Raw genomic sequence first — 115,343 nt, 5'->3', positions numbered from 1 at the left:
TGACCAGGCAGCGCGACAACTGCAGAGCCAGGCCGGGCGTATCGCCGAATTTGCTGCGGACACCCCTGATAGAACGGCAGTTATTGAACCGGGAACAGATGTTATCTACGCCGACATCCTGTCGCGCCCACTCAACCTCGACGGTTATGGCGATGACTGGCCAGGCTACGATGAGGAAGAGTCCCGCCAGCAGTGGCAAGATACCAGCAAGGATATGGAAAATGAGGGAGCACAAGTGTCCTGGCAGGCAGCCGTGGACCAGAACCATTTATTCCTGCTGATACGGGTCAGTGGCCGCAAAGCGGTGAGTTTCGACCCGGGAAACCCTGAACAACCCCATGACCAGATCCAGCTGCACTTCACCAAAGGCAACCAGAGTGTTCAGCGCCTTATTCGCAACCAGGCGCCGGGATCCATCAACGCCGTAGAGCCTGGGCAAGACGGCGAGACGGACTACCGCATCAGTGGCTATTGGCAAGCCGTCAGCAACGGCTACCAGGCTGAACTGAGAATCCCCCGCCCCGACCCATCAGGCCAATTCGGGTTTCAGGTCAGATGGCCAGGGGCAAAGACTGCAATCGGCGATAGCGAAAGCATTACCACAGGCCCGGATTCAGTAAAAATCGTCACTCGCCTGCCGACACTGGAAAGGCGGCTTGGAGCCTTGGTTGCACCAGGCCAGGGTGCTTGGCTTCTGGAGCCCGACGGCTGGGTGATTGCCCGCCAGGCGCGAGAATCGGAGCAGGAAAGGCCAGAGTTTGACAGCCTGAGCCCGCTACAGATTCTCGAACGCATCAGCCTGAACGGGCTACGGGCGCTGGTACGCTTCTATCAGCCCGAGCCAGTGCCGCTGGAGAACGACAGCCACCGAATGGACGCAGATAAACTGCCGGAGCAGGGCCTGGTTCGTCACCGGGACGGGGACACCTACATGCTGGTCAAACAACCACTGGACAATGGCCGGGTACTGGTGCTGGAAGAGTCCCTCGACCAGCTCCTGGCGCTGTCCGGCAGCACACTGGGTTCGGTCATCGCCCGCAGCGTGCCGCTGATCACGGGCCTGATGCTGGTGCTGCTGGGCTATGCCAGCTGGCTGTCCTGGCGTATCACCCGGCTACAGCGCGCTGTCAGCGCAAGCGTTGACGACGATGGCAGGGTAATTGGCGCCCTTCCTCCTGCCAGGGCGAAGGACGAACTTGGCGATCTGTCGCGGCAATTCAGCCATATGGTGGAGCGCCTTCAGGGTTATACCAATTACCTGGAAAGCTTCTCCCGGCGCCTGTCCCACGAGCTGAAAACGCCCATTGCGGTGGTGCGGTCGTCCCTGGAAAACCTCAGCCACACCACCGAACCAGCCGACCAGGCCAGCTACATCGAACGGGCCCGTTCCGCCACCGACCGGCTGAGCCAGATACTGCAGGGCATGAGCGAGGCAGCTCGCCTGGAACAAAGCTTTGATCACGCGGAGAAGGAACTCTTTGACCTGGCCGACGTGGTTTCCCAGACCACCCTCGCCTACCAGTCACTGGACCCGGATCATCGCATTCATTATTCCGGCGCCGCCGAAAATTGCCGATGCCACGGTTCCCCGGAATTGCTGGTGCAAATGCTGGACAAGCTGGTGGACAATGCCCGGGATTTCACACCAACCGGAGGATTGATTGAAGTACGATTGGCGCCCGGCCCGAAACAGCTGGAACTGAGCGTGTTCAATGAGGGTTCGTCATTACCTGATAACCTGGCCAGTGATATTTTCAGCCCTTTCGTTTCCGTGAGAACAGGCCATCAGGAGGGGCACCTGGGCCAGGGCCTGCTGATCGTTCGCCTGATCGCCGACCATCACGGCGGCCAAGTGCTGGCAACCAACGAACCGGGAGGCGTGCGCTTTACAGTCTTGCTACCATTACAGCCCTGAATCGCAGCCAGAGGAATGGACCTTGAATCGCCCGCTCAACCAGCTTGACCTGCACCCCCTGAGAGCAGAGCTCTACGACGAACTCCACTCCCGGCCATTTCACGTATTACCCTGCCCGGCGCAGGTCACCCATATCGCCCTGCTGACCACACCGGAGCAACGAGCGGTCCAGTTCCGACACTGGCAAGAGCTTCACATCATGCTGGGGCAACCGGCACCCGTCGGAGATGTCAGCTGCTACGAGGCCACGTTTGGCTCTCTGCGAATAAGGCGCGAGATGCATATGGAGTTTGCGTCCTACACCTTTATCAACCTGGGCCCCGGGAACGAGCACCAGCCCTTCAAGGAAACAGGTATTACATCACTGCCCAAAGGCTGGCTTGAAAAGCTTACCGGCACCATCGTGGCCGCCTTTCATATCGACCTGCAGCAAGCCACCAACGGCCCGGAAACCGACCTGGCGCAGATCCGCGAATGTTTCGAAGGGGAACGGCTGGTGGGCAGCAGCCCCTGGGAAGGTAAGGCCAGGGTATGGGGAACCTTCAAGCTCCATAGCGACGGCTTTGGCCGCTTCATGGTGCTGAACCGGGACATGTCAGACAGCCAGCTCGGCCGCCTGACCCAGCGACTGATGGAAATCGAGACCTATCGGTTGATGTCGTTGCTGGCACTGCCACTGGCCCGGGAAATGACTCCGTCGCTGAACGACATGGACCAGCAACTGGCGGTTGTCACCCAATCCCTGGCCGACAACAAGGACATCGACGAGCGCGAGGTGCTGGCGGAACTTACCAATATCGCCGCCCGTATCGAGGCTTTCCGCGCCCATTCCACTTTCCGTTTCTCAGCAACACGCGCCTATCACAGACTGGTACTGACCCGGCTGGAAGAGCTTCGGGAAGATGAGCTGTCGGGGCATCTGACCATCACCGAGTTCATGACCCGGCGGCTGACACCGGCAGTGGAAACCTGCGAATCGGTGAAGGACAGGCTTGAAGACCTGTCACGGCGGGTGGACCGGGCTTCGGATATGATGCGAACACGGGTGGAGCTGGCGATACAGAGCCAGAACCAGCAGCTACTGAGCTCCATGGACCGGCGCTCGAAAATTCAGCTGATGATGCAGCACACCGTGGAAGGGCTGTCCGTGGTGGCCATCAGCTACTACCTGGTGGGACTACTGAAACTGGCACTGGATTCCGCCTACGATGCCGGTTTTGATTTCAACAAGTCTCTGGTGCTTGGCGCCGCCATTCCAGTGGTAATGATCCTGGTATTCGTTGGCGTGCGGCTGGTGCACCACCGATTTCTAAAACTGGCACGGCGACAGTAGCCTGTGGCTCAACCGCCAAAAGCCTCGGGGTCACCGGCGAACTGGCGGTAGAATTGTTGCGCCGTGCGGCCGTTGCGGGAGCCCCGACTGGTTGCAAAGCGGATAGCCTCCCGGTGCAGTGCCTCGCGATTCCCCACCCGGGGGAACAATGCGTCTATGGCCTGCAGGTACACATCCTGGGCGAATCCATAGAACGACAACTGCAATCCAAACCGGTCCGCCAGGGAAACCTGCTCTTCGATCGCCTCGGCCGGGTGCAGTTCGCCGCCCCGCATTTCGCTTTTCAGGTTATCGTCCATGAACTCCGGCATCAGGTGGCGGCGGTTGGAGGTTGCGTAAACCCGCACGTTCTCCGGCGGCATTTCCAGTGATCCCTCGAGAACGCTCTTCAGCGCCTTGTAACCGGACTCGCCCACCTCGAAGGACAGATCGTCGCAGAAGATCACGAATCGCCAGGGCAATTCGGCAATGTCATCAACAATTTCCGGCAGGTTCACCAGGTCATCCTTGTCCACCTCGATCATCCGCAGGCCCTGGCCCCGATAGCGGTTAAGCAATGCTTTGATGAGCGAGGACTTTCCGGTACCCCTGGCACCCCAGAGCAAAGCGTTGTTGGAGGGTTCACCGGCCAGAAAGCGCTCGGTGTTGCGGGCCAGTGCATCCTGCTGCCGGCCAATACCGGTCAGGTCGTTCCAGCCCACCGGGTCCAGCCGCCGGATGGCACGCAGCCCCTGGCGATGGCGACGCCACACGGCGGCCGGTGTTTCTTCCCAGTTGATGGATTGGTCTGCTGCCATAACACCTTTTTCCTGTTCCGCGTCTGTCTTGATTATGAAACACTGGAGCCTGATACCATCCCAAAAGGAGACTTTTCCGCAAATGGCCGTTAAATCCGTCGCCCTCGTCGCCCACGATAACAAGAAGAGAGAATTGGTGGACTGGGTTGCCGAAAACCAGACCCGCTTTGCCTCCCTCCGCCTCTATGCCTCCGGCACTACAGGCCGCCTATTGAAGGAAAGCCTCGGGAGAGACGACATTACCTGCCTGCTCAGCGGCCCACTCGGCGGTGACCAGCAAATCGGCGCCAAAATCGCCGAGGGCGAAATTGACCTGCTGGTGTTTTTCTGGGACCCGCTCGAACCCCAGCCCCACGACCCGGACATCAAGGCCCTGCTGCGCATTGCGGCATTGTGGAATATTCCCGTTGCCTGTAACCGTGCGACAGCCGAATTCATACTCACGTCCGCCTATATGACCGACGATCAGCATCAGCCGAACAAACCGGACTTCTCAAGCTACACCGGTCGCTCTGTCAGCTAGCGGCTTATGCGCCAGAAACACCGTATTGGTCGATTCCCGGTTCTGGAACGGGTTGAAGAACGACACCACTTTCGCGTCCACATCGGTGAACAGTTCTCGCAGTACATCCATGAACACGTCATCCGGCGGCTCGTTGGACCACATCGCGAAGACCCCGCCTGAGCGCAGATGCCTGGCCATCTTTCCGAGGCTTTCAACGTTGTAAAAACTGGCATTGGAGTCGTTCAGCAGTGCCCTTGGAGAGTGGTCAATGTCCAGCAGAATGGCATCGAAGACCTTACCCGGCGCCTGAGGGTCGAAGCCGTTTTCGGAAACGGCAAGGTCAAAGAAACTACCCAGCACATAGCGGCAGCGCGAGTCCTCATTCAGCACCTTGCCAAGCGGCACTTTCTCCTGCTCGTGCCAGTGGATCACGGTGTCCAGGGCTTCCACTACCAGAAGCTCGCTCACCCGCTCGTGCTTCAGAGCCGCTTCTGCGGTGTAACCCAACCCGAGGCCACCGACCACCACCTTGAGCTCGTCACCGTCCACCGCATCCAGGCCCAGGTCGGCCAATGCCACTTCCGCATCCACAAACATGCTGGACATAAGGAACTCTTCGCCCAGTTTCACCTCATAGATATCGCGGTCGCCAAGCGCCGGAATACGGCGGCGGCGAAGAGTGATCTCTCCCAGGGAAGAGGGTTGGCTGTCGATCTGCTCAAATAAAAGGCCCATTGTCTGTACCGTGCGTTACCCAGAGTCCAACTATCCTATCACCGGATGTCACTGATCGCAGACTGCAGAGCCGTTTCCCGTTGGGCAATCCTAACGCTAACGACTACACTTTCGAATCAACACAAAGAGAATTGTGAACCACCTGATGAGCGCCGGAACTTTCCGCCAACGGCTGTACCTGAATGCAATTCTGCTCTTTGCCTTCTCGGCGCTGACGCTCCTCTCAGTCTCGACGCCTGTCATGTCGTCTGAAGCCCGGACCGTTTCCGTGGGCATTGTGTCTGACAACAAACCCTACTCCAATATCGAAGGACGCTCTCCCTCAGGGTTCTCGATCGATATACTCCGTGAAGTGGCCCGTCACTCAGAGCTGACCTTCGAATTCCGTGCCGGTACCTGGGCCGAAGTATTTGGTGCCTTCATGAGGGGTGAGATAGACATTATTGATGGCATTTCCTATCGCGAAGAGCGAGCCGAAAAGATCCTGTTTACCAGTCCTTACCACATCCGCCAGATTTACCTGATGCATGACCCGGCCAATCCACTGGGCGATATCAGCTCACTGGAAGCACTTTCCGGCGCTCATGTCGGCATAGTCCAGGATATCTACTATCGCGACGTCCTGACGGACGCGGGAATCAACTACACCAGCTACAGCTCCATTCCCAGCCTGGTGAGGGCGCTGGCATTCGGTTGGGTGGACGGCGTCCTAGGGCCGGAATTGCCCCTGAAATACTACGCCAACCTGGCCGGCTTCCGATTTCTTGAGGTTGCCGGAGAGGCCCCGCTCGGAGAGCTCTCGCGGGAAGATTTTCGCCTCGGTGTTCTGAAGGGCAATGAAGCGTTGTTTGAGGCCGTGAGCAAAGGCCTGGATGCGATCCCACAATCAACAATCACTGAACTGTTCGAGCGCTGGCAGGAGTTTGGCGGGGCCAGTATCACCGAAGCACCAGCCATTGAACTCTCCAGCGCGCAACGGCGTTACCTCAGAGAACTGGGGCCGATCAGGGTGGGTTTCATGAGGGACTACGCACCATTCAGCTTCCAGGATGCCAACCTCCTGCAGGGACTGTCTGTGGATGTTATGAACCGGGTGGCCGACCTGACCGGTCTGCAGATTATTCCGGTCACAGACCAGTGGTCAGAGCTGTATCCGATGTATCTGAAGGGAGACATCGACATTATGGCCAATATATCGGAGAGCCGGGAACGCAGGGAATCCAGCCGGTTTACCGCTCCTTACCACATCATCCCCAATGTCGCTTTCACACTGGATGGCTCACTGGAATTCAGCACCGTAGCGGATCTGAAAGGTCTGAGAGTGGCCACCGGGGCTGGCATTTATTATGAACAGGCGTTGAAGGATCAGTTGGGTGACGATATCTATACCTTCACCTCACAACGGGGCATGTTTCAGGCTTTGAAGGAAGGTACCGTTGATGTCGTTTTGGCGGCCTTGCCCAATGGCAATTATTGGGTCCGTGAGCTGCGGATTACAGGGGTAACCGTGGCCGGGGAAATGACCCTCGATGGCAAACCGGGTGAGGACCTGCGCTTTGGTGTGCGGCCAGCACTGGAACCTCTGGCACTGATTATCGATGAGGCCCTTGCCGCCATCAGCCCTACAGAAAAAAGAACCATCGAAAACCGCTGGCTGGGAGCCTCGATACGCAGGGCACCTGAGCCTACCGAAGACGTGACGTTCACAGCGACCGAAACAGCCTGGCTGGAGAAAAAAGGCAAACAACTCACCATATGCGTCAACCCTGACTGGTTACCTCTTGAAGGGCTTGATGACGAAGGCAGGCACAGAGGCGTTGCTGCCGAAACCTTCAGATTGTTCTCTGAGCGTTCAGGCATAGAATTCGTTCCACGACCGGTCGACAGCTGGCCAGAATCCGTCAGGGCCGCCAAGAATCGCGATTGCGACTTGTTCTCCATGGCCATGGAAACGCCCGATCGACTCGGCTACATGAACTTCACGTCGCCCTACGCTGAGATTCCAGGCGTGCTTGTGGGCCGCATAGAAGCCCCGTTCATCGACTCCCTCGATGATCTGTCAGGCCAGCCCGTAGGCATTGGGGAGGGTTACGCCCTTGCGGAGCTGTTAACAATCCGGAACCCCAACCTCAATCTGGTTGAGGTCGGCAATGAAAAAGACGGACTGCGCATGGTTCAGCAACGGGAGCTGGCGGCGTTTCTGAGCTCACTGGCAACCGCCAGCTATAACATCCAGCGCCAGGGCCTGGCAGATCTGAAAGTGATTGGCAGAGCGCCGGCAGACTGGGCGGCTGCCGTGGCCACCCGCAATGACGAACCGGAACTGCTGGGCATCATGCAGAAGCTGGTGGACAGTCTGACCGAACAGGAGCGCAACACTATCGAACAGCACTGGAGCGGTATAAGTCTGCAACAGAAAACCGACTACACCCTGATCGCCCAAGTGGGTGCCGTTGCGTTGCTGGTTCTGGGTTTATTGTTTTACTGGAACCGGAAGCTGGGGCGGTTAAATCGGGAGCTGGCGTCTGCCAACGCAAGGCTTGCGCACCTGAGTGTCACCGACGATCTGACCCAGATCGGCAACCGCAGCTATTTCGACACCGAGTTCAGCAAGAGCTTTCATTGGTGCCAGAGGCACCAGCAAGGCTTTGCCGTTGCCATGGTGGATGCGGACCACTTCAAGACCATTAACGACACTCATGGACACGCGGCGGGTGATCAGTGCCTGAAAGCCCTGGCTGACATTCTGCGTGAGCATTTCCGCCGGGACACAGACCGCCTGACGCGGTTCGGTGGTGAGGAATTCGTGATTTTCACCTCGTTCAGCGACAGGGAAGAACTGATCTCACGGCTTGAAAGCTTCCGGGAAGCTCTCGCCCGCAGCTCAACCCCCTGCGACGATGCCCAACTGCATTTCACCGTCAGCATTGGCCTGGCGACCGGTATTCCCGGTAAGGATTCTTCGGCGGCCGAATTCCTGCGAATGGCTGACAAAGCTCTGTATGCCGCAAAACAGAACGGGCGCAATCGTCTGGAAACCCGTGCTGTTGAATCCGGCAACACTGATAGTTAAGGCGTCATCGCCACACCCTCTGTCACCTTGAGTAGAGTGTTATCATGTCGGTATAACGACAAGGAGAATCAGCTATGGCAAAGATTTATGAGGACAACTCACTCTCCATCGGCAACACCCCACTGGTCAAACTGAACCGGGTTAACGACGGTGCCACCATCTGGGCCAAGATTGAAGGACGCAATCCTGCCTATTCCGTTAAGTGCCGGATCGGTTCTGCGATGATCTGGGACGCGGAAAAGCGTGGCGCGCTCAAGCAGGGAATGACCATCGTCGAGCCCACCAGTGGCAACACCGGTATTGCGCTCGCCTTCGTGGCCGCCGCAAGAGGTTACAAACTGGTGCTGACGATGCCCTCATCAATGAGCCTGGAGCGCCGCAAGGTACTCAAGGCACTTGGGGCAGAACTGGTGCTTACGGAACCGGCCAAGGGTATGAAAGGTGCCATCGCCAAAGCCGAGGAACTGGTTGCCGAAGACCCTGACACTCACTTCATGCCCCAGCAGTTTGAGAACCCCGCCAACCCCCGTATCCACGAGGATACCACCGGCCCGGAGATCTGGAACGACACCGACGGCGCCATCGACATCTTCGTATCCGGGGTCGGCACCGGCGGCACCCTGACCGGTGTGACTCGCTATATCCGCAACACCAAAGGCAAGGCCATTACCACCGTTGCCGTTGAGCCCGAAGACTCACCGATTATCACCCAGTCCCGCGAGGGCCAGGAAATGACACCCGCACCCCACAAGATCCAGGGTATCGGGGCCGGTTTTATTCCGGGTAACCTGGATATGGATCTGGTGGATCGGGTGGAAAAAGTCAGCAATCAGGAAGCCATGGATATGGCACACAGACTGATGCAGGAAGAAGGCATTCTGTGCGGCATTTCCTGCGGCGCGGCGGTTGTGGCTGCGGTCAGAATTGGCAAGCTGCCGGAATTCAGGGGCAAGAATATTGTGGTGGTGTTACCGGATTCCGCGGAGCGCTATCTGTCCTCCGCGTTGTTTACGGACCGGTTCGGCGAACTGGAAAACGTGCAGTAATCAAAGAGGAGCCCGGGGCAGATCGCCCCGGGCCATTTTGCCGCTGCATCAGAACTGGAAACGCATACCAACGCGGCCAGTGTCAAAATCCGGCCCGTCGTTGGTGACCTGGCCGTTGAAGTCGTCCTCGTCGATATCAACATTATAGCGGTTGTACTCCGCGAACGCCGTCAGTCTCTCGGTTACCCGGAAATCAACGCCGGCACCGACAAACGGGTTGACCTCATCGTAGGTCTCGCTGTCGTCGAAGGCATCGACATCAAACGATGATGCAAATGCGCCTGCCTTGGCATAAACACCGAAGGTGTCCGTCAGCGGCAACCGACCGCGGAGGCCAAGGGACGTCCCCTTCAGCTTGCCATCGACTTCGTCGTCACCGAAGTTGCCAAAATCAATGTACTCCGCTTCCATGGCAAAAAATTCGTTGAATTGATAACCCAGGCCTACGCCGAACAGGTCGTTCTCATCGTCGAATTCACCGCCATGTGACTTGTAGCCACCGTAGCTACCGCTGACATACACACCGGAACTGTCCCGGGTGGTATTGTCCTGTGCCGAGACAACGGGCGCTGCCAGCATCGCCGAGGCCAGAACCGTTACACATGCAAAACCAGATTTATAACTCATAGCATCCTTCCTTCTGAGTTCAGTCATTGATTACTTCCCAATGGATTAATCGGAAAAGCTTCATACCGATTACCTGAACTCAGGCTACCTGCAAACAGGCAGGATGTGGGTTAAATGCGCAATACGATCTGTTCACCTAATTTTCATGCTATTTAATGTCAGCTTCACAACTTTTCAGAGCATTTGCATTTTTCTCACGCTTCCAGGCTGACAGTGCCGTGCTAGCGCCCCGCCAGCCCCATGCAGTTGGCATAGTAAGTGGTGGTTGCCGGCCAGTCGGAGAAGATGCCGATCACCCCAACCTCCCGGGCCAGCACATCAATCACGTTGAACACGTCTCCGTCGTTATCAATAGCCTCGGTGATGGTCTGGTGATACCAGCCACCGCCATCAGCCAGCGGGCCACTGCGCTCAACGGTCCAGGCAATCAGGTCCAGCCCTGCTGCCCTGGCGTTTTCTGCGTACTCCGAGGGCACAATCTGCTGACGGTCATCCAAAGTCAGCATTTTCCAAAGTGCCGGTGCCAGTATATTCACCCCTTGCGCGGCAAGGTTTTCCACTCTTGCAAGTGACGAGTTGTCCTTTGTCAGCGGCTCCTGATCCAGGAATACCGCCTGCCTGCCGAAGCGGGGCATCTCGTTGACCCAGAACAGCACATCATCCAGCAGGAATGATTGCGGCCAGACATCCTTTGGTTTTACACCGGCGTCGATATAATCCTGGATCATCTGGCGGGCGTAATCCTGCTGGCTGTAATCTCCCTCGAATGGCATGTCCACAACGGGTGTTTTGAGTTCCGGCGTGAACTTCACACCCAGCATCCTGAACAGTTCAATGCTTTCCTGGTGCGTCAACAACGTGCCTCGACTGCTGTACAGGTCTGTGCGCCAACCCGCTGTGCCATCCAGGTACTCTTCGGGCGTGGTGGCATCGGGGTTAAACGCATCCATCTTGCCCTCCAGGGATTTGAACTCCTTGAGCGTAATATCGCTGGTACGGCACTCCGCTTGCGCCTCGGTGCCGCGCTCCGGGTCTGCCGGCACAAAGGGCTGGGTACACTTGGCGTTCAGCTCGGGGATGGTGACAATGTTGGTGGTGGTGTGAAGGTCGTTCTGGGCATGGCGACAAACCAGTTCCCGATCCCTGGTAAAGGCAACATCACACTCCAGGATACCCGCACCCATACGGGCGGCTGCCACGTAGGATTCCCGCGTGTGTTCCGGGAACTGCAGGGGCGCACCCCGGTGGCCGATCGAGAACTCCGTGGGCTTCATTTTCCCGACCTGACATGACTGAAGCCTGTCTTTCAAGGGCCCTGCATCCATGTCTTCAACCAGCCAGAAAGGCCTGGGGCCCAGATGCACCTGGGATGCATTGGCAACAAAACAGCAAGATATAAGCAATGCGGCAACCAGTAACCTGCGCAACTTCATGACAAGCTCCCTGTGCAATGAATGGTACTGCACGCCCAGTGTCGGTATGGCGGGTTACGTTGGCATGACGATCAGGTTGCTGGTGCATCCCTGTCGCTGGCTGGGGTATCCGTTTTCTCCTCTCCGCGCGCCTGTTCGGCTTCCGCTTCCTTCATCAGCACCATGCCACCCTGCAACAGAAGTGATTTCAGGCGCGGATCACTCTGCTCGACCACACCGAGGGTGAACGCAGCAGCAACGGCTTCAAGAGGATTGTTGCGGACAAGATCCCTGATGGCATCAATCGGAGAGCCCGATGACTGCCCTTTACTGTCTGAGCCGGATTTTTTCGAGGCGACCGGCCGGGTCATCCGATAGAAAAACAAAACCAGTAACAACAGACATGACAAGCCCGTCACCGCCAAAGCACCGGCCTCACCCAGCGAGGGGGACAGCGCCAGCGTGGCGGCATTGACGAGCAGGTAAAAACCGGTAATCAACAGGGCGACCAGCAGCACAAAGGCCAACATAAAACCGATTATGGCCGCGACTGCCTTCCGCAGGACGCCCTGTAACCAGGCTGAATCAGGCATGATCAGCGATCCAGCAACCGTCCAACCAGCAGTCCCGCAAGGAACATGATAATAATACTGAGGAACGGGCGCTCCTCAATTTTGTGCTCAACATCATCGACCGCCTTGGTGCCAGCATCACGAGCACGGTTGATGGCGGCATCACTACGCTGCCTCACCTGGTCAAATGCTTCGCGGCTTTCCCGGCGGATTTCATCACGGAGACTGCTGATATTGCTCTTTTGCCCTTCGGCAACGGTTTTGGTGAGTTTGGAAAGATCGTCGCTGAGCTTCCTGAGATCTTCTCTGACCTGCTCATAATCGTTCTGACTGGATTTCGCTTCCATTTGTTGCCTCCTTATCAATCAACCAAACTGCTATTCGGGCTTTTGGTAACGATAAAACTATTGGCTGAATGTCCGCAAAAACTCATCATCTTCAGACAGACATTCAGAACCGTGGAATGATGAAGAATAACCACGGTTACAATTACTGTAGCACAAGCTAAGAAATCTATTGTGAAGACCTCTTAATCGAAGGATGCTGGATCAGACTCCCGAGGCTCATCGTTACGAACTCGCATGAAGCTGGCAAATCTCGGTAATCCGGACGAAGTGTACCCATAATATTTGTAGGTAATGGTTGCACCAACTGGAGGCGGATTCCTGCGTTCTTTATTGCTGAAACCAGTGCCGAGATGAAATCGCCGGCCATCCTCCCGCTCCACCCGTATCGAACCCATCAACCCCCGATACTTTCCACTACCGGGCAAGTGCGCCACAACGACCGCTTCAGCATCGTCGTAACGCTTCACTTTCAGCAAGTCATCCGAGCGCCCGGCAGAGTGATGGCTGCTACCGCGCCTTAGCATCAACCCCTCGCCGCCTTCAGTTATTACCCTGTCCAATGCCGCCATCAGTTCACCATGATTCGTTGCCCTTCGCTGAGCAACCATGGCCAGAAACGGCGACGGTGATGGCACCAATGCCGACTCCATCAGCTCAACGCGCTCCGTAAACGGCCGGTCGACAGCTGGCAGGTCAAACACCATGAACCGGATCTGCCGCCAGCTCTCATCCTCCGGCTCCAGCCGGCGCACCGCGCCGGAAAGTTCGGCAAACCGGCCCCGCCCCATCCACAATTCTCCATCCATGGGCACATTGGGGAAATCTTCGGTGAACCACTGAGGCGCCCGGTATTCATTGCCTCCCCGCGACCAGAACCGCTTGCCGTCCCAGTATGCCCTCACACCATCCAGTTTTTCACTGACCCAGTAGTCTTCGAGGACAACGCCTTCCTCGTAAACCCCGGCAAGGACCAGATCGGGCGGCTCTGCATGAGCAAATGGTAAGCCGAACAGAATGGCCGTGACGCAAAGCAGGCTCAGATACCGCATTCACTTTGCACCTGTGCACTAAATTGTTCGCGAAGGCGTTTGTTTTCTTCGTCGTTAACGAAGACACGCTCTCCCTCGCTGTTAAGACGATAGATACCCGATACACTTTTCAGGTACTTCAACCGCGCCCGCAAGGCCTGACAGCGGGCTTCATGCTTCTCTGCCCTGGCTTCCTGCTCTGCCCTGGCCTGATTACGTTCATCACGCTCCCGCTGGCTCTGCTCCAGGAACTCGTTCATGCGCAGCTTGCGCTCTCGCGCCGCAGCATCCGACGACGGGGCGGGGGCATTCAGTTTTACCTCATCAGAGGCTGCATTCTTAGGCGGACGGTCCCCGAAATGGGTCTGGCCGTTTTCATCGACCCAGCGGTAGGTCCCGGCGTGGGTGATGGGAATGATTAGGAAGCATAGGAGGATCAGGAGTCCTTTCTTCATTTTTTATCTCCGCTTATGGGACTACAGTGGTCGGTTACCCGCACAATGGGAGAGAACGGCATGTAATAAAACGCATCCAGTTCCGTAGGCGCGTTGCTCCAGAAGGACAGTAAAAGGAAATTGTCGATCCGAAGCTGCGGGATCAGTAATAGTTAATCTTCCCGAAAATGGCTTCAATTTCTTTAGGCCATTTATACTTGAAGGGAGAAAACTTCGACCAAACCATGTTTGGCATCAAAAGGATTAGAAAGAAATATTCGACAATACGCTTTCCCAATAAACTCGAAGATACTTCCTTTCGAAGTGAATCAAAATTAACGCCAGCGAGATGATCAGCGTCCTCTTCAACTACCCCTTCTTTATAATATCTGACAATAAAATTCCACCTCCTATACATCATGCTTTCATTAAAAGTGGAGGATATTTTCTTCCGCTGCAGCGGTTTTTTGGGTGTTTTTCCGCAAAAGTAAAACTTGTCTCGCAGAAAAAGATGAGAGTAGTACTGACGGTCCCACACAACACCAGAGCCCAGGTACTGCCAGTTGTAGGAAAAAGTCACCTCCATTTCATCCCAGGGAATGCGGTAGAAGGTACCCCGGTGCCCTACGTACACGAACCCCTCCTGCCGGTCGATCCGGACCGGTAGCGTCAGTGGGAAGAAGATCTCAAACAGGTAGACGGATATCCAGAGAGGCACAAAAAGTGCCGCTGCTGCCAACAGCGCCTCCCCTGAAAACAAAGCATCAACAATCCACATCAGCCCCAGCACAACTATCATGAATAAATTTACGATGCCCAGCATGCTTCTTCGAAGAATCAAGAAGGCCGTCCTAATATCCATAAACCGTTCGCTGATATAGGTAACGCCGAAGTTCATTTCTTCCGAAGAATCAGACACCCCCGCAACTTTCCGGGCTGGCGGACTGGCAAGCCGCGCACCATGGGTGCGGTACAACTTCTTTTCCAGCTGTTGTTCCAGGTCCGTTTGCGGAAAATTACAATTCAAAGGCGAGTCTTTCATCGACACCCAATTCCTCTACATCGTTTCCGTCCAGAATGATTCGGAGCCCGTTTTCACCCGTCACTTTCCGCCCATCCTTCTCGTACTCAATCAGCATTTCAAGCTGTTCCCACCTGTCGTGGTTGTAGTGGGTAAACCCGTACATCAGCCCTTGGGGAGAGGGGTCTATCTTCCTCCTGCGATCAAACACGTCGGTGATATCGTTCGAATCGTCTTCAGAGAACCAGTTCCTGTTCGCCTCGAACAGCTTGATGGAAACCGCGCAAGTCCCCTCAACAAAATCCGGGAAATACACTGCGAAACTCGTAAATTCCGACAGGACCTTATGTTCGCCCTGTCGGGATATAGCCCAATGCTTGGGCATGTACTCGGTTATCCGCACAAAGGGTGAGAACAGCATGTAGTAGAACGCATCCAGTTCCGCTTCGAAATAGCGCCTTACTTCAGCGCCTTCATCCTGGGAAACGATGGTTCGGCTTTCCTCCAGCAGTTCTCTGCTCAATGGTCGGGACTGCTCATCCCAGTAGCGCAGCGTGGGTGCGTTACCCCAGAATGACAATGACAGGAAATCCTCGATCCGGGACCGGGCAATGTATAGCTGTACCATGCTGATGACGAAGGAGACCGCAACCAAAACCGCGCCCACCACGAGTACTACGGCCACGCCTGCTCCCGAAACCGCACCAACCACGGCTATTGAAGCCAGGGAGGTGATTCCAATGGTTAGCCCAACCTGGACCCCGGCCAGGGCCGCCATAGTGTGATGGCCTGTGTCCAAGGCCTTGCAGCCCCTCCGCAGTTCCAGACCTATCGCTAGTAGAACACCGACATAAGGAAGAGCCCTTACGGTAATTCTCGCAAAGAACTTTGCAGCAGGAGCAAATTCCTGCACTACTCTTATTCCACTGAGAACCACCGACACTTTGGTCCCAGCCGCCGACAGATTTGCCCCCAAGGCTTTGGCGTATTCCTCCCTGATCAACAATCCGCTGAGGTTGACCACGCCTTCGCCGATGCTCCACAGGCCAGATGCAAAGTATCCCCACCGCTCGATGACGGATCGATCGCCCAGCATTACATCCTGCTGTGTCTTCTTCAGTCCGGAATACAGGCTTGCCACATTAATCGCGTGAAAAAAGGTTACGGCCCCAATGAACTTGCCCCGGTTCTGTTTAATGCTTTCAACCACCGGGTCCAGTCGGGTATGGAGCCAGCCAAAGGGATTATCCCTAAAGTCTGGGGTCAGGTGGAACACGTCAATCAGGGTTCTGTTCAGGTAGCTCCGGAGCCTTGCATCCGCCATTCCGGCGGCCAGTGGAGTCATTGTAAGTTCAGACAGGTTATGGCCAGCGGCTTCCAGTGATTTGCGGTGGACTGTCGTGAGCAGGTCCGTCGCGGTATTCAGGGTTATTCCCTGCCGGTGAACATCAATGCCATAGCGTTTCTGGACGGCCTTGGCCCATTTTTTCCACTGCGGCCAGATCTGAGGGTCTTTGGCCCAGGCTCCCATCTTTGCGGCGGGGGCGGCAAATTCCAGCATCAGAACATCAGTGGCAGTGCTCACTCGCACATGCGCCGGCATGTCGAAGATACTGTCCACGATCTTCAGGCTGCCATAGTCAAATCCGGGGAGGTCTTTCAGTTTCTGGGTAATACCGTTGGTGGCCGAAGCCAGGAACAACGCGGTGCTTAGCATGTTACCGACCGTGCCGGCTTCGCCTTCGTCCGCTTCCAACCACCGCTCGGCGTCTTCCTTGCCCTTTTCCGCACTGACATAGCCGTCCAGTACATCGGCCAGTTCCTGCTCGACCGCCTCGAACCCTTCCGCGCAGTAACAGTCGTTAAACTCCAGCTTCCTGGCCAACTGGTCGGAGTCAATCCACCGCTTCCAGTCATCGAATACCAGTGCACGGGCCTGGTCATACTCTCCAACCTTTTTGTGATAGCTTTCAACGAACGCGTCTTTTTCCCCTGAACGAATTCGCTCTTTCAGTTCCTCGGTAACTTCTTGCCGCTCGTCTTCAGATTCCTTCTTGCTGGCCTCGCGGGCGATGAGCGCATCCACCATCTGGGAGGTGGTGTAGGCGTATGCGTTCTCCTCCGCGAAGTTCGTAATCAGATTCACATGAAGTGCATGCAACTGGCCCAGTTCGGAGGTGATACCGATTTCATCGTCAAGGGCGACGCAGTACGAGAATTCGGTTTCTTTTTTGCACTGCCCCTGCAAATCGGACTCACTGATTCCTTGTGCAAACTCCGTCAGGCTCCACTCAAAATCCACTGGTTCTGGCCGAAAATCTTCAACAACTCCGTTTATGGCTTCGGTTTCACTGATATTTACGCCTTCACGATTTTCCGGGAGCCCGCTCAAGTCGAAAGACTGCATGTGCTCTTCGCGGACTTGCGCATCCGTTCGCACAAGTTCCTGCAAACGCACAGTCCACCGATGCTGCACGAATTTCAGAAGCACTGTCCCTTCCCCAGGGTGGTGTACGGCGGGTAAAGCGCTTTTTGCGTCAGCATCTGGAAGCAGTACCGAGTTCACACCTGGCCGTACTTCGGTTATCAGGCCTTGCTCATTAACCCGGTATTCATGCAGCGTTCCGAAGACTTCGGAAAACATGTAAACCCAGCCGGGCGTCAGCTTGCGAACGCAATAATGCGTTTTTCCGAGTGCAACGGCAGGTGCACGAAAGTTGGCGGGCAAGGCAACCTTTTCCTGACTGATCGCCCAGCGCACCGGATACAACGCAACGGTTTTGAGCTGGAGCGGGCACATCTGTGCCGCTGAATCGATGTCATCTCTACCCTGTATAAACGCTGAGCTGTTTGCACTACCCATGGACCAGTCCCTCCGTTGACTTTTTCTCAGCGAATTCTGCAATTCGCGCTATGGCCTTCCCTGGCTCTGCGGAATTTGCTTTCCACAGGTTCTGCACATCGCTGTCATCGAATGCATGATGCCCAAGCCAGCCAATCGTGTTGATGTATAGAGCGATATCGCAGGCACTGGACAATCCCCGCGCTTTCGCTGCGGCGACTAGCGCAGAGACCACGCTCCAATCCTGCCCATCGGTGTCGGTTTTCTGAAGAACATGGGGAAAGTAGTTTTCAACATGCAACTCAAGCTTCCTGAGGGCTGTCCTTTCCGCCGCTTTTTCCATGGCAACATAGTGTTCCTCGCTGATGCTGAAAATTTCAGCCTGACAGTCACTATTGGGTTGATCGTTATGAAAGTAGTCCCACTCACCCGTGCGGCGATCCTGAATGGCAAACAGACTACAAGGCCCCATCAATCGCCTCACATCTTCACCTGATGGATCCAACTTCAACAGATGCCTCGCGATTTCGGGATCGTAGAACCGGAAAACGACCTCATCACCCGTGACCAACCTGGCCATAAGCAATTCTCGAAAGTGGTCCATGACATTTTCAAATTGGCAGTCAGCCTGCACTACAATGGCAGCACCCTGGTGCTTCCAATCCTCGAAGCATTTAAGTGCCAGGGCGCTATTTATTCCTGCCTCAACCAGCCAAGGTGAAATTTCCAACAAGTCAGCAAGCTCGGTTTCCCTGTAGAGGGCATCGCAACGAGGTGTTTCCAGTTCACTATAAATAACCTGGGATAAGTCATTCACCTTTGCGCCATCGACAAGAATGAATGTCTTACCCTTGTCGGGAAGTCCAGCCGGATTGCTCATCAGACCGCACCTTGTGATTCTGGTGAGCAGACCTGGCAGATACCCTTGCCCTGGTTCGCGGCATTCTTGATGGCGCGTATCTGATCTGGCTTGGCCATGGATCTTTGGGGTGTCTCCGGCAGATCCACCGGCGCAACAGCCCCACCATTTTTCTCCACCAATCCAGGCATCTCAGGCACCTGAACCGTCTGCCCACTGCCTTTGCCCGGCGATCCACCCGCATTGAGCTTGATGGCAGCACCACCCATGGCCACACCACTGGGATCAATCTTCACGAAGCTGCCGCCTGCCTTGAGGGTGATTTCCGCGCCTGCTTCGATGACGGCTTTCTGGCCGGCCTTGATGTGCAGTTCGGTGCCGGAGTCGCTGAGCCAGGCGGTGCCGGCTTTGAGGTGCAGGGTGCCGGTGACGTTGAAGTTGTGGTCCTTGCCGGTTTGTTCCCGCTTTTCGCCATCCACCGTGGTGTGGTCGTTGCCCTTGATGTGGGCCTTGCGGTGGTTGTCCACAGTGAGGTGACTGTCCTTCTTGATGACTTCGGTGCGGTTGTTCTCGGTCAGTAGATCCAGGTCTTTCTGGGCGTGGATGTAGATCTGTTCTTTATCGGCTTCGTCCTCGAACCGCAGTTCGTTGCTGCCCTCGCCCTTGTGGGTTTGGGTTTTCAGGGTAGTCCTCGTCTTGTGTTCCGGCAGCGCATAGGGCGGCGTGTTGGTGGCATGATAGGTTCTGCCGGTAATGATCGGCTGGTCCGGGTCGCCGTCCAGGAAGCTGACTATGACTTCGTGGCCGATTCTCGGTAGGGCCATGAATCCATACTGGCCGCCGGCCCAGCCCTGGCTGACACGGAGCCAGGCGCTTGAGTGTTCGTCGTTCTTGGAGTAGCGGTCCCATGGGAACCTGACCTTTACTCGTCCATGTTCGTCGCAATGGATCTCTTCGCCTTTGGGGCCGGTGACGATGGCGATCTGGGGGCCGTCGATCATCGGGCGGCATTCCACTTGTGGCCGCCAGGTGCGATCCGCCGGAATGGCGTTGAAGGCGTTGTGGTAGGTGGTGGCGCCGCTATTGCCATCCTCTTCCAGGGCCTGGGACTGTTCGCCGATGTGGGTAATGCTGGTGAACAGCCATTCCCGGTTCAGGGTCGGGTTGTCGTGTTCGGTGAGTTCGACCTTGGCGCCGACGGTGAAGTCGGGACGGTTACTCTGGCCGTTGGCCAAGGCTGCGTCGTTTCTCAGGGCGTCCAGCCGGGCTTCGGTGAAGGGCTGGCCACTGGCGTCGGCTTTGAAGCGACCCGGGTAGTCGTAGTGTTGGTAGTCTTCCCGCTGGCCCTCAAGTTTGTCGGCCTGGTGTTCGTGCATCAGGGCGTAAGCGGGGTTCTTGAAGGTGTAGTCTTTCAGGGCGACGGAAGCCGCTTTTACCCGCTCCCGGTAGCTGAACTGGAAGATCGCGCTCTGGCGGGTGCTGCCGCCGGCTTTGGCGTTGTATTCCACCGGAGCCAGTTTGGGGGCGTCGCCGTGATGGTCTGCGATGATGAGGGCGGGTTCGAAATAAAAGTGCCAGCCTTCTTCTGCAGCCAGTCTTTCCAAGAAATTCAAATCGCTTTCCCGGTGCTGGACGCAGTATTCCCGTTCTTCGGGGGTGCGTTTCAGATCAAACACGGTGTCGATGATGCCCCGCTCTTCCAGCAGGGTGCGCACGATGGTGTCGGTGCTCTGGGTCTGGAAGATGCGGCTGTTGTGCATCAGGCCCAGGCGCCACAACGGGGGCTGGACGATGACTTCGTAGCGGGTGCGGCGGTGGCCGGTGTCGCCCCGGGCGAATTCGTTGACCACGCCGTGGAAGCGCCTGAGAGGCACGCCATCCTGCCAGACCACCAGTTCCACGGGCTGCTCCAGCATTTCTTCAGCCGCAATATCCGGGGAGGTACTGGCCAGTTCGAGCTTGCAATGAAACAGCTGTGAGAGGTGTTCGGTCAGTTCAAATCGGGCGACCACGAACAGGTCTTTGGGGAGTTGGCCAACAGCGGCGGTGAAATGCAGTCCGGTTGCCTGGGGCATGTCTTCGGTCCTTGAAGCAATGAAATCCTGAACCGCCAATACAGAAACCGTCCTGTTCCCGTGTTGGCGCTGGTACATAGTCTAATACAGACTGCGGGGTATCTGGTACCCCGCCAACATTTCCTGTGTGAACGGGTTGGTATTACTGCCCGCATGCAGGCGATAACCCATCTCGCCGTCATCCAGAGCAAATCTTACATCCACGGCACTGTTGCTTACCCCGGTGATATCTGCTTCATCCAGCAGGCGGAACAGCGCCCAGGGACCGTTTTCCGAAATGCTGCGCGGTGACCGGTTCACTTCCGTGGGCACAAGGGTAACTCGGCTCTCAACTGAATCCCGCAGGGTATTCGGCCACACTAGCGGAATGCTCTGGCTTGGGCCATGGCTGAATTCCACCAGTTGTCCGTCCACGTTCATTACGCTGCGGCGCTTGTTGGAGGACAGATGCAGCGGCTCCAGTGCGAACTCAACATCCAGTGATCCGCTCCTGGTAAAAAAGGCACGGCGGATGTTCTCAGCCTTCTCCAACGAGGCCAACACATCACGACGAACCAGGCTGGCGCGCTTGGAACCGGCAATGTGCTCAGGGTGATCTTCCAGAAACAGTTTCAGGTTCTCGTTATAGAACTGGTCCAGAACACCGTCTGGCGCGAAGAAGCGCTCGAAATCCTGCAGTGCGGCGTCACGGCCGGCGCCCGGGTTAAACGGATAATGCCGGGCCAGGCTCTGCTGGAACGGCTGATAGACTTCCCGGTACCACTGGCGCTCAAGTTGCGCCACAGCCTGATTCAGAACTACCCGCCAGCTTTCAGAGGCCAGCTTCTCAAACATGCGATCCAGTGGCGCTGGCTGGTTGGATGCTACCCGCTGCAGGGTGAAAATCGGGTCCGCCCCTTGCAGGCTCATGCGGGCGCGGGCAGCGGAGAGTGCGGCCTTACCCCGGTCCGGCGCTTCCTGAATGCCACGCAGATAGGTGTGAAGGCTTCGAACCACTTCCATCACCTGTTCCATGTCACTGGGGTCGTCGCCCTGCTTGTCCACCAGCTCATTCAGGTCGGTAAACTGGCGGTCAATTTCCTGAACCATCTGGAAATGAGCCGATTGCTTCATCACTTTGCGAGCGGCTTCTGCCTCTTCACTACCGCTGGGAATCAGTCGGGTATTGGCGGTTACCTGGGCCAGTAACTGGTTCAGCGGCTCGTGGCCGCTGGTCAGGCTGTCAAGAACACGCACTCCATGGTTCAGGTCACTGAAAGTCTGGATATCCAGCCGGCTGAGGGCCTTGCGCCAGTTGGCGACGTAGTTTTCAGCGTATAGCGATTGCAGTTGTGCCTGTAACCGGGCCTCATCAGCTTTGCTGAAATTCACATCATCGCGGCGGCCCAGTACCCAGGCGTCCACCAGTGCCAGCTCGGCGACCGAACCGGACTTTCGCAGGAACCAGGAGTTCAAGCCTTCCCGAGTCAACAGCGACGGAATCAGCACCGGGTCCGTCTGTTCGATATCTCCATCAGCCAGTGGTTCACCGTATTGATCCAAACGTACAAACACGGTGCTGAAGGCCGGCCCGGACTCTCGCGCCAGATCGAGAGGGGCACTGAAATTCTGTTCGGCTTCGTTTTCCAGGTCCCGGTAGACCCGGTCCGGAGTCGCAATGCGTCCAAGTTCGTGCTGGGCCCACTGGACACTGCTACGGAACGGTGCAAGGGCCATATCAGCGGTTTTATCCCCGTCTTCTACCCTCTGGATCAGGTCCGTGTGAAGCATGGCGTAGTCCAGGTGACTGAGCAATCGTTGCTGCATATGCCTTTGCGCGGGATAGGCACGTTGCCAATAATCGCTCATATAGCTGTAGACGATATCCCCGCGGCGGCCACTGGCATCGTAAAGCATGCGCAACACACGCAAATGGTCGAGGCGCTCGGAACTCGTATCCGGAGCATCGCCCATCTGTTCCATCACGCCCAGCATAAGCGCAGGCACGAATTGGTAGGCCAGCATGTCCAGGTAGGACTCCTCCACTTCCGGCCCCACTTCGTGTCCTTTGTACAAGCCCATGTCTGCGACCAGTGCCGGCTCTGCCCGGTAGTCTCCGAAGGCCAGCGTGGCTTCCCGCAGTTGATCCAGGGGCTCAAGCAGGTTGCGGCCGGTGGTGTCCGGCTCGTAGCCGATGGGGCGCCAGTTATCGATAAAGCTGCGCACCCGGTCCTCTACCGCCGCTGCTGCCTGGGCGTTCTCGATGAAGTAGTGCTGCCACCCGGCGGTCATACCCAGGCCGGCGACAACGGCGACCACTGCAGCTATCGCAATGCGACGACGACGGATGCCGACCACTTTCTGGTTGTCACCAGCCAGGCCCGCTTCACAATAGACGATGCCAGGAAACAGTTTTTCAGTGAATAGGCTTGAGGACTGGCCGCCACGCTGCGCCGGCTGTATCGGACTGGCGAGGCCATAATTGGCAGCGGCAGCGGATACAAAGGCATCCTCCGGCACACCTTCCTGAACCACGGACGTGAAATAGGTGCCGCGCACCAGGGCCGATGTTGAGAAAGCATCGGCAGAAAGCAGGTCCGCCAGAAACTGTTCCAGTACCGGTTTCAGGCCGGCCAACTGGCGAGTAAAGGAGTAGGCTGCGGCACGCTCCTCCGGGTCCCGTGTAGCTGAGAGCACATCCGGGAGCCGCTCACCCAGTTGCTCGGCGAGTTTGCTGAAGTTCTGGTCGAATTCACCCAGCCAGTCATCCGCGTCGTGCTGGCCATCCAGCTGGTAGGTGAAACCGAGTGGATTTTCCCGCTCCGCTTTTGACAGGGTTCGGGCAAACGGGGCGAAACCATACAACAGGTCCATCTTGGTGAAGCTGATGTAAACCGGTAGCCGTGATCCCAGCGTCTCCATCAGCTCCCGCAAGCGGGTGCGCAGCAGAATGGCCTGGGCCTCGCGCTGTTGTTCGTTGCCGGTACTCAGGCCGGCAATGTCCACCGTCAGCACCACACCGTTCAGCGGCCGCTGGGGCCGGTTCTTTTCCAGCCAATTAATAAAATGGGTCCACAACCGCTGCTGGATAACGCTGGTGGCACCTTCGCCGTCATTCTGGCGCAGCAGTTCGCCGTCCGGGTCGATCAGCACGCCGTTGTCGCCAACCCACCACTCGAATCCATACGGGTTTTTCTCCGTTCTCGGGTTACGGGTTACATTGGTGAGTGTGTATGTCTGTCCGGAGCGCTGGATCAGGCTGGTCTTGCCGGCGTCTTCAAGCCCCATCACCAGGTACCAGGGCAGGCGATAAACGCCCTTGCGACCCGGAAGGTTGCTCTTGAGCTCCGCCAGGCGGCGGTCAAGCAGGCGCTGCTGACGACGCTCCAGCGGCAAGATCGGGTCTTCCTCTTCCTTCTGTTCCTCCGCCTTGGCCACGTTCACCTTGCGCAGCTTGCGGGCCAGCATCATGCCCCAGACCATGGCCACCAGCAGCACAACCACCAGCGTGACAAGGGCTCGCACCTGCCAGGCCGCCAACGGATAATCACCGTTGATCTCCAGGCGCGGGCCCAACCACCAGGTTGCAGCCAGTAGTACCACCACACCCAGCGCCAGGGTGATCGGCGCCGCACTGCGTACAAAGGGCAGTATCCGTCGTCCAATGAGTAGGGCTTTTCTCCACATGGTGTCCATTCCTGTTAATTCGTCCGTCTGTGTTTATGCAAGTCTGTCCAGCCGGGCTACCAGGCCAGGCTCCCAGTCTTCAAGGTTCATGCCCCGGGTCTGCTCGCGCAGATCCTGCACCTGTTGTTTCGCCAGGCTCTTCATACCGCTGTCTTTCATCAACTGGCTGCTCATCAGTCGCCAGTAGAACCGGTCACGGGGCTCGCGGGCGGTTTCCAGGCCCTCTTCCAGCAATTTCATGGCCGGGGCCAGGCCTTTCTGTTCCATAATTCCGCGAGCTTCGTCGTAGGCGTGTTCCCAGGAACTTGCGCCGCCAATGGCGCCGCCTTTTGCCGGGCCACTGAGCATCCAGTCAGCCACCGCTTTGGGCAGGAAGGGCGTGCCATCGTTAAACGTCATTTCAGCCAGCTCAGGCAACCGCTCAACGAAAGCCTTTACGGCCGTGCGAATGGCTTCCGCGCAGGCTTCGTGCCCAAGCGCGGAGGCGACTTGCGCACTCAGCCAGTGGCCTTCCAGCCAGAACGGGCTGACCGACAGGCTTTGTTCGATGCGCTGCCACAGGGCCAGGTCCGGGGATTTGGACAGGCTCTCGCGATAGTCGGCCACCCGGTCAGCGCTTACTGCCGCCAGGTCGCTCTTGATACCGTCCCGTGCCGGTGGAACCGAGGTAATGGTCTGCCAGATCGAGTAGCGACGGAGCTGATAGCCCAACGCGTCGGCAGGCGTGGTTTCGGTCAGCATGTCGGCCACCTTGAGCAGGCTCTGGCGGGTGGCCCGCTCGTTCGCGGGGTCGAGGGTCAAACTGCCCAGAGACGCGGATGACGCACTACTGGCTTGCGATGAGGTTGAGCCTGACGATGAGGCACTCGCTGTTTCCGTTCTATCGACGGTTGCCGACGGTCTGGGCGTATCGGAAGGCGATGGCAGCTTTTCCACCGACCGGCGCAGATCGACCAGCCCGTCATCCGGCAGTTCAAGTGCGCATGCCTGCTCCATCAACTTGCCAAGCGTGACCAGGCAGAATTCCCGGCCATCGCCCACGCCGCTATCGAAGCTCAGTGCCGACACTTCCTTTGCGGCTCGCTGCAGGATCTGGGTCATCAGCATCTTGCGGGCGCGTTTGCCTTTGTCACCCGGGTAAGGCCAGGCGTCGTTCCACCAGCTGTCCAGTACCCGATGCAACAGGTACAGCGACAGCGCAAACCGCTCACCATTGCCGCCCCGCTGCAGGCACAGCAACAGGAACCCAAGTACCTTGAGATCCTTGCTGGTATCCGCCAGCAGGCGAAGGGATTCGCTTTCGACTTTGTCCCACTCAACTCCAGCGTGGGCCAGCGATCCAACCTTCATGATTTCGTTTTCAAGGTACTCCATGGTGGGATCGTCCATCAGGTTTTCACCCATGGCGTGCTCCCCGGAAAACATGTTCAACACCTGCTCAACGTACGGGTGCTGCTCTACTGCCTGCATATCCAATCCCTGTCTTTTCTGATCGCGCTTCAAACTCTTAACAGCTACCAGCCACACTCTTCCCGCAGTGGCTTCAGGGTCTTCCGGAACCCGGTCAGATCAAACATCAGCCCGTCAACCACAGCGCTGGATGAAACGACGGTAACGCCGGATGTGGCGGCCATGTTGCGGACCGTTCGAATGGCGGGCAGTCCGCGCCCGCCACTGGCTACAAAGCCCTCGTCCCGTACCCGCCAGATCTGCCGGCCATGGCCGAAATCAACGGTGACCCGCTCCTCCTTGACTGCCCGGGGCAGCATCACAGTGAGCTCGGTAATATTATTGTGGCACTGTACTGCCAACAGCGGCCTTGGCGGTTTCACCCCCAACGCACTGATGGTCAGCAGATGCCCGGCCAGTTCCCCGGTATCACGGTAGAGCGGCCCGTCACCCGGCCGGCGGCGCTGCTCCTGGGCAAAGGCCTGGCGCCAGCGTTCAGGCTGTTTGCCAGCACTGACGTCTTCGATTGCCACGTGAATGGGCGTACCAAACACCTCATCAAAACAGGCCAGCCGCTCCAGCCGCTGATTTTCATTGGTACAGTCGCGGGCCGCTGCCAGTTGCTGGCTGGACTGCGCACTCGCCGCCAGTGAAAGTACCATACCCAGGGCACAGAGCCCGGCAGCAAGCGGTCGGTTATTTCTGATAAACAGATTCACGCTTCAGTCACCTGATACTTCTGACATTTATGGGCCAGAGTGCGTTTGGGCAGGCCCAGGCTTTCTGCCGCCTGGGCGCGGTTGCCTCCATACTGGCGCAAACGCTCACGGATGATGGCGGCCTCGAACGCCTGGGCCGCGGCCCGGAGGTCATCCACTTCTTCCGCCTGAGGAACGCCGGGAACCATATGTGCCTGAAAATCGCTGGCGACGCAGGTTCCCCGGCTGGGGAACAGATCATCAAGGCGCAACACTTCCGGCTGGATATCATCTCCTACCGGTGTCTGCAGGCAGGCAAACTCTACGACGTTGCGCAATTCGCGGGCATTACCCGGAAAGCTGTAGCCCGTCAGCATACTGAGTGCGTGACTACTGATGCCCATGGGACCAGCGCCCTCGCGTGCTGTGTACTCGCGGATGAAATGGCGGCACAGGGGCTCCAGGTCTTCCGGACGGTCCCGCAAGGATTTGACTCGCAACGGGAACTGGCTGAGCCGGTAGAACAGGTCCCGGCGGAAACGGCCGTCCTCGATGCACTCGCTCAGCGGCTGATGGGTAGCGGCCACCAGGCGGAAATCGGAATGCTGTTCCTGTTGCGCTCCCAAAGGCCGGAAGCGGCGGCTTTCCAGTACCCGCAGCAGTTTGGACTGCAGGGCCAGGGGCATGTCGCCGATTTCGTCAAGGAACAGGGTGCCGCCGTCAGCCTGTGCAAGCAGACCTTCCTTGGCGCGGTCGGCACCGGAAAAGGCACCCTTGGTGTGGCCGAAGAGTTCACTCTCCAAAAGGGAATCCGGGATTGCGGCGCAGTTGACCACCACTAGGGGCCCTTCGGCCCGATCCGAGAACCGGTGAATTCCCTGCGCTACAAGGTCCTTGCCGCAGCCGGTCTCGCCCTGCACCAGTACCGAGAGTTGGCTGCCGGCGGCGCGGACGATCTGGGCGCGCAGGTCGGTCATGGCGGCGGAGTTTCCCACCAGGGTGTCTGCCAGTTGTTCACAACGCTGACGCACGGCTTCGGCGTCGTGGAGGTGGTCCAGGGAACGTTTGAGCATGCGCCGCTGCCAGACCTGGTCGCTGGTTTTGAGCTGGCTGACCCATTGGTGGGACAGCAGGGTCAACAAGCCCCGATACAATGGTTGGGCGGTGATACCCTCCCATTCGGGCTCTTCATTGCAGAGCAAAAGGATGCCAAGGGTACGGCCGTCTTCGCCTTTGATGGGTTCGAGCCAGAATGATCTTGGCCGGTTGCTGGCGTCGACCAGGGCCTGGAAGCCGGGGTGGTCGAGGCGGTAGCTGGCAGCTCGTGACAGTTCCCTTGCCTTGCCCTGTTGTAGCAGGTGGGCAAAGGGGTGGCTGAAGTCGCCGCAGTCGAATTCGCCCAACTCGCCCAGTGCGGCACAGTGGAGTGTTCGGCCGCTGAGGTCGAGTTCGAGTGACCAGCAGCGGGTGAGGCCGAAGGTGTTTTCGAGTTGCCGTGAGGCGACTTTGAGCAGGGTTGGCAGGTTGTCCTGCCGGAGCAGCTCAACCGCCAGGTCAATGCCGGTGTGCAACTCCATCTGCATCCGTCCCATTCTTTTTGTCCCTTTTCCCTTTTGGACCGCGTACCGTGCGGATTCACTTTCCGAAACACGCTGTGAATACATCCCTGTACGCTCGGCTCCGCCATCCAAGGCTCCGCACGGTTTCGGAAAGTGAATCCGCACGGCCCGCTACTTTTCAGTTGCCTTAGGCAACGGTACCTGTGAATTTGTTGTCTTCGACGCCGAGGGTCACCGTTGTGACCGACTCTCTCGCTGCCAACTTTTCCAGCAATGCCAGCGAAACGGGCGGCAACAGTTCACCTTCAATGATCGATTCCAGCATCCTCGCGCCGTTTTCACTTCTTGTCGCACGACTGCGGATGGCTTCTACCAGGCCGTCTTCCAGTTCCACTTCGGTGTGGTAACGGTCGCCGATTTGGGTGGCCAGGCGGTCGAGTTTGTCGGCGACGATGCGGTTGAGGGTGTCTTCGCCCAACGGCAGGTAGGGTACGACTTCCATGCGTGCCAGCAGTGCCGGTTTGAAGAAGTTGGCCAATTCCGGGTACAGGGCTTCTTCGATTTTTCCGGGCTCGTCGGCGTGTCTGACGATGGTCTGGTAGCCCAGGTTTGAGGTGAGGAAAAAGACGACGTTCTTGCAGTCAATCAACCGGCCTTCGCCGTCCGCCAGTTCGCCTTTGTCGAAGGCCTGGTAGAACAGGTTGAGCACTTCCGGATGGGCTTTTTCGACTTCGTCGAGCAGCACCACGGAATACGGCTTCTGGCGAATGGCTTCGGTGAGAAGACCACCTTCGCCAAAGCCGACGTAGCCCGGTGGGGAGCCAATCAGGCGGGAAACGGTGTGTTTCTCCTGATACTCGGACATGTTGATGGTGGTGAGGAACTGGCGGCCGCCGTAGAGCAGTTCGGCCAGTTGCACGACGGTTTCGGTTTTGCCCACACCACTGGGGCCCGCCAGCAGGAAGGCGCCCATGGGGCGGCCGGGGCGGCGCAGGTCGGCGCGGGCTGTCAACAGGTGCTGGTGCAATGTGCCGATGGCGATGTCCTGGCCCTTGATGTGGGATCGCAGGTACTCCGGCAGGCGGGTGATTTTCTCCAGCTCGTCGGCGGTCATGCGATTGACCGGGATACCTGTCCAGTCGGCGACGACTTCGGCCACCTGGCGGGCATCCACGCGGGCGTGAACCAGTGGCTCGTCGACTTGCAGTTCGGCCAGTTCCTGTTCGATGGCGGCGGCTTCGCTTTTCAGGTCCGGGCGCTCTTCGTCGGTTTCCGGGGTGGCTTCTTTCTCCGGCGCTTCCGGCTCTGCATCTCCAACGTTCTCATTCAGCAGTTGTTCGCGAACTTCCACCAGGCGTGCCACCAGTTCGCGCTGGTCGTTCCAGCGTTGTTCCAGTTCTTCCGCTTCCACCCGCAGGGTTTCCAGGCGCTGATTCAGTTCGCTCTCACGCTGGCGGTCGATGGCTTGCCCAAGGGTCTGTTCGCGGGTGATCAGATCCTGTTCCATACCCAATTGGTGCAGTTCGCTACGCACATGGCTGAGGCGGCGCGGCGGTGTGCTGAGGTTGAGGCTGACCCTTGCGCAAGCGGTATCCAGTACGTCGATGGCCTTGTCAGGCAGCTGGCGGCCGGCCAGGTAACGGGCGGACATGTCGGCGGCGGCTTTCAGGGCGCTGTCGGCGATCAATACCTGATGGGCCTTTTCGTAGACGGTGCGCAGGCCACGGAGGATGTGGACGGCCTGGGCCGGTGTGGGCTCATCCAGAGCGATGGGCTGGAAGCGGCGACTCAGGGCCGGGTCTTTCTCGAAGTATTTCTTGTACTCACGCCAGGTGGTGGCGGCGATGGTGCGCAGTTCGCCACGGGCCAGGGCCGGTTTGAGCAGGTTGGCGGCGTCGGAGCCACCCTCGCTATTGCCGGCGCCGATCAGGGTGTGGGCTTCGTCGATGAACAGGATGATCGGGGTGGCGGAGCTTTTCACCGCTTCAATCACGCCCTTCAGGCGCTTCTCGAACTCGCCTTTTACCGAGGCACCGGCCTGCAGGGCACCCATATCCAGGGTCCACAGCTCCACGCCGGTCAGGCGTTCGGGCACATCGCCGTTGACGATGCGCAGGGCCAGGCCCTCGACAACGGCGCTTTTACCGACGCCGGCATCGCCCACCACGATGGGGTTGTTCTTGCGGCGGCGGCAAAGGATGTCGATCATCTGGTCGATTTCCGCGTCACGGCAGACCACCGGGTCCAGTTTTTTGTCCCGGGCCAGTTTGGTGAAGTCGGTGGCGTAGCGTTTGAGCGGGTCCATGTCCACCTGCGCCTGGTTGGCGGTACTGGGGCCATCTTCGGCGCGGGGTTGCTCTACCGAGCCCCGGGTCATGAAATCAAACTGGCGGCGCAGCTGTTCGCGATTGATGTCTTTCAGCCGCTGGGAGACCTGAGGCATCAGGTAACGGTCTGCATTCATCAGCAGCGCCAGCATGATGGCACCGGAACGCAGTTCGGTATGACCAAGTTCGGTGGAGGCAATCAGCCAGGCGTCCTGCAACAGCTCTATCAGCAGCGGCGAGAACGATGGGTACGGCTCTGCAGACTGGGGCTCGCCGTTAAGGCTGTCCCCCACCACAGGCTGCAAACTCTGGTAATCGATACCAGTGCTTTCCAGGATCTGGCGCACATCGGTAAATGGCGTTTCCAGCAGTTTGAACAACAAATGGGCTGGGGTGATTTCCGCACCCTGACGGCTGATACACAGCGCCGCTGAAGATTCCATCCCCTGGCGGCAAATCTCGTTGAGGCGCCCAATCAGCGCCGGCAGTTCTACCCGAATCACAGTGATCTCCTTATTTCGGGAGTTGTTCCAGTACGCTGAGCACATCCCTGATGCGTTCGTTCAGCGCTATGTTGTAAAGCGTGTATACCCCAGCCATGGCCGCTACGAAGAGCCCTCCGATGCCCCACAGGGGCAGCCCGGTTCGCAGCCGGTTGCGGGCCGGGGTTACGTTGGCCAACGCGTTTGTCAGCGGCTGCGGTTCTTCGTCGCGACGCAGTCCACGAAGCTGTTCGTTCAGCCCGCGGATAATCTGCTCGTATTCGTCCCGGCCGTTGGTCATCACCTTGTAGCGGCCTTCGAATCCCAGGCACAGGCACAGGTAGATGAACTCCAGCATGTCGCGGTAACGCTCAGGCTCCTGCTCCATGCGGGCAGTGATGGCGAATACCTTTTCGCCACCCCAGGTTTCGTTGTGGAAGCGGGACAGCAGCGAATGCTGGGACCAGATGCTGTGCGCGCCCCAGTCAGTACCCAGCACGGCTTCGTCGATAAAGGCACAAAGCACGTAGCGATAGGCCACCACGGTCGGCCGCTCGTAGCCCTGCTCCACCAGTTCCCGGTCGATGGCGGCCACTTCGTCCACCACCTGCTGATACAGGTTTTCCACTCCGTGGAAGTCCGCCAGCCTACGCACCCGGATAACCAGGCCTAACAGGGGCGTGGCGGCGTCGATCAGCCGGTTATCCTCAAGGCCCCGCAGTTGGAACTGGTCGTTCCCAAAGCCCTGGTCACCCACGCGCCCATCGCGGTTGTTGTCCGCGAACATCAGGTCATCAAACGCACTGCCACCTGCTTCCGTGTTGCCATTGGGTGAATCCATCACCGGTGCATCTGCCATGATCTAGCTCCTGATTGCCCAGAACTGCATTTCCATTCCCGGGAAACTGCCGGCCACGTGGAACGCAAAGCCGCTGGCATTGTCGAGCATCTGCCAGGCCTGGCTCTGGTCGTCCAACCGGAAGTACACGAACCCGGCGTGATACGGCAACTGGCGGGGGGCCACCGGCAGGGCCGACAGCGGTATCCCCGGCAGCTGCAGACTGATGAGATCGCGGATTTTCTCCACCGATGCCACCTTGCACTGCTGGGTAAACTGCTTGTGCAGGTCGTCCAGGGGCATGTCCGCCTTCACCGCGAGGATGAACTCGGCCTGGCCGATCAGCTGCGCGTCCTGGATTGGCGCCACCGTGAGGCCGTACTGGCGCTGCTGCAGCTGGATGGCCAGTGCGCGCGGCTCCAGTACCGTACTGAGTGACTGTCGCAGTACCTGCATCAATGGTGTGAACGAATCCTCCGGCACGTCGTGGTCGTAGGCGGTGTATTCCTGTGGCAGACGGTTCTCGTCGGTGAAGGTCACCAGTTCGCCGCACAGCTCCAACAGGGCTTCGTAAAGGCGCTCCGGGTGCAACTGGCGCAGCCGCGCCAGGTGCAGGAAACGGGGATGGGCACGGTTAAGCATCTGCAGCAGCATGAAATCCGCCACATCCGCCACGCCACCCTGCCCGGGGGCACCCACGCGCTCGGCAATGTTCCTGGCCCTTTCCCTCATCAGCCCTGCCATTTCCCCAACGAAACGCTGTAGCCGGGGCGCTGCACGCACGCTGAGCATGGTGGGGATAAAGTTCGGGTCCATCACCAGGCTGCCGTCGGGGCGTTTTTCCAGAATCCGACCGATTGCCAGGGCCGCGTAGGCACTGCGATCGTCCCGTTCCAGCATCAGCTTCGGAGCCACCCGGGCCACGTCGATGGTGTGGGAATCGCCGTCGATGGAATGCAGATCCCGGACTTCCTCGCTCTGAGCCCGGAACCGGCCGGCGATGGCAGCTTCCGGCCACTCCACTTCCGCCAGGCTCTCGCTGCCCAGTGGCAGGGCCAGGTACACCACCTGGTTAGCCACGGAGGCGTCGGTGATTTCCAGAGGCTCCGGCATGACATCGTCCTGGGGCAGGCAGAAACGGGTTCCGTCCGGAAATAGGCCGCTGGCCCTCACCAGGCCGACCCGGCCAAAGCTCAGGTACTCGGAATTCAGCTCCAGGTCACTGAAACCATACAGGTAATCGGAAACCGCCAGAGCCCGCTCGTTGATCTGGTGCTCCAGGTATCTTTGTTGCTGCTGGAAGTGCTGGGGCTTGATAAACAGCCCATCACTCCAGACGACTCGATTAGTTGCAGACATCAGGACTCATCCGACCTTCTGAGTTTGACTTCACGCTCGCGCAGATTGACCAGCAGGTGGTAGCGGCCGCCGATGGGATCCACCTTCACAACCTTTTTCCACTGGGACAGGTTGGGGTAGGCATAGAAGGCAATTACGCCGATGAAACGCGTATCCTCGGCAATCTCGAACGGGTCGATAAACTTGAACTGTCCCGGCACCAGGGTGTAATCGCTATGATCGATATAATTGCGGCCCAGCGAGGGCTCAAGCTCACCCAGCAGCTGATCGAAATCCGCCGCCATCAGCCGTGAGCTATCCCGCATCTGGATGATCTGGAACGCGATGGGCGTGGGGGCCAGGGATTCGTTGGGGTTCACATCCGGCTCCGCCAGCATGGTCAGGTCCACCCGACTGGGCAGGTCTTCCGGGTAACCCACGGGGATATCCGGGTCCCACATCACCTTGGCGGTTTTGGTAACTGCGTTGTAGGGGGTGCTACACCCCGCAAAAACGAGAATGGCGACCAGCAAACTCCATTTGCAGTACTTCACGACAGGTTCTCCCTCTGTAATTGACGCAGTTGTTGATCGTAAGCCTGTTCAAACACCTCCTGAAAAAGGCGCTCGAACCCCTGCTGACGACTGGAACTCAGTTCCCGGTAATAGTGTTGGTACATCTCCCAAGCCCAGTTGCTTTCGTCTTCGTCGGTTTTCAGTCCACGGCGGTAACCGTGAAACCGGCGCAACAACGCCTCCGGTGAGAACGCGTGGAGAATGGCGTCCAGCCCCTCACGGATGGCCGTCTGCGTGGCGATCTGGTGATGGTGAAGGCTCTGCAGGCTTTCACTGACCGCCGCCGGCGCCGACAGGTGCACCGGGCTGCGCTGACTGGCAAACAGGGTCTGCACGGTTTCGTTGTAATCCTCGCCCAGTCGCAGTGGGTTGTCCTCGATGGGCTGCAGGCGGGTGCGCAGTGCCTGGTGTCGGCTGTCCTCACCCTGGTGCAGGGCCAGCAGGCCTTCCACCGTGGCTTTCAGGGTCTGGCCAGCCTCTTCCAGGAACAGGCGCATCTCATCGCTGTCAGCAAAGCCCAGGTCGGTGTCCATACCGCGCAACAGCGGGGCGCCGCTGATGTGCTGGCGGCTCTGGTCGTTTGGCACGCGACGGCGGGCCGGCTTGGTGGTTTCAGACATCCTGTCACCTTCTCCTTTTCGCACAGGCAGCCCCATGGCTACGTCGCGATTTTCCCTATACTCATCTGTAACTGCGCCATCACGTGCGTGCCACTCCGGTTTGTCCGCCAGCAGGAAATCCCGCTCATCGCTGTCATCCTCTTCCCGATGACTTCCGGAGTACCGTGACCAGGCCTGCAACGGATCCTCACTGAAGGTTTCACCCGGAGCCGGCTGCAAACCATGCAGCGGTTCACCACCGACGGTTTCCCGTTCACGTTCTTCAGCCCGCATCAGTTCGCCTTCGTCCACGTTCACCAGCGTGGTGTCTTCCACTTCCTCTGGCAGGGCGCTGTCCTGCCTCTGGCCACTGACGACTTCCGCCTTGAGCTGATATCGCCCGATAGTGATGGTGTCACCGCTCTTCAGGCGCGCCCGGCGGCCACGACCGACCGGCTGGGTGCCACTGTTGATATAGGTGCGGCCACTGCGGTCGATGAGGCAGAACACGCCGTCCATAAACCGCACCTCAGCATGGCCCGGCACAGCTCCGGTGCGATGGGATGACAACTGCCAGGTGTCGCTGCCTGCGCTACCAATGGAGCCGCCGCTGGTTCCGAACACATGCTCCCGCGCCCGACCGCTGGCAACCTGGGTGGGGTTGCTGACCACCAGTTTCAGGCCGCGGCTTTGTTGATGTTCCATATCCGGTTTCCTTTTACTCAATCACATTACTCAGTCCACTGAGGTCAACGGCGTATCTGCAACCGCACCGCTGGCAGCTTCCTGGCCTTTTCCGGCGTTACAAACGAGTTCCAGCCCAGTCGCACGTCCGCACCCAACTGCATCGGCTTCACGTCCCTGGGGCGCATCTGCAACTCCAGGTCGTACGCCAGTTGCTCCCGGGTGACGAACTCCACCAGCTTCACCAACCGGTCGTGATCTTCGCCGTTGGGCAGAAAATCCGCGAATCGCTGCCGGTCCAGGTTGCGTATGCGCAGGATGAACTTGCCACTGCGATCGCGAATGCCGGAACCCACCAGAGTATCCTGGCCCAGGGCGACGTTGGCCTGCCCCAGTCGGGTCTGCTGGTCTTGGGGAATAGCTACCTGGCGCAATACCCACTGCTCAATATCCACATCATCGAGATCGAAACAGTGCCCGATGATGCCACTGACAACTTCTGGCGAACGGCTGCGACCCGCCATCAGTCCGGCATAAGCCAGCATCTTCGACCAGTTGACCGGCGTTGCCGCCCGGACCTGCGGGTCTCCCAGACCCACCAGGGAGAAAATATGCTCGGAGAAACCGTCCGACGCCTCGGGCTGGAACCGCACGTAGTAGCGATATTTGCGCCACGCCCGGTGGAACAGCGTCACCAGCCGGTGATTGAAAAAGTCCAGGAAGTGGCGACGTATGCCCAGGTTCTGCCCCGCTTCCCAGGCCAGATCCTCAAGGTAATACCCCGGCAAAGGCGACTGCGAACCGTGCAGCCCCAGAAAACTGACTTCCAACTGATAGGGCGCGTGCTCATGTTCCGGCGATACCGCCGACACCACATCGCTACCCGGAAAGCCCAGGCCGGCCGACGCCGAGAAGCGGATACGCTCGCGCTGCGGCTGTTCGTCCTGGGACCGCTCCAGATCATCACCGTGATGGCGATGGATCAGGTCCACCAGTTGGAAAAAGCTGTAGCGCCGTGCATTGCCCAGAACGGGTTGCAGCTCGGCTACATCAGAGGCTGTTGCCCTTGCTGTAACGTCCATGTGTACCGTTCCTGATTGTCTGTATTCACCACTTCCAGTTGGTGAAATGCGTTAATACTCGCGTATAGCGCGAAAAACTGGCTCAGCACCGTACCGAGCAGGTAAAGATCCCCTTCCGAGGCAAACGACTGCTGGTCCAGCCGCATCACCGAGCGGATCCCCCTTACTGGCAGGCCCCGGACCATCCGGTCCACCGGCGTGGTTTCGATATCCAGAATGCCGGCCAGGCGCTTCTGGGACACCCGCTCCGCCTGGCGGTCCACCAGTGCGCGAAAATCGTAGACCCGCAGTACCGTTCGCAGGGCGTCGACATCCAGCAGCGACAGATAGTTCAGCGACAGGTTGGAGACCAGTGTCCATAGCAGGCTGCCATCCAGTGTCGGCCGCAGGGTGTGGGTGGGCCGGGTAATGTTGCTGAACGAGGCAAATGCCGGCGTGGTCTCCGTCGCCATGCAGATCTCCCCCACCGCCAGCTGATGCGGTAACTGCCGGTTGGTGCAGGTAAGCGTCAGCGATACCGCTTCCTGCCGATTCATACACTCGGATTCGTCCCCGCGCACGAAGGAAATGTAGTGGTCAAACCCGTCCCCACGCACACTTTCCCGGGCCTTCACCCGGTAATACAGCGCAGTGCGGCCACGATCCCGTTCGACCTCGTGCTGGAAGCTCTCGAAGGCGGTATATAGCCGAGGCTCCCCACGCCCGGACCGGCCCTCCAGCCAGCCTTCCACCTGCTCAATACTGAAGACTTCATAGTGCTCCGGCGAGCGGCTGGACGGCGCAATGCGGTACTCCGTCTGGCGTCCGTTCAGGTCCACCGGATCGGCCTCGTGGGTGAACAGGTTGATGGCCGGTGTGCAGTACAGTTGGAAATTCTCCGCCCGGATCTTCGCATCCGGCGGCAGGATGCGGCTAAAGTGAAAGCGCAGGCTGATTTCATCCGCCTGCACTGCCGGCAACCGAGCCTTCAGCCCCTGGATGTCCACAAACCGGAACGCCTCTGGAAAACTCAGATATTCCTGCAGAATACGGTAGCCTGGGTAGGCGTTCTTGGGGTAAGGCAGTAATGCCTCATCGTTGGCAAACCCCACTGGCTTCAACTGGCTGGCCGGAATGGAAAACACCGAATCCCCGACCACCAGCTCCATACGCTGCAGGTAATGGTTCAGCCACAGGTACAACGCCTCGGAAATATGGCTCTCGCCACCCAGGTAAAAGCGCAGGTTATCAAAGCCGAGGGAAGACAGCGGCTGATCGGTATGCAACGCCAGATCCACGGTCACCGAAGACACTTCCCGGGAATGCTCGGCATGCGCATCCGCCACACTCACCGGAAACACATCTACCGCCCGACAGGTCCGGAACCGGCACTGGGTCTGACGCATGGCATCTCCCAGCGGCCGGCTCTTGATCTCGGTATGCTGCTCCACCCGCTGGCGCTCACTGATAGCATGCAGTTGCGGATCAAACCGCATAATGGTGCAACTGGGCACTGGCCTGAGATAGTTCGGCCATAGCATGTTCAGCAGCGAATGCGTCAGCTCGGGAAATTCATCCTCGACCTTCTCACGGAGCTTCCCTGTCAGAAACGCAAAGCCCTCCAGCAGCCGTTCGACATCCGGGTCGGTACTCTGCTCAGAAAGAAATCGGGTCAACTGCGGATGTGCATCCGCAAATTCCCGCCCCTGCAGTCGCAGAAAGCTAAGTTCGTCCCTGTAAAACCGATTCAACTTCATAAAGACTACTGCACCAATGTCTGATCGAGGGGGATGGGGATGCCTTTTCTGCCGGAAAAAAGGTGTCTGAGCGTAGCGAGTTCTTTTTCCCAGAAGAAAAGGTATCGCCGTCCCCCTCTGGCTCCGAGCTCGGGCCAGGGGTTACTCCCAAAAGACGCTGCAAGCCCATCCCTGGGGCGCTTGAGCTCCGCCATCCGTGGCTCCGCACACTTGTGGGAGTAACCCCTGGCCCGATCTCTCATCCTTGTCCGATAGCTATTGCCAGTGATTTCAAATCACCCGGTAATAGCGCTTGTCATCCAGTAACAAATCGATGGTCGTTTTATCGTCTTCCGAACCCACACTCAGGTAGACTGTCACCTGGAACCGCAGCTGCAATGGATCCGGCCCCTGGGGCATTGCCATTACATCAACCCGGCTCACCCTGGGCTCGAATTTTTCAATGCACTGCCGTATGGCGCTGCGAATACGAATGCTCAGGTCGTGGGTGCCGAGGGTGGCGTCGTTGAAATCCACCAGCCCCAGGTCCGGCACGCTCTCGCTGTTGCCCGGATGGGCATTCAGCAGTCGTACCAGGTGGCGTTTGATGGAGTCCACCACATGGGTCACTTCCCCCATGCTTTGCCCGGCAGGTTCGGCAGCCTGTTCCAGTCTCTCGAACAGGCTGCCGCCCGAAGCCTGAACACCGTCAACACCGGTGTTCCTGAACACGGGTTAGTCCTTGTCCAGACGGCCGACGAGTGACAGTTCGAAGTTCGCACCCATGTACTTGAAGTGCGGACGAACCGCCAGGGACACCGAGTACCAGCCCGGATCGCCTTCCACATCCGACACAGTCACCTTGGCGGCACGCAGCGGACGACGACTGCGGACATCCGCCGGCGGGTTTTCCTGGTCGGCGACGTACTGGCGAATCCAGGTGTTCAGTTCCCGCTCCAGGTCCTGACGCTCTTTCCAGGAACCGATCTGCTCGCGCTGCAGCACTTTGATGTAGTGCGCCAGGCGGTTAACAATCATCATGTAAGGCAGTTGCGTACCAAGCTTGTAGTTGGTTTCCGCTTCCTTGCCTTCCTTGGTGTTCGGGAACTGTTTGGGCTTCTGCACCGAGTTGGCGGAGAAGAACGCTGCGTTATCGCTACCCTTACGCATGGTCAGGGCAATGAAGCCTTCGTCGGCCATTTCGTATTCGCGACGGTCGGTGATCAACACTTCAGTCGGAATCTTGGCTTCAAGCTGGCCAAAGGATTCGAAGGTGTGAACCGGCAGGTCTTCCACCGAACCACCGCTTTGCGGGCCGATGATGTTCGGGCACCAGCGGTACTTGGCGAAGCTTTCGGTCAGGCGCGTGGCCAGTAGGTAGGCGGTGTTGCCCCACAGGTAATGCTCGTGGTCGCCGGACACATCTTCCTTGTAGTTGAAGCTGCGTACCGGGTTTTCCGTGGGATCATAGGGCACCCGCAGCAGGAAGCGCGGTGAGGTCAGGCCCAGGTAGCGGGCGTCTTCGGACTCGCGCAGAGAGCGCCACTTGGCGTATTTCGGGCCTTCGAAGACGGCTTTCAGTTCCTTGATGGCCGGCAGTTCCTGATAGCTGTCGACGCCGAAGAATGACGGCGCGACAGAGGACAGGAATGGAGCGTGGGCCATGGCACCTACCGAGGACACGTACTGCAGCAGTTTCATGTCCGGCGTGGACGGGGTGAAGGCGTAGTTGCCTACCACAGCACCCACGGGTTCACCGCCAAACTGGCCGTATTCGGTGGAATAGATGTGCTGGTAGAAACCGGTCTGGGTGACGTCCGGGGCGAACTCGAAGTCTTCCAGCATTTCGGTTTTGGTGGCGTGAAGAATGTCCACCTTGATGTTCTCGCGGAAATCCGTGCGATCGACCATCAGCTTCAGGCCGCGCCAGGAGGATTCCAGTTCCTGCAGCTTGGGGGCGTGCAGGATTTCATCCATCTGGGCGCTGATCTTGCGGTCCAGCTCTACCACCATCTGATCCACCAGCGCCTTGTTGACCGGCTGGCCTTTTTCTTCGCTTTTCAGCAGGTTGGAAATAAACGTTGCAACGCCACGGCGCGCAACATCGTAGCCTTCATCGGCAGGCGCCATGCGGCTGTTGGCCATGACCTGGTCCAACAACGACCCCTCGGCAACAGCTTCGGTAGCAGCGGATTGCTGCTCAGCAGTATCAGACATACCACATCCCTTTAGTACGTTTTAAACACAGGATTGAGATCTGCCAGGACTGGCAGATTTCGTATCACGAATCCAGATTATTCGCCGTTTTCGTCGGTAGCCAGCTCAAGCTCTTCAAGCAGCTTGTTACGGGCTTCCTCGTTGTCCAGCATTTCCTGCAGTTTGGAGCGGAACGATGGCACGTTACCCAGTGGGCCCTTGAGAGCAACCAGTGCTTCGCGAAGCTCGATCAGCTTCTTCAGCTCAGGCACCTGGCGGGAAATGCTGTCGGGAGAAAAATTATCCAGCGTCTGGAATTCAAGATTGACCGGTAGTTCGTCGGCTTCGTCTTCCAGCTTGTTGGCGACCGTGGTTGAGAGGGTGAGTCCGGCCTCCGACATGACAGAACGAAAGTTGTTCTTGTCGACGGAAATGGCCTTGCGGTCTTCGATGGGGGTTTCTTCGGGTTGTCCCTTAAAATCGCCGACCACGAACATCTTCAGCGGCAATTCAGTTTCAGCCTGCTGATCGCCGGTGGCGGGGACATACTTGATATTGATGCGCTCTTTGGGCGCGACGGAACCGTCTTTAGATGACATGCGCTTGCTCCCTGTGCAAACTCAGTTGCAATATTACAGTCCATTGAGCGAACCGTCCTGGTACGCTACACGCCAAACTCTACACAGGATAATTCAGGTACTCAAGCAAAAAATGGCCAGGCAATGGCAATTCTTAACCTTGGGCAAAGAGTTGCCAAGTTGTCGATGTTTTGGCCATATGGCTATACTCTGCCCCACCATGACTAACGGAAACAGCAATAAAAGGACCCCGACATGAGTGACCTGAAAACCCGCTTTGACGAAGCCGTTAACTACATCCAGAACGCGGAGGGTGATTTCAAACCCTCAAACGAACTGAAGCTTGAATTCTACGCCCTCTACAAGCAGGCCACCGAAGGTGATGTCAGCGGCAAGCGTCCGGGCATGATGGATTTCGTTGGCCGCGCCAAGTACGACGCCTGGGAAAAGGTAAAAGGCACCTCGTCCGAGGAGGCCATGCAGAAGTACATCGATAAGCTGGAAGCCCTTAAGTAACCAGAGGTCCCGCCTTCATCGGGAGCAGCGGTCTCACCGATTGTTGCTCTCGATCAATTCTCCCTGTGAAAGTTTTGCGACGGTCAAACGATTGTCATAAGATGCGCGCATTATAAGAACAACGATTAACAGGGAAGACAAATTATGGATATCACCGAGGCACTGGAACAGTCGCAGCCTGGCCTCGTCAGTCGTGTGACTGGCGCCATCCGCAAATACAAGCTTAATCATCGCGCAGAGCAGACCTATCTTCACTGGATTTCCCGGTTTGTGCTTTTCCACAACCTGAAAAACCCGGAGATGCTGCAATCCGATGACCAGCAACTTTTCCTCGCGTATCTGCGTGACCGTTTGCAGGTTTCCCGGGCCCGGATGAACCAGGCCAAACAGGCCCTGACCTTCTTCTACGAGGATGTGCTGGGAAGAACCGGGCCGGAAGGTATTGTCGCCGCCTGAGTCAGCGCGGGGACAGGCTCATCGCTCCGTCGTTGTAGTATTGAACGCGCCGTAACTGCGGTTCGTTGGCGGGCGAATAATGTAGTTGTCACCGTGGGTCTGCCCGGGAATGGACTTCGGATTGCTGAAGCGGAATTCCACCGGAATTTCGTTTCGCCCGAGATCGGTACGGGGGTCACGGGGTTGCAGGGCGAGCGGGTCAAGATAGAAATCCGGCACACCCGCCGCAGGCGCCTCCAGACCGCCCTCAATCACGGTGTTGGCGAGGGATTCCTCCTCCATGGAATTAAAGGGGATGGTCTCCAGAGTTGAACGCTCTTCATAATTGAACGCACCACCCGCGACCGTATCTTCGCTGGTTTGCGCCCAAACCAGCGGCGACAGCGCAACCACCAACGTTGCAACGCCAATTGCTGCCCTGCTTGAATAGAGTCCACCCATAACCCTTGCCTTTTTTGTTCCCTGTCGTGTCGGGGTATTCGGCTGACAATTTTTCATCAGTCTATCGTCAAGCACGACAGAAAACCTGAGCGGTCGCCAGTTTTGTGACACTCCTCACTAGTCAGAGGATAGCGGCTCGTAACGAATAGCGGTTATAACCACATGGTTCCAGCCATCGGGCGTCCGCACGCCAACCTCGTCGTCAATGCGCTTCCCCAGGAGAGCACGGGCCATAGGGGAATCGATGCTCAGGTAACCACGGGACAGGTCAAACTCATCCGGGCCGACCAGGCGATAGTTGGATTCGGCGCCATCCTCGTTCTCAATGGTCACCCAGGCACCGAAAAACACCTTGTCCCGGTCATCCGGCAGCCGGTCCACCACCGTCAGTTCGTCCAGTCGCTTGCTCAGAAAGCGGACGCGGCGATCAATTTCCCGTAGTTGTTTCTTGCCGTAGATGTATTAGAACCCCACAAAAAACCATACTATTTCCTAACCTGAAACTCTCTTTACCCCTATTCTCTAGAAGTATAGGATCGGAAAGTAACCCCATAATAAATGTCATAGAGATGAAGCACACACTGAAACTGGCTGTCTACTACACCGACACTGCAAGCGGAATCCAACATCAGTTGCCTGCGGTTTACACCCGTAGCGGCATTCTGATATCCCATCTCCGGTATCTGGCATGGCATTCAGGGAAAAGTGATTCTTGGAAAGAAAAGTCCATTTTTGCAGTGCGGCTGTTGATCGACTATGTAGAGGCGACACCGGGCTTCAGAAAAGCGACAAGACTTCTGAAGAGCTTTACCGAGGCTTTGATAACCGGAACCATCGATTATCAGACAAGTGATGACCCACTGAGACTATTTTGGAAACCTAGAGATCTCACGGTTGCCAACAACATCCTCTTCCATATCACTCATTACACCGACTTTCTGGCTCTACAGGACGGTTATGACCAAAGCCGTATAAATCCGTTCCGAGAAGCCACGGGATGGGAAGAGCGGATGAACTGGTGCGCCTATTACCACAAACAAGCCAATGTGTTCCTGAACCACCTTTCTTCTTATTCTGAAGCCCAAAAGGCCGCAACCCGTAAACGACTTATTTACACTCCTGTCCCAATGTTGATCAGCAATGATAAAGCAGAGCGGTTTCCGGAAGACAATATTGAAAGACTTATTCATGCTGGTTTTGTCGCTAGAGGAAAACCTGACTTCCGATCACAGGCGATGACCATGCTCCTGAACTATGGAGGGTTAAGAAAAAGCGAAATTTTTCATATCTTCACCTCTGACATAACTATTCACCCAAATCATAGCGATGAAGCCTTGGTTCGGGTGTATCACCCCATTTACGGAAGATCACCAGACCCAAGTTACAAAAACCGGGCTGAGTTTTTACTATCCGAAACCAACTTTAAGCCAAGAAACACATATCGAATAACCGAACGCCTTTATTCTGGATGGAAAAATCCGCTGATGACCAGCAAAGAAGGTTATTTTGAGGTGTTATTTAACCCAACTTATAAGGCAAAGGAATTCCTGAAAACCTGGGCGATGTACCTTAAGTGCCAACGGGTTGAACCAGATAATTTTCACCCGTTTGCATTCACCAATGACCGTGGCGAGCCAGACACTCTGAAAAACTTTCAAAGACGCCACAAGCGAGCGGTAGAACGCATCGGTCTTGAGTGTAAAAAGGAGTTCGGCACTACAGAGCATGGCCACCGGCATGCGTACGGCTATCGGGCTAGGAAGCTAGGCCTGAGCCAAGTTGAACTTCAAAAAGCCATGCATCATAAAAGCCCAAACTCGTGCCTTATCTATATAAAGCCTACTAGTGACGATATCAGAACGGAGATGAGGGAATCTGAAAAATGAGTGCCGGAAAAAGAGTCTTCTTCAAAGAGCCAGCTACCACGGCGTCCAGCTTGGCGGAACTTAAAGCCATTTGTAAGGAACACGGTATCAGGAATACGGTTGACTACAGACAACGCTACAAAGATATCCCTGGCCTGCCGGCACACCCCGAACGGTTTTTCAATGATGACTGGAGCAGCTATTCAGAGTTCTTCGACATACCCCAAGTAATACCCTACCAGGAGCTTAAAAAGAAAGTTAGGGCGCAAGGCATAAAGAACCAGCGTGAATATCGGTCATGGGTCAATTCTCTGGACGACCCCCGCTACCCTAAGACACCCCATGAGGTCTACAACGACGAGTGGGAGAACTGGTACAACTTCTGCGGCAAAGAAAGACCATTCAAGCCAGACTATATTCCTTCAGCCTACCAACTATGGGCGGACAAAATCGTGGAGTTCATGAAACAGGCCCAAGGTGGCGGCTCCAAAGTGAACCACCTTTGCCGCTTCGTCCGGATCTATATTGAGAAACACGACAAGAGCTTGTCACCGCAAGAGTTTCTGACAAAAAAACGGGTAAACATCCGGCCTTTCCGTGAGGAACTTAACACGCTACCCAGCGACAACTATCGCCGGAACATTATCATAGCCGTTATCGAGTTCTTAGACTACGTCATCAGTAACGACCTGACCGATGAAGATGAAGATACCGGTGAAATTATCCGTGTTATGGATGCTAGAAACCCGTTTCAGTTACTAGCCGATGACAAAAGCGTGACAGCGCCCACTCGAAACGAATCCACAAAGCCTTGTCTTCAGTATTACTTTGTTCGTAGAGTCCAGGAATGGATTATCCCCGAAACCGCGAAGACTTTTCGAAACCTCACCCATCTTCAGAAGTTTGATGCTGACTGGGTGAAAATACCAGCCCACCTTGTCGACTACTCTGACCCGGACTGCGTTGTTCGCAAGCAGGGGAACCAATACTACCTTTGGTGTCCCACGGACTGGATTCACACCTTTGCTCTGACCAAGGTGCCGCTGAGGGGGCGCCAAATTGCCTACAATGACTCCGGCGAAGGTGACAGAGAAATAGCTGACCTTGACGACAAAGGGTCGGTAACCTGGGACAAAAACAGCAGCCCGCTTGCCGGTAGCACAAAGACACAGTCGTTTATCAAGAAACTGCCCGATGACAACTTCGGTATGTATGTCACCACAAACAAAACCAGCAATAATGGCGCGGGGTATTCCATTCCCTGGGTTCCGGAAGACCTGGCTTACTGGCTGGTGCGGCTTCGTAAATGGCAACAGAAATACAACCCGATCACCGAAGCTACGCCGTGGACTCGCTGTGTCCGCACCAATCTAAATGAAGTTCAGCTCAAAGCCAAAGGAGTCAACTGCTTTCTTTTCAGGGCTTTCAACGACGTTGAACCGAAAAATCCGGGCTCAGCCCTCACTATGCGGCTCGCTGCAGCGCTCCACAATGTTCAACCATCCAGCCTGAGATTGGCTGAATTGAAGGGGAGTTCTTACCGCCTCTCAAACTACAAGTCGAAATACACACCGCACTCCATGCGAGTAAGCCTGATTACAGCTTACATCATGGAAATGGGCATGCCGGTCGAAATTGTGATGAAGGTGGTCGGGCACTCATCGATTGTCATGTCGATCTACTACTGTAAGATAACCCAACGAGACATTCGACAACGCTTCGAAGAAGGCGAGAAACGAGCACTAAAGTCACAGGCTGAAGCGACCCAAGCCGCTATCGAACAGAATAATATCGAGGCTGTTAAAAACCAGCTGGTCGGCTCCAACCAAGACTTGCTGCAATCGCTCACCAACGCTGCGCCAGCGGGCAACTACGTATTCCGGGATTACGGCATTTGCCCGTTCGCGGCCACCCGCTGTGATGACGGCGGAGAAGAGATAGGTGCCACCAAGGTGAATCGTCCCGTGCCTTCCGGTTACCTTGGAATTCAAAACTGCCTTCGCTGCCGGCATTTCATAACCGGGCCCGTCTTCCTGGGTGGCCTACTGTCCATAACCAACGAAATCCTTCTGGAAGCCAACGACCAGTCCGATGTCTGCCAACAGTTGCAGGACAAAGTATCGGTAATCAACGAGAAAGTGACCGAGCTAGATCGTCAGGAGTATTTAGCAAACCTCAAGCAACAGCCCTTCGATACCAGCCAGAGGTCTCCCCTCGAATTCAAACTCCGAAAACTGGAGTCCGAGTATGAGAGCGCGGCAAAAAAGATGGATATGCTGTTGTGTGACCTTCAGTCATCCTACAAGCTTATTCAGCTATCCCAATCTGTTGCCAATGGCCGTCTCGAGTCCGATGATGCGAACGTGGCTCTGATCAAAATGCCAGATTCCGAAGTGCAGATTGAGATCGATGACACTTCGCATTTCCAGCAGCTGCATGAGGTATGTGTGAATGCGACCATTTACGAAAGCTGCAATCCCTCAAGGGCAGTTATTCCCCGCTCCCAACTGCTTGACCGAATGGCTAGCTTCAATGAGCTAGCACCGCGCCTATTCATGCTCTCACAGGGACAACAGCTCCTTGTCGGCAATCAGCTCGTGGCCTTGTTCAGAGCACGATTAAGATCTTGGGAGAAGGTTAACAAGCTCATCGACGGTCAACTGAAACTATCAGATCTCGTTGGACCTGAAAAGATCGAGCCTTCTGAAATTGAGCTGATTACCAAAGAGTCACTGCCAGCTGTGCTGTAGAGGCGCCCATGAAACCAAACGAATTACTGGAAAAACTCAAAGAAAAATCATCACCTAAGGTCGGCAAAACACTGGATGCCATCTACCAAATTTGTGTGGAACAGGAGCAAAGGGGCCTTAACGACTTTTCGGTAGCGACAATCGCTCGTCTAGGCCATAAAAGGGGCGTCCCGAAGGCTCAAAGCCTACGGAACAAAACCGGCGAACCGTACCGAGCACTACTGAATTCTTTTGAAAAGCAGCACCGTAGCGACAAGCCTCGCATGGAACACAGGGGGGAGGACGAGTGGATCGAGGAGATTCAAAACCCGAAGCACAAGTTATTAGCCCGAATTCAATCTTCTGAGTTGGCAGCGGCAAACAGGAAACTCCGTGACTTTGCGCCACCCGGCACCCGGATTGAAGTCAGAGACTACCAGAATGAAGGTTTTGACGAAGACCGCACGCTTAACAACCTGGAACGCCGTGCCCTGATATATCTCACCTCAGAAGAATTCCTTAGCAAGTGGGGCTTCTCGATCTCTAAATATGGAGAGATCGTGGATGCCAATGGGGTGGTTGTCCTGAAAGCCGCGACCGTAGATGCGGTAAAAAAAGCACTCAACTATTTGTAGATCACCATGGATACAAACGTTATCACACCGGAAGGTTACGCTAAGTTACAACAAGAACTCGACAATCTCTGGCGAAAAGAACGCCCAGAGGTCACCAAGAAGGTCCAGTGGGCAGCCGGCTTAGGTGACCGTTCGGAGAATGCGGATTATCAATACAACAAGAAAAGACTTAGGGAAATCGACCGACGAGTCAGATTTTTGAGAAACCGACTGTCAAAGCTTCGAGTAATCGAATACAGCCCTGTTCAGGAGGGAAAAGCCTTCTTTGGAGCCTGGGTTACTCTAGTTGATGAAAACGATGACCAGATTAAATTCAGAATTGTCGGTGCTGACGAGATCTATGGCAAAAAGGACTATGTCTCCGTAAATGCCCCTGTGGTCAGAGCAAGCCTCGGGAAGAAACCAGGCGACGAGATAATAGTCAAAACACCTGATGGGAAGAAAGTATGGGAGATTGCGATGATCAAATACCAAACGCCTAGCGATGAATGACCAGACTTATTCGCCAGGGACATAAGTTGCTTCATCATCCAACTTTGCGGTGACTGAAGCCAAAATCTTTTCTTCGTATGTCTTGTAGGTATCGAGAAATTGAGCATCAACGGGATTTGCATCCGACAATATTATTCTTGTAGCAATTCCATCGGAATCTTTCCGCCTTTTCTGTCCTCCGAAAAAAGTATCAAATCTTCTTGGCGCAACGCCCTCGAAGCTTACAAAAGTCACCTTACCTTCATCGGATCCAACAGTTATCGCGTCATTATGAAGCTGTTTTGCAAGGCTTTTTTCATATGGCTCTATAAATACAACTTTTTCAATTCCAGCGGAAATGATATGGCGGGCGCAACTATGGCAGGGATAAGTAGTAGAAAACAAAGTGGCACCTATTGAGCCTGTCTTTCCCTCCCTAGACAAAGCTACTATTGCATCCATTTCCGCGTGAACGGCCCGAGAATATTCAATAATCGACTTCAACTGACTATTTTCAGCAACAGCTTGATAAATTCGATCTTTCAGATCTCCAGGCAAATGTTCTTTCGCTTTTTCGTCTAAACTATCCAAAATAGTGTTAACTGATACACCTATCGTTTCAATAAGTTGAGCTTTATAATAATCATTTCTACAAAAACCTCTGTTCCACACGCAACGATGGTCTTGATTACCATCATCCGCTGTATACCGCCCACCACCAAATTTCGGCACATCATTGCACCCCGTCGCCAAGATATGGCCAGCCGAATCAACTATCGATGCTCCAACTTGACGAGATAAACAGGCACTACCGAGAGATGCGGCATACGCAGCATACATACCATATTCGTCGTTGGTTGGAGTTAACCCATTTTCTCCATGTATAAGCCCAACAAAACGCTGAATCGAGTGTTTTAAATGAGAAAGATTTCCGTTAGGATTGCTTAAAAAATAATCTGCTTCTTTAAGAGTTTTCTCTAATTGCTGACCTGAATTCGTTTCATCTTTTCGATCCCGCTCAACTAATTTGTTGATTTCATGCGGCTTTAGTCCCTCAAGCTCCAGAGAGGACTTGCGTGACTCCTCCGGACTGAGAACACCGAGTAAGTAAAAAATTCCAGGATAAACTAAACGAAACACTTCCACTTCGGCAGGATTTTTTAATTGATCAATTAAAAAAGCAAACTTTGGATTATCTTCATTATAATCGGACGCATTATATGATCGCGTGGTCGCTATTTCTCTTATCGATAATTCCGCAAGTATCTCAGACCCGTAATGATCTCTCATATTATTTCCGAGAGTTTGCAACTTTTTATATCTTTCAGCACCAGAAAGACTTTTTATTCCCTCATATTCATCTTCGTAGTGGTCTGCTATAAACTTACTGAGACGGATATGAAAAACTATATATCCAGCATTCTCTAATTCTTGAATCAAAGAATTTTTTACTTGAAGAACTCCGCTACCTATTGCGCCACATAACCCGATCACGAGTTCTTTGGCTTGCCTTGACCTGACAACACTCACAGGGTTTTTCGGGGTGGCTCTGGTCTTCTTTTTATCTTCTTGATGGAGTATCTGTACCGCTTCAGAGGCCATTCTTAGTCCTTCAGTTATTGAGAGCCTCGCTCTAGTAGTTCAAGGAATACGGAACGACGGGATTTTTCCCTTTTGTTTCTGGGGAACGCTAGGATGGTCGCAGGTTTTGATTGAGTGCTATCCAAGCGGTACTTTACAAGATGCTTTATCTGTCGTTGGCGATCCATGGCAAGCTTCCTCTTTGTTTGGCAGGATTCTAGTAGAGAACTGCTTCAGATTCCATTATTCCACTGCCTGGAGATAGTTTTGCGAAAAAATATAGTGTTGGTGATTGACCTGGAGGCGACCTGTTGGGCGGGCAGAGTTGCGCCTGATGGCGAGCCTCAGCATCTCCACAACATGGAGATCATCGAATTCGGCTGTGCTCTGGCTACCAGCAGTGGAGAGCTTCTGGATAGTCTGTCGCTTATCGTTCGTCCTATCCGGTTCCCCCAGCTCAGCGACTTTTGTACGTCATTAACCAGTATCACACAGTCGATGATCGATGAAGCCCCGCCTTTTCCGGCGGTCGTCCAGGCTCTAGATGATTGGTTGGGTTCGCTGTCCGAGGATTTCATTTGGTGCAGCTGGGGAAACTACGATCGCCTGCATGTGCTGGCCGAGAGCCAAAAACATGGGCACACACCGCGTTTCATGGCGTATCCGCATCTAAATCTGAAACGGATCTGGCGTCGCACTACAGGCCAGAAGAAGAAAAATGGTTTGGCCCATGCGTTGGCATTCCACAAACTGGACTTTGAGGGGCGTCATCATCGGGGTGTAGATGATGCGCGGAATATCGTGCGGCTGCTTCCGTTTATGGACTGGTCGCTCGAAACCGAATTAGTGACGCATCCCGAAATCGAACACAGTAAGGGCGATATTTCGTCGGAGCGCATGATTAGCCTTGAAGCTATGGACGCGGCCACCCGAGCAAAGGCGCAGCGGTTAAACACGCTCGGAAAACCTCGGGTACCCAATAAAGAAACGGCCAGGGCCATGCGTGAACTGGAGGAAGGACAAGGCGAACGCTTTGAAAGCGTTGAAGACTTGTTTCGAGATCTGGGATCAGATGAATAAAAATTGTTTGTATATCCGACACTCATTCTTTACACCGCCGAATCCCGGAGATTCCGGACGGTGATGTGCTGATCCATGCCGGCGATTGCCTGGGCGCGGGCACTCTGGATGACGTAGAAGATCTGAACGACTGGCTTGGCACTCTGCCCCACCATCACAAAATCGTGATTGCTGGCAACCATGATGCAGCCTTTCAGGAAACGCCGGAACTTGCGCGGGAGGCTCTGACCAACGCAGTTTATCTAGAAGATTGTGGTGCTGAGATGGAAGGGGTTCGGTTTTGGGGTTCGCCCTGGACGCCGTCTTTCCAGGACTGGTGGTTTATGCTGGATCGGGGGCAGCCATTGCATGAAAAATGGAAGCTTATTCCGGACAACACCGATGTGTTGATTACCCATGGACCGCCAAGAAGCATCGGAGATGAGGTGTCTCTGGGATTCCGTTGTTTCAACGCTGGGTGCATTGATCTGTTGCACCGAATCGACCAGCTATCGTTAAAGGCGCATGTTTTTGGCCATATCCATGAGGGTTATGGTGAGTACGTGCGAGGCGCAACGCGGCTTATTAACGCGAGCACCTGCACTGTTCGATACCAGCCCATCAATCCACCGATTGTGCTGGATCTTGATTAGTTGAGGACCGAAGGATGACGTCTGATTTTCTGGAATTGGAAGCAAAAGACATTATTCGGCAAGTGAAGCCTTGGGCTGGCTCAGAAAGCGCAGCCTGGACCTGGTATCGGTCTACAGAGATTGCATCCCTCGGCAATTTAACACCGGAAGATCTCGTCTCCAGAGGCCGAGGCGATGAGGTACGAGCTTACCTCGACCACCTGAATAGCGGCGGTTACTCTTGATACTGAAGTAGTACATACTCGCGGGGAAAACATGACTGCTGATGAACTGATACAGCGACTGAAAACGTTACCGCCAGAATCAACGGTTCTTGTCGAAGGCTACGAGACTGGCTATGACGATATTGTCGATCTGAAACCCATGGAAGTGGTTCGATACCGCAAAGCTCAAGAATGGGATGGCGAGTACTCATCAGTAGACAAGTTCGCTGGGGACAGAGGCAAAACAATCCCTGCCACGGTAATTCTCGGGCGGCGTGGAAATTTGAGATAAAGGCAATTTTATGGCCGAGCGAGAAGGGCACACACTCGGAGAGCTGCTTATTCAATGCGACTCCGGCTCGGCCATACCCCCGGAGATGCTGGAATGGGAACAGGCGAAATCCGTAGGCTTAGAACAATCTGTCCTGGAGGATCAGGTTGATATCCGAGAGGCCGTTCTGGTATTCGGCGAAAAGCTAAGTGACCAGTACAAAGTCACCCAACTGATTCTGTTCGGCAGTCGGGCCCGTGGTGATTACCAGCCCGATAGCGATGCTGATGTCGCGGTAATTTTGTGTGGGGAGCCCGGTAATTTTGTCGAGACGAAACTAGCATTGGCCAGCCTCGCATACGACGTTCTGCTCCAAATCGGCGTCCGAATTAAGCCATTTCCGATTTGGGAGACTGAGTGGTTCGAGCCAGAAGCCTATTCCAATCCTACAATTTTGCGGAACATTGCACGGGAGGGCATCATCATTTGGCAGTCCTGACCTCATTCCATTGACCTTGAATGGCTTCGGCTACCGAGCAGAAACTGTCCAGATGGATTAGAGGACTGTTCTGAACCAATTCAGGAAGGCCTTTCTGGATAATCCGCTCCCTGAAGTCAGCCAAAGTCTCAACCCGGTCTATCAGGGTTTTGGTTGCCGCCTCCGGATCATGCGCCAGGCTTTTGATGATGGCGCCATAATTTACTCCACGTTGCAGCTGGAAATGCTTAGGCCATACTGTCGTTCTGGCGACAGCCTCCCGGTCGAGTACCATGGGCGCCAAGTCGAAAGCTGGTGCAAGATGCATGTCTCCATCCTGCTTAACGATGGCAGTGTTTCGGCCATGGTTATCGGTGTTCCCGATGGCGGTGTTTATGACATCTCGGAGCAGGTATTCCACGAGCAAGTCGTCGAAATCGGTATCAAGATAACGGTTCAGGCATGACAGAACATCGGTATGCTGCAGCCGTGCGCCATCACCCACCATTCCCATCAGACTGTAGACAGATTCCACGCCACAACGTTGGATTTGACCTTTTCTAATCACCCGATCGAATCGCGGCAGCCATAGCGAAGGCTTCCGCCCTTCATGTAGCTTTGCCCCCTTAATGGTATCCACGCCCAGCTCCGCAAGGACCTTATAGAACACACCTTCGGCCCGCAGGATGTCCTCGTCGTCCGAAAGCATTCGGCCACGCGGAAACTTGACCAGCCAGTGATGAGCGATTCTGGCTTCATCAAGGGTGCCTTCCAGATAGAGCGCGCCGGCTTCATCCTCAACCAGAAGCAGCTTTGGACTGCGCCAGTCGCGCCCTCGACTGCTATACCAAGGCTGCGGGCAAGCTCGATCAGTTCACCGTTGTGATCTGCGACGTCCTCGGGGGTGAATGATATTGGTTTCTTGCCCGCGACTCGCTCATTAAATGCTTCGGCGGCTTCTTTAACCCGGAGGTTGCCGATGGGCGCAACGCAACCTTCTTTGAGTAAGCGAAAGTCCATGCCGGGCCCTGTATCCTTTTCGCCCCATAAGCTACACAGAGCGCGTCGACCTGCGCCCTGGGGGATCATGTCTCTCAGGGGCGGAGAGGCGTGTTGTTCATTAAAGTGGCTGACAAAATCACCCGGAAGGGCCACGCTGATAGCCCGCTCATCCATGAAATTCAGTCCGGGGCGAAAGGTATCGGCATCATTGACGTACATTGTGTCGTAATAGAATTGTAGGGGTCCGGTTAATCCTTTAAGAGGATCACGAAAAACCGCTTTACCAGCATCTGTCCAGTTACCGTTCCAATATGCCTGGATGGTTAATGCTTCAGCCATTACTCCCTCGATTATTTCACCCATCAGTTTGGCTCTGGGACGCCATACAGGCTGTTACATCACTTCCCAGAGGGCGTCCATTGGGAACCGTTACTAGGCGGAAGTCACCGCTAGGGCAGCGTTGTGCCGCGGATTTGGCTAATGACGATATTTTTCGGTCAAATACTGGCTAAGTAAGTTCATCATTTCTGCGCCGCTGATGGCCCCGGCGCGCTTTAGCGCAACAAGCAGGTCTTCCATTTCATCCGTGACGACCTCATCACCGGAAAGACGAGTGGCGATCTCTGCCAGCGCATCATCAGGTGTAGGCTGGTAATGAACGGCATAATTTTCGGCCAGGGCCATGATGCGAGAACGGATCGTTGCGGGCATTATTACTCCCGCCCCTTCGGAGGCTGCTCCCGGTCTTGCATGAAATCGTCGGAAACACCGTCGTCTGAGTCGAACCACTCATCCCAGACAGTATCCGTAGGCCGATCATAGCGTAAAACCGAACCTTTCAGCCGTTCCAGTGGCGTAAGCTCATGAGGGAGCAGTGTGGCCAATTCGTCAGCGTGCCCTGACTCAGCATCAAGGCCTTCCAGTAGCTCCTGCTCAGTAAATGTTTTCTTTTTCATAGAGCCTCGCTTGATTGGCTGCGATGTCACACCATTCAGTTTAGCAAGACGTCAGCCCCGACACCTATTAAGAAAAGACGCCATCCACTCTGCTTCGGGTGCGGAGGGCTGAAGCTCATACTGCTTTACGATGCGCAGAAACCTTGCCACGTAACCGCACTGTCCAGACGGTGGCAACCATTCGTCCGGACCCTGGGCCCCCTTACTTCTATTCAGGCTCGACGGGCCAAAGATTGACCCTATCGTTCGCAAACCGTTCCCTTTTAAGTTGAGACCAACCCATTGCTCCACGCTTCCAGGCCCACTTCAGCGGGACCACGTGGTCAATGTCGATCTCGCCACTGTTCTGAATAACTTTGCCAGTGAAGGGGCTTATCCAGCGGCCGGTAACCACTCGACACTCTTTGTCGGTGGCAAATCGCACCGTTGTGCTGGACGTTGCGATCAATGCTTCAGCTCGACTGTCCTGACAATCGCCATCGGCATCGTCCCACCCATGCCCGAAAGCCGATCTCTCGTAAGACGTTGAGCTATCCTTCCTCGGCGGAATTGATTGGTTTTGCGCCAACCTCTTTGGTAAGCGCCCACCACTTGTTATGCAGGCATCAATGGACTCAAAAGGCTGAAAGCTTTGGGTTCGTTCGTAATATGAGCTCGCGGGTGGATGGCAAATACCAGAAGACGTCTTCTTGACCATCTCAGCGCTAACCGCTCCGGACACCATAAGCAGCATCAAAGCCAACAGAGAATGCTGGAAATACTTCACTAACTTCCCCTATATCTCAAAAGCCCACGCTCTAACCGGAGGTGAAAGCCGATGATTACTCGTATTACCTGTAGGATAAATCCCACCCGCATTGCAGATGTATCTGCTTTCACCGGCCGACTGATAACCCGACACTACTGTCGAGCCGTTTGATCAGGACGATCTGGGCTCAGCGCCGGCAAGGATGCCAGGCAAACGCGACACCTGCCAAGTGGTGTGACTCGCCGGGGAGAGGCCTGGTTTCAACTTCTGTTGTCGATTCCTTTCGACATCGGCCGAGACGACGCGCCGTTTAAGTAGCCTGCGGTGCCGGCAAAAGACCCGTCAAAAAAATATTTCTCAATGATTGGCTCACTATAATTTGGCCGCTGTTTCGCACAATGGTGGAACCGATGTTGGGTCCAACTTCTTTGCTATGACCACAAAGCAGACCTTTTCAGATAGGGGCCAGCCCAATCCGCTATTCGGAAACAAAGCACGCTGAGGTCGCAAAGCGGACATTCGCGAAAGTTACTCAACGCTCGCAAGGGCACGATGCCCCGAGCGTCCCTTGCCCGCGTTTGTTATGATTTATCGATTCAAATAGCGGTATAAAATCTACCCGGTCTTACCGGCACGTGGTCCAGTTCGGAAACACCCAAGATTTTCAAAAACTCCAACGGCCTCAATACTTCAGTGCCAATCCTGAAATTTGCATTCTTCTCAGACTTGATCTGTTGCACTTTATTAGGCAATTTCTTTTCCAGAGTTAGAAAAACATCGATTCCATTGCGCTCTGCGGCCCAAAGATGGAATGCATCGGGGTAATTCTCCCTTGATGCAAATCGCTCGCAAACAAATTGAAGCCAGTCAATGCGGTTCAAGCTTTCTAACTCAAAGTCAGTTAGCCCAATCTCTTCAGCCCATTTCACGGCTGAATCTACATCACTACTACTCAGTTTTAGGAGCCATTCGATGAATGCAATCTGACTAAAGCTAGTTTGAGGGATGCCCTTCTTTCGATCCTTTTTTCCACCTTTAGAGACATACAATTAACCACTACAAACGAGTATGTCTGCTACTCCACTGCCCAAACAGAAAAACAAAAAAAGGCACCATGTAAGTAAGTGTTAGTTTAAGTCCATCGACAGAATCATTTGCAAAAATGCCTTCCCACTGATTAATCAGGTTAAGGAAGGAACCAACAATTAGGGACACAGCCACAGCTTTCGGAAAATTTAACTTCATGTCACACATTAAAACCTTGTAATTTGATAACGTGGGATTTAGCCAGTAGATTTTTTAATGTACACAAATACAACCCTGTCTAAACTCCCAAAGCATTTCAATCACTCTCGGCGAATCATTTAACCACTACACCTTGCAGAGGTGGTAGTGTAGTGGTCAACTAATCCCGGACAGTATTTTAAGTTTTTCTTCCGCAATCACGGGTGGCAAACCGTCATTGAATGTATGAGGTCGCTGCCGGTTGTAGTAGTCCATCAGGTAGTCGCCAATATCCTTTCGTGCATCCGGAATGGAACGGTAGCCGAGTGATGGGATCCATTCGCACTTCAAGCTTCGGAAGACCCGTTCCATCGGGGCATTGTCCCAGCAATTTCCCCGGCGACTCATGCTTTGTTCCATTCGGTAACGCCAGAGCCTCTGACGGAATAATCGGCTTGCGTACTGACTGCCTTGATCAGAGTGGAACAGAACCTCAGTCGGTTTTCCTCGTTGCTCATACGCATGATCCAATGCCTTTACCACCAACTCAGCATCAGGTCGATCTGATACCGCCCAGCCAACTACACGGCGGGCATAGAGATCCAGAACAACCGCAAGATAGCTCCATCGCTGACCAGCCCACACATAGGTGATGTCACCGCACCACGCCTGGTCTGGGTGGCTGACATTGAACTCACGATTCAGCCGGTTTGGAATGTCTGGTCTTTCCACAGTGGCCTGCTTGTAAGCGTGTGGACCAGGTTGTTTGCAGATCAGCCCCAGCTCACTCATCAGGCGGCGAACCTTGAAGCGTCCGATCACAACGCCTTCCTCATTAAGCATGGTGGTGATCATACGGCTTCCCGCTGAGCTTCGGCTCTTGCGAAAGATCCTGTTCACATCGGCTCGCAGAACCACTCGCTCGGCATCCACTACGGACCGCCTGCGGCGATACTCGTAATAGCTGGACCGCGATACTTCAAACGCTTTACAGACCATCTCAACCGGCTCCTGCTCACTCAACTGGCCTATCAGCGCGTACGATTCATCTCGTCCGACATCAAGAGAGCGGTAGCCTTTTTTAGTATCGATTTCTCCCGTTCCAGCCTTTCACAACGGGCTTCCAATTCTTGGATCCGCTGCTGCTCCGGGGTCATCGCTTTGGACTTGGGTGTAACCCCGCCACGTTCTTCAGAAAGCTGTTTTACCCATCGCCTGAGGGCGTTCTCGCCGACATTCAAAGAGCGACTGGCTTCGGCAACGCTGTAGCCCTGGTCAAGCACCAGACAGGCGGCTTCCTGTTTGAACTCTGGCGTAAAAGATCGTCGTTTTCTGGTCATCAGACACCTCGTTTATGGTGGCGATATTACCACCTACGTTGGTGTCCGGAATCATTGAACCACTACATAGTAATAGTCAGAAGCTCGCCAACGAACATGCGCTTAATCAGGGAATTTTCTTCAGAGTAACAATCTCCTAAGGTCGCCCAGTAGATCACCTATTAGACTGATTAACTTGCCACCATCTACACCATTCACCGCCCGATGATCATAGGACAGAGACAGCGGCAACATCAGCCGCGGCTGGAAACCCTTGCCATCCCAGACCGGCTTCATTGCCGCCTTGGACACCCCAAGAATTGCCACCTCCGGTGTATTCACAATCGGCGTAAACGCCGTACCCCCGATACCACCCAGACTGGTGATGGTAAAGCAGGCCCCCTGCGTTTCAGCCGGCTTCAGCTGCTTGTCCCTGGCCTTCTGCGCCAGCTCCGCACTCTCTGCCGCAAGCTCCCAAAGCCCCTTCTTGTCCACATCCCTGATCACCGGCACCATTAACCCGTTGGGCGTATCCACCGCAATGCCGATGTGAATAAACTGCTTGCGCACCACTTCCTTGCGCTCCATGTCCAGAGACACGTTGAACTGTGGCAGCTCCGCCAGCGCCGTGGCACAGGCCTTCAGCAGGAACGGCAACGGCGTCATCTTCACGCCCTTCTTCTCGCCGGCAGCCTTCTGGGCCTTGCGGAAATCCTCCATGTCGGTGATGTCCGCATCCTCGAACTGGGTCACGTGCGGTACGTTCAGCCAGCTGCGCTGCATGTTATTCGCGGTGGCGAACATCATCCGCGACATGGCTTCACGCTTGACCTCACCAAACTGGCTGAAGTCCGGCAGCTTCACACCGGGGATACTGGAACCACTGTCACCAGCCACCGTACCGTCCTGCCGCAGCTGGCTCTTAACAAAAGCCTGCACATCATCTTTGATGATACGAAATTTAGGGCCGGAGCCTTTGATGCGGGCAAGATCTGCGCCGAATTCCCGGGCTAGCTTGCGCACCGCCGGGCCAGCGTGAATCTTGGCGCCGGGAGTGGGCGGTTCGTGAGTGGCAGACGGCTGCGCCGGCTTCGGTTCTTCACTGTTTCTTTCCGTCTCGGCTTTGCCTTCCTGTTTGTCGCTAATGGAAGACTCCGGCGGCTCAGAGCATGTGTCTTCCCAACCAATCTCTTCACCTTGGCCGTTATCTTCAACAATGGTCATTTCAACCAGTTCATGACCTTCCGAAATCCTTTCGCCTTCAGATACCAAGATCTTGCCTACCGCCCCTGCATAAGGCGAAGGGATCTCCATGGTCGCCTTGTCGGATTCAACGGTGACCAGTGGATCATCCACCCCTACCTCATCGCCTTCATTGACGTTGATTTCGATAATTGGCACATGCTCCAAGCCGTCTAGCGCCGGTACCTTCGCGGTCACCAAGCGGAAACCAGTATTCTTTTTTGGTGCCGGCTCCTTTTTAGCCTTGCCTTCGGATTTGAGATCGGGCTTAACGCTCTTGCTGAAGCCAGCTTCTTTAGTATCTTTTTCGTCATCAGAACCACCAGCATCACCGCTGGCTTCCATCATGCCCACAACATCGCCTTCCTTGACCTTGTCACCCACCTTGACGGTGATTTTGGTGATCTTGCCTGCACCGGGCGAAGGCAACTCAACGGACGCCTTATCGGACTCGACCGTCAGTATCGGATCTTCTTCTTCAACCGAATCCCCTTTGCTGACGAGTATTTCAATAACCTCAACCTCGTCCGCACCGCCGAGATCCGGAACCTTGATTTCCTGCTCACTCATAGCGGTCTCCTTAGCTCAGCACCGGGTTCGTTTTATTGCGATCGATTCCGTACTTGCGCATGGCGTCGAGAACCACATCGTTCTTCACCTCACCATCCTGAGCCAGGGCTGACAGCGCCGATACCGTTACATAGTAGCGGTCAACTTCAAAGAAGCTGCGCAGCTTCTCCCGGGTATCACTGCGGCCGAAGCCATCGGTACCGAGAGTCAGGTAGGTTTTGGGTATGAACGCCCGGAGCTGCTCGGAGTGCAGCTTGATGTAATCGGTAGAAGACACCACTGGCCCGGTCTGATTCTCCAGGCACTGGGTGACATAGGCTTTCTTGGCCTTGTCATCCGGGTGCAGACGGTTCCAGCGCTCTACATGCTGCCCTTCACGGGCCAGCTCGTTGAAGCTGGTCACACTCCACACATCGGAGGCAACGCCCCAGTCGTCTTTGAGCATCTGGGCCGCAGCACGCACTTCGTTGAGGATGGCACCAGCGCCAAGCAGCTGTACCCGGGGAGTTTTCTTGCGCCCCTTGGTTTCGACCGACTCGAACAGGTACATACCCTTGATGATGCCGTCTTCGCAATCTTTGGGCATTGCCGGCTGCTCGTAGTTCTCGTTCCCGATCGTCAGGTAGTAGTAGATATTCTTGTTGTCCTCGAACATCTCTTTCATGCCGTGACGAAGCACCACGGCCATTTCATAGCCGTAGGCCGGATCATAGGCCTTGCAGTTCGGAATGGTGTTGGCGAGAACATGGCTGTGCCCGTCCTGGTGCTGCAGGCCTTCACCGTTAAGAGTGGTCCGGCCGGCGGTACCGCCGATCAGGAAACCACGGGCCTGTATGTCACCGGATGCCCACGCCAGATCGCCCACCCGCTGGAAGCCGAACATGGAATAGAAGATATAGAACGGAATCAGCGGGAAATTGTTGGTGCTGTAGGAGGTTGCAGCCGCCATCCAGGCCGCCATGGAGCCAGCTTCGTTGATACCTTCCTCAAGAATCTGGCCCTTTTTGTCCTCCCGGTAATACATGATCTGGTCACGGTCTTCCGGAACATACTTTTGCCCCTCGGCCGTGTAAATACCCAGCTGACGGAACATACCCTCCATACCAAAGGTACGGGCTTCGTCTGGCACGATCGGTACCACGCGCTTGCCGATACGCTTGTCTTTGGTCAGAGCCGTCAGTATCCGGACAAAGGCCATGGTGGTTGAAATTTTCCGCTCACCGGAACCGTCCAGCACCGCCTTGAAGATATCCAGATCGGGGATCTGCAACGGCTGACAGTCTTTGCGCCGCTTTGGATAGAAACCACCCAACTCCTGGCGGCGCTTTTTCATGTAGACAACTTCCGGGCTATCCGGTGCCGGCCGGTAATAGGGAACGTCGTTGAGCTCCTCATCCTTCAGCGGCACTGCGAACCGGTCACGGAAAGCCTTCAGCTGTTCAATATCCAGCTTCTTCAGCGAGTGGGCGGTGTTCTGCGCCTCGCCGGCCTCTCCGAACCCATAGCCCTTGATGGTATGGGCCAGGATAACCGTTGGACGACCGCCGTTGTTGTTAACGGCGCGATGATAGGCAGCATAAATCTTGTACGGGTCATGGCCGCCGCGGTTGAGCTTGTTGATTTCGTCATCAGAGAGGTTTTCAACAAGCTTGGCGGTTTCGGGATACCTGCCAAAGAAGTGCTTGCGGGTGTAGGCCGGGCCATTACTTTTGAAGTTCTGCAACTCACCGTCACACACCTCATCCATGGTGCGCTGCATCACGCCGTCCTTGTCGTTCTCGAACAGCGGATCCCAGTGGCGACCCCAGATCACTTTCGACACATTCCAGCCGGCACCACGGAAGACACCTTCAAGTTCCTGAATGATTTTACCGTTACCACGAACCGGGCCGTCCAGGCGCTGCAGGTTGCAGTTCACCACGAAGATGAGGTTGCTGAGGTTTTCCCGGCCAGCCATGGAAATGGAGCCCAGGGTTTCCGGCTCATCACACTCACCGTCACCGACAAAGCACCAGACTTTGCGGTCGCCCATCTCGATGAGCTCGCGGCTGTCGAGGTACTTCATCACGTGGGCCTGGTAGATGGCCTGGATGGGGCCGAGGCCCATGGACACCGTCGGGAACTGCCAGTAATCGGGCATCAGCCAGGGGTGAGGATAGGAAGACAGGCCTGTGCCGTCCACTTCCTCACGATATTTGTCCAGATCTTTCTCTTCAAAACGGCCTTCAAGGAAGGAACGGGCGTAGATACCCGGGGAAGAGTGACCCTGGAAGTACACCAGGTCAGATTCGCGTTTATCATCGCCGCCATGGAAAAAGTAGTTGAAGCCGACATCGTATAAGGTGGCCGCAGAGGAGAATGATGAAACGTGGCCACCCAGATCGCCAGGGCGCGTGTTGGCACGCATCACCATGGCCATGGCATTCCAGCGAATCAGTGAGCGGATACGACGCTCCATGAACAGATCGCCGGGCATTGGCGTCTGCTGGGAGACGGGAATGCTGTTCCGGAATGGCGTGGTGATAGCGTAGGGTAGCTCTGTGCCGTCACGGCTGGCCCGCTCGGAAAGCCTCTCAAGTATGTATTTTGCCCGGTCCACACCTTCGTTCTCAATCAGAGACTCTAACGCATCCAGCCATTCCCCCGTTTCCGGTGGATCAATATCGAAAATCATGCACGTCACCATAAAAGTATTTAAAGAGGATAAACAACGTCCTACTGACTATTAATTATTGTTTAGATTCAATTAGAAATTTCCCGGCAGTTTCGTTAAAAGTTCAAAAGCAAAAAAGGTAAAAATTTATAAAGTCTCGCCCGTTTACATGGGCTAACTCCATCGGGTGTGAGCTCGAATAACTAAGGTAAAGTTGAATTTCGCCAGCTAGGTTTAACGGTCAAGCTCAAAATGAGACATTTTCTGGTGCCACTCACGAAAAAAGGGGGAGCTACAAGCACTCCCCTTCTGTAACATCTTTGTTCGCAGCCTAAGATCGATCGCTCAGACGGGGCACCCACATACTACTCACCCAACCTGCCGGTAGGACGTCGAGCGAATCCGTGTCTTAAGATCAGTCTTGCAAAACGCGTGTAAAAAGCAGGTTTGCTCTCCCATATCCACTACCTCTCTAGCGAAATCTTCTCCTTCAGTCGTGTTCAAATAGACGTGCGTCTCTACTGGGTCAGCCTCACCTGCTTTACCAGTCCGCCCGGAACCACCACCTGGCGTGAAGAAAGTATCTTGCAAAATTCGGTAGGCAGATAAATCCTTTTTCATGATCTGGGCGTATCTCCCCAACTGAGTCATAAAGCAAAATCCTAGCCCTGCCGAGATGAGGGTTGCCGGATCTGGCGCCTGCTCGCCGGTTTCATCAGCGATAAACTGGAACGAAGATCCTTTTGGATTGAATAAATGTTGCGTAATCGCGAGCAAACCATCAGACCGAATTTCACAGATACCTTGTACGTGAAGAGTACGCTGCTGGTCACTCTTTAGGCTGCTTCCACGTCCGCCGGCTCCTTCGGTAATTTCTCCAGCGTTTACCTTTCGAATTAGAGCCTCATCCAACGTGGGTCGAGGTTCTGCATCATCGAAACGCTCAGACGGATCGGACAAGGCTCCTTCGGGTATCTGAGGCACACGACCAACGTCAGCAACTTCGCCATTCACTGTCAATGTGAACAGGCTCTCGTGACGACCACGCATAAGTCCATTTAAGGGCGACGCGTGAACGGCATCCTGGAGCAGTTTATTGACTGCCCCGGTTTCACCATCGCTCTCGATTTGGATTTCTAAGTCCACCGGTAACGCACCAGCAACCATAGTACCGCGCGGAGCACTCCCCTCCATGGTGTAGTAATTGTCTTGAATCATGCGAACCTGATGGAGGGTGATACCACGTTCTCGTGCCAAGGCGCGAAGCTCCATCATATAGGAACTAACCATCCCAGCAGTCAGAAAGCCAAGCGGCGCAGGTGCCATATCAAAGCCGTTCAAGTACGGTCCCTCATCGCTGGTAAGTCTCCAGGCAATGCCAGCAGTAGTGAGAACCAAAGCTTCTTTTTGCATTGCAGTCAACGAGCGCACCGCAGTACGATAATCCAGTCCCTTTCGGTGAGGGGCGGGAGGGATGCTTAGCACGTCGGCGGCGTTTACTCGGAATGCGAGGGGCAGTCCAGATTCCTCGATCTTGTTCATAAAAACTCCTTTATTGAAATGCGGAGGGCATCTGAACCGCCCCCCAAATGACAGTATTAACGGACCGATACAGCCCATTAGGTATTTAATTGGCCTCAGAACTGGGTCATCATCATGGCGTTGATTCGATTAGCATTACCATTTCTGCCATCGAACCGCTCTGACCGGGCGTAGGCGTATCCTAGTCCGAAATTTACCCGTGGCGTGAGATTGAAGAATATGTCCGCCCATATTGTGTCCACTCGCCGACGCTCAATTGCTGCGAGGCTGTCAGGAACACCGCTACGCTGGACCCGTGAGTAGGCAAGCGTACTGGTGAACCGAGGAGACCAATTTTGCTCCAGAGCCACATAGCCCGATGCATGTTCAATGGGTTTGATCTTGCCGTCTTTGACATAGCCATCCGTCGGGCTTGGGCTCATATATGAGCCGTTGCCTTCACCCACCCATAATGCACTCTTTAAAACAGCGGATGACCACAAGGGTTGAGCATAATGCCCATAGACACCCCAGCTGAATGCAGAATCGTCAATGCCCGAGCTCTCCACATCAAGCTCCCGCACCATACCTGCCAAGGCGAATCGACGACCGAACTCATATCGAGCAGTAAGTGCCGGTGCGCTGGAATTGGTAGCAACAGAAACGTCGTCTCGCGGCGTTGGATTGCCGCTGGCGTTTGATATTATGGCGTCGTGATCCTCTAACGAGAATGATAACTGATGATCTTGTGTAAACTTCATTGAGTAACGAATCTGCGCAGGACGAGTAAAGACACCTCCGGTCGGGCTGCCCAACTTTACAATTCGTGGCGATGCAATGAAGCTCATAACGTTCGACCAAGTGCGGCCTGCCAACAGAGACCCAAGCTCGGCATACGCATGTCGTATCGAAAGCAACTCTTCTTCACCACGGCCGGGTCGTCCCAACATATGACTTCCAAAGAAGGTGTTTAGTCGACCATATTTCGTGGGCGTACTCGTACCAATATTGAAACGCGTCTCTAATGCGTGTGCATTGAACTTGCCATCAGTTTCTCGGGGTGTCACGTCCGCTAAAAATGGATTGGTGACAGCTCCCAGATCCTTATCGAAATCGTAAATGAAATCCGCTTTGATATAACCACCTATGCGAAGGTCTGTCTCAGTGCCTGGTAAACGAAAAGTGGGTCGCCAGCTCGACGGCGGACCAACTCGGCTCATTTCACCGCTCTTAAGCTCCTGATCGGGCTCCATTGATGGATAGGCCTGCAACGGTGGGCCCTTTGATGTTTGTGCATATGCAGCGCCCATGCTCAATACTAGAATTGGCAATGAAGCAATCGATTTTTTTATTACTTTGCTAAAATAATACATAAATGCAACTCTCTATTTTTGTAATTGAATTGACTTATCTATTAACCTCCCTGTAATAAATTCCCCCGGCACCAATCCCTGCCCCGTGGTTTTCTTACTTTTTAAGTTGTTTTAATCAATATATTTTTCGTGCGTATAAAACACTGTTAGTTATACATCTGGTTTGGCAAATACAGCACTAACTCAGGAAATATAAGCAGAAGCATCATTAGGACAAACATGGCCAACCAAAATGGAAGTATTCCTTTGAAAACGGTTGCCAATGGTACGTCGCGTTTCAGGACGGAGGTTGCAACGCCACGAACTACGAAAACGATAACTCCCAATGGTGGGGAAATTAGCCCCATTTCGAGCGTGACCACTACCATCACCCCGAACCAGATCGGGTCGTAGCCCAAGCCAACGATAATCGGAAAAACGATGGGAATGGCCATAACGAGAATCGCTAGGCCCTCCAAAAACGTCCCTAGCACAATTAGCGACGCCAGGACACAAAGGAAAATTACCATCGGTGGAATATCGAGCGACCCGAGGAAGATACCCAGTTCTCCAGGGATGCGGGTCAGCCCTAAAAAAGGATTGAACAGATAAGCACCGATGACGACAAACAGGACCATCCCACTTATCTTCACTGTCTCGAGTATCGTGATCATAAAATCCCGCCAGCCCATCGTGCGCTTTAGTAATGCCGCGATTAGGGTCAGAAAGGCTCCAATACCGGCAGCCTCATTGGGCGTGAATGCTCCCGCGTAAATACCGCCAATAACTAACGTGACAATCAAAAGCATCGGACTGGCGCGCAGCAATGAGACCCATTTCCACCGCCAATTACTTTTCGGGCCTGGAGGCCCAAGTTCTGGGCGATATTTTGTTTGCACCCAGATTACCAAGATAAACAACAGCGCCAACATAATTCCCGGGATCACCCCGGCCATGAAGAGTTGACCAATTGACTCCTCTGTTAGAAGCGCATAAAGGATGAAACCAGTACTAGGCGGAATCAGGATCCCTAGCGTACCCCCAGCGGCGACCGTGCCGGTCGCCAAGGCAGTGTCATACTTGTAACGGTCCATCTCTGGCAAGGCCACCGACCCCATGGTGGCGGCAGATGCCACACTGGATCCCGACAGCGCTGCGAAACCAGCTGAAGAAGCCACAGTGGCACTCGCAAGGCCGCCACGAAACGAGCCAATCCATGCGTAGGTCGCAGCAAACAGATCCCGGCTTATTCCCGACTGCACTGCCAATTGCCCCATCAATACAAAAAGGGGAATAACACTCAAGGAGTAACTGGACGCGTGCTGGAAAGGGTAATTTGCGAGCACTGACTGGGCCGGAGTGATACCGGCAATAATGCTGTATCCGACTCCACCTACCAGTATCATTACTACACCCACAGGCATCCGCAGCATGATTAGCGTAAGCAGTCCTACCAGCCCGAGCATCCCAATCTCTACGGAGGTCATGAAGCTTCCCCCTGCTCGCCATTTGAACCCACCGGCACGAGTCGCTGCCCCCCCCGAATTGCGTCCGCCAGGAGAACCAGTCCGTAAAAGACCAGACCTACCGCAATAACACCATAGAAGGGGTAATGCGGCACACCGATCATTGTCGAGGCTTCCCGCATGGCTTCACTCTTAGACGCTTGATCTAATGACAGATATGCAAGCCAAAGCACGGTCCCGGATGCCATAAACATCACTAACCGATAGAGCAACGCATCAATCCATCTGGGACGAATCCGGGCAAATACCGGATTGCAGAGATCAACCGTGATATGAGCTCCCTTCAGCCCTGTGTAAGCCAGAGAACAAAACGCAACCACAACCATAGAAAGCTTTACTAAGTCATAAACACCAATGAGCGGCGTATCGAGTACGTAACGGAAAAAAACATCGACCACAATCATGCCCATCATGAATACCAGGGTTACCCCCGCAATGCCGGCAAGAAGATAGCAACCCCAGACGAGAGCTAACTCTGAATATTTAACTGTGCTTGAAAAAAAACGATTAGACATTACTCGCGCTCCGAGCCAAGCCCGAGTTGCTGAAGCATCTTCTCGCCATCAGAACGCACTCCAGCTTCATCGACTAACTCCAGCCACTGCTGTGCCACCGGGGCGAGAGCATCAAGCCAGCGATCTTGCTCACCTTCTTCGAGCTCAATAATTTCGGCATCCGTGCTTTCCCTGACCGAGACAAGTATCGCTTCCCGCTCTCTCTCGTAGGCACTCGCTCCCTTTTCGCTCAGAGCCTCACCAATGGTTGAATCCAGAGTTCTGCGCAAATTATTGGGAAGTCCTTGGTAAACCTTCTGATTCATAACGAGAAAATACGGCGAAAACCCCAGCGGCGCTCCCGTTGTGAAGTAGTTTGCCACTTCAGTGAGATCAAACGACTTGACTGCAGAAAGTGGAATTTGGACACCATCCACGATGCCGCGCTCAAGGCTTGTGTAGACTTCAGTGACAGGCATGCTCACTGGTGATGCACCCAAGGCCTCTAGCACATTGCCGGAAAGTTTGGAGGGAGTCCGAATACGCATGCCCTTCAGATCCTCCAGCGTACGTACAGGCTTATCCCTGGTGGCGATTATGGCGATATCTCCGGTCCAAATCGCCAATAGCTTAGTGTCAGCGTATTCCTGTTGAAGGTGGTCATCCCAAAAAGCCCAGAGTTTCGCAGTCGCATCATTTGCATTTTCAGCAAAACCGGGCAACTCAGAGACCGTCGACAATGGGAATTGATGTGGGGTGTAACCCTGCAAACCGAAAGCGATGTCCGCCATCCCTCGAGCAGCCATTTTGTATTGTCCCGGCGGGGTACCACCAAGCTGGCGAGCCGGGTAAATCTGTACAACTAGCTCGCCGCCCGTTTCGTCCCGTATCTGTTTTGCCCAAGGTGCCATCACTTCTTCGTGCATAACGTGCTGGGGTGACATGAAATGCGCGAGGCGAAGTACGTCTGCGTGCGCTCCCGGGGAAGCAATAAACGCTCCCGTCAAAAGGGTCGCTGCCATGACCGGATTGAGGATGCCACCTCGGGTACAGGGGAAAACGCTAAGAAATTCCTGAAATCTGAAACGGAGGGAACTGACTACATTGACACGCTTAAGTTGCATTTTATTGTTCTCCTGTCTTTTGCTTCGTGATGACCCAAACCAATTTATTCTGTGATGATGCGCTGGTGTAGTGACCATGACCATCTATAGTTATTTCTCACACGTTGGATACTGATAAAATCGGTCTAGGAATGAATTGTCCCTAGTATTGTTCAGGCAAATGAGACTGGCTATTTCAATTTACTCGAATCGGTATTGGTTTTTAAGAATGAGCCATCAAACTCGCCTGCCCTGAGAACCGCCATGCATTTCGCTATTCCCAACCTGAGACACCGTCGGTATCTTCATTGAGGCAGCCAAGCACAGCAGCATCAGCAAGGCTGCTCCACTAGCATTCTTCTCCCAGCCTGCAATCACGCAGGCGATAGGAAAACTAGAAGCCTACTAGACACGGAATTGTTCGAGCGACAAGCAAACGGCATGTTCTTGACACTTGCTGGCAAAGTCTTTGAAACACGAGTATTGCGCTGTAATGATTACCTGGAACGGGGAACCCGTGCCGCCCTCAGAGCCGTAACCAGACAATCGCAGCAACTGCTCTACTCAGATGGCTCTCATCAGTTGGACAGCTTGAAGATGCAGTTAAGCTCTGATCCGATTGTATTCACGGGTCAAGGGAGGTGAGGCAGCTTGGAAATGTCGCCGCTGCCAAACGAAGAAGTTCGTACACATAGGTCGGATTTCGAGACAGCAGTATCCATCACAGGTCGGACTGCTGCTTCCTGTCAAGTTGCGGCAAGCAAGGATAAAGAGTGCGATGGGCAGCCTCCTCAGCATGCTGGAGTCCAGATAGGTAAACCGGGGAAGGTCAATATCGGATGCCAAGGGGGCATGACTCCAAAGCCGAATTGACTGGCGGAGCTCCCGTAGTAGTCCGCGATGGGGAAAGCCCATTACATGGCGAAGGGGAGCAGTTTAAACGTGTTTGCCACGCAAACTACCTGACCAAACAAGGTGAAGACCTTTGATAATCAGTGAAATGCAACGCAAGCTAGCGACTTGGACAACAGCCGACCCCGCTCGCCGGGTAGACCGGTTGTTGCGCCTGATAGCGCAGCCTGACTGGCTCGCAGAAGCGGCTCGAATCACTCTGTCTTCCAAAGGGGCAAACACGCCCGGGGTCGACGGTGAAATCAAGCTGACTGCCCAGGCCAGGCTGCCGGCTATTCTCCAACAAATCAGGAACGATTTACTCTCCGATGCTTATAGCCCGTCACCGGCCCGAAGGGTGTATATCCCGAAGGCCAACGGCAAGCAACGACCACTGGGTATCCCGACCCTGCGCGACCGCATCGTTCAACGGGCCATGGTTATGGCAATGGAGCCAGTGTGGGAAAGTGACTTTCATACGCTCTCCTACGGGTTCAGACCAGAACGAAGTGTTCACATGGCGCATCGGGAAATGGTTTATGAAAGAGCAAAGCGCCGGTATCCACGGCGCTGGTCTGGGAATACCCGGAACTGGGGAGGTCACCGGACCGGTAGCGCTCAATCCTGGTAAGCCGCAGGAATTTGAGCTTAATAAACTGGCGGCTTAAGTGCAGCTATTTGGGGTGAGTCAGCCGAGGGAACTGCCCCCTCAGCTGCTCTCAGAACCCGGCGTGAACCTCTCAGCTCACCGGGCTCCCATTGCTTCAACCGCAAACGCACCACGTCCACTCCAGTGAACGAATAGATTCGGGTGTTTGCTCTTTATACGATCAAGCCATGAGATTGCTCTCATCTTCTTGCCGCGCAAGCGCTTATATTTCCGCATCGCCCATCGGATGATGGCTCGATCGATATGATCTGCTACCGGCTGAAATTCAGACCCTCTGAAGCGACAATAATACCGGATCCAGCCTCGGACTCGTGGAGCCAATGCTTTGGCGATCTGGTCTATTGATAACTCGCTTCGAAGATTCAGGTGCCATCGCCTTACCGCCTGCCTCATAGACGTCATCGACTGACGACTGACTGCTGGCGTGAAACCCAGCGAGCTTCTCCCGCTCCGGTTGACGATGCGCCTCGGCCTGAACGTATATCCAAGAAAATCAAACTGAATGTTTTCATGGCTCCCTTGTCGCCGGCTATCCTTGCAGTACACAACTTTCGTTTTATCGGGGTGCATTTGGAGACCGCATTGTCTGAGCCGCATTTCTAACTGCGAATGCAGATACTGTGCCTCACGCTCACTTCGACAATGCAGTATTCCGTCATCCGCATATCGACAGAATGGGATGTCCGGGTGGTAAACGGTTAACCAACGATCCAACGCATAATGCAGAAATAGGTTCGCCAGGACTGGTGATAACGGACCCCCTTGTGGGGTGCCAACGTTCCGGCCTTTCTGGTTACCATCTCGCGTCTGCATCGGTGCCGTTAGCCAGCGCTTCACATACATCAGCACCCAGGATTCAGAACAATGGTGGTCAAGGGCCTTGAGCAATAGCTCATGATCAATATGATCGAACAAGCCACGGATGTCATACTGCAGCACCCAGTCCCTTTCCCAGCACCGCTTTCGCGTGACCGCAAGCGCATCATGCGCGGATTTTCCACGCCGATATCCGTACGAGTCCGCATGAAAGACAGGTTCCAGGATCGGTTCCAGCGTCATCGTAACTACAGTTTGCGCTATGCGATCACTGACTGTGGGTACTCCGAGTAATCTTTCCCCTCCACTTTTCTTCGGAATTGGAACTGCTTTGACCGCCGGTGGAAAATAGCTGCCGGACGACATCCGATTCCAAATCAGGTACAGATTGTTGGTCAAGTCTCGATCAAAGTCCTGAATCGTCTGGCCATCTATTCCGGCCGCACCTCGATTCGATTTAACACGCTGATATGCCTCCCATACCAGGCGTTTGGAAATATCAAACGGTTTTGCTGAGTTCACAGGCTCATCCTAATAAAGTTGGCCATGGAATCAGCCGAAGGAACTCGGCTCCTTCGCTCCGAGCCCATTACAGGCTCATCATTGCTACTACGAACCAATCCGTCCTCGAACCATGCATCGGTACTCTGCATCTTGCTTTTCTTCACTTGATGCTCTCCCTTGGCATCATGGATTCGAGTTCCCACAGTTCCGTTGAAATGCCTGAACCGAGCTCGCGCCATCTCTATGCCGGACACCATCCACCCAGTAAGCAGGTTTCCGATGGACTTGTCCCGGGGATAGTTGTGGCCCCCGGTTTTGATGTCAGTTTTCAATTTCGACACCTGAACGATGATTCGCTTGTGCTCGCCTTCTCGGTTCCTACCTGACACACCACATGGGTGGGCCGTTTCTCCTGACGCTTACGACAACGGTCTTCAGCCAATGCCACTCAGGATGGTTTGAAGCCAGCCCCTGCAGGCAGACTTCGGAGGGTCGGTTCCTCCATCATTTCAACAGCTTCTCATGCTGCACATATAACTCCTGTCTTACCGTGCGCATTGCTGTGGCACACACAACTGGGTTGAAAATCGCCGCTTCCGGAACTTGAAAAGCGAATGGATTCCTTCACTCGGCTACCGTTCAATTCCGGATGCACGAAAGGATATTGGCGACCACCTGATGGACCAATGGGATGGACTCCTCCTCACCTAACCGGTATCTACGTGCCAAAATGGTAAATGAACAGTCAACCATCGTGAAGATGAGGAGAAGTCCATCCCATTGTTAACCGTTGCACTCTCAAATTGCCAACCAATTTGCGACTGGTCATAATCTGGCTGCTTAAGATCTACCATTTCAGGTCACGGACTCTCAGGTTTACTAATGTCAGGAAACTCGGGCAAGTCGCTCCGCAGCACAAAACTGGTTTTGCGCGACGGAGCTGGAGGCAGTTAATTCAATGCGCGTACCTGAGCCGAACGTGCCAAATAGCCACATGTTCGGTCAGGCAGAAAGAAGCCTAAAGCCTATTTACCGAACGGAGTGCTGACTTCGATTAAGAAAGGGCGGGCACTCTGGTTCAAGGCTTGTGTGAACAAGCATCCGAAAGCCTCAGCATTGTCTGCCGTTCCGGAGTCGACGCCATACCCTCGCGCAATAGAGCAGAAGTCCAAACCAGGCACGTCCAGCCCAGGTGAATCCTCTGCACCCAGCAGCGAGGCGAACTCACGCAGCGCACCATACGTGCCGTTCTTGAGAATTATAAATATGACGGGAACCTGACATTGAGCCGCCGACCACAGGGCTGTGATGCCATAATTGGCCGAACCGTCACCGATGATGGCCACCACCCGCCGGTCAGGCAAAGCAAGCTGAACACCCACTGCCGCAGGCAGGCCAAATCCGAGCCCCCCTGCAGATGGAAAAAAATAACTGCTAGGCTGAGTCATTTGAATCTGTGACCAGAAAGCCTTTTTTGTTGCCGGTGCGGTCGCTTCTTTGACATACGTAACATTTTCAGGCGCCAACCTGTTTAACAGGTGGAACAGATTTTCTGGATGGATAGCTCCCGGCAGATCAGCCGGCAGGGTTGGCTTTTCAATTGGCTCCGGAAGCGTTCGCCCAGTGAGATCAAGGGCATCTACCAGGCAGGCCAGAGCCCGTTTAACATTACTTACTAGTGCATCCCCAAAGGGAGCGCGAGCGGCTTGATGCGTGTCGCCAGTCAAGCTTAACACGCGGGCCCCCTGTGGCAGGTAATTCCCGGGCATGTCCTTATGATAACGAAACACTGGCGCTCCGACCACTAATATGACGTCATATTTTTCCAAGCGCTCGCAAACCTCCCGAATGGAGATCGGCAGCACACCCCTGAAGGATGGGTGGTTGGTGGGAAACGGACAGCGGGACTCCGACGGCGCCATCCAAACTGGCGCCCCCAGCTTGTTGGCAAGCCTCACAGCATCGGCATTGGCATTCTGTGCGTCGACCTCACGACCGAGCACTAACACCGGACTCTTTGCTTGAGCCAGCAAGTCAGCCCATGCTTGGATCTGACTCCGACTAGGTTCTGCACCGACAACGACCTCCCGACGCAAAAGATGAGCCATATTAGCATCAACGTCTTCATCCCAGTCGTTATGGGGGATAGATACGTAAGTTGGCCCGGGCGTGGGCAGAGTAGCTTCCTGTATGGCTTGACTCAAGGCCCTTGGGACATCTGCAGCCTCCGCGGGTTCAAAACTCCACTTCACCAGAGGTAGCGGCAACAAGGTTGAGTTAACGTTGGTAAGCATAGCTTCAACACCAATCAGGTTCCGAGCTTGCTGGCCCGCAGTTACCACTAAAGGGCTTTGCGAGCAATGAGCGTTGGTTAACGCTCCCATCGCATTACCCGTACCTGCAGCAGCGTGCAGATTAACCATGGTGGGTCGCCCTGTGGCCATCGCATAACCATCCGCCATGCCCATAACGGCTCCTTCGTGCAGCCCCAAGATATAGCGAAAATCACTGGGAAAATTCTTCAAAAACGGCAGCTCGTTGGAGCCTGGATTGCCGAAAACCGTGGTCATGCCGTACTTCCTCAGCAATTCATAGGTAAATGCGCGAATTGAATTGTCAGTCATAATCGGAATATCCATCACATGTTGTTAAGAAAGACCGGCATCAGCCACTGAAACACAGCACAACGCCAAGTCAGACAGAAAATCTGGGACTGCTTTGAACCAATTGCTAAGGCCTTGTGCGCAGCTAGAACTGAATTTTCGGCGCCCCTGCGATTGTCACCATTGCACCCATCACTACCTATTCGGCCAAGAGGTAACCTGCGAGAAAGTCTTTTCCGCACCCAACACGAATTGGCTGCCCATCGGGAGCTTGAGATCAAACATGCGGCGCCTAATGAGATTATTGAATTCGATAACAAATGCACCACATAGGTCTTAACAGGCAACATTGAGCGTGAATACATCGTTTTTATATGCTTTTGCTCTTAGTTGCACGACACAAATTAATTGACCATATTGAGCGTTAATTAAAGCAGCCAACTTTTCGGAGACGAAATACTGTGATATTCCTGAAACTCTAACACCCCTTCATAACCGAGGTTACGGCCAATGCCACTTTGCTTGAGGCCACCAAAGGGTGCCAGGTTATCCTGCGCCATAGGCCCATGACCATTGATGTACGTGTAGCCGGCCTCCAGTTTACGGGCCAGCTTCAATGCCCTTTCCTTGCTTCCTGTCCACACCGATGAGCACAAACCAAAGTCTGAGTTATTGGCCATCTGCAACGCTTCTTCATCCGTATCGAATGGGATGATCGGCAAAACTGGACCAAACTGTTCTTCCCTTACAACCCGTAGCGTGGAATCTGGATTGAGCACCAGAGTCGGTCTCAGGAAGTATCCTTCCTCGAACAGTACCGGATCCTGCACCCTACCAAACTCCCTCACCTCAGTCCCGGCATCGCGGGCTTCGGCAATCATCCCAGCCACTAAATCTCGCTGTTTCCTATTATTGAGCGGTCCCATTGTCACCTCGGGATCAAGGCCATCGCCAATCACCTGTTTCGACATCACCGCCGAGAGCCCGGCCACCAATTCATCATAACGACTACGGTGCACATACAAACGCTTCAATGCCATACAGATCTGCCCAGCAGACATGAATGCCGCCAAATACATACGCATGAACGCAGCCTCATTTAGTTCGGCGTCTTCCAGTACCAGGCCGGCATCATTACCTCCAAGCTCTAGTGTAATCGGAGTCAAGTTATCGGCGGCCAGACGCATCAAATGCTTGCCCACCGCCGTGCTCCCTGTGAAGTTAATCTTGCGTACCCGAGGGTGCGATAGGAGTCCATCACCAATACGTGATGACGGTCCTGTCAGGAGGTTGAGCACACCCGTTGGCAATGCCTCAGCAATTAATGCAATGGTGAGTGCAGGCGCCAGTGAAGCCTGCTGCGACAGCTTGAGCACCGCAGTGTTCCCTGCCAGAAGCGCCTGGGGAAGCTTGGCTCCCATGATAGACAGCGGCCAGTTCCAGGGCACGACCAAAGCGGCAACCCCTCGGGGCTGACGCGTGATTATGGTATCGAAGATGCCATCGGTGATCTGTTGATCATCGGCAAGTCGGTCAGCATAATCGGCAACTTGCGAAAAGCGCTCACCCAAGCGACTCATCTCAATGCTTGCTTCCTTGAACACCTTGCCGTGCTCGCGCGTGAAAAGCCGGATGCGGGCATTCAGCTCATCCTGGTCGGATGTTAGATGCCTGGCAATACTGCGTAGATAGACAGCTCTCTCTGCATAACTCAATGCAGACCAGGCATGATAGGCTCCATGGGCGGCTTCGCAGGCACTATCTACATCCTCCATGCTGGCACTGGCGGCATAACCAATCAGCTCCGAAGTACGCGCGGGGTTAAAGACCTGATAAAATTCGCCGCTGGACGCATTAACACGGGAACCATCAATATAAAGTGGTGTAGCGATCAGATTTGGGGGGGTAGACATATTTATTGTTCTCCTTTTACAGCATTCAGGAATTCTTCATGTTTTACAAAAATGGTGTGTAAATCATCCTCAGACAAGTCAGATTCCAATTAATCGAGCTCTTGCAAGCCTTCGCCATTCGAGCGGACCTTGATAAATTTAGAAAAACAGGTTGACTATTCCTTTCCTTGGCAACGACTTTTTTCTGCTTCTCGTGGTACTCAGTTGACCAAGATCGCGCTTGGGCAGGGGAGCGGGAAGTATTGGCCACGAAAATCGATAATCAGCTCTCGCATTATTCAATAATGACCAGAAAAGTCTGTGGATATGTTCTCTCTAGTATTGATCAGGCACTTAATACTGACCATTTCAATTTAGCCAGAATGGTATTGATTTTTGATATTACATCAAAATTTTCCGCCCTGAGAGCTTCCTGTTGGTATGCTATTCTTAATCTGAGCCATCTGTGGTGAACCTCCATACCTTTGACATCTAACGGCATTAAAGTATTGCCTTCCGAAGTCCACCGGGGACAGCCCACTATTGTTGTCGTACCAACAAACCGGGTCATGAAACATCTCAATGTAATCGAAGGCGTCCTGGCCAACTGTTCTATTCGCTCTTAATCTACGAGAAAAAGTTTTCGGAAACGGCGTCTGATGTGACAGTTACAGAGCGAACTCATGCTGAATTTGAGCCGATGTTTGCCCGCATTATCGTCAAGGCTCAAGTTTTTCGTAAGGCAGTCCGGCGTAGTTCTCAGCGATAACTGTCATACCTGCTTCCGAGCCAGTGTAGTACTCAAGTTCGGCCCGCTGCATACGGCTGTTAAAGTCGTCCTTGTCAGAAAATTTGTGCATGGCGGAGGTCATCCACCAGGAAAAGCGTTCTGCTTTCCAAACTCTGCGAAGGCAGGTGTCTGAATAGCGCTCAATAAGGTCAGTTCGCCCTTCTTTGTAAATTTTCAGCATCAGTTGATAAAGAGTGTGCACGTCGCTTGCTGCGAGATTTAGCCCCTTAGCTCCGGTTGGAGGCACAATATGCGCAGCGTCTCCTACCAAGAAGAGGCGATGGTACTGCATCGGTTCTGCAACAAAGCTTCTTAAAGGCGCGATGCTTTTCTCAACAGATGGCCCGGTAATCATCTTTGCAGCAGTTTCCTCGGGCAGCCTTGCTTTGAGTTCGGCCCAGAATTTCTCATCTGGCCAATCTTCTACCTTTTCATCCAAAGGTACCTGGATGTAATAACGGCTGCGTGTCTCGGAGCGCATGCTACAAAGCGCAAACCCCCTTTGATGGCTGGCGTATATTAGCTCATCAGACACTGGTGGCGTTTCTGAAATAATGCCAAGCCAACCAAACGGGTACTCCCGCTCAAAGGTCTTTATTATTGTGTCTGGAATTGTTTGCCTGGAGATTCCATGGTAACCGTCGCAGCCAGCAACATAGTCACACTCCAGATGAACGGTCTCTCCGTTCTCAACAAATGATACGTAAGGATGTTTTGAGTCAACATTGTGAATTCTGACGTCAGAAGCCTCGTAAAAAGTCGTCGCGCCTGATTTTGCCCGAGCGTCCATTAAATCTCGAGTAACTTCAGTTTGACCGTAGATCATGACATTGTTGCCACCGGTAAGTCCCGCCAGGTCGATCCTAACGTTTCGCCCTCCAAATGCTAGAGCGAAGCCGTCATGAGGCAGACCATTTGCATCCATTCTGTCGCTGACACCGGCCTCTCTCAGTAAATTGACGGTCCCCTGCTCAAGAACGCCGGCACGGATCCGACTTAAAACGTACTCGCCTGATCGACGCTCAACGATAATATTGTTAATCCCGTGCTTCTGCAGAAGCTGTCCTAGCAAGAGGCCGGAGGGCCCTGCACCAATGATGGCAACCTGAGTTTTCACAATCTGTACCTTTTAGTTAGTTATTGGGATGTGTACATTCATAATCCAATAAAACCACTGTTCAAGTAATAGACAAATGGGCAGTATAATTGGACATATGATAGTTTTTGCGGTCTTCAACGAACTTAGGTGTGCCCATGAAAACCAGCGATGAAAAACTAGTTCCCATTTTCCAACTTTACGGAGAGCATAAGATCTGGCCAACCCCAGACCTTTTACACTGCGAATCAATCGCTGCCAGAAGCCGCCGCCACGACTGGTGCATCAAACCTCACAGACATAATGATTTATTGCACATTCTAGAGGTTCGTTCTGGAAGTGTTGTTTTGCAGCTTGAGGGAGAGGAGTTCAGTTTCTATGAATCAGTTCTGTTCGTAATTCCAAGTATGGCGATTCATGGTTTTCGTTTTTCGCGAGATGTGGAGGGCAGTGTAATAACACTTGCCAAGCCTATGATTGAGGAATACTCAAAAAGGCTCAGTCTCGATGGCTCCCTATGGTCTGAGGTATCGATGATTCCAGTGATGCCAGGCGGTGTCGAGACGCTGATGGTTCGATTGATTGAGAGCGAGTATGCAAAACCTGCTCAAGAGCGCAGTGTCTGCTTGGAAGGACTCGTTCAAGCATTAGCTGTTTTTATATTCCGGCAAAAAATTAAGCAGAAAGGGGCAGCCAGAGACTTCAACGTTCGAACTAGCGATCAATCTGAGACGCTATTGCAGCAGTACCAGGATTTGGTCAACGTGAGGTATGCTGAGCAGCCAACTGTTACGGAGCTGGCATTGGAACTTGGTACAACCGGTGCAAGGCTAAATACCGTATGCAGGAGGCTAGTGAATAAAAGCGCCCTACAAGTCATTCACGAACGCGTCGTGCTTCAGGCCAAAAGAGAGCTGACCTATACCAGCATGACGATAAGTCAGATTTCGGACTCCTTGGGATTTTCAGAAGCGCCTTATTTTACTCGCTTTTTTAAGCGTGAAACCGGTCAAACACCAAAGACGTTCAGGCGCCGTCATCCTATTTAAAACAGTTTCGACAGGATCAAGAAAGGGGTTGCCCCCTCCCAAGTCATCCGGCTAGCACCACCAGAATCGAAAGAGCACCCTTCAAGGCGCTACGCGACACACATATAGCGCACGATAAAAAAAAGGCTGGCATAAATGCCAGCCTAATAGGGCACAACGCTACTTGATCGCCCGCGTGGAGAAAATAAATAGCTAATTTTTTTGAAGTGCTGCCGCCCTTATCAACGTCCAGATATTGATAAGTCAGATCCGCGCAAATTCAGGTTGTGATATCCCGGATCACATTTGCAACTGAATATTCAAAAGTCAGTACCTGTCTCGCTCTACTTTATTGAGGAGACCTAAAGCTGCCTTTCAGTCAGGCAGTTCTGTACGCAGGAGGGCATCGGTTATTTAAGATCTTGCAACTGGCAGAAGCGCCTTGCCGAAGAGCCCGCTATCGATACCGCTTCGAACTTACATTGTCCTGTTTCATTTGTGAAAAATAAAAGATACAAAGCAAAATCGATGCTAGGTGTTTACTCATTCAGTAGCAGCTGAGTGCCGGCACCAGTGTTCGAAATAGGCGCCACGTAGTTTCGGTGGATTTCCTTAACACCACCCAGCATGGTCCCACGCATGGCTAACCACATGTTCAGCTCCACCGCCTGAGCACCGGCAATTTCCACTAAGTCATCGTTGCTGTATTTAGTCAGTGCTTCCGGATCATTTACCAGTTTGTCCATGCTTTCAAGGTCAAAATCAGTATTTATGAAGCCAGCACGCTCACCATCTAGTTGGTGAGACAAACCACCAGTACCCAACACAACCACCTTCTGGTCGCCAGCAAAAGATTCCACGGCTCTACCAATGGCCTGGCCCAGAGCATAGCAACGAGAAGGCTTGGGCATGGGGAAACGTTCACAGTTGATGCACACCGGAATGACCTTCAGGTGTTGGTAATTACGGCCCGGATACATCAGTGACAGCGGCACGGTCAAACCATGGTCTACCTTGATGTCTTGGCAAATCGTTGGGTCGAAATCATGTTCGATCAGCTCATTGGCTATGTGCCATGACAGATCGGTTTCACCCGTCACTGGCGGGATGGTGGCTATGCCCCAACCTTCATCAGCGTTTTCGTAACGTGGTGCACAGCCAAGTGCGAAAGTAGGTTTTTTATCCAGGAACATTTCCAATCCGTGGTCATTGTAGAACACAATGGCAATGTCTGGCTTTTGCTCACCCAACCATTCACGAATGGGCGGGTAGGCAGCAAAGAAGTCTTTCCAGTAAGGAGTGTCTTCCAACCCCTTGTCCATGGCAATGCCGATTGCTGGAATGTGTGAAGTTGTGATACCGCCAATTATCTTAGCCATTGTCTTTACCTCTCCCCTGGCTTTCCAGGTATGCCTTAAACTCTTCGGTGGTGCGACCAGTCTGGATACCTCCTACGTCCTGTACGTTCAGGCCCAGTAGGCCGGCAAATTTGGCCAGGTAATAGATGCTACCGCCCAAACGTTCCAGGCCCAGAATATCCCGTTTGATCACGGCTTCTTTCTGTTCCGGGGTCAGGCCAAATTTGTCGCAATAGGCTGCCTCGTCTTTCTTGAACTCTTCCCTGGCCTCGGCGTCGTTGAACGAGTAACACATCTTGTTCAGTGCATAGCCTCGGGTAGCCAGTGGCCCATCAAATTTGATAGTGCCCCATGTTCCCTTATCTTGTTTCGTCATCGGAGCTTCTCCTCTTAGAAGACCTTCAGGTTACGACCAGCAGAGCCGCATCGGGTTGTCAACCAGCAACTTTTGCTGCAGTTCGGCGGTCGGCGCGATCTCCGGAATCACATCCACCAGTTTTCCGTCGTCTGGCACATGGGACTTCATGTTCGGATGCGGCCAGTCGGTACCCCACAACACACGATCGGGGAAGGTTTCTACCAGCATCCTCGCAAACGGCACTACGTCGGAGTAGTTTGGCGGTGTCTGTGTCAATCGCTCGGGGCAGGAAACCTTGGTCCAGATCTTGCCATTATTCTTCATCAGGTCGATAAAACGCTGGAAATCCGCGTGATCAACACCTTTGGCCACATCTGGCCGCCCCATATGATCAACCACAATGGTGGTGTTGAGCTCACTCAGGAACGGGGCCAACTCTTCGAGGTCTGGCGCCTCGAAATACACCACGATGTGCCAGCCCAAAGGTTTAATCTTTTCCGCAATAGCCAGCAATGCTTCTCTCGGCGTGAAATCAACCAGGCGCTTGACGAAGTTAAACCGCACAGCACGGACACCGGCTTTGTCCATCGCCTTGAGCTCCTCTCCGGTGATAGCAGGATCTACTACCGCTACGCCTCGAGCCAGTTCACCGGCAGTTTCCAGTGCGTCAACCAATGCGGCATTATCGGTGCCATGACAAGATGCCTGAACAATCACGTTGCGTTCGAAACCCAGGTAGTCGCGCAATGCGAAAAGCTTTTCTTTCGGAGCATCACAGGGTGTGTATTTGCGCTTGGGGTGGTACGGAAAATTGCTCGCAGGCCCAAAAACATGGCAGTGAGCATCAACTGCACCGACCGGTGCCTTGAACTTTGGCCTAGAGGGATCGGCATGGAACGGTAGGTAATCTGAATTCATCATTTTGCGGTACCTAAAATCAATTTTCGTGAGCAAAAACAAAACCGTCGAAAAGTTTACGGGCTGTACGAAGAATGGCCGCTGAGGCAACTTGTCCGACGTGGTCCAAATCCAGGATTACTGTCATTTCCCCAATCGGGTGCTCCACTGATAGTATCTTGCGGTCGCCTTCGGGAAGCTCCGCGACAGCTTCGGCCGGTGAACTCTTGAGCACTGCCGCGGTAGCAACGCTGACCGCACCCAGCACCCCAATAGACGCATGGCAACGATGCGGGATGAAGGTACGTGTAGAAAGCGCACCGCCCGACTTTGCCTTACTTACCATGCTTAATTTGGGCACAGATTTCTGGGTAACATCGCCCAGATTCATCATCGGCCCCGCCTTCAAACGGATCGACTCGAGCATTGCCCGGAGATCATCGTTGGCTTCCAGTTCTTCCCGGCTTTCTGTGCCGGCAACGCCCATGTCTTCGGCGCGAATGACCACAACCGGCATGCCATTGTCGATCAGGGTCACTTCAACATCATTAATCGTATCCACAATATTGCCGGTGGGAAGCAGCGCGCCACAACTGGAACCTGCAGTGTCTTCAAAGGTAATCGATACCGGTGCAGAGCTGCCAGGCACGCCGTCAATGCGCGCATCTCCCACATAGCTAACCATGCAACCAGGGGTGGCAACGCGGGCGCGGGCAATCTGTCCGGTGTTCCGCATGAAAATGCGCACTTCAGTCTCATCGGAGCTGGCTGACACCAGACCACGCTCAATGGTGAAGGGACCAACTCCGGCAAGAATGTTTCCGCAATTCTGAGCATCGGTCACAATCGCCTGATCGACAAATACCTGCAGGAACAGGTAGTCAACATCGGCATCGTCACGTTCCGACGGCCTGACCACAGCCACTTTTGAGGTCAGTGGATCAGCACCGCCCATGCCATCGATCTGGCGTGGGTCCGGGGAGCCCATGACTCCCAAAAGAAAGGCATCACGCTCAGCAGTGTCAGCGGGCAGATCCGAATCCAGGAAGTAGCCTCCTTTGGAGGTACCACCGCGCATCCACATGCAGCGAACGCCATCAGACATACTTCAGCCCCTTCTCTTCCAGTCGCGGACGCATGCTGTAGATATCCAGGCCCAACTCACCATTGGCCAAACGCACACGTTTCTCTTCTTCCTTCGCTTCACGCTGGCGGGAGAGCTCCAGAACCTCCGCAGCCTTTTCGCGGCGAACAACCACAACACCGTCGTCGTCAGCAACGATGATATCGCCCGGATTGATCAATGCATGGGCGCAAACAATAGGCACATTCACCGAGCCTAAAGTCTCCTTAATAGTGCCCTCGGCGAAGACCGCTTTGGACCATACCGGAAAGTTCATTTCGCGAAGATCGCGGGTGTCACGAACACCGCCATCAATCACCAGCCCGACCACACCGCGCGTCTGAGCAGAGGTTGCCAACAGATCGCCAAAAAAACCGTGAACTGAGGGTGACGTCGGTGAAAATACCAACATGTCGCCTTTCATAGCCTGCTCAATGGCTACATGCATCATCCAATTATCACCGGCAGCTCCGGATATAGTCAGAGCAGAGCCGGCTATAGTTTTATCCTGTTGAATCGGCCGCATGTAATGTGCCAGCAGGCCGACACGACCTTGTGCCTCATGAATGGTCGCCACACCACACTCAGCCAGTCCTTCAATTACGGATTGATCGACACGTTCAATGTTTTGTACAACTACGTTGTCTCTCATTGCTCACTGCTCCTGCTCAGGAAGGCACTTTCAGACGACTGAACACACGACGAATGTTGTGCTCGAAAATATCTCGCTTCTGCTCTGCGCTTAAGGCGACGTTGTTGTCGATATAACGCTTGGTGTCATCGAAGTAGTGCCCGGTTTCTGGATCGATGCCACGTACCGCCCCGATCATTTCAGAGGCGAACAGGATGTTTTTCGACGGAATGATGTCTATCAGAAGATCGATGCCGCGCTGGTGATAAACGCAAGTATCGAAGTAGATGTTATTCAATACCCGTTCCTCTAGATCGAAACCACGGTCCAGTGCCAGACCACGGAAACGACCCCAATGGTAGGGAACGGCTCCCCCCCCATGCGGAATGATGATTTTCAGTTCAGGAAAATCCTTAAAAACATCCGACATCATCAATTGCTGAAAGCCGGTAGTGTCAGCACCCAAGTAGTGGGACCCAGTAGTATGGAAGCAGTCGTTACAAGCCGCACTGACGTGCACCATGGCAGGAATATCGTACTCGACCATTTTTTCGTAGATCGGATAGAAAGAACGATCGGCCAGGGAAGAGCCATTCCAATGACCGCCACTGGGGTCTGGGTTTAAGTTGATACCGAGAAAGCCCATCTGCTCGACGGTCCGGACTATCTCGGGAACGGACTTGGCCGGATCAACACCCGGAGACTGCGGCAACTGGGCAACCGGTGCAAAGTTGTTGGGGAACAGATCACAAACGCGGCGAATCAGGTCATTCTGGTGCTCGGTCCAGAAACGGCTAGTGTGCTCGTTGCCAACATGATGCCCCATCCAGCTCGCCCGTGGCGAAAAGATCGTCAGATCAGTACCGCGTTCCTGCTGCAATCGCAGTTGGTTCTTTTTGATACTTTCCCGGATCTCATCATCGCTGATGTTAATCTGGCCTTTTTCACCGATGAAATCGGGATCCGCGGCAACCGCTCTTTTCTGTTTCTCACGGTACTCACCTACCTGCGATGGCGTGGTCGTGTAGTGACCATGACAATCTATAATCATTTCTCACACCTTGGATATTGATTAAGTTGGTCTAGAGATGTATTGCCCCTAGTATTAGTCAGGCAACAGAGACTGGCTATTTCAATTTAACCGCAATAGTATTGGTTTTTGAGAATACGCTATCAAACTCGCCCGTCCTGAGAACCGCTATGCATTTCGCTATTCCCAACCTGAGACACCTTCGAGTCTTCATTGAGGTAGCCAAACACGGCAGCATCAGTAAGGCTGCTCCACTAGTATTCCTCTCCCAACCTGCAATCACGCAGGCGATAGGAAAACTAGAAGCACTATTAGACACGGAGTTATTCGAGCGACAAGCAAACGGCATGTTCTTGACAGGTTCTGGCGTTGTCTTCAAAGCGCGAGTATTGCGCTGTATTGAATACCTGGAACGTGGAACCCGTGTCGCCCTCAGAACCAGCACCAGACAATCTCGTGCAACTGCTCTGCTGCCGCTACTGACCACCACTCAGTTGCGGGCACTTATCGCCGTCACAGAAAACCACAGCTTCAGTGTGGCTAGTCGGCAATTAGATATCTCTCAGTCCTCACTGCACAGGGCCAGCAGGGAGCTCGAGGAGCTACTGGGTGTAACATTATTTGAAAAGGCCCGCTCATCAATCATGCCAACACGTTCTGCAGAACAGTTATCCCGTGCCGCAAAATTGGCGTTTGCCGAGATCGAGCAGGGCTTTTATGAGATATCGGCACTCCTATCCCGGGAGGTGGGCAAGATCGTCATCGGCAGCATGCCGTTGGCAAGAACCTCCATACTGCCGGACGTCATCAACCGCTTTACGCTGAGTCACCCTGATATTGGCTTGGATGTGGTCGACGCTCCGTACAACGATTTGCTATTTCACCTGCGAAACGGAGACGTGGATCTATTGATCGGTGCATTACGCTTCCCTCCACCGACCGAAGACATTGTTCAAGAAGAGCTCATTTCACCTCCCCTCGCCATCGTTGGCCGAAAAGGCCACCCTCTGAACCAGAAGCACTCACTGGAGTTGGAGCAGCTGCTCGATTATGGGTGGGTAGTTCCTCGAAAGGGCACTCCCACTCGCAAATTTTTTGAAACTTTGTTTTCTGACCGTGGCCTTCGACCCCCTCAAAGACTCGTCGAGACCAGTTCGCAAATACTTATTCGCTCGCTATTGAGCGGCAGTGAACGCCTGACCCTCATCTCCACACATCAGATAGAGCAGGAGCTGCATCAGAATATCCTCGGCGTGATACCCTATGACCTCAGCCACACTGGACGTCCGATCGGCATTACAGTCCGCCGGGACTGGCACCCAACACCTACTCAGAAGCACTTCATGGATCTACTGAAAGATGCTGCCTCGCAGTATAAGGGAAGCTAAAATACCCCCCCCCTATTGCAAATTTTGAATACCAAAAGAGTTTATTCAATTATTCCTTGGCTCATCTTAATGGTAAATTTTGCCAAATATACAATGTGCAAGCTCAGCACAACGCTGCACTTGGCCAGTAAAATCGACGCATTCAAGATCAGGAGAATAAGACATGAGATTATGTGTAGCCGGCGCATCCGGTGCCTTTGGCACTAAACATATGGACGCCATTGAATCCATCGAAGGGGCAACCATCACATCTGTTGTAGACACGAAAGCCGATGTTATCCAAGAGTTGGCCCGAGATCGGGGCGTTTCTCACCATACCACTGACCTAGCCGAAGCACTGGGCCGCGACGATGTAGACGGTGTTATTCTGGCCACCCCGACTCCGATTCACGCGGCTCAAGCCATCCAGTGCCTGGAAGCGGGCAAACACGTGATGGTCGAAATTCCGATGGCGGACAACATCGAAGACTCTCGCAAGCTGGTGGAAGTCCAAAAGAAAGCAGGTCTTGTTGCCATGGCCGGCCACACGCGTCGTTTTAACCCCAGCCATCAGTGGATCCACAATAAGATCCAGGCCGGCGAGCTGAACATCCAGCAAATGGATGTACAAACCTACTTCTTCCGTCGCACTAACACCAACGCCAAAGGCGAGCCACGCTCTTGGACCGACCACCTGCTGTGGCATCACGCCTGCCACACCGTCGACCTTTTTCAATATCAGGCCGGCGAACAAGCCACCAAAGTCCAGGCACTAGAAGGCCCGCACCATCCGGACCTGGGTATTGCCATGGACATGAGCATTGGCATGAAAACTGGCCGTGGCGCACTCTGCACCCTATCCCTGTCATTCAATAACGATGGCCCTTTCGGCACTTTCTTTCGTTACATCTGCGATAACGGCACCTATATAGCTCGTTACGACGACTTGCTCGACGGCCACGGTAACAAGATCGATTTGAGCGACGTAGCCGATTCCGACAATGGCATCGAACTGCAAGATCGAGAATTTATTAACGCCATCAAAGAAGGCCGAGAACCGAATGCCAGCGTTGCCCAATGTCTCACTGCGATGGAAACGCTGGATCGTCTGGAGCAGCACCTCAAAGCCGACAGCTGATCGATCCTGCTCGCCGTTGCCCCATGTGAACCACCAACCTTAAAGGAACCCCACATGTCCCGAACGCTGGAAGAGTACTTTGATCAGCCCGGCATCGGCCTCGGCTGTATGAACCTGTCGCACGCCTATGGAACTCCGTTGTCAGAACATGACGCCGTTAGCGCATTGCAGGAAGCGTTCGATATGGGGTATCGCCATTTCGATACTGCGACACTTTATGGTGGCGGTCGCAACGAAACAGTTGTTGGCAAAGGATTAAAGACTCATCGTCAATCACTGTTTCTGGCCAGTAAGTGCGGCATGACTATCGGTCAGGACAGTGGAAAGAAGGAAATCGATGGGCGCCCGAACACCCTGCGGGTCCAGTGTGAGGCCAGCCTGCGCCGCCTTCAGACGGATCACATTGACCTATACTATCTTCACCGCCTTGATCCTAACGTGCCAATTGAAGAAAGCATCGGTGCCCTAGCCAACATGGTGCATGAGGGCAAGATCGGCGCAATCGGCCTGTCGGAAGTATCGGCACAAACACTTGCGCGTGCCCAATCCGAGCATCCCATTGCTGCTGTCCAGACCGAATATTCACTCTGGTCTCGCAATCCCGAGATCGCCGTTTTAGAAGCTTGTCGCAACAGCGGTACCCGCTTTGTTGCCTTTAGCCCTTTGGCCCGAGGTTTTCTCACCAACACTCTGGAGGATATAGACAGCCTCGTGGAGAATGATATTCGCAAAAACATGCCGCGGTTCCACAGGAAAAATTACGAGAAAAATCGTAAGCTTCTGGATGGCTATATTGCCATTGCCAAGGGAGTCGACTGTACCCCTGCACAGCTGGCCCTGGCGTGGCTCAAGTCGAAGGGGGATTTCATCGTTCCAATCCCCGGCACACGTTCAGTTCACCATATGCGGGAAAACCTGAATGCCGAGTCGATCCAGTTAGTCGACGACATCGTCAACCAACTGGATGCCCTGATTAACCAGAATACGGTTCATGGCCCCCGCTACAGCAGTGCGCAACAGGCTGAGGTCGATACCGAAGAGTTTACCTGAGGCGGGCCGAACATAAACTTTATAACGCATTGAACTGGAGTCGAAGCGATTAACGCTGAAAAATACTCTTTGCGTCAGCCGGTTATAGGGGAGCGGCAGAATGATTGATCGAAAATACCACAGACTTGTGTTTTCGTTTTTTATGTCGCTACTGATGTCCTGCATTATGTCACTGGTCATTAGCGTCTATAATGTCGGCTGGGTGAGCGATATAATTTCAATCTGGTTAAAGGCTTGGCTATTTGCGTTCGTTGTAGCATTCCCCACGATACTAATCGTGTCACCCATCGTTCACAAACTTGTCGGTCTGGTTTTAAAGGAAACTAAATAACCAGGGGTTTGAAGTCTACCTACCCCTATCAGCCCAGAACTAAAGTTAAGTCGAAAAAAAGCCATTTCCCGTTAAGTATTGAAGTCGACCCCGAGATTTGGACAGGTGCCTAACCTCTGATTCATTATCTCCACAAGGAGGAGAATCATGAGCAAGAAACGCAAGCAATACAGCGCATCATTCAAGTCCAAGATCGCCATGGCCGCCCTCAAGGGTGACCAGACCACATCTGAGGCTCCTTGGGCGACGCGAACACTTGAGATCGGGAAAGCACCATGACCGGGCCAAAAGACTACAGCCCCAACGAACTGGTTGCCCAGGGCGATCAGAATGCTCCCATTACAGAAGCGTTGCGTGAGTGGGACCAGGCGCCTGCTGTTGATCTGGAGCAGGACGTCAGTAGCCTGCGAGGCATTGTTTCCTCTCAACGAGCAGTCAGCATTGAAGAAATGAACTCAGCGATCCGGCAAAAGGTCATGGAGAGCGAAATTGATCTCCGAGAGACCTTCCTGAAATTCGCCAAGCTTGTGTCAGAATAGTTTGAGGTCATTCAGCTCGTACTGTTTGGCAGTCGTGCCCGGGGTGATTACCAGACGGAAAGCGATGCCGATGTGGCGGTGATACTGCGCGGCGAGCCTGGTGATTTTGTCGAGACCAAACTTGCGATGGCCGATATGGCTTACGATGTGCTGCTTGAGACCAGTGTCCGGATTCAGCCGTTTCTGGTCTGGGAGACTGAATGGGAAAATCCGGCCAGCTACTCCAATCCGGACATCCTGAATAATATAGCCCGGGAGGGCATCATTATCTGGCAGTCCTGACTTCATGCCATTGACCTTGAATGGCTTTCGCTGCGGAGCTGAAACTATCCAGGTGGATTAGGGGGCTGTTCTGAATCAATCCGGGTAGACCTCTATGGATGGCCCGCTCCTTAAAATAAGCCAAATCACCAAGCCGGTATATCAGAGTTCTGGTTGCCGCCTCCGGATCATGCGCCAGGCGTTTGATGATAGCGCCATAATTCACTCCACGTTGCTGGTGGAAATGCCTTGGCCATACTGTCGCTCTGGTGACAGCCTCCGGGTCGAGCACCATGGGCGCCAGGTCGAAAGCTGGTGCAAGCTCAATGACTCCATCCCGCTTGAGAATCGCAGTGTTTCGGCCATGGTTGTCGGTGTTCCCGATAGCCATGTTTATGAGATCTCGGAGCAGGTATTCGACAAGCAGGTCGTCGAAATCGATGTCGAGATAACCATTCAGGCGTGACAGAACATCGGTATGTTGTAGCCGTGCGCCATCACCCACCATTCCCATCAGACTGTAGACAGATTCCACGCCACAACGTTGGATGCGTCCATCTCTAATCACCCGATCAAACCGCGGCAGCCACAGCGAGGGCTTGCGCCCTTCGTGTAACCTTGACCCTTTATATGGTGTGCGCACCGAGATCTGCCAGGACGTCATAGAACACACCCTCAGCCCTCAGGATGTCTTCATCGTCAGAGAGCATTCGGCCACGAGGAAACTTGACCCGCCAGTGTTGGGCGATTCTGGCTTCATCAAGGGTACCTTCCAGATAGAGGGAGCCAGCTTCATCCTCAACCAGAAGAAGCTTCTGGGCCTCGCCGCCTGCGCCAGTGGCGCCCTCAACTGCTATACCAAGACTGTGGGCATGCTCGATCAGTTCACCGTTGTGATCTGCGACGTCCTCGCGTGTGAATGATATTGGTTGCTTGCCGGCGATTCGCTCATGAAATGCTTCGGCGGCTTCTTTAATTCGGAGGTTGCCGATGGGCGCAACGCAACCTTCCTTGAGTAAGCGAAAGTCCAAACCGGGCCCTGTATCCTTTTCGCCCCATAATCTACACAGAGAGCGTCGACTTGCGCCTTGGGGGATCATGTCTCTCAGGGGTGGGGCCACATGTTGATCATTAAAGTGGCTGACAAAATCACCCGGAAGGGCGACGCTTATAGCCCCCTCATCCGTGAAGTTCAGTCCGGGACGAAAGGTATCCGCATCATTGACATACATCGTGTCGTAGTAGAACTGTAGTGCACCGGTTAGCCCCTTATTGGGGTCACGGAAAACCACCTTGCCAGCATCTATCCAATGTCCGTCCCAATGCGCCTGAATGGTCAATGCTTCAGCCATGAATCTCTCGCTTGCCCTCTTGGCGAACTACTAAGAATTCCTTAGTAGTTGCCGGCTCCTCCAACTCATCAGCTGGTCCAGGCTGAGCCATTACTCTCTTCCTTTGTTGGCCTGTGAGGATATCGGCGTTTGGCAAGTCCAGGAACCACTCGACCATTTTCCCGTTAAGTAGCGGCTGAGCAGATCCACCATTTCAGCACCGCTAATCAGGCCAGCTCGCTTGAGTGCGACAATAAGATTCTCAATGTCATCAGAGACAACCTCATCACCAGAAAGGCGGGTAATGACTTCGGCGAGCTCATCGTCCGGCGTTTTTTCATAACGAACACCAAGCCGCTGGGCCAGGGCCAAAACGTAGGCTTCAGTGCTCTCCGGTTCGCTCATGGCTTCCTCAAAGAAGACAACGTATGTGTTGCCTAACGGTAAAAATGGGTATGTGGATTGGTATTCTGGGCCTGGGGCTGTCTCTCCTTTCAGAAGGCGAAATTGAGGAAGATCGAACTGCCGAGGATTTCTCGGTAGTTCGCCAAGACGGCAATCGCCAAGTCCGCCGCCGCATCGCGCAGTTAAGCCCGTGATGTAAGCTCGATGAAACGGGGCTTGTTCAGCCCGTGTTATTCGCAGCATGTTTGTGTCCAGTCATCCAGATTGGTTGATCGCCAATCCCATGGGAGCTTTGCCAGTGGCTTCCTTTAGCGGACATTAGCATGCATCTGCTAATTTCCGCTAACCATTGGCTGTGGAACGAACAATTATCTAATCGGGGCCATCATTCGGCGACTGATCCCGGCCTTCCTCAGAATCAATATCTTCGTCCCAAACGGGGTCGAATGGCCAATCGTAGCGTTTCACCGAGCCTTTCAGGCGTTCCAGCGGCGTCAGTTCCTGGGGGAGCGGCTCGGCCAGTTCATCCGCATGGGCGCCTCTGGCATCAAGCCCTTCCAAGAGTTCTTTTTCTGAAGAGGGTTTCTTTAGCATCATACTCTCCAACAAAATCCCTTTTCATTGTAGCAATCTTGGGAACGTTGAATCGTGCTGTCAGTCGAGTGTTCCTGATCATTCACGGCAAATGGGTCAGTGAATGATTGGCTGAGAATAATTTGACCGTAGTTTTACAGCGTAGTCTGACCCGTGTCGGATCGAACTTCTCTGCTATGACCACAAAGCGGACCTTTTTCGATTCCTCAAATAGCGCTTTCCGCGCCCCCCCCATTTGCCCAGGTAGACGCTGTGTAAACACATAGTTATAAATGCAGAACGCTCGATTCGATGTTCCAGGGTCTCGTTAAACCCGAGAGGGCCAGGCGAGTTTATCCCAGCTCAGATCTCCAACACACTGTTTCTACGAGCTATTTTTTTGCTGCAAATTTACATATGTGGTCTTATTTAGGCGCAGAGAAGCCGAGGCGCGTTTTCACGCAGAGGAAAATCGACTCTTCAGAAACAGCTGATTCGGCAGGTCATTGATAGCTATACGGATTTACGTTTCTGACAGGGTCATAGTTCAGCGTGGGCAACTGAGGTATAGTCGGAATACAAACTAATATACTGTTAGCCTCTTATCGAAGGTCCTACTCATGTCACGTACATATGGCCTCAAAACGGCATCCGACCTGCTTGCTAAACTGGATCGTGATGCGAAGTTGTTGCAAGAGGGAGTCTCTAGCGACCGCTTTTTCAACTTTGTGGTCACCGCATACTCTCTCGCGGATTGGGTTCAGAACGACCCGGTGGTGCCGCAACCGGCAAAAGCTGACCTCCAGAGGTTCCGGGGCACCACAGCGATAAAAATTTGTCGTGATCTTGCCAATGCAAGCAAGCACTTCCTGCTAGATCCAACGCGTAATCCCAACCCCGCAGTTTCCGCCGCAGATTCAGATCAAGGTTTTGGAGCTGGCAGATTTGGGGTCGGTGACTATGGCATAGGAGAAGAGAAAATTACTGTTATCTTAGGTGCTGGAAATTCAATTGATGGACTTGACCTCATGGAAGATACCTTGATGGAATGGCAGCAATTTTTCTCTAATCACGGTATATGAGTTGCGTAACCTAGACGGCAAACCAGTGCAGGCACGGCGACGCCCTTTACATTGCGCCTTCGGCTTCATTTCAAGGGCGCGCATGCTGCAAGCGTTGAGACTGTAGAAAAACCCCGAAATTCCCGCTCCGGTTTGGTAGGATCAGGCAAACGGACAAGGAGTCGTTGGCATGCCTCGCTTCAAGCATTACAACTACGACCAGAGCGCCATGGTCGTGATCAACTACCAGGAACAGCTTCAACCCGGCACCTTTGAAGACGCAGTGCACTACCTGATCGAACACAAGCTGGACCTGTCAGTTTTCCATCCCAAATACCGCAACGAAGACACCGGCCGCTTAGCCTACGATCCGGCCATCCTGCTGAAGATCATCCTGTTTGCCTATTCCAAGGGCATCACCTCCAGCCGCGAGATGCAGTGGTGCTGCGAGACCAACATCATCTTCAAGGCCCTGTCCTGCGATACCGTTCCCCACTTCACCACGCTGGCCAAGTTTGTCAGCAGCCATGCCGAGGAAATCGAAGAGCTATTCGAGCAGGTGCTGCTGGTGTGCCACGAACAGGGATTGCTGGGTAACGAACTCTTTGCTATCGACGGCTGTAAGATGTCTTCAAATGCCGCCAAGGAATGGTCCGGCACCTTTAAGGAACTGGGCGAAAAGCGGGAGAAACTGCGACGACTGATCCGCCACCACTTGAAGGAACATTACGAGCGGGACGAGGCAGAAACCGAAGCCGAGCTGGATCGGGATATCCGTCGAGCGAATACCATCCTCTCGCTGGATGAAGCCATGAACAAAGTGGGCCGCTTCCTAAAGACGAACCGCCCAAGGATGGGCCGGGGGAAGCGGAGCAAGGAAGTGAAGAGCAACCTGACTGATAACGAAAGCGCCAAAATGACCACCAGCAAAGGCACGATCCAGGGCTATAACGGCGTAGCCACGGTGGATAAGAAACATCAGGTGATCATCGATGCCGAGGCTTTCGGCGAAGGCCAGGAACACCACACCCTGCAACCGGTACTGGAAACCGTCGAATCCCGATTCCGGAAACTAGGCATTGCCGAGAGCATCTACCAGCAAGGCACGGTCGTCACCGCCGACACAAGCTTCGCTAATGAAGCCAACATGAAGTACCTACACGAAAGGCAGATCAACGGCTACGTGCCAGACAACCGGTTCCGCAGCCGGGATCCGAAGTTCCAGAACCAGAAAGACAAGTACGGCAAACGTCATCAGAACCTGCCGGATAAAGGGTGGAAAGATACGCGACCGGCCAGTGACTTCCAGTTCGATCCGGTGAAGCTGACCTGCATCTGCCCAACCGGCGAAGCACTTACCTACCGGGGTCAGCGAGAAGCGGAGAATGGCAAGATCAGAGTGCACTTCGAAGGTCGATTGCTGCAATGTCGGCACTGTCCCAAGAAGCACCAATGCATGCAGAACCCTGCATCCGCTAACCACCGAAATGGGTCTGGCCGACAGGTCTCGTTCACCATTGAGAACAAGCGCCTGCCCAACTACACGGACTGGATGAAGCATCGGGTGGACAGCCGGGCGGGGCAAAGAGATCTACAGCCACCGCATGTCGGTGGTGGAACCGGTGTTCGGCAACATTGGTACGACGAAACGGCTGAACCGCTTCAGCCTGAGAGGTAAGAGGAAGGTGCAGGGCCAGTGGCAGCTATACTGCCTGGTGCACAATATTGAGAAGCTGGCGAATTATGGGCGGTTAGCCGCGTGATGCAGGGACCAGAAGGGCCGGAAATGGGGCTGCTGGAAGTCAGCAATACCGGCGCTGGCAGCGCCAAATCGGCCGAAACTAATGGCTGAACAGCGGAATCGCGATCATCGGCTAGCGGATGGCCGCTACAAAAAATTTAAGAACCAGGCGCTGAGGACGGCTCGGAATCGAGTTTTTCTACAGCCTCGTTATATTTCGAGGGAAGCATAGTGTGTCAGTAGCCAAATACGCTAAAAAAATGGAGAGTGCGGACTCAATGGCTTTTGTCAGGCGCGTCATGTGGAAGTCGCTTGATGGAAGAATACGACAGGTCTTTGATGCACACTTGGAACATAAGTCAGCACTCAATCACTTTGGTGGCCTTTTCATCCGGAGGGCATATGATGAGGAGCCAATTCGGTCATCTGGTTTAGTGTCGTTTCAGCATATAAATTCGATCCATATTTTTACGGGCCACCGACTTCTTGGCGTTTCACTAGTTGATCAAGAAAAGAACCGTCTGAAAATTGCCTGTGAAACTAATGCGCAGCTATGGTATTCGCAGGGTCCTTCCGGTCAGGTTTTGGTTTTTGTCGCACCTTATAAGTCAGATGCCGGGGAAATAGAAGAAAAAGAAATCATAATCGGAAAGTACAAAGAGCCGGAATCAGTATCGGTTGACGATGTGAAGCGCCATTTTAGAGTGTTCTTTAAGTATTGTTCCTGCACAAGCCAGCATTCTGCCAATAGCTTGCTACATTTCTTGTACCGGAAAAGACTTATGATGAGCGACTTTAGGTACCGAAGTGATTTCAGGGCCAAAGCTATAAACGTGGCCGAGAGAGTCGCAATACTGATAGTGGGTGGGGCTGCAGTTTGGGCATCTCTATATGCGGGTGGAAAAATATAACAAGGCCGTTAACGACCGCCTGTTTTTAAAATGCGTACCAACAGAGCTGGGTGATGACACGTTGAAGAAGATCAACGACAAGCTGAGGAAATTCACCACGGTGGACTGGCAGGTGCGGGAGAGCGTGCGGGCCAAACTTCGGATTCTGATTCGCCGGACGCTGCAGCGGTACAAGTGCACGCAGCAGAAGGCGCCGGCGGCGATTAAGCTAATCATGCAACAGGCAAAGGCTCTATCAAACAGTTGGAGCAATTGAAGCGATGGCTGACCCTTCTAAGTACGCCGGAATCTGGCCAAAAGGTTCGTTAAAAGCACTTGGGGAATGGCTCGCCAGCTGCCGACCACTATGGGTTTTCCTTGGTGGGTTAATAATTCCTGTAGCCATGCTTAACCTGGTCGGCGTCGGCTTTAGGAGCGCGCTGTTGCACGGTGGTTTTTTCCTGCAGATACTTTCAATTATTCTAATCGTATGTGAACTCAACAGGTTGAGGATTTATTGGGGAAAACCAGGTTTTCCGACGTCAATAAAAAACAAACTGGTTGAGCTAGGAAGAATTATATTCAGAAAAAGAAAATCTATGCACCTAAAGCCCGCTCCAATAAACGTAACTTCATATGTGTCAGCCCCAACCGTAATCGCTGGCGAAACTATTGAAGATCGTTTGCGAAGGCTGGAACGACAGCTTAATGAATACAAAAAGCAGCACAGGCAAGAGTTATCGGATTTAGAAGCGCGACTCTATAAAAAAGTTGAAGAAAAAGAAATTCGTGAAAATAAAGAAAAGAAAGAGAACGCTTCAAGGTTCACACAAAACCTGAATATGGAGTTAGTCGCTGCACTATGGCTTCTAAGCGGCATACTAATGTCTTGGGGGTCGAATTGTGTATGAACAACATTAATCTGAATCGCCCGAAATCACTGAGCATAGGACAGAGTACCGTTAAGTTATCCCACGCAGGACGGTTTTGATGGTGGTTCAGGCAGCCTGCTGAGGTGGCAGCTTTGCCGTGGAATCAGTGGCAGGCTTCGTCTGGAATCAATGGCAACCTTGGTCTGGAATACGTAGAGCACCTATCCAAGCCACCCTAAATAGCCCATTTGTGCGCGGCAAAAAGGTCCGCTTTCCAATGTTCGTGCCGGTTAGAGTATGGGTTCAAGGCCCGTGACCACAAAGCGGACCTTTTACAGCGCCCTTATATCGGCATTTTCTCTGGCTCAAGGCTCTATGAAGTCGGATTTAAAAGGGATGGCCCGAAATGGGTCAGCAATGCATGGAGCATATCGCCCAATTGTTTGCGGTTTTTCTGAAACAGGATTTCCTGATAGGGCGGCAGAGCTTTCTGCGCATCGCCCAGATACCGCACCACAAAGGGAAACTCCGCAATGGCCAGGGAATGATTCATCAGGGCATGAATCAGAGCCTGCCAGACCCATCACTCCATAACAATACGGTTTCGCCCTCCTTCTTTGGCCTTATAAAGCCCCTGGTCGGCACGCTTAATGGCCGGTTTCAGTGAGTTCTCTACCATGTAGATGTTCGTCACGCCAATAGAGGCCGTGTAGGCCAGCTGTCCGCCGTCGATAACATCAGTTCCGACGTCAACCGGGGTTGTTTCAATAGTTTTGCGCAGCCGTTCGGCAATCAGGGTGGCCTGCTCAATGTTGGTGTTGGGAAGCAGAACGGTAAACTCCTCGCCGCCCATCCGGCAAAGGATATCCCCTTCCCGAAGCTCGGCCTGTGCCGTTTGAGCGAAAGCCTGGAGGACCAGGTCGCCGACGTCGTGACCGTAGCGATCATTGATATTTTTAAAGCGGTCCAGATCAATGCCGATCAGGCATGCCGGTTCGCCGCTTCTCCGGGCGCGGGCCATTTCCATATCCGCCTGGTTTTCCAGATAACGACGGTTACCAAGCCCGGTTAGCGGATCGGTCATGGCCTGGCTGATCAGCAGTTCCTCCAGCTTCTGTCGTTCGGTCATATCGAACACCATGGCCCGGCTGTACTGGAAACCATCCGAGGTTTTGTAGGCCGTGGCTTCGATCGCGACCGGGAAGGTACTGCCATCACGGCACATCAGTTCGCATTCCGCCGAGCCTTCGTGGTCCTCTCCCAGTACCTGACGGAACGCTGCATCAAAGGCTTCCCGGGTTTCCGGGGTTACCAGTTCCCGGTACAGTTGCTTTCCAATGATCTCATCAGCGCTGTAGCCGAGCCATCGCAGCTCGGTATTGTTGATCCTGGTTATCACCCCGTGCTCATTCAGGGAATGGTATCCGCAGGGCGCCTGTTGGTAGAGGTCGGTGAGTTCCCTGGCAGTGTCTTTCGCTTCGAGAGACAGTTGCTGCGCGCGTGCCCTTAGCCGTTGTTGGTGATGATTGCTCAACACCCAGACAATACCGAAAGCGATTGCCAATACATAAACAAGTACCACCAACACAGCTGTCCAGGGGCTTTCAGTCAGCAGGTAGGTGAGGCCCGGCCTCGGCACGGTGATTCCGATGCGCCACGGCTGAGTGCCCGGAAATCCCAGCACTTGCTCTGCCTGACTGCGATAATGGTGTTTGCGGATGTCATAGGTCCGGAACAGAAGCAGGTCGCCACTAAAAAGTGCCTCGCCCCGGTTGGAGGAAGCCATGGCCTGCCAGGCATCCGACCACTGTGTGGACAGGGAACTGCCAAAGGGCATGGCAGCACTTTCGGTGGGTAACAGCGAATTGCCCTGGGCATCCACAAGTAATGCCTGAGCATGGGGATTCGTACCGGCGGCATGCGGCAAGCTGGTGGCCATAGAGTGCCAGTCCAACGTGACCAGCAGCACGCCCAGGCGTTCGCCCTCTCGCCCGAATACCGGTGTGGTGATATCCATCACCAGCGTGGTGGTTTCAGGGCCGGCCGCACCGGGCCCGAGATGGGGAGATGTGACATAGAGGCTGCGTGTCTTCAGTGTCATAGCTTCGCGGAAATACAGTGCCTCTGCATGGATCGGATCCGCCGCTGGGGACCTTGAACCCTGTGTGGAGAAACGTTCGTAGCCGTCAGCGTCAATCAGGGCCAGGCGGGTATAGCGGCCAAAATGGGTCAACAACGTGTTGAGCATATCGCCCAATTGCTTGCGGGTCTGCTGAAACTGGGTTTCCTGATAGGGAGACCGTGTTGTCTGCGCATCGCTCAGATACCCAACCACAGAGGGAAACTCCGCAATGGCCAGGGAATGATTCAGGCTCTCGTTCATGTCCTGAAGCAGTACATCGTATTCAGCCTCCAGCAGCGCCTCTGCCGCGACGCGGCTATACTCTGTACGGTTTTGGATATTCGACCAGAAAATCGGCGCCAGTGTGGCGGTCACCAGAAACACAGGCACCAATGTGGCCACAACCAGGCGTGTTCTCAGTGTTCTCATTCAGGGTGATCCACCGGCAAGAGTTCAGGCAGCTTTTTCAATTCGGCCAGAGGCATGGGGCGAGCGAACAGATACCCTTGCAGAATATCGCAATGGCGGTGGGCCAGATCTTCCTGCTGCGCCCGGGTTTCTATTCCTTCCGCAACCACCATCATGTCCATGTGGTGGGCCATGGTAATCACGCCCTGAACGATGGCAGCCATCCGGTGATCCGTTGCAACTTCCTGAACAAAGCTACGATCGAGCTTGACCTTGTGCGTGGGCAGGTCCCGCAGATAGCTCAGGCTGGAAAAGCCGGTCCCGAAGTCATCCAGCGCCACCCGTATGCCCATGGTTTTCAGGGTTTGCATCAGCTCGATGACAGCCTCGGCCCCGTCTAGTAACACGCTTTCGGTGACTTCGAATTCCAGCAGTTGGGGCGGAAGTCCAGTTTCTTTGAGTACCTGGCGGACATCGTCGAGGAAGCTGTCGCGAATGAACTGCAGCGATGAAATGTTGACGGCAACCCGCAGCCCGCGTTCCCGCTGGGCATTGAAGTCGACGATGTCTGTGCAGGCCTGCCGGAGGATCCAGAGACCCAGAGGCACAATTTGTCCGGTTTGCTCCGCCAGTGGAATGAATTCGCCGGGCGAGACCATTCCCCGGCTGGGATGATGCCAGCGAACCAGTGCTTCAACGCTGCGCATGCGCCCGGTAACGGCATCCACCAGGGGCTGGTAATGGATTTCAAACTGATCTTCCTCCAGCGCCGTGTGCAAGTCCTGCCGTAAAGCGACGCTGTGGCGGCTTCGCTCGACTTTTGGGCCGCTGTACCACTGCCAGGTGTTCCGGCCCTGGCGCTTGGCGCGGTCCAGCGCAAGATCCGCAAATTGCTGCAGCTGGTAAGGCGCGTTCAGCTGCGTGCCGTTACAGGCAATGCCGATGCTGGCGCTGATTTGGACTTTGTGATCGTCCACTTCAATCGGTTCTGCCAACCCGGCCAATAGTCGCTCAGCCAGTTGAATGACCTCGTCCCGATCCGTAAACCCGGGCACCAGCAGTCTGAATTCATCGCTACCCAGCCGAGCCAGGGTTACATCAGGCCCGGCCAGATTTTTCAGGCGGCTCGCAACGACCTTGAGTACCTCGTCGCCTGTAGGATGCCCCGGGCCCTCATTAATGGCCCTGAACCCGTCCAGGTTCAGATGCATGGTGGCCAGGGTTCCCGCTCCTCCATCGGCAGTTAGTGAATGACACAGCACTTCCTGAAAGGCGGCCTGGTTGAGCAGGCCGGTAAGCAGATCATGGTTCCGCTGATAGATAATCTGGGCTTCCTGATCTTTCTGGCGGGTAATGTCCCGACAAATACCGTAGACACCCACAACCTCGCCACGGATCATGACCGGGAAGGCGACAGTTTGTAGATAGTAGAGTCGCCCGGTTGCATGGGTGCCCATCATTTCGTGGGCAATGGCTTCACCGCTTCGGGCCCGGTTAAACGCAGCCTGGGTTTGTGCGCGGTCATCGGGTTCGATGAGGAAATCGAAGTGTCGCCCGAGCATCTGATCTGCCGAGAAGCCCGTGATGTCTTCCAGAGCCCTATTGCAGCTCTGGAAGTGACCCTCCAGATCAAAGGTGTACACGCCATCGGGATGGTTGGTGAGCAAAGCTTGATACCACTCAGCGAGACTCAGAAGGTTCTCGGCATCCCGGTTCCTGAGAATGGCCAGTGCCACCAATGCGGTGCTGCGGGCCAGGCTCCGTTGAGCCTCGGCGGTGGGGTTGGCCGGCGCACGGTAGTAGGTAGCGAAAGTGCCCAGCAGCTCTCCCTTGGAGGTCAGAATAGGCATGGACCAGCAGGCACGCAGACTCTCGGCCTCAGCGAGGTCATGGAGCCCGTCCCAGCGCGAATCTTTCTGGATATTCTCAGTGATCACCCATTGCCTGGTGAAAGCTGCGGTGCCGCAAGTTCCCTGGCCGTCGCCGATAGGAAAGTTCTGCATAGACTCGACAAATCGATCCGAAAACCGGCGGCCTGGCATCAGGCTCAGAGTGTCGGTCTGCGGATTGAATCGCATGATTGAAACCAGCGACCCTGGCATCATGTGACTGGCCCAGTCGGCAATGGCTTCCAGTATTTGTTCCAGCGGCTTTTGCTCGGCAATCAGTTCGTGGATGTTCTGCTGCGCTTCGAGCAGCAAATAATCAATGTCGCTCATACTGAAGCGCCCTCGGAGAGATAGAGTGATTCGCTAAGACCACCTTACGCGCAATGTCAACAGAAATACGTTTTAGGTTCGAGGTGTGTTCTACCATTCGGTTTTGTTCTTTTTACTTCTCTTACATTGGCCGGACGGAGTACCCACCCGGCATTTCGTTACGTTAGATCCTGAAGCGACTGACCTGCGAGCTCAGACCCTCGGCGAGTCTCGCCAGTTCATCGCTGGATGCAGACACTTGCTCGGTCGACGTAGATGACTGCTCCGCTATATCCCTGATTCGCGTAATGTTCCGGTTAATATCTTCAGCCGTAGACGTTTGCTGCTCAGCAGCTGTTGCAATCTGGCTGTTAAACTGGCGTATCTCCTCAACCGCTTCCGTCATATCACGAATGGTGTTGCCTGCCTGCTGGGCCTTCGAAAGCGTGTCTTCGGCCATTGCAGACCCCTTGGCCATCTTGTCTACCGAGGATTCTGCGCTGGAAACAAGATTACTGATCAGCGTCTCGATCTCCGTCGCTGACTGCTGGGTTCTCTGCGCAAGTGAGCGAACTTCATCAGCGACCACGGAGAAACCTCTTCCATGTTCCCCGGCTCGCGCGGCTTCGATTGCGGCATTCAGAGCCAGCAGATTGGTCTGGTCTGCGACTGCTTTGATAACCTCAAGGACCGTAACGATACTTTGCGTGTCACCTTGTAATTCCCGAAGTTGCTCCATGACTTCTGACGTCATGGTATTCAGTGCGCCAACGTGAGAGAGCGTCTCCTCGACCGATGTCTCGCCCTCCTGCGCTTTTTCATCTGCTCGACGTGCGGATTCAAACGCAGCTTCAGCACTTTTCGCAACTTCGTTCACGGTTGCGACCATCTCGTTCATGGCGGTAGCTACCTGGTCGGTGCCATCACTTTGCGCGGCAACATCACGGCTGGTCTGCTCCGTAACGGTCGACAGCTCCTCGGAAGAGGAAGCAATATTGCTCGCCCCTTCGTCAATCTGCTTTATAAGCTCCCGAAGATTGGTAACCATCGTGCTGAATGCGGAAAGCAGCTGGCCAAATTCGTCGCTACGGTTGCTGTCTATGCGCACCGTCAGGTCGTTGGACGCTACTTTGTTTGCGATCTCGACCGTTTCACGAATCGGTTGAGTGATCGAGCGCACCATAAACCAAGCAATCAGGCCCGCCGATAGAACGGCCAACACACCAATCGTCGTAAAGGAGGTAACCGCTGTGTCGTATTGCTCTTTCATGCGCTTTAGCTGCACGTCCTGAAGTTCCACCGCCGTAGCAACGTTTCGGCGGGCCACCTCAACGATCTGCTGCTCAAGTGCCGTGATATCATTATTGTCGCTCTCAACACGCGCTTGCAGCCGGGACAATAGAGACTTGTACTTTTCGACGCCCTTAACCACACCATCCACCCTGGCATCGTCTTCTGCCACTACCAGCACGTCTTTGAGCGCCTGCAGCTGGTCTGCGGCTTTATCCGCAAGTTCTCCGGCGGCTCTGAGGTAACCGAGATCCCCGCGGATGACGAAATTCTTCTCTTCAGTCCGAGCATTAAGTAGATACGACTCTGCAGAGGCGGCCTCGCCCACGATCACGGAGCGCTGCCGATAATCGCCCATTGTTTTGAGAGCCAACATAATCAGAACAATTGAGAAAGCCACAACAACAACGAAACCTGCGGTTAATCTCTTTCCTACAGAGACATCATTCAGCCTGGCTAATCCGGACATGGTTCCCACTTAAAATTTCCATCGAAAAGTTGATTTCAGTCAATTTTGACTCCTGTTTTAAGTGTATCGTCAAAGTGGATGAGAATAGAATTTGTTGTATGTTAAATGTTGTAATCTCTGCATTAATTCTGAACCATTCCTGATTCCCCTATTTACACAGGATTCGATCACGCTACAGAGATTAGTTTCTGTTAGGAAGGTAGATACAGCGGGGCCAGTGAGCGAATCTGAGGTGATTATAGTCGGTCAATCCAGCTGTTGGATTTTTGGACTGGCCGAACGAGCTGCGTTCCGTTGACCAGTGAAGTCTGCTGCAACGGTCATAAGATTACTTATTGATACATTAAAAACAGTATCAAATCTTCAGGCATTGTCTTCCATCCGACCTTGCTCATTAGTAAAGCTTTGTGGCTTACCGCCGACTCTTGTACCGGGGTGTCAATGGTCAACTAATCCGAGGCAGTATTTAAATTTCCCGAACCAACTGGCGGCGGAAATGGAATGCTTACCCCGATCGTCGACACATAGTCACTGCGGCAGGACGTTAGAGTGAACCGGGACGAGCCCCTCGATTAACGCCGATCGTTTACCATAATTGGGTTCTTATGCGCAGTGATGATTCCTTCACCGCTGTGCTTGCCCATCGCTGTTCTTCCATTAATTTTCTTTGCTTAAAATAGCTGTATGTATAGCCAGCATCAATACAAATGTATCGATATATGGGGTATATTGACGTTGCTGTGCCACTATATGTGGTTTTCTGCATTTTTCACACCAATGGCACTACGGAGGAATTCCAATGCCTATTTATGCAATATCGTATGACCTAAATTCGCCAGGTCAGAAATACCAGCGAGTAAAAGAGGCTATTGAAAGTTGCGGAGATTCGATCAAGCCAATGGAGTCATTCTGGCTAGTTGATAGCGGTTTGGATTACTCGCAGATCTCGCAGAAAGTGCGTGAGGCACATGATGATAATGACAGGCATCTGGTTATGCGGATATCGAGTGAGTACCAGGGATGGCTAACACAAGATGCGTGGGATTGGCTAAACCGACGTCAACATAAACTCGCTGCTTAAGGAGCAGATATGGCTACGACGAAAAGCGGTAACAAGAAGGTTCACGTACCAGAGCACGTGAGGAAAGGGAAGAACGGACAACGCAAAAAAGTGCGAGAGCATTACCGTTCTACCCCAAATTGAAGCACTTAGCATAGGTGTACTTCGTCACCGGGCTGCCACCCGGTGACAGTATTAAAGGTCTCGCGGCTCCTTTTATCAACCATCCGCGTTAATTTTTTTGTAACGGCGTGATTCTTTCTGGGACTGATAGCAAGAGGATCAAGCTTTATTACCGGGATCGTTGTCCGACCGTTCAACATTTACCACACGCAGAGCATTATTTGAGGGCGATCGGAGTTTTTTTATTTCAGATGTCATCACTTTTAAGTGTTCCGCTATCTGCTTGTCCCAGTTTCTGTCACTAATGTCGAAGTTTTCAAAGGACTGAATATCAATCCTGGACACAGTTTGGTGGGCACGCTTCCAGAAAGCCAGTGAGGGCTGGCTTTGGTAGGTGGCGGTTATATCGAGGTAGTCACCATCAATGCCTTGTCGGATGCCATCAAACTGACCCCAAGTAATGACACGTTTCGATCCGGGCCCAAAGCAAGGGATCCCATTAACGAGAGGTCCGCGGTTCATCGAGTTTGGTTTGCGGGCTTTCTCAATGCCAAAAGCTTCTTGAGGCACCGGCTTGGTTGATTGAAAAGAAACATTCCATGCCGCACTGCGACCAGTGTTTTCAATAATTAGATTGATGAGCGATGGTCGCTTCAAGTCGGGATCAGCATAGACCACAACGTGAGGGTCCTTTGCGTCACGAAACAGCAGGTAACTAATCAATGTTGAGGTCGTCGCAATGATAACTGCGACGAGACTCACGATGAATGCGCTGAGCTCCACCTGACCCCCTTAACTGTTTGAAGCCGAATTGAAACCCGCCAAAGAGTCATAATGTATGCCAGGTCCCAGTTTCTGACTCGTACTCTGCAATACCGACAGCAGCCAGCGATTGCAGGCCTTCCTCAACCGATTTCATAGGTTTCCGCTTGAACTTCTCAGCCAGGCTTTCCGTAGTGTGAGATCGTTCGGCCAGTGCCTCCCGGAGCACCCGGAGCTGATCGGGAATGGCTTTCGGGAGCGTGGCTTTGCCTTTGCTGGTGACGGCTTCCGGTTTCGCAGCAGCGGCTTTCGGCGCGATGCCCACTTCCGTCTGCACTGCATCCGGTGCCTGATACTCGGGACGTAACCAGCGAACGATGCCGCGTGATTCTTCCTCGGCACGCTGCTTGTTAAGCGCGACCAGCCGCATCAACAGTTCTTCTTCTGCTTCCGCCTGCTCGGCCGGTTTGTCAGGAAGCGGGGTTGTCGCGCCCGGGCGACCTACCAGTTTGTCGGCCAAGTCTGACCAGCCGTAGGCTTCGAAAACGGCCAAGTCCAGGTCATCGTGGAGCTCACGAAGGATAGAGATTAAACCCTGCTGATGGATGGTCTTTTCTTTATCAGTGAGCTCTTCGCCGGATCGGAGTTTTTCCAGCACGTTATACATTCCCGTTATTGCCAATGACTCATGCTTGGATTGCTGGCGTTTACGGTGGGCGTCGATCCTCTCTGCCAAGTCATTTATGCGAGCAGCCTGCGCGTCTGTAAGTACTGGGAAAGGAAATGCCTCAAAACAGCTATTCTTGTTATAAACTGGACGGTCTTCCAGTGTAGCTCCAGATGCTATGGCCCACAGTAAATGAACCCTGCTCGACATCACCCCAAGACATTGTCCCTCATCCGCTGCAATAGCAATCAGCTTATCGTCCGGGACTATTTCGGCAGACAAGAAAGTAAAGAATCGGTGTTTAGAGGTTTGAACGGTAGCGACGTACCTTCTGATTTTTTCAATTGATTTCCTAAGTCGCGGTTGGTTTTCTGCGAATAACCACCAGTTCTCTCGCCTTGATTTGCGGGCGTTCTGATCCCGCTTAGGCTTAACACGATCAAATAACCACTGCCAAGTTTCGGGATATTGATACCGTAGTTCAGTTTCAGTCAAATCAAAAGTGTCGAGAACGTAAATCCCGCGAGGTTTATTAGCCAGATCCCTTCCATTCCTATAGGGACGCATCAAAGCACCATCGTCCAGTTTATTCCCCTGCTCAGGGAGCACGAGAAAGCCCTCGCCATGGGGGATCATACCTCGGTTGCTGATAAGGCTGTTTGATTTTAAACCTTCTGCCCCAGCTACGTTTGCTCCAATCCCAAGGTTGGAAAATAGTTTCCCTGATTGTCTGTTTAGCACCACAGAGTGGCTGCCATCATCTTCTCCAGATTCTGAAATAACTCGGCAGAGCTCACCCAACGAATCTCCTTTCACGCCTACCGTCATGGCAATGCGAACTGCTGCACCATCATTTCCGTCCACCCAAGGGTGATCAGGAACCGCAAAGGCGAGCGACAGCGGTTTCTTAGCATCATTTAGTTGGGGCTCCAATACGCGCCGATTGAACGTTTGTCGTAGGCTATTAGTCGTAATGAAACCGAATTTTTGGGCCTCACTGTGGCGAACTTTCTCTGCAGCGATGTGCCACCAGTACATGACAAAGTCTGCTGACTCCGGGACAGCCCCTTTGTAAACTTCTCTTAAGGCATCGACATAACCATCGCCAAGTGAAATTCGTAGCCTCTTGTTTCCGATAAACGGTGGGTTGCCGACGATATACTCCGCTTCCGGCCATTCTGCCCTCCGCGGATTGTGATACCGATACACAGTGGCCTGACCGGCTTCATCGGGGATCAGCTCACCCGTTGTCGGGCTTACCTTCATCGTGATTCCATCCCAGATGGTCACCGGTTCCCCATGATCATCCAGTTCCGGTTCCCGACTGTCGTATTCAATCAGGGCATCCCGGCACTCAATGTTTTTGAAGTCCCGAAGTATGGGCTCGGGAAGATCCAGACGATCACTCAGCCGGTAGTGCCACTGAAGGTAACCGATCCAAAGCACCATCTCGGCAATCTGGGCCGCCCGCGGGTTGATTTCCAGGCCAAGAAATTGGTGAGGATCGACAGTCAGCCCCTCACTTTCTAGAACGCCCTGGCCCTGGGTCAGCTCTGACATGAAACCTAGAACCTCCCCCTCCAGGCGTTTCATGTGTTCCAGTGCGACATAAAGGAAATTAGCACTGCCACAAGCGGGATCCAGCACTCTTGTTTGGCAAAGCTGGTAATGGAACGCCTGGACTTCCTGGAGAGCTTTCGTCGTTTTACCCTGACGCAACAGAGTTTCTGCGGCCCCTCGAATATCGCCCCATTGTTCACGAAGCGGGTCGATCAGGGTTGGCATCACTAGACGTTCAACGTAGGCCCTGGGCGTGTAATGGGCGCCAAGCTTGTGCCGCTCCCGAGGATCGAGGGCACGCTCCAGCAGTGTGCCGAAAATGGCAGGTTCAACGAATCGCCAGTCAGCTTTAGAGGCATCGATGAGTAGTTGAATCTGTTGAGCGTTTAACGGGATCGGATCGATGTTTTTGAACAGACCGCCATTGAACCGTTTGATGGTTTGCATCAAACGCTCGCTATACCCCCCGGAATTCATGGTTTCCCAGAGGCCTTTGAGGGCCTGGGGAAATGCGTCGGGATTCTGTTCTTTGATATCTATCAGCAACTTCTGGAATGACTCTTTGGGTAGCAGCTCCACATCCTCGGCGAACATGGTGAACAGGCAGCGCTTCAGAAAACTGGCGACCCGTTCAACGTCATGCCCGCTTTGTTCTAGCGACCTCGCAAGCTCTGCCAGCTTAGTACTGACTTGGCGTGTAACTTCGGCGGCATGCTTACTTGGATCGAGCTGACCAGGCTCTAACCAGAGTTTACGTAGCCGATGCTGGACCTCCTTCTTATGAAGGTCATCGAGCCTTATTTCATAATGTCGAGGGTCAGGGAAAGGAACGTAATTACCACCCGTTCGTGTGAACTCTGAGTATATGTAGATGGCGTTACCAACATCTACGATAACGATGAAAGGTGGCCGACCATGCTCTACTTCTTCTTGGGGCAATCCACGAATATAGCGCTCAGCTTGAGCTACGGCCGCATTTATCGCATTCTGTTGGCTTTTCGACGCCAGCGCTTTACCTGTCTGCTTCCCTTCCAGAACAAAGCAATCCCGACGATACAGGTCGATGTATCGGTTGTCGGTATTACCATCGACACGTGCAGATGCGATGAATCGCTCAAACACATAGGCGTTCTGGCTAGTATCGCCCTCGCCGGGGACTGGGTGCGGCAAGTCTAGGAGCGTACATAGATCGCGCATGAATGACTGGAAATTTGAGCGTTCACTGCCCGAACTTCCTTTCCAGCGTGTGAGGAAATCGGTTACAGCGGAAGGGTCTGCAATAGGCTCCAAGCTAACTACTCCTCGGTACAGCATTATTTTTGGGGATGTTACCCTTTTTTCAGGCGGTTAAGCGAAGCGTTCAAAGTAGTTCTGACCACTCCGAAGTGTTCGGCCACTTCTTTTTTTGTGAGGTTCGGGTCTAACAGCATGGCTGCCGCTTTCGTTACATCGGCGTCTGACATGGCTCGCTTCCGGCCGCCTTTCCGACCACGGGCCCGGGCTGCCTGAAGCCCGGCCTTTGTTCGCTCCCTGATAAGGTCATGCTCAAACTCTGCCAGGGCACCAAAGATATGGAACACCAAGCGGCCTCCAGAACTGGTGGTGTCGATGGATTCCGTCAGTGACTTGAAGCCGATTTCCCGATCATGAAGATCCTGGACAATCTCAACCAGGTCTTTCAGCGAGCGGGCAAGTCGATCCAGTTTCCAGACAACCAGAACATCGTCCTTCCGCAGCGTACGGAGGCACTGCGACAACTCAGGTCGTTCTCGTAGCTTGCCGGTAAATTTTTCCTGGAAAACCTGTTCGCACCCTGCTTTTTCTAGAGCATCCACCTGGAGCTCTGCGTTTTGATCCTGAGTGCTGACACGTGCATAACCTATGATCATAAAAGGTACCCTTTCTGGTCATAGATTGTTGTACGGAATTGTTGATCATTAAACAAGGCAAAATCGGGGTTTTTGAGGGGCAGGCTATGACGTCCAACAAACGACCCTTTTCTGTCGATAATGAGTGGTCACCTGTGAAAATGCAAAGTCAGATCCTTATAGAAACATACAATTACGATATTTCCGTTATCAATCTATTTCTCCAGAACTAATATACCCGTTATTTCTATCAATTGATTTAACTTTTCAAACACCCCTCGTATCATTGCACATGTGATTATATCCGACGCCTTGTGTTTCCGCATATCAATATCAAGGATCAAGGATTAGAAAACACGAGGGCCTCTAAGTTGAAATTTATTTAAATGACAAAATATATATTTTACTGAATAGCAGTTTATTATCAATCTGAATAAATCTAAGGTATATAAATGAATTTAAACATTTATTTATCGATATTAATCTTCAATGTATGCTTATAGCGTACGGCTTTTAATTGTTTTTTATGGACTGTATAATTTTCCAATTAAGATGCCATAATTAAGGACAAAAATGATTTGTTACCCAGAAGATGCAATCGAAACAGAAATTTCAGCTATTAATGATTATTGGTTAACATCAGATAAATCAACAACCGGATTTTTTTATACAAAAAGACAAATCCTTGATTATCACAATTTCAGTCCTGATCGATCTTTGATGTTTTTGGTAAACAACTCAAAATTACTTTCAACTCATCACCGGTTAATTTGCCAAAATTGCAATCAAAGAATTCCCGCAAAAAATAGAAATGACTATATGCGTAGAACTAGAGGAAAAGGTTTAGCAATCTGTTCTGATTGCAAAAAAATCAGGCAACGGCGAATTATTGATGATGCAAACGAAATATTAAAATTATACAAAATTGAAAATTTCTGCGCTGCTAGTTACCTAGACAATCTCACAATAGAAGAGTCTATTGCTTTGCTGTCAATTTCTCGCAAAAACACTAAAAATAGCAGATTCTTAGGAGAATCATTGGAAACAATATCTATAACGGGAGTTCAAACTATCGATAAAAAAATTTTATTTTCTCTTATCAATAAAAAAGCATTATTAAATATTCAAGATATTCCCGAAAAAGTTGATGCTGCAAACAAAATTATTGATAAAAATTTTGGACGGAATTCTTACGATAGTAGAGATGAAGATCTTCGTCAGAAAACTAATTGTATATTACCGGGTGTTTATTTGAACTCGCCAATATCAGATGCGGATATGGAAATCTCAAATATCATATCGCATCTCTACCAAAATGTGCGGATCTCTAAAATAGATAAAATTCAAGCACAGGAAATACAGGAAATAATAAAAGGAATCCAGATTGGGAAACTCTATGAGATGATAGTAGAATTAACCAAGGAATATAAGTTCCCCATCCAACACTCGAACTCACTTCGTGCGCTCCTAAATCATCTCGCAGATAATTACACACCTAAAAATATTTATTATACTTTTAGAGCCAAGGTGGAAAGTACGATTGTTCATATGCACAAGGAGGAAAGACCCTTTTATGTTGAAAGGCATTTTTTCACAACCTTTGTAGAAAATTATATCCAATATATAGAAAATAAAGGCTTTATGCTGAAGCGAACGTCGCCTCTTCCTAAAACCATTCAAACCTCTCCCTTCGAGATACTCTTTACACAGATTTATCTTAATGGGCCTTTCGATTGGAATATGTTGTCGGCGAAGAGGGTAATGGCACTTTTTTTGGAAAATGTGAAATTTTCGGAGGAGGCCTAAAATCCTACGCCCAGAATAATAGTATACGGAAGAAGTATTAGTACTATTTATCTTTTCTTTATAATCATGTTGTTAGATAATTTAGTATTCAATCAGAGGTTCTTTAAGGTTCTCGGCATTCTCCGAACGGTCGCCCTGTGCAGCTGCTTCACGCACAGACTGGGTAACCTCCGGTCGCTTTTCCTTCCACAGGTAGCGGAGCTCTTCACGCAGGGCCTTTTCGCCCTCCGCTGTTATGTAGCGGGTTCTGGCCATAGAAAATTCATCGTGTAGAAATAAAAAAACCCCGTAAAAACGGGGTAAGGCTAGCGCTGTGCTGGAGGGAGAAGCAAGTGGCGTTTCCACCGGCTTCCATAACTACAGCTTCCATTTTCCATAGTCGAGGTTACACAGCAGTGGCCGCACAATTACGTTTTTTTCAGGGCAGTATTTAGGTTGTTCACTCTAGGGAAGCGCGCTAATGTTCAGACCCAATAAAGGTATTTCCCAATGATGTATGCTATTGATCAACACTTTCAAAACGGGGCTTCGACATGAACACTCAAAAACTCATCAACACTGCGCTGAACGGCCTGGACAGCATTGGCTACCGGCTCGAAGAGTACGGCATTACCGGCAAACTGAACCGCCACAATCTGGCCGCATACATCATGCTGGAGCAGAAACACCTGGAAGGTGAATGGGACAGCATTCAGGCGAAGTTCGATCGCCGCCGTTCACAGATTGATGGCCTGCTGACCGCCATCGAAACCCGCACTGATCCGCTGATCAAACCCCTGATAAGCCGTGTAAACCAGTTCCGGGGCGTTTCCGGCAACTGATCAGGCACCCTTGAGCTCGCCCGGAGAAGTTTGCTCTCCGGCTTCCGCCGCCGGAATCGTCTGGGTATCCTTCAGGCGTTTCTGGTTCGGTGAGTACGCCGGCATGCGAACGGTCACCATCAGCCCGGGATTGTCCTCTCCGGGATGGTGGTCGCTAAGGGAGATGACTCCCTGGTGTATCTCGGCCACGGCGCTGACAAGGCTCAGGCCAAGACCATTGCCCGGCAGGGACCGGCTTTTGCCCACCCGATAAAAGCGCTGGAACACCTGGTCTTTTTCGTCGTCTGGAATACCGATTCCGCTATCCCCGACTTCAAAGATCGCGTCGCTTCCTTCCTTGCGAACATTGACACGGATCTTGCCCTGTTCAGGAGTGTACTTGATGGCGTTGTCGATCAGATTACTGACCATCTGGAACAGTAGATCCCTGTCCCCCTCAATCACCACCTCGTTTTCAAGCGACTGCTCGAAATCCTGATCCTTGTCTTCCGCCAGCGCCTCATAAAGTTCGCATGCGTCGCTGACCAGCTCTCCCAGGGAGACCTGTTTCATGTCCGCGCTATTGCCACGGGTTTCCAGCCGTGCGATTCGCAACAGGGCATTGAAAGTCGCCAGCAACTGGTCGGCTTCCGCTACGGCACGCCCAGCCTGTTCACGGGCTTCGTCATTGTCCACCGACATCAGGGTATTCTCCAGCTGGTTACGCAGCCGGGTCAGCGGGGTTCTGAGGTCGTGGGCGATACTGTCGGAAACGTGGCGAATGCCTTCCATCAGGTACACAATGCGATCCAGCATCTGATTCAGGTTTTCCGCCAACTGGTCGAAATCGTCGTCGGTACCCCGGTTGGGTATTCGCAAGGACAGGTGCCCGTTCATTATTCGTCGGGACGTGTTATTGATCACTTCGATACGTCGGGTGGTACTTCGGCTCATCAAATAGCCGCCCAGTAATGCCAATGCCAGGGTTATCCCCATACCCCAGTTGATGGCCTTTTCGATAACCCGCTTGAGGTTGGTAAGTTCCTCCACATCACGGCCGACCAGCAAGCGCAGGCCGCCCTGCACCTCAAAGATACGGGCGCGGGCCAGGCGTTCGGGGCCGGTCCAGCCAACGGAGTTATCCAGCGTGAAGTTGATCCAGCCACTTTCCGAGCGTGAGCCCTTGGGCCAGGTTTCGATGTTGCCGGCAAGCTTGAGAAAGTCGTCGGTGGTGAGCAGGTAGATGGATTTGGCGTTGGGGTCACGGGCAACACGCTCGCGAATGATGGAAATCAGGCCATTAATACCACTCCCGCGGTATTGCTCAGCGAGGCCGGCAATTTCAGCCTCGATGGTTTCATCGGTCTGGGCAGTCATGAACCCTGCTGTGCGCCAGTAAATAAAGGCCAACAACAGAAAAACCGAGGTGGCGAACACCACCATATACAGCAGGGCTAACTGGAACGATGAGGTTCTGAGCTGGCTAAGCAGTTTCACGCAACATGTACCCTGCACCCCGTATGGTCTGCAGCAGTGGGGTTTCGAATTCCTTGTCGATTTTTGCCCTCAGGCGGCTGATATGCACATCGATCACGTTGGTCTGGGGATCGAAATGATAGTCCCACACCTTTTCAAGCAACATGGTACGGGTGACCACCTGCCCGGCATTACGCATCAGGTATTCCAGCAAGCGGAACTCCCGGGGCTGCACATCAATATTATGCCCTGCCCGCTTGACCGTTCTGGCCAGCAAGTCCATTTCCAGGTCTGCCACCTTCAAAACGGTTTCGGTTTCGGTGGACTGACGGTTACGGCGAACCAGGGACTCGATACGGGCCAGTAATTCGGTGAAGGAGAAGGGCTTGGTGAGATAGTCGTCGCCGCCACCCCGCAGGCCTTCCACCCGGTCGTCCACGTCTCCCAGGGCGCTGAGAATCAACACAGGTACCTGATTGCCAGTGGCGCGCACCGTCTTGATGATTGCCAGACCATCCATGCCAGGCAGCATGCGGTCGACAATCATGATGTCGTACTCTTCGCTGGCGGCCATCATCATGCCATCCTTGCCATCCGCCGCATGGTCCACGACAAAATCAGACTCTTTCAGCCCTTTAACAAGGTAGTTTGCCACGTCCTGATCGTCTTCAATTACCAGTGCTTTCACCGGTTATCCTCCTGAATAGCGGATTACATTAACAGCTAGGGTACGAAGAACATCGGTTGCCGGCCAGTTACGATCTTGTAAGAGGGTGTCGCCAATGGCGACGGTCAAACGCTCTCCCGAAACCAGCCCAGACTCGCCGCCGTGTCGCTTTTGGGGCGATATTCCGCACTCACCCAGCCACCATACCCCAAGCGGTCAATAGCCGCGAAAACATTCCAAAAGTTAATCTCCCCGGTGCCAGGTTCATGGCGGCCCGGATTATCCGCAAACTGGATGTGGCCGATCCACGGCAACAGACACTCCACTGAGCGGATCAGGTCTCCCTCCATAATCTGCATGTGGTAAAGGTCATACTGCAATTTAACATTATCAGCATCAACCGCCTCGATCAGCTGCATCACCCGGGCGGAGCTATCCAGGAAGAACCCCGGTATATCCACCCGCGAGTTGATGGCTTCCAGGCACAGGGTGATCCCCTCGGCCTCCAGTTTGGTGGCGGCATAGCTCACATTGCTCACCAGGGTTTGCCAGGCAAGCGCCTCTTCCAGCGTATCGGGCCGGATTCCGGCCAGACAATTGACCTGCTTGCAATTCAGAGCCCGAGCATAACGAATGGCCTGATCGACACCCGCCCTGAATTCTTCTACACGGTCGGGCAGGCAGGCAATACCACGTTCACCAGCGTTCCAGTCGCCGGGTGGCAGATTGAACAACACCTGGGTCAGACCGTGTTTCTCAAGCTCACGCTTCAGGTCCTGTTCCGGCCAGTCATAGGGAAACAGATACTCAACACCGGTAAACCCCGCCTCCCGCGCCAGCCGGAAACGGTCCATGAAATCCGACTCGGTAAACAGCATGGAAAGATTGGCAGCGAATACAGGCATGGTTTACCCCTTACGTTTTATGGCCGGCGAGGAACCCAACAGGGCGCCATTGAGATGTTCCAGCTCCAGCAGCAAGCCACTGTGGTCCACATCGCTGTGGCCGTTCGCGACCAGGCTCTGATACTCATTGTGCACCTGTTGAGCAAGGGGCAGCGTGAGTCCTTCGGAACGGGCCTCATCCAGAATCATCCGCAGATCCTTGAGCTGAATCCGCGCCGGCGCGCCTGGAGCAAAGTTCCGATCAATCATCCGCTGCCCATGCAACTCCAGAATCCGGCTACCGGCAAAACCACCCATCAGCGCCTCCCGCACAGCCGACGGGTCCGCGCCGCCTTTCGCCGCCAGCAACAACGCCTCCGAAACCGCCCCAATGGTAATCCCCACAATCGCCTGATTGGCCAGCTTCGCCAACTGCCCCGCACCTACCGGCCCGATCGGCGTGCATTTCCCCAACGCCTCAAAAATCGGCCGCACCCGCTCAACATCCGCCTCCGAGCCGCCAGCCATAATACTCAACGTGGCCTGCTCCGCACCGACCGTACCTCCAGACACCGGCGCATCCACATAACCGGCACCCCGCTCCCGGGCCAGCTCAGCATGACGGCGCGCCAGTGACGGCTGCACCGAACTCATATCAATATACACCGCCCCGGCCTTCAGCGCGCCAATACCACCCTGGCCCACCATCACGTCCTCCACCACATCCCCGTTCTCCAGCATGGTGATCACCACATCGGCATCACGAACGGCGTCTTTCGGTGAATCTGCAATGGTGGCCTCGTCTTTGAAGGGATCGCACTTGCTGGCAGTACGGTTCCAAAGCGTCAGCGAGAAACCAGCGTCCAGCAGATTACGAACCATGGGGGTGCCCATCAGCCCGACACCGAGAAAGGCCAAATGAAGACTTTTTATAGTCATATTGTTCGAGTCCCTATTTCAAAAGCCAGAAGAAGCGAGTGGGCAGGCTGTTCCAAAACCGTGCGGAGCCATGGATGGCGGAGCCGAGCGTACACGGACGTATTCACAGCGTGTTTTGGAACAGCCTGCCCACTCGCTTCCACGCCAAGGTTTGTTTTAAAAGAGTATACAAACAAAAACGCCACCAACCCCGCAAAGGGTGGTGGCGTTCTGACAGAACCCGATATTCTCTCGGGCTTACGCGGCGACTTCTTCCGTCGTCATCTGGGCACGAATTTTCTTCATGGCGTTCTTCTCTAACTGACGGATACGCTCAGCAGAAACACCATACCGGTCAGCCAATTCATGCAACGTAGACTTACCGTCGGACAACCAGCGCTCCCGCAGAATATCCTGGCTGCGCTCGTCCAGTTGTTCCAGCGCCGCCATCAGACGGCCATTGGAATCGTCGGTCCAGTCTGACTGCTCCAACTGAGTCGCCGGATTGCTGCGATGGTCCTCCAAAAAATACGCCGGTGCCTGATAGGCATTATCGTCGTCATCGTCCTGAGGGCCATCGAAAGCAGTATCGTGGGAGGCCAGGCGGCCTTCCATTTCCCGCACAACCTTTGGCTCAACACCCAGTTCACTGGCCACGGCATTGACCTCATCGTGGCTCAGCCAAGCCAGGCGCTTCTTCTGGCTGCGCAGATTAAAGAACAGTTTGCGCTGGGCCTTGGTGGTTGCGACCTTCACGATGCGCCAATTGCGAAGAATGAACTCGTGAATCTCGGCCTTGATCCAGTGCACCGCAAAAGAGACCAGTCGCACACCGTATTCCGGGTTAAAACGCTTGACCGCTTTCATCAGGCCTACGTTGCCTTCCTGAATAAGGTCGGCTTGGGACAGGCCATAACCAGCATAACTGCGGGCAATGTGGATCACGAAGCGCAGATGTGAAAGAACCAGCTCACGGGCAGCCTCTACATCACCGTCGTAATGGAGCCGCTCGGAGAGCTTCCGCTCTTCCTCAACAGACAACACCGGAATGCGGCTCGCTGCCTGGATGTAGGACTCCAGATTTGCGCCCGGGACCAGTCTGTCGATGACCTGTAAATTCGTACCCATGTCTTATCCTCCGAACCGACGGCCAACAAATATACCAATTGAAGCTTTGACCGCCAAGTGCTCTGAAAGTTCCTTGAATCCCCACTAAAACGTTTTAAATCAACAAACTGGGAACCTGATTACTTCTTACCATCTACTTCCAACCTACTCCGAAAGCTGACAGGTTTTCAATACGGTATTCCCGAGACCGAAGATCACCCTCCGGCAATTTCGCCGGGCTCGATATCATCCAGGTGGCGTTTAACAGCCACCCAAGCGCCCAACCAGCCTAACAGCATGGCGGCAATTATCAACGCCAGCACGCCGTCGAAGGTAAGACCATTAAGGGAAAATTCGCTGCGGTAAAGCCCTGCCAGGCGTTCGACCGGCCCACTGAGCCACCAAAGCGATATCTGCAGCAGTATCCACGCTACTAT

The 115,343-nt window shown here is 53.8% G+C and carries 99 protein-coding genes and 4 pseudogenes (2 of these 103 running past the window's edge); 32 read left to right on the top strand and 71 right to left on the bottom strand.

Annotated features, from left to right (window positions below; translation table 11 throughout):
• Both M8010_RS03310 and M8010_RS03305 read left to right on the top strand, forming a co-directional pair.
• On the top strand, positions 1-1,915 hold the 3' portion of the coding sequence (locus M8010_RS03310) for an ATP-binding protein (protein ID WP_250088483.1). It extends 98 nt beyond the left edge of the window; 1,915 of the gene's 2,013 nt are visible here — the last part of the coding sequence; its start codon lies beyond the left edge, outside the window; it ends in the stop codon at positions 1,913-1,915.
• Positions 1,916-1,937: 22 nt separating this feature from the next.
• A complete protein-coding gene (locus M8010_RS03305) occupies positions 1,938-3,248 on the top strand; it encodes a DUF3422 family protein (protein WP_250088481.1) in 1,311 nt (436 codons plus the stop codon).
• An 8-nt stretch (positions 3,249-3,256) separates the two neighbouring features.
• Here the strand turns inward: M8010_RS03305 and M8010_RS03300 are convergent, their stop codons facing one another.
• Positions 3,257-4,045 carry an ATP-binding protein gene (locus M8010_RS03300; protein ID WP_250088480.1) on the bottom strand — a complete coding sequence of 263 codons (789 nt, stop codon included), beginning with the start codon at positions 4,043-4,045 and terminating at the stop codon, positions 3,257-3,259.
• An 82-nt stretch (positions 4,046-4,127) separates the two neighbouring features.
• Here M8010_RS03300 and M8010_RS03295 point away from each other — a divergent pair, with 82 nt between their 5' ends.
• The gene (locus M8010_RS03295; RefSeq protein WP_250088478.1) at positions 4,128-4,568 is read left to right on the top strand and encodes a methylglyoxal synthase; all 441 of its coding nucleotides are present in this window, start codon (positions 4,128-4,130) and stop codon (positions 4,566-4,568) included.
• Here M8010_RS03295 and M8010_RS03290 read toward each other — a convergent pair.
• Positions 4,539-5,285, bottom strand: a complete 747-nt coding sequence (locus tag M8010_RS03290) for a polyamine aminopropyltransferase (protein WP_250088476.1) — start codon at positions 5,283-5,285, stop codon at positions 4,539-4,541. The genes M8010_RS03295 and M8010_RS03290 overlap by 30 nt on opposite strands.
• A 145-nt stretch (positions 5,286-5,430) precedes the next feature.
• On the opposite strand from M8010_RS03290, the gene M8010_RS03285 reads away from it, so the two are divergent.
• Positions 5,431-8,358: a transporter substrate-binding domain-containing diguanylate cyclase gene (locus M8010_RS03285; RefSeq protein ID WP_250088469.1), complete on the top strand. Its 2,928-nt coding sequence runs from the start codon at positions 5,431-5,433 to the stop codon at positions 8,356-8,358.
• A gap of 74 nt (positions 8,359-8,432) precedes the next feature.
• On the top strand, positions 8,433-9,404 hold the full coding sequence (cysK, locus tag M8010_RS03280; RefSeq protein WP_250088468.1) for a cysteine synthase A: 972 nt from the start codon (positions 8,433-8,435) through the stop codon (positions 9,402-9,404).
• Between the two features lie 48 nt (positions 9,405-9,452).
• On the opposite strand, the gene M8010_RS03275 is transcribed toward cysK, so the two are convergent.
• The 24 genes from M8010_RS03275 to tssB form a co-directional block, all read right to left on the bottom strand.
• Entirely contained in the window at positions 9,453-10,031 is a 579-nt protein-coding gene (locus tag M8010_RS03275) for a porin family protein (RefSeq protein ID WP_250088466.1), read from the bottom strand.
• A gap of 221 nt (positions 10,032-10,252) precedes the next feature.
• On the bottom strand, positions 10,253-11,464 hold the full coding sequence (locus M8010_RS03270) for a glycerophosphodiester phosphodiesterase family protein (RefSeq protein WP_250088464.1): 1,212 nt from the start codon (positions 11,462-11,464) through the stop codon (positions 10,253-10,255).
• Between the two features lie 71 nt (positions 11,465-11,535).
• Entirely contained in the window at positions 11,536-12,036 is a 501-nt protein-coding gene (locus M8010_RS03265) for a hypothetical protein (protein WP_250088462.1), read from the bottom strand.
• Between the two features lie 2 nt (positions 12,037-12,038).
• Positions 12,039-12,362: an ElaB/YgaM/YqjD family protein gene (locus M8010_RS03260; RefSeq protein WP_250088448.1), complete on the bottom strand. Its 324-nt coding sequence runs from the start codon at positions 12,360-12,362 to the stop codon at positions 12,039-12,041.
• A 182-nt stretch (positions 12,363-12,544) separates the two neighbouring features.
• Positions 12,545-13,411 carry a DNA ligase gene (locus M8010_RS03255; protein WP_250088447.1) on the bottom strand — a complete coding sequence of 289 codons (867 nt, stop codon included), beginning with the start codon at positions 13,409-13,411 and terminating at the stop codon, positions 12,545-12,547.
• Entirely contained in the window at positions 13,399-13,845 is a 447-nt protein-coding gene (locus M8010_RS03250; RefSeq protein WP_250088445.1) for a DUF4124 domain-containing protein, read from the bottom strand. Before M8010_RS03250 ends, M8010_RS03255 begins: the two co-directional genes overlap by 13 nt.
• Before the next feature lie 142 nt (positions 13,846-13,987).
• Positions 13,988-14,866 carry a hypothetical protein gene (locus tag M8010_RS03245; RefSeq protein WP_250088443.1) on the bottom strand — a complete coding sequence of 293 codons (879 nt, stop codon included), beginning with the start codon at positions 14,864-14,866 and terminating at the stop codon, positions 13,988-13,990.
• Positions 14,841-17,708, bottom strand: a complete 2,868-nt coding sequence (locus M8010_RS03240) for a toxin VasX (RefSeq protein ID WP_250088440.1) — start codon at positions 17,706-17,708, stop codon at positions 14,841-14,843. The genes M8010_RS03245 and M8010_RS03240 overlap by 26 nt, the downstream gene beginning before the upstream one ends.
• Positions 17,701-18,567 (bottom strand): DUF4123 domain-containing protein, encoded by an 867-nt coding sequence (locus M8010_RS03235; protein WP_250088438.1) that lies wholly within the window; start codon positions 18,565-18,567, stop codon positions 17,701-17,703. Before M8010_RS03235 ends, M8010_RS03240 begins: the two co-directional genes overlap by 8 nt.
• Entirely contained in the window at positions 18,567-20,621 is a 2,055-nt protein-coding gene (locus M8010_RS03230) for a type VI secretion system Vgr family protein (protein WP_250088436.1), read from the bottom strand. The genes M8010_RS03235 and M8010_RS03230 overlap by 1 nt, the downstream gene beginning before the upstream one ends.
• A gap of 81 nt (positions 20,622-20,702) precedes the next feature.
• Positions 20,703-24,287: a type VI secretion system membrane subunit TssM gene (gene tssM, locus M8010_RS03225; protein ID WP_250088434.1), complete on the bottom strand. Its 3,585-nt coding sequence runs from the start codon at positions 24,285-24,287 to the stop codon at positions 20,703-20,705.
• A 33-nt stretch (positions 24,288-24,320) separates the two neighbouring features.
• Entirely contained in the window at positions 24,321-25,757 is a 1,437-nt protein-coding gene (tssA, locus tag M8010_RS03220) for a type VI secretion system protein TssA (RefSeq protein WP_250088432.1), read from the bottom strand.
• 44 nt (positions 25,758-25,801) lie between these two features.
• On the bottom strand, positions 25,802-26,455 hold the full coding sequence (vasI, locus tag M8010_RS03215; RefSeq protein WP_250088430.1) for a type VI secretion system-associated protein VasI: 654 nt from the start codon (positions 26,453-26,455) through the stop codon (positions 25,802-25,804).
• Entirely contained in the window at positions 26,452-28,017 is a 1,566-nt protein-coding gene (locus tag M8010_RS03210; protein WP_250090108.1) for a sigma-54 interaction domain-containing protein, read from the bottom strand. The genes vasI and M8010_RS03210 overlap by 4 nt, the downstream gene beginning before the upstream one ends.
• A 163-nt stretch (positions 28,018-28,180) precedes the next feature.
• On the bottom strand, positions 28,181-30,823 hold the full coding sequence (gene tssH / locus M8010_RS03205; protein WP_250088429.1) for a type VI secretion system ATPase TssH: 2,643 nt from the start codon (positions 30,821-30,823) through the stop codon (positions 28,181-28,183).
• A gap of 10 nt (positions 30,824-30,833) precedes the next feature.
• Positions 30,834-31,661, bottom strand: a complete 828-nt coding sequence (gene icmH / locus M8010_RS03200; protein WP_250088421.1) for a type IVB secretion system protein IcmH/DotU — start codon at positions 31,659-31,661, stop codon at positions 30,834-30,836.
• Positions 31,662-31,664: 3 nt separating this feature from the next.
• A complete protein-coding gene (gene tssK / locus M8010_RS03195) occupies positions 31,665-32,999 on the bottom strand; it encodes a type VI secretion system baseplate subunit TssK (protein WP_250088419.1) in 1,335 nt (444 codons plus the stop codon).
• Positions 32,999-33,532, bottom strand: a complete 534-nt coding sequence (gene tssJ, locus M8010_RS03190) for a type VI secretion system lipoprotein TssJ (RefSeq protein WP_250088417.1) — start codon at positions 33,530-33,532, stop codon at positions 32,999-33,001. Before tssJ ends, tssK begins: the two co-directional genes overlap by 1 nt.
• Complete coding sequence (gene tagH, locus M8010_RS03185; protein WP_250088415.1) at positions 33,529-34,857, bottom strand: type VI secretion system-associated FHA domain protein TagH; 1,329 nt, start codon at positions 34,855-34,857, stop codon at positions 33,529-33,531. Before tagH ends, tssJ begins: the two co-directional genes overlap by 4 nt.
• A 44-nt stretch (positions 34,858-34,901) precedes the next feature.
• Positions 34,902-35,918, bottom strand: coding sequence for a type VI secretion system baseplate subunit TssG (gene tssG, locus M8010_RS03180; RefSeq protein ID WP_250088412.1), 1,017 nt, complete (start codon positions 35,916-35,918; stop codon positions 34,902-34,904).
• Positions 35,882-37,654 (bottom strand): type VI secretion system baseplate subunit TssF, encoded by a 1,773-nt coding sequence (tssF, locus tag M8010_RS03175; RefSeq protein ID WP_250088406.1) that lies wholly within the window; start codon positions 37,652-37,654, stop codon positions 35,882-35,884. The genes tssG and tssF overlap by 37 nt, the downstream gene beginning before the upstream one ends.
• 270 nt (positions 37,655-37,924) lie before the next feature.
• On the bottom strand, positions 37,925-38,365 hold the full coding sequence (gene tssE / locus M8010_RS03170) for a type VI secretion system baseplate subunit TssE (RefSeq protein WP_250088392.1): 441 nt from the start codon (positions 38,363-38,365) through the stop codon (positions 37,925-37,927).
• 3 nt (positions 38,366-38,368) lie between these two features.
• On the bottom strand, positions 38,369-39,850 hold the full coding sequence (gene tssC, locus M8010_RS03165; RefSeq protein WP_250088390.1) for a type VI secretion system contractile sheath large subunit: 1,482 nt from the start codon (positions 39,848-39,850) through the stop codon (positions 38,369-38,371).
• A 77-nt stretch (positions 39,851-39,927) separates the two neighbouring features.
• Positions 39,928-40,428 (bottom strand): type VI secretion system contractile sheath small subunit, encoded by a 501-nt coding sequence (tssB, locus tag M8010_RS03160; RefSeq protein WP_250088368.1) that lies wholly within the window; start codon positions 40,426-40,428, stop codon positions 39,928-39,930.
• Between the two features lie 234 nt (positions 40,429-40,662).
• On the opposite strand from tssB, the gene M8010_RS03155 reads away from it, so the two are divergent.
• Both M8010_RS03155 and M8010_RS03150 read left to right on the top strand, forming a co-directional pair.
• Positions 40,663-40,923: an acyl-CoA-binding protein gene (locus tag M8010_RS03155; protein WP_250088345.1), complete on the top strand. Its 261-nt coding sequence runs from the start codon at positions 40,663-40,665 to the stop codon at positions 40,921-40,923.
• A 144-nt stretch (positions 40,924-41,067) separates the two neighbouring features.
• Positions 41,068-41,379, top strand: a complete 312-nt coding sequence (locus M8010_RS03150; protein ID WP_250088343.1) for a site-specific integrase — start codon at positions 41,068-41,070, stop codon at positions 41,377-41,379.
• A gap of 18 nt (positions 41,380-41,397) precedes the next feature.
• Here the strand turns inward: M8010_RS03150 and M8010_RS03145 are convergent, their stop codons facing one another.
• Together M8010_RS03145 and M8010_RS03140 are read right to left on the bottom strand one after the other, a co-directional pair.
• Complete coding sequence (locus M8010_RS03145; RefSeq protein WP_250088320.1) at positions 41,398-41,820, bottom strand: hypothetical protein; 423 nt, start codon at positions 41,818-41,820, stop codon at positions 41,398-41,400.
• 117 nt (positions 41,821-41,937) lie between these two features.
• Positions 41,938-42,282, bottom strand: a pseudogene (locus M8010_RS03140) (GreA/GreB family elongation factor); the annotation flags it as partial.
• Between the two features lie 107 nt (positions 42,283-42,389).
• Here M8010_RS03140 and gmtY point away from each other — a divergent pair.
• The 4 genes from gmtY to greB are packed head-to-tail and all read left to right on the top strand — an operon-like array spanning position 42,390 to position 47,541.
• Entirely contained in the window at positions 42,390-43,706 is a 1,317-nt protein-coding gene (gmtY, locus tag M8010_RS03135) for a gamma-mobile-trio recombinase GmtY (RefSeq protein ID WP_250088317.1), read from the top strand.
• Positions 43,703-46,435, top strand: a complete 2,733-nt coding sequence (gmtZ, locus tag M8010_RS03130) for a gamma-mobile-trio integrase GmtZ (protein WP_250088311.1) — start codon at positions 43,703-43,705, stop codon at positions 46,433-46,435. The genes gmtY and gmtZ overlap by 4 nt, the downstream gene beginning before the upstream one ends.
• 8 nt (positions 46,436-46,443) lie before the next feature.
• The gene (gene gmtX, locus M8010_RS03125) at positions 46,444-47,049 is read left to right on the top strand and encodes a gamma-mobile-trio protein GmtX (protein WP_250088304.1); all 606 of its coding nucleotides are present in this window, start codon (positions 46,444-46,446) and stop codon (positions 47,047-47,049) included.
• A gap of 6 nt (positions 47,050-47,055) precedes the next feature.
• Entirely contained in the window at positions 47,056-47,541 is a 486-nt protein-coding gene (gene greB / locus M8010_RS03120) for a transcription elongation factor GreB (protein ID WP_250088302.1), read from the top strand.
• 6 nt (positions 47,542-47,547) lie between these two features.
• Here the strand turns inward: greB and M8010_RS03115 are convergent, their stop codons facing one another.
• Positions 47,548-49,122, bottom strand: a complete 1,575-nt coding sequence (locus M8010_RS03115; RefSeq protein WP_250088289.1) for an anti-phage dCTP deaminase — start codon at positions 49,120-49,122, stop codon at positions 47,548-47,550.
• A 246-nt stretch (positions 49,123-49,368) separates the two neighbouring features.
• On the opposite strand from M8010_RS03115, the gene M8010_RS03110 reads away from it, so the two are divergent.
• The 4 genes from M8010_RS03110 (at position 49,369) to M8010_RS03095 (ending at position 51,786) form a co-directional block, all read left to right on the top strand.
• Positions 49,369-50,181: a 3'-5' exonuclease gene (locus tag M8010_RS03110; protein WP_250088287.1), complete on the top strand. Its 813-nt coding sequence runs from the start codon at positions 49,369-49,371 to the stop codon at positions 50,179-50,181.
• Positions 50,178-50,813, top strand: a complete 636-nt coding sequence (locus tag M8010_RS03105) for a metallophosphatase domain-containing protein (protein ID WP_250090107.1) — start codon at positions 50,178-50,180, stop codon at positions 50,811-50,813. The genes M8010_RS03110 and M8010_RS03105 overlap by 4 nt, the downstream gene beginning before the upstream one ends.
• Positions 50,814-51,068: 255 nt before the next feature.
• On the top strand, positions 51,069-51,308 hold the full coding sequence (locus M8010_RS03100) for a hypothetical protein (protein WP_250088285.1): 240 nt from the start codon (positions 51,069-51,071) through the stop codon (positions 51,306-51,308).
• Between the two features lie 10 nt (positions 51,309-51,318).
• Positions 51,319-51,786, top strand: coding sequence for a nucleotidyltransferase domain-containing protein (locus M8010_RS03095; RefSeq protein ID WP_250088284.1), 468 nt, complete (start codon positions 51,319-51,321; stop codon positions 51,784-51,786).
• Here the strand turns inward: M8010_RS03095 and M8010_RS03090 are convergent.
• The 14 genes from M8010_RS03090 to M8010_RS03030 all read right to left on the bottom strand — a co-directional run bounded on the left by M8010_RS03090 (position 51,770) and on the right by M8010_RS03030 (position 67,496).
• Positions 51,770-52,570, bottom strand: coding sequence for a HipA domain-containing protein (locus M8010_RS03090; RefSeq protein ID WP_284047987.1), 801 nt, complete (start codon positions 52,568-52,570; stop codon positions 51,770-51,772). The genes M8010_RS03095 and M8010_RS03090 overlap by 17 nt on opposite strands.
• 674 nt (positions 52,571-53,244) lie before the next feature.
• Positions 53,245-53,478, bottom strand: a complete 234-nt coding sequence (locus M8010_RS03085; protein WP_250088282.1) for a hypothetical protein — start codon at positions 53,476-53,478, stop codon at positions 53,245-53,247.
• A 2-nt stretch (positions 53,479-53,480) separates the two neighbouring features.
• On the bottom strand, positions 53,481-53,723 hold the full coding sequence (locus M8010_RS03080; RefSeq protein WP_250088273.1) for an AbrB/MazE/SpoVT family DNA-binding domain-containing protein: 243 nt from the start codon (positions 53,721-53,723) through the stop codon (positions 53,481-53,483).
• 208 nt (positions 53,724-53,931) lie between these two features.
• A complete protein-coding gene (locus tag M8010_RS03075) occupies positions 53,932-54,420 on the bottom strand; it encodes a GmrSD restriction endonuclease domain-containing protein (RefSeq protein ID WP_250090102.1) in 489 nt (162 codons plus the stop codon).
• Between the two features lie 647 nt (positions 54,421-55,067).
• Positions 55,068-55,520 (bottom strand): hypothetical protein, encoded by a 453-nt coding sequence (locus tag M8010_RS03070; RefSeq protein ID WP_250088272.1) that lies wholly within the window; start codon positions 55,518-55,520, stop codon positions 55,068-55,070.
• Between the two features lie 7 nt (positions 55,521-55,527).
• The gene (nrtS, locus tag M8010_RS20090) at positions 55,528-55,716 is read right to left on the bottom strand and encodes a nitrate/nitrite transporter NrtS (protein WP_502846188.1); all 189 of its coding nucleotides are present in this window, start codon (positions 55,714-55,716) and stop codon (positions 55,528-55,530) included.
• Positions 55,717-55,872: 156 nt separating this feature from the next.
• Positions 55,873-57,035, bottom strand: a protein-coding gene (locus M8010_RS03065) for an IS3 family transposase (protein WP_250088270.1) whose coding sequence is annotated in 2 segments (ribosomal slippage) — positions 55,873-56,780 and positions 56,780-57,035 — 1,164 coding nt in all. Because the reading frame shifts where the segments join, the coding sequence is not laid out codon by codon here.
• 120 nt (positions 57,036-57,155) lie between these two features.
• Positions 57,156-58,826 carry a dihydrolipoyllysine-residue acetyltransferase gene (locus M8010_RS03060; RefSeq protein WP_250088260.1) on the bottom strand — a complete coding sequence of 557 codons (1,671 nt, stop codon included), beginning with the start codon at positions 58,824-58,826 and terminating at the stop codon, positions 57,156-57,158.
• Between the two features lie 10 nt (positions 58,827-58,836).
• Entirely contained in the window at positions 58,837-61,500 is a 2,664-nt protein-coding gene (gene aceE / locus M8010_RS03055) for a pyruvate dehydrogenase (acetyl-transferring), homodimeric type (RefSeq protein ID WP_250088252.1), read from the bottom strand.
• Positions 61,501-61,848: 348 nt separating this feature from the next.
• On the bottom strand, positions 61,849-63,021 hold the full coding sequence (locus M8010_RS03050) for an OsmC family protein (protein ID WP_250088244.1): 1,173 nt from the start codon (positions 63,019-63,021) through the stop codon (positions 61,849-61,851).
• A 95-nt stretch (positions 63,022-63,116) separates the two neighbouring features.
• Positions 63,117-64,373 carry a DcaP family trimeric outer membrane transporter gene (locus M8010_RS03045; protein ID WP_250088241.1) on the bottom strand — a complete coding sequence of 419 codons (1,257 nt, stop codon included), beginning with the start codon at positions 64,371-64,373 and terminating at the stop codon, positions 63,117-63,119.
• Positions 64,374-64,519: 146 nt separating this feature from the next.
• Positions 64,520-65,839 (bottom strand): TRAP transporter large permease, encoded by a 1,320-nt coding sequence (locus M8010_RS03040; protein WP_250088239.1) that lies wholly within the window; start codon positions 65,837-65,839, stop codon positions 64,520-64,522.
• Positions 65,836-66,393 carry a TRAP transporter small permease gene (locus M8010_RS03035; protein WP_250088237.1) on the bottom strand — a complete coding sequence of 186 codons (558 nt, stop codon included), beginning with the start codon at positions 66,391-66,393 and terminating at the stop codon, positions 65,836-65,838. The genes M8010_RS03040 and M8010_RS03035 overlap by 4 nt, the downstream gene beginning before the upstream one ends.
• Positions 66,393-67,496: a TRAP transporter substrate-binding protein gene (locus tag M8010_RS03030; protein WP_250088235.1), complete on the bottom strand. Its 1,104-nt coding sequence runs from the start codon at positions 67,494-67,496 to the stop codon at positions 66,393-66,395. The genes M8010_RS03035 and M8010_RS03030 overlap by 1 nt, the downstream gene beginning before the upstream one ends.
• Positions 67,497-67,776: 280 nt before the next feature.
• On the opposite strand from M8010_RS03030, the gene M8010_RS20085 reads away from it, so the two are divergent.
• Both M8010_RS20085 and M8010_RS03025 read left to right on the top strand, forming a co-directional pair.
• The gene (locus M8010_RS20085) at positions 67,777-67,884 is read left to right on the top strand and encodes a helix-turn-helix domain-containing protein (protein WP_502846200.1); all 108 of its coding nucleotides are present in this window, start codon (positions 67,777-67,779) and stop codon (positions 67,882-67,884) included.
• Between the two features lie 576 nt (positions 67,885-68,460).
• Positions 68,461-68,997: a reverse transcriptase domain-containing protein gene (locus M8010_RS03025; RefSeq protein ID WP_349666081.1), complete on the top strand. Its 537-nt coding sequence runs from the start codon at positions 68,461-68,463 to the stop codon at positions 68,995-68,997.
• Between the two features lie 114 nt (positions 68,998-69,111).
• Here M8010_RS03025 and ltrA read toward each other — a convergent pair whose 3' ends face one another.
• The 4 genes from ltrA to pobA all read right to left on the bottom strand — a co-directional run bounded on the left by ltrA (position 69,112) and on the right by pobA (position 76,758).
• A complete protein-coding gene (ltrA, locus tag M8010_RS03020) occupies positions 69,112-70,374 on the bottom strand; it encodes a group II intron reverse transcriptase/maturase (protein WP_250088222.1) in 1,263 nt (420 codons plus the stop codon).
• 1,007 nt (positions 70,375-71,381) lie between these two features.
• Positions 71,382-72,995 carry a benzoylformate decarboxylase gene (mdlC, locus tag M8010_RS03015; protein ID WP_250088221.1) on the bottom strand — a complete coding sequence of 538 codons (1,614 nt, stop codon included), beginning with the start codon at positions 72,993-72,995 and terminating at the stop codon, positions 71,382-71,384.
• Between the two features lie 392 nt (positions 72,996-73,387).
• On the bottom strand, positions 73,388-74,872 hold the full coding sequence (locus M8010_RS03010) for an aldehyde dehydrogenase family protein (protein WP_250088206.1): 1,485 nt from the start codon (positions 74,870-74,872) through the stop codon (positions 73,388-73,390).
• Between the two features lie 698 nt (positions 74,873-75,570).
• On the bottom strand, positions 75,571-76,758 hold the full coding sequence (gene pobA / locus M8010_RS03005; RefSeq protein WP_250088204.1) for a 4-hydroxybenzoate 3-monooxygenase: 1,188 nt from the start codon (positions 76,756-76,758) through the stop codon (positions 75,571-75,573).
• A 137-nt stretch (positions 76,759-76,895) separates the two neighbouring features.
• On the opposite strand from pobA, the gene M8010_RS03000 reads away from it, so the two are divergent.
• On the top strand, positions 76,896-77,786 hold the full coding sequence (locus tag M8010_RS03000) for a helix-turn-helix domain-containing protein (protein ID WP_250088202.1): 891 nt from the start codon (positions 76,896-76,898) through the stop codon (positions 77,784-77,786).
• Positions 77,787-78,304: 518 nt separating this feature from the next.
• On the opposite strand, the gene M8010_RS02995 is transcribed toward M8010_RS03000, so the two are convergent.
• The 6 genes from M8010_RS02995 to M8010_RS02970 are packed head-to-tail and all read right to left on the bottom strand — an operon-like array spanning position 78,305 to position 83,183.
• On the bottom strand, positions 78,305-79,144 hold the full coding sequence (locus M8010_RS02995; protein WP_250088201.1) for a class III extradiol dioxygenase family protein: 840 nt from the start codon (positions 79,142-79,144) through the stop codon (positions 78,305-78,307).
• Positions 79,137-79,499 carry a protocatechuate 4,5-dioxygenase subunit alpha gene (locus tag M8010_RS02990; RefSeq protein WP_250088199.1) on the bottom strand — a complete coding sequence of 121 codons (363 nt, stop codon included), beginning with the start codon at positions 79,497-79,499 and terminating at the stop codon, positions 79,137-79,139. The genes M8010_RS02995 and M8010_RS02990 overlap by 8 nt, the downstream gene beginning before the upstream one ends.
• Before the next feature lie 30 nt (positions 79,500-79,529).
• Positions 79,530-80,402, bottom strand: coding sequence for an amidohydrolase family protein (locus tag M8010_RS02985; RefSeq protein WP_250088197.1), 873 nt, complete (start codon positions 80,400-80,402; stop codon positions 79,530-79,532).
• 16 nt (positions 80,403-80,418) lie between these two features.
• On the bottom strand, positions 80,419-81,483 hold the full coding sequence (locus tag M8010_RS02980; protein WP_250088195.1) for a 4-oxalomesaconate tautomerase: 1,065 nt from the start codon (positions 81,481-81,483) through the stop codon (positions 80,419-80,421).
• Positions 81,476-82,153 carry a 4-carboxy-4-hydroxy-2-oxoadipate aldolase/oxaloacetate decarboxylase gene (locus tag M8010_RS02975; protein WP_250088187.1) on the bottom strand — a complete coding sequence of 226 codons (678 nt, stop codon included), beginning with the start codon at positions 82,151-82,153 and terminating at the stop codon, positions 81,476-81,478. The genes M8010_RS02980 and M8010_RS02975 overlap by 8 nt, the downstream gene beginning before the upstream one ends.
• A 16-nt stretch (positions 82,154-82,169) precedes the next feature.
• On the bottom strand, positions 82,170-83,183 hold the full coding sequence (locus M8010_RS02970) for an amidohydrolase family protein (RefSeq protein WP_250088185.1): 1,014 nt from the start codon (positions 83,181-83,183) through the stop codon (positions 82,170-82,172).
• Positions 83,184-83,332: 149 nt separating this feature from the next.
• On the opposite strand from M8010_RS02970, the gene M8010_RS02965 reads away from it, so the two are divergent.
• From M8010_RS02965 to M8010_RS02940, 7 genes are all read left to right on the top strand, one after another.
• Positions 83,333-84,550 carry a LysR family transcriptional regulator gene (locus tag M8010_RS02965; RefSeq protein WP_250088183.1) on the top strand — a complete coding sequence of 406 codons (1,218 nt, stop codon included), beginning with the start codon at positions 83,333-83,335 and terminating at the stop codon, positions 84,548-84,550.
• A 163-nt stretch (positions 84,551-84,713) separates the two neighbouring features.
• Positions 84,714-85,667, top strand: coding sequence for a Gfo/Idh/MocA family oxidoreductase (locus tag M8010_RS02960; protein ID WP_250088181.1), 954 nt, complete (start codon positions 84,714-84,716; stop codon positions 85,665-85,667).
• Positions 85,668-85,721: 54 nt separating this feature from the next.
• A complete protein-coding gene (locus tag M8010_RS02955; protein ID WP_250088179.1) occupies positions 85,722-86,717 on the top strand; it encodes an aldo/keto reductase in 996 nt (331 codons plus the stop codon).
• Between the two features lie 100 nt (positions 86,718-86,817).
• Complete coding sequence (locus tag M8010_RS02950) at positions 86,818-87,048, top strand: DUF2798 domain-containing protein (protein WP_349666080.1); 231 nt, start codon at positions 86,818-86,820, stop codon at positions 87,046-87,048.
• 147 nt (positions 87,049-87,195) lie between these two features.
• Complete coding sequence (locus M8010_RS19925; protein ID WP_284047934.1) at positions 87,196-87,327, top strand: hypothetical protein; 132 nt, start codon at positions 87,196-87,198, stop codon at positions 87,325-87,327.
• The gene (locus M8010_RS02945) at positions 87,324-87,587 is read left to right on the top strand and encodes an AbrB family transcriptional regulator (protein WP_250088176.1); all 264 of its coding nucleotides are present in this window, start codon (positions 87,324-87,326) and stop codon (positions 87,585-87,587) included. The genes M8010_RS19925 and M8010_RS02945 overlap by 4 nt, the downstream gene beginning before the upstream one ends.
• 9 nt (positions 87,588-87,596) lie before the next feature.
• Positions 87,597-87,869 (top strand): nucleotidyltransferase domain-containing protein, encoded by a 273-nt coding sequence (locus M8010_RS02940; protein ID WP_349666092.1) that lies wholly within the window; start codon positions 87,597-87,599, stop codon positions 87,867-87,869.
• On the opposite strand, the gene M8010_RS02935 is transcribed toward M8010_RS02940, so the two are convergent.
• The 4 genes from M8010_RS02935 to M8010_RS02920 all read right to left on the bottom strand — a co-directional run bounded on the left by M8010_RS02935 (position 87,853) and on the right by M8010_RS02920 (position 90,178).
• Positions 87,853-88,512, bottom strand: a complete 660-nt coding sequence (locus M8010_RS02935) for a HipA domain-containing protein (RefSeq protein WP_250088173.1) — start codon at positions 88,510-88,512, stop codon at positions 87,853-87,855. The genes M8010_RS02940 and M8010_RS02935 overlap by 17 nt on opposite strands.
• The gene (locus M8010_RS02930) at positions 88,475-89,200 is read right to left on the bottom strand and encodes a hypothetical protein (RefSeq protein ID WP_250088171.1); all 726 of its coding nucleotides are present in this window, start codon (positions 89,198-89,200) and stop codon (positions 88,475-88,477) included. Before M8010_RS02930 ends, M8010_RS02935 begins: the two co-directional genes overlap by 38 nt.
• Positions 89,201-89,290: 90 nt before the next feature.
• Positions 89,291-89,827: a hypothetical protein gene (locus tag M8010_RS02925; protein ID WP_250088158.1), complete on the bottom strand. Its 537-nt coding sequence runs from the start codon at positions 89,825-89,827 to the stop codon at positions 89,291-89,293.
• Between the two features lie 129 nt (positions 89,828-89,956).
• Positions 89,957-90,178 (bottom strand): hypothetical protein, encoded by a 222-nt coding sequence (locus M8010_RS02920; protein WP_250088156.1) that lies wholly within the window; start codon positions 90,176-90,178, stop codon positions 89,957-89,959.
• Positions 90,179-90,777: 599 nt separating this feature from the next.
• Between M8010_RS02920 and M8010_RS02915 the strand changes: the two genes are divergently transcribed.
• From M8010_RS02915 to M8010_RS02895, 5 genes and pseudogenes are all read left to right on the top strand, one after another.
• Entirely contained in the window at positions 90,778-91,239 is a 462-nt protein-coding gene (locus M8010_RS02915; RefSeq protein ID WP_250088155.1) for a hypothetical protein, read from the top strand.
• A gap of 169 nt (positions 91,240-91,408) precedes the next feature.
• Positions 91,409-92,981: pseudogene (locus M8010_RS02910) on the top strand (transposase).
• A gap of 211 nt (positions 92,982-93,192) precedes the next feature.
• On the top strand, positions 93,193-93,870 hold the full coding sequence (locus tag M8010_RS02905; protein ID WP_250088148.1) for a hypothetical protein: 678 nt from the start codon (positions 93,193-93,195) through the stop codon (positions 93,868-93,870).
• A 43-nt stretch (positions 93,871-93,913) separates the two neighbouring features.
• Positions 93,914-94,126: pseudogene (locus M8010_RS02900) on the top strand (type I restriction enzyme endonuclease domain-containing protein); the annotation flags it as partial.
• A gap of 4 nt (positions 94,127-94,130) precedes the next feature.
• Positions 94,131-94,760 (top strand): hypothetical protein, encoded by a 630-nt coding sequence (locus M8010_RS02895; protein ID WP_250088145.1) that lies wholly within the window; start codon positions 94,131-94,133, stop codon positions 94,758-94,760.
• A gap of 334 nt (positions 94,761-95,094) precedes the next feature.
• Here the strand turns inward: M8010_RS02895 and M8010_RS02890 are convergent, their stop codons facing one another.
• From M8010_RS02890 to M8010_RS02860, 7 genes are all read right to left on the bottom strand, one after another.
• Positions 95,095-95,274, bottom strand: a complete 180-nt coding sequence (locus tag M8010_RS02890; protein WP_250088143.1) for a hypothetical protein — start codon at positions 95,272-95,274, stop codon at positions 95,095-95,097.
• A gap of 30 nt (positions 95,275-95,304) precedes the next feature.
• Entirely contained in the window at positions 95,305-97,272 is a 1,968-nt protein-coding gene (locus tag M8010_RS02885) for a diguanylate cyclase (RefSeq protein ID WP_250088135.1), read from the bottom strand.
• Complete coding sequence (locus M8010_RS02880) at positions 97,269-99,470, bottom strand: bifunctional diguanylate cyclase/phosphodiesterase (protein ID WP_250088133.1); 2,202 nt, start codon at positions 99,468-99,470, stop codon at positions 97,269-97,271. The genes M8010_RS02885 and M8010_RS02880 overlap by 4 nt, the downstream gene beginning before the upstream one ends.
• Positions 99,471-99,633: 163 nt before the next feature.
• Positions 99,634-101,208 carry a methyl-accepting chemotaxis protein gene (locus tag M8010_RS02875; protein ID WP_250088131.1) on the bottom strand — a complete coding sequence of 525 codons (1,575 nt, stop codon included), beginning with the start codon at positions 101,206-101,208 and terminating at the stop codon, positions 99,634-99,636.
• Between the two features lie 1,342 nt (positions 101,209-102,550).
• Positions 102,551-103,174 carry a DUF8453 domain-containing protein gene (locus M8010_RS02870; protein WP_250088129.1) on the bottom strand — a complete coding sequence of 208 codons (624 nt, stop codon included), beginning with the start codon at positions 103,172-103,174 and terminating at the stop codon, positions 102,551-102,553.
• A 46-nt stretch (positions 103,175-103,220) separates the two neighbouring features.
• Positions 103,221-106,670 (bottom strand): class I SAM-dependent DNA methyltransferase, encoded by a 3,450-nt coding sequence (locus tag M8010_RS02865; protein WP_250088126.1) that lies wholly within the window; start codon positions 106,668-106,670, stop codon positions 103,221-103,223.
• Between the two features lie 38 nt (positions 106,671-106,708).
• On the bottom strand, positions 106,709-107,269 hold the full coding sequence (locus M8010_RS02860; RefSeq protein WP_250088123.1) for a recombinase family protein: 561 nt from the start codon (positions 107,267-107,269) through the stop codon (positions 106,709-106,711).
• A 552-nt stretch (positions 107,270-107,821) separates the two neighbouring features.
• Between M8010_RS02860 and M8010_RS02855 the strand changes: the two genes are divergently transcribed.
• Positions 107,822-109,054 carry a hypothetical protein gene (locus M8010_RS02855; RefSeq protein WP_250088121.1) on the top strand — a complete coding sequence of 411 codons (1,233 nt, stop codon included), beginning with the start codon at positions 107,822-107,824 and terminating at the stop codon, positions 109,052-109,054.
• Positions 109,055-109,165: 111 nt separating this feature from the next.
• On the opposite strand, the pseudogene M8010_RS02850 reads toward M8010_RS02855, so the two are convergent.
• Positions 109,166-109,309, bottom strand: a pseudogene (locus tag M8010_RS02850) (transcription elongation factor GreB); the annotation flags it as partial.
• A gap of 278 nt (positions 109,310-109,587) precedes the next feature.
• On the opposite strand from M8010_RS02850, the gene M8010_RS02845 reads away from it, so the two are divergent.
• Entirely contained in the window at positions 109,588-109,875 is a 288-nt protein-coding gene (locus M8010_RS02845) for a hypothetical protein (RefSeq protein ID WP_250088119.1), read from the top strand.
• Here M8010_RS02845 and M8010_RS02840 read toward each other — a convergent pair whose 3' ends face one another.
• The 6 genes from M8010_RS02840 to ftsX all read right to left on the bottom strand — a co-directional run.
• Positions 109,876-111,351 carry a HAMP domain-containing sensor histidine kinase gene (locus M8010_RS02840; RefSeq protein WP_250088112.1) on the bottom strand — a complete coding sequence of 492 codons (1,476 nt, stop codon included), beginning with the start codon at positions 111,349-111,351 and terminating at the stop codon, positions 109,876-109,878. It abuts the gene before it with no gap.
• Entirely contained in the window at positions 111,338-112,018 is a 681-nt protein-coding gene (locus M8010_RS02835) for a winged helix-turn-helix domain-containing protein (RefSeq protein ID WP_250088102.1), read from the bottom strand. The genes M8010_RS02840 and M8010_RS02835 overlap by 14 nt, the downstream gene beginning before the upstream one ends.
• A 104-nt stretch (positions 112,019-112,122) precedes the next feature.
• Complete coding sequence (hyi, locus tag M8010_RS02830; RefSeq protein WP_250088100.1) at positions 112,123-112,902, bottom strand: hydroxypyruvate isomerase; 780 nt, start codon at positions 112,900-112,902, stop codon at positions 112,123-112,125.
• Positions 112,903-112,905: 3 nt separating this feature from the next.
• Positions 112,906-113,820 carry an NAD(P)-dependent oxidoreductase gene (locus M8010_RS02825; protein WP_250088092.1) on the bottom strand — a complete coding sequence of 305 codons (915 nt, stop codon included), beginning with the start codon at positions 113,818-113,820 and terminating at the stop codon, positions 112,906-112,908.
• A 237-nt stretch (positions 113,821-114,057) separates the two neighbouring features.
• Positions 114,058-114,927, bottom strand: coding sequence for an RNA polymerase sigma factor RpoH (gene rpoH, locus M8010_RS02820; protein WP_250088083.1), 870 nt, complete (start codon positions 114,925-114,927; stop codon positions 114,058-114,060).
• Between the two features lie 194 nt (positions 114,928-115,121).
• Positions 115,122-115,343, bottom strand: the 3' portion of a protein-coding gene (ftsX, locus tag M8010_RS02815; RefSeq protein ID WP_250088081.1) for a permease-like cell division protein FtsX. It continues 777 nt past the right edge of the window; only the last 222 of its 999 coding nucleotides appear in the window; its start codon lies beyond the right edge, outside the window — the gene reads right to left on this strand; it ends in the stop codon at positions 115,122-115,124.

This window comes from Marinobacter sp. ATCH36, from assembly GCF_023555055.1.
GTDB lineage: Bacteria > Pseudomonadota > Gammaproteobacteria > Pseudomonadales > Oleiphilaceae > Marinobacter.
This window is presented reverse-complemented; position numbering and strand designations above follow the sequence as displayed.

Coding starts and splice junctions, on each gene's coding strand:
- M8010_RS02960 (WP_250088181.1), top strand. CDS start 84,714: ATGAGATTATGTGTAGCCGGCGCATCCGGTGCCTTTGGCACTAAACAT.
- tssA (WP_250088432.1), bottom strand. CDS start 25,757: ATGCAGGCAGTAGAGCAGCACCCGTACGTTGAGCAGGTGTTGAACATG.
- M8010_RS02990 (WP_250088199.1), bottom strand. CDS start 79,499: ATGACGAAACAAGATAAGGGAACATGGGGCACTATCAAATTTGATGGG.
- M8010_RS03245 (WP_250088443.1), bottom strand. CDS start 14,866: ATGAAAGACTCGCCTTTGAATTGTAATTTTCCGCAAACGGACCTGGAA.
- M8010_RS02985 (WP_250088197.1), bottom strand. CDS start 80,402: ATGATGAATTCAGATTACCTACCGTTCCATGCCGATCCCTCTAGGCCA.
- M8010_RS03040 (WP_250088239.1), bottom strand. CDS start 65,839: ATGACCTCCGTAGAGATTGGGATGCTCGGGCTGGTAGGACTGCTTACG.
- M8010_RS03060 (WP_250088260.1), bottom strand. CDS start 58,826: ATGAGTGAGCAGGAAATCAAGGTTCCGGATCTCGGCGGTGCGGACGAG.
- M8010_RS02930 (WP_250088171.1), bottom strand. CDS start 89,200: ATGGCTGAAGCATTGACCATTCAGGCGCATTGGGACGGACATTGGATA.
- M8010_RS03210 (WP_250090108.1), bottom strand. CDS start 28,017: ATGCAGATGGAGTTGCACACCGGCATTGACCTGGCGGTTGAGCTGCTC.
- M8010_RS03075 (WP_250090102.1), bottom strand. CDS start 54,420: ATGGTCAAGAAGACGTCTTCTGGTATTTGCCATCCACCCGCGAGCTCA.
- hyi (WP_250088100.1), bottom strand. CDS start 112,902: ATGCCTGTATTCGCTGCCAATCTTTCCATGCTGTTTACCGAGTCGGAT.
- tagH (WP_250088415.1), bottom strand. CDS start 34,857: ATGGAACATCAACAAAGCCGCGGCCTGAAACTGGTGGTCAGCAACCCC.
- M8010_RS03235 (WP_250088438.1), bottom strand. CDS start 18,567: ATGAGCAATCCGGCTGGACTTCCCGACAAGGGTAAGACATTCATTCTT.
- M8010_RS03095 (WP_250088284.1), top strand. CDS start 51,319: ATGGCCGAGCGAGAAGGGCACACACTCGGAGAGCTGCTTATTCAATGC.
- M8010_RS03250 (WP_250088445.1), bottom strand. CDS start 13,845: ATGAAGAAAGGACTCCTGATCCTCCTATGCTTCCTAATCATTCCCATC.
- aceE (WP_250088252.1), bottom strand. CDS start 61,500: ATGATTTTCGATATTGATCCACCGGAAACGGGGGAATGGCTGGATGCG.
- M8010_RS03155 (WP_250088345.1), top strand. CDS start 40,663: ATGAGTGACCTGAAAACCCGCTTTGACGAAGCCGTTAACTACATCCAG.
- M8010_RS03000 (WP_250088202.1), top strand. CDS start 76,896: ATGAAAACCAGCGATGAAAAACTAGTTCCCATTTTCCAACTTTACGGA.
- M8010_RS03150 (WP_250088343.1), top strand. CDS start 41,068: ATGGATATCACCGAGGCACTGGAACAGTCGCAGCCTGGCCTCGTCAGT.
- M8010_RS02950 (WP_349666080.1), top strand. CDS start 86,818: ATGATTGATCGAAAATACCACAGACTTGTGTTTTCGTTTTTTATGTCG.
- icmH (WP_250088421.1), bottom strand. CDS start 31,661: ATGGCAGATGCACCGGTGATGGATTCACCCAATGGCAACACGGAAGCA.
- M8010_RS02975 (WP_250088187.1), bottom strand. CDS start 82,153: ATGAGAGACAACGTAGTTGTACAAAACATTGAACGTGTCGATCAATCC.
- gmtY (WP_250088317.1), top strand. CDS start 42,390: ATGAAGCACACACTGAAACTGGCTGTCTACTACACCGACACTGCAAGC.
- M8010_RS02935 (WP_250088173.1), bottom strand. CDS start 88,512: ATGACGTCCTGGCAGATCTCGGTGCGCACACCATATAAAGGGTCAAGG.
- rpoH (WP_250088083.1), bottom strand. CDS start 114,927: ATGGGTACGAATTTACAGGTCATCGACAGACTGGTCCCGGGCGCAAAT.
- M8010_RS03275 (WP_250088466.1), bottom strand. CDS start 10,031: ATGAGTTATAAATCTGGTTTTGCATGTGTAACGGTTCTGGCCTCGGCG.
- tssK (WP_250088419.1), bottom strand. CDS start 32,999: ATGTCTGCAACTAATCGAGTCGTCTGGAGTGATGGGCTGTTTATCAAG.
- cysK (WP_250088468.1), top strand. CDS start 8,433: ATGGCAAAGATTTATGAGGACAACTCACTCTCCATCGGCAACACCCCA.
- M8010_RS02885 (WP_250088135.1), bottom strand. CDS start 97,272: ATGAGAACACTGAGAACACGCCTGGTTGTGGCCACATTGGTGCCTGTG.
- nrtS (WP_502846188.1), bottom strand. CDS start 55,716: ATGAAGTTAAATTTTCCGAAAGCTGTGGCTGTGTCCCTAATTGTTGGT.
- tssB (WP_250088368.1), bottom strand. CDS start 40,428: ATGTCATCTAAAGACGGTTCCGTCGCGCCCAAAGAGCGCATCAATATC.
- M8010_RS02890 (WP_250088143.1), bottom strand. CDS start 95,274: ATGAATCATTCCCTGGCCATTGCGGAGTTTCCCTTTGTGGTGCGGTAT.
- M8010_RS03290 (WP_250088476.1), bottom strand. CDS start 5,285: ATGGGCCTTTTATTTGAGCAGATCGACAGCCAACCCTCTTCCCTGGGA.
- mdlC (WP_250088221.1), bottom strand. CDS start 72,995: ATGGATATTCCGATTATGACTGACAATTCAATTCGCGCATTTACCTAT.
- M8010_RS02945 (WP_250088176.1), top strand. CDS start 87,324: ATGACCGGGCCAAAAGACTACAGCCCCAACGAACTGGTTGCCCAGGGC.
- M8010_RS03045 (WP_250088241.1), bottom strand. CDS start 64,373: ATGTATTATTTTAGCAAAGTAATAAAAAAATCGATTGCTTCATTGCCA.
- M8010_RS03265 (WP_250088462.1), bottom strand. CDS start 12,036: ATGCCTGATTCAGCCTGGTTACAGGGCGTCCTGCGGAAGGCAGTCGCG.
- M8010_RS19925 (WP_284047934.1), top strand. CDS start 87,196: ATGAGCAAGAAACGCAAGCAATACAGCGCATCATTCAAGTCCAAGATC.
- M8010_RS03050 (WP_250088244.1), bottom strand. CDS start 63,021: ATGAACAAGATCGAGGAATCTGGACTGCCCCTCGCATTCCGAGTAAAC.
- greB (WP_250088302.1), top strand. CDS start 47,056: ATGGATACAAACGTTATCACACCGGAAGGTTACGCTAAGTTACAACAA.
- M8010_RS03285 (WP_250088469.1), top strand. CDS start 5,431: ATGAGCGCCGGAACTTTCCGCCAACGGCTGTACCTGAATGCAATTCTG.
- M8010_RS03230 (WP_250088436.1), bottom strand. CDS start 20,621: ATGCCCCAGGCAACCGGACTGCATTTCACCGCCGCTGTTGGCCAACTC.
- M8010_RS02995 (WP_250088201.1), bottom strand. CDS start 79,144: ATGGCTAAGATAATTGGCGGTATCACAACTTCACACATTCCAGCAATC.
- M8010_RS02880 (WP_250088133.1), bottom strand. CDS start 99,470: ATGAGCGACATTGATTATTTGCTGCTCGAAGCGCAGCAGAACATCCAC.
- M8010_RS02895 (WP_250088145.1), top strand. CDS start 94,131: ATGGCTGACCCTTCTAAGTACGCCGGAATCTGGCCAAAAGGTTCGTTA.
- M8010_RS03255 (WP_250088447.1), bottom strand. CDS start 13,411: ATGCGGTATCTGAGCCTGCTTTGCGTCACGGCCATTCTGTTCGGCTTA.
- tssF (WP_250088406.1), bottom strand. CDS start 37,654: ATGAAGTTGAATCGGTTTTACAGGGACGAACTTAGCTTTCTGCGACTG.
- M8010_RS02915 (WP_250088155.1), top strand. CDS start 90,778: ATGTCACGTACATATGGCCTCAAAACGGCATCCGACCTGCTTGCTAAA.
- M8010_RS03030 (WP_250088235.1), bottom strand. CDS start 67,496: ATGCAACTTAAGCGTGTCAATGTAGTCAGTTCCCTCCGTTTCAGATTT.
- M8010_RS02970 (WP_250088185.1), bottom strand. CDS start 83,183: ATGATTATAGATTGTCATGGTCACTACACGACCACGCCATCGCAGGTA.
- M8010_RS03260 (WP_250088448.1), bottom strand. CDS start 12,362: ATGGAAGCGAAATCCAGTCAGAACGATTATGAGCAGGTCAGAGAAGAT.
- M8010_RS03100 (WP_250088285.1), top strand. CDS start 51,069: ATGACTGCTGATGAACTGATACAGCGACTGAAAACGTTACCGCCAGAA.
- M8010_RS02965 (WP_250088183.1), top strand. CDS start 83,333: ATGCATTTCGCTATTCCCAACCTGAGACACCTTCGAGTCTTCATTGAG.
- M8010_RS02875 (WP_250088131.1), bottom strand. CDS start 101,208: ATGTCCGGATTAGCCAGGCTGAATGATGTCTCTGTAGGAAAGAGATTA.
- M8010_RS02925 (WP_250088158.1), bottom strand. CDS start 89,827: ATGCTGCGAATAACACGGGCTGAACAAGCCCCGTTTCATCGAGCTTAC.
- M8010_RS03295 (WP_250088478.1), top strand. CDS start 4,128: ATGGCCGTTAAATCCGTCGCCCTCGTCGCCCACGATAACAAGAAGAGA.
- M8010_RS02845 (WP_250088119.1), top strand. CDS start 109,588: ATGAACACTCAAAAACTCATCAACACTGCGCTGAACGGCCTGGACAGC.
- M8010_RS03240 (WP_250088440.1), bottom strand. CDS start 17,708: ATGGGTAGTGCAAACAGCTCAGCGTTTATACAGGGTAGAGATGACATC.
- M8010_RS03085 (WP_250088282.1), bottom strand. CDS start 53,478: ATGCCCGCAACGATCCGTTCTCGCATCATGGCCCTGGCCGAAAATTAT.
- M8010_RS02825 (WP_250088092.1), bottom strand. CDS start 113,820: ATGACTATAAAAAGTCTTCATTTGGCCTTTCTCGGTGTCGGGCTGATG.
- M8010_RS03080 (WP_250088273.1), bottom strand. CDS start 53,723: ATGAAAAAGAAAACATTTACTGAGCAGGAGCTACTGGAAGGCCTTGAT.
- M8010_RS02980 (WP_250088195.1), bottom strand. CDS start 81,483: ATGTCTGATGGCGTTCGCTGCATGTGGATGCGCGGTGGTACCTCCAAA.
- tssM (WP_250088434.1), bottom strand. CDS start 24,287: ATGTGGAGAAAAGCCCTACTCATTGGACGACGGATACTGCCCTTTGTA.
- M8010_RS02860 (WP_250088123.1), bottom strand. CDS start 107,269: ATGATCATAGGTTATGCACGTGTCAGCACTCAGGATCAAAACGCAGAG.
- gmtX (WP_250088304.1), top strand. CDS start 46,444: ATGAAACCAAACGAATTACTGGAAAAACTCAAAGAAAAATCATCACCT.
- tssG (WP_250088412.1), bottom strand. CDS start 35,918: ATGGACGTTACAGCAAGGGCAACAGCCTCTGATGTAGCCGAGCTGCAA.
- M8010_RS03145 (WP_250088320.1), bottom strand. CDS start 41,820: ATGGGTGGACTCTATTCAAGCAGGGCAGCAATTGGCGTTGCAACGTTG.
- tssC (WP_250088390.1), bottom strand. CDS start 39,850: ATGTCTGATACTGCTGAGCAGCAATCCGCTGCTACCGAAGCTGTTGCC.
- M8010_RS03270 (WP_250088464.1), bottom strand. CDS start 11,464: ATGAAGTTGCGCAGGTTACTGGTTGCCGCATTGCTTATATCTTGCTGT.
- M8010_RS03035 (WP_250088237.1), bottom strand. CDS start 66,393: ATGTCTAATCGTTTTTTTTCAAGCACAGTTAAATATTCAGAGTTAGCT.
- M8010_RS02855 (WP_250088121.1), top strand. CDS start 107,822: ATGATTTGTTACCCAGAAGATGCAATCGAAACAGAAATTTCAGCTATT.
- M8010_RS03300 (WP_250088480.1), bottom strand. CDS start 4,045: ATGGCAGCAGACCAATCCATCAACTGGGAAGAAACACCGGCCGCCGTG.
- M8010_RS03115 (WP_250088289.1), bottom strand. CDS start 49,122: ATGGCCTCTGAAGCGGTACAGATACTCCATCAAGAAGATAAAAAGAAG.
- M8010_RS02955 (WP_250088179.1), top strand. CDS start 85,722: ATGTCCCGAACGCTGGAAGAGTACTTTGATCAGCCCGGCATCGGCCTC.
- M8010_RS02920 (WP_250088156.1), bottom strand. CDS start 90,178: ATGCTAAAGAAACCCTCTTCAGAAAAAGAACTCTTGGAAGGGCTTGAT.
- M8010_RS03010 (WP_250088206.1), bottom strand. CDS start 74,872: ATGTCTACCCCCCCAAATCTGATCGCTACACCACTTTATATTGATGGT.
- gmtZ (WP_250088311.1), top strand. CDS start 43,703: ATGAGTGCCGGAAAAAGAGTCTTCTTCAAAGAGCCAGCTACCACGGCG.